The following is a 115,343-nucleotide window of genomic DNA, read 5'->3' on the forward strand; positions in this document are numbered from 1 at the left end:
ACCCGGCGGCTTGTTTGCCGTTGTTCCGTCTCAGTGGGGCCGCATTATAGGGAGTTAATTCAGGCTGACAAGAGGAAAAATGCATTTTTCTTTCAACAGCTCACCTTTTCGCCTTTCTGCCGCTTATTTCTGCTTTTTGATAGCAGCAGGCAGGTCAGCAAGGCTATTAATCACCCAATCCGCGGCTTTTTCCGCTTCTTCGGTGACAGGTTTCCCCGTACGCACCAGCACTTTAGTGCCCACGTTCGCCGCAGTAGCTGCCTGCATGTCTTCTACTTTGTCACCGACCATATAAGAAGAAGCCATATCAATGTGCAGAAACTCCTGCGCGGATTTAAACATCCCTGGATGCGGTTTACGGCAATCACACACCTGGCGGTACTCTTCTACTGTTCCCTGCGGGTGGTGTGGGCAATAGTAGATACCATCCAGATCGACACCACGGTCTGCCAGAGACCAGTCCATCCATTCCGTCAGCGTTTCGAACTGCGCTTCGGTAAACTTCCCGCGAGCGATACCGGACTGGTTAGTGACCAGCACCAGCGCATAGCCCATCTCTTTTAATTCGCGCATGGCGTCGATAACGCCATCAATAAACTCAAATTCATCGATTTCATGAACGTAGCCATGATCGACATTAATCGTGCCGTCACGATCGAGAAAAATAGCGGGTACAGACTTTGCCACCGTGTTGCTCCTGAATAAGGCATGTATTCTTAGTATCGCATGTTTCGACAGGCAAGAAAGCGTCGATCGCATAAATCAGATTGATTTAGCCGTCTAGATGCCTTAACATCCGTTTTGTTGACGGTCATCGCCCGTCTCTGGCAGAAGAAAATGCCACGGATAACTCCTAACCGATAATAAATAATCTAATGATTAAACTTTCGAATATCACCAAGGTGTTCCAGCAGGGCCACCGCACCATTCAGGCGCTGAACAACGTTAGCCTGCACGTGCCTGCGGGACAAATTTATGGCGTCATTGGCGCATCCGGTGCAGGTAAAAGTACGCTGATTCGCTGCGTTAACCTGCTTGAACGCCCGACAGAAGGCAGCGTTCAGGTTGGCGGCCAGGAACTTACCGCACTGTCCGAAGCGGCGCTGACCAAAGCGCGTCGCCAGATTGGCATGATCTTCCAGCACTTTAACCTGCTCTCTTCACGCACGGTATTCGGCAACGTTGCGCTGCCGCTGGAACTCGATAACACGCCTAAAGATGAAGTAAAGCGTCGCGTCACTGAGCTGCTGGACCTCGTCGGTCTGGGCGACAAGCATGATAGCTACCCGGCGAACCTGTCCGGTGGGCAAAAACAGCGCGTGGCGATTGCCCGTGCGCTGGCCAGCAACCCGAAGGTTCTGCTGTGTGATGAAGCCACCAGCGCACTGGATCCGGCAACCACACGCTCCATCCTCGAGCTGCTGAAAGACATTAACCGTCGCCTGGGCCTGACGATTCTGCTCATCACCCACGAAATGGATGTGGTAAAGCGCATCTGCGACTGTGTAGCGGTTATCAGCAACGGCGAGCTTATCGAGCAGGATACGGTGAGCGAAGTCTTCTCTCATCCGAAAACACCGCTGGCACAGCAGTTTATTCAGTCCACGCTGCATCTGGATATTCCAGAAGATTACCAGGCGCGTCTGAAAGAAGCACAGACTGCCGATAGCGTACCGATGCTGCGCATGGAGTTTACCGGCCATTCGGTTGATGCTCCGCTGCTGTCGGAAACCGCACGTCGCTTTAACGTGAACAACAACATTATTAGCGCGCAGATGGATTACGCGGGCGGCGTGAAGTTCGGCATTATGCTGACGGAAATGCACGGCACGCCTGAAGATACGCAAGCAGCCATTGCCTGGCTGCAGCAACACCATGTAAAAGTAGAGGTACTGGGTTATGTCTGAGGCCATGATGTGGTTACTGGCGCGCGGCGTCTGGGAAACGCTGGCGATGACATTCGTGTCGGGCTTTTTCGGCTTCGTGATTGGTCTGCCGGTCGGCGTGCTTTTATATACCACGCGTCCGGGGCAAATCATTGAGAACGGCAAACTCTACCGTATTCTCTCTGCGCTGGTGAATATCTTCCGCTCCATCCCGTTCATTATCCTGCTGGTCTGGATGATTCCATTTACCCGCATTATTGTCGGTACCTCTATCGGCCTGCAGGCGGCAATCGTTCCGCTGACGGTGGGTGCAGCACCGTTTATTGCACGTATGGTGGAAAACGCCCTGCTGGAAATCCCTACCGGGCTGATTGAAGCTTCCCGCGCAATGGGTGCCACACCGATGCAGATCGTGAGGAAAGTCCTGCTGCCAGAAGCGCTACCAGGTCTGGTCAACGCGGCAACCATCACGCTGATTACGCTGGTTGGCTACTCCGCCATGGGCGGTGCCGTCGGTGCCGGTGGTCTGGGGCAGATTGGCTATCAGTATGGCTACATTGGATATAATGCAGTCGTGATGAATACAGTGCTGGTATTGCTGGTCGTTCTGGTTTATTTAATTCAAGTATCTGGCGATCGTATCGTTCGGGCAGTCACTCATAAATAGCGTTACACACAACACAACTCAAAAGTTTAAGGATAATAAGCATGGCGTTCAATTTTAAAACCTTTGCGGCAGTTGGGGCCCTGATTGGTTCTCTGGCTCTTGTTGGTTGCGGCCAGGACGAGAAAGATCCAAACCACATTAAAGTCGGCGTGATCGTCGGTGCAGAACAGCAGGTTGCTGAAGTTGCCCAGAAAGTCGCGAAAGAAAAATACGGCCTGGACGTTGAACTGGTTACCTTCAACGATTACGTTCTGCCAAACGAAGCGCTGAGCAAAGGCGACATCGACGCCAACGCCTTCCAGCACAAACCATACCTGGATCAGCAGATCAAAGACCGCGGCTACAAACTGGTTTCCGTCGGTAGCACCTTCGTTTATCCAATCGCAGGCTACTCCAAGAAAATCAAATCTCTGGACGAACTGCAGCCGGGCTCTCAGATTGCGGTTCCAAACGACCCGACTAACCTTGGCCGTTCCCTGCTGCTGCTGCAGCAAGTGGGCCTGATCAAACTGAAAGATGGCGTGGGTCTGCTGCCAACCGCACTGGACATCACCGAAAACCCAAAAAACCTGAAGATTGTTGAGCTGGAAGCACCGCAGCTGCCACGTTCCCTGGACGATGCGCAGATTGCTCTGGCCGTTATCAACACCACTTACGCCAGCCAGATCAACCTGACCCCGGCGAAAGACGGTATCTTCGTTGAAGGTAAAGACTCTCCGTACGTGAACCTGATCGTGACCCGCGAAGATAACAAAGACGCTGAAAACGTGAAGAAATTCGTCCAGGCTTACCAGTCTGACGAAGTGTACGAAGCAGCGAACAAAATCTTTAACGGCGGCGCTGTTAAAGGCTGGTAATCGCATTACCGCTAAGCAGTATCTTTCAAGACGGGCGCATGCCCGTCTTGTCATTTATGCAAGCACCTGATTCAATAGCCCCTCTGGTCTACCCTTTATAGAGGAATTACTATGCGTGCTTTACCGGTCTGTTTATTAGCGCTCCTGTTAGGTGGCTGTTCCATGCTAAACAGATCTCCTGTTGAACCTATTCAAAGCACTGCGACCCCCGCGAAAACGGAGACCGCGAAACCTAAAGCGCCACGCGCTACGCCGGTGAGAATTATCACCAACGCCGAAGATCTGGTCGGTAAACCGTTCCGCGATCTGGGCGAAGTCTCCGGTGATTCATGTCAGGCCACTAATCAGGATTCACCACCCAATATTCCAACTGCACGCAAACGCATGCAGATTAACGCCTCTAAAATGAAAGCCAATGCGGTGCTGTTGCACAGCTGCGAAGTCACCAGCGGTGCGCCTGGCTGCTACCGTCAGGCGGTCTGCGTCGGTTCAGCCCTTAACGTCAGCGCGCAATGAGCCCATTCGTTTTTGAACAAATAGGCGTTATCCGTTCTCCTTATAAAGAGAAGTTTGCCGTACCTCGCCAGCCGGGGCTGGTCAAAAGCTGCAGCGGTGAGCTGCACCTGCTGCCCCCCTACAACCAGGCCGATGCCGTACGCGGCCTGGAAGCGTTCAGCCATCTGTGGGTACTGTTCGTTTTCCATCAAACGATGGAAGGCGGCTGGCGTCCCACGGTGCGACCACCCCGTCTCGGCGGAAATGCACGGATGGGCGTATTCGCCACCCGTTCCACCTTCCGTCCGAACCCTATCGGGATGTCGCTGGTTGAGCTGCGCGGCGTCCGCTGCCAGAAAGAACACGTCATTCTGGAACTCGGCGGGCTTGATTTAGTGGACGGTACGCCGGTCGTCGATATTAAGCCCTACCTGCCGTTCGCCGAATCGCTTCCTGACGCTCGTGCCAGCTACGCTCAGGATGCGCCGCAGGCCGATGTTGAGGTCACCTTCAGCGATGAGATTGCCCAGCAGCTTATTGGTCTGGAAAAACGCTACCCGCATTTACGTCGTTTTATTGCCGAAGTGCTGGCCCAGGACCCGCGTCCGGCCTATCGTAAGAATGAGGAAGAGGGGAAAACCTACGCCGTCTGGCTGCTGGACTTTAACGTCCGCTGGCGCGTAACACCGTCAGGATTTGAGGTCTTTGCCCTGGAAGCCCGGTAATTTCGCCGCGCTCTCTTTTGACATCCCTTTCTCGCTGGTAAACTAAATCACTTTTGTTTTTGTGCCAGGCTCGACTTGAGCCTGTTCGATCGTTCAACTGGAACCGTAACAACATGCGTACTAGCCAATACCTGCTCTCCACTCTAAAGGAGACACCTGCCGACGCCGAGGTTATCAGCCACCAGCTGATGCTGCGCGCCGGGATGATCCGCAAGCTGGCCTCCGGGTTATACACCTGGCTGCCGACCGGCGTGCGCGTCCTGAAAAAAGTCGAAAACATCGTGCGTGAAGAGATGAACAACGCCGGTGCGATCGAGGTGTTAATGCCGGTAGTTCAGCCTTCTGAACTGTGGGAAGAGAGCGGCCGCTGGGAACAGTACGGCCCGGAACTTCTGCGTATTGCAGACCGTGGCGATCGTCCATTCGTACTGGGTCCAACCCACGAAGAAGTCATCACCGACCTGATTCGTAACGAGCTGAGCTCTTACAAACAACTGCCGCTGAACTTCTATCAGATCCAGACCAAATTCCGTGACGAAGTGCGTCCACGTTTCGGCGTGATGCGTTCCCGCGAGTTCCTGATGAAAGATGCCTACTCTTTCCATACTTCTCAGGAATCTCTGCAGGAAACCTACGACGCGATGTACGCGGCCTACAGCAAAATCTTTAGCCGTATGGGTCTGGATTTCCGTGCAGTACAGGCTGATACCGGTTCTATCGGCGGCAGCGCTTCTCACGAATTCCAGGTGCTGGCGCAGAGCGGCGAAGACGATGTGATCTTCTCTGACTCTTCCGACTTCGCGGCAAACATCGAGTTCGCTGAAGCCGTGGCACCGAAAGAGCCTCGCGCAGCAGCTACCCAGGAAATGACCCTGGTTGATACGCCAAACGCGAAAACCATCGCCGAGCTGGTTGAGCAGTTCAATCTGCCAATCGAGAAGACCGTGAAAACCCTGCTGGTGAAAGCGGTTGAAGGCAGCAAGTCTCCGCTGGTTGCCCTGCTGGTTCGCGGCGATCACGAACTGAACGAAGTGAAAGCGGAAAAACTGCCACAGGTAGCCAGCCCGCTGACCTTCGCCACGGAAGAAGAGATTCGTGCACTGGTGAAAGCCGGTCCAGGCTCTCTCGGCCCAATCAACATGCCGATTCCGGTCATTATCGACCGTACTGTTGCCGTGATGAGCGATTTCGCGGCTGGCGCTAACATCGACGGTAAACACTACTTCGGCATCAACTGGGATCGCGACGTGGCGACGCCAGAAGTGGCTGACATTCGTAACGTTGTCGCTGGCGACCCAAGCCCAGATGGTAAAGGTACGCTGCTGATTAAACGCGGGATCGAAGTGGGCCACATCTTCCAACTGGGTACCAAGTACTCCGAAGCGATGAAAGCGTCCGTACAGGGCGAAGACGGTCGTAACCAGACCCTGACGATGGGCTGCTACGGTATCGGTGTGACTCGCGTGGTTGCTGCTGCCATTGAGCAGAACTTTGACGACCGCGGCATCGTATGGCCAGACGCCATTGCGCCGTTCCAGGTTGCCATTCTGCCAATGAACATGCACAAGTCCTACCGCGTTCAGGAGCTGGCTGAGAAGCTGTACGCTGAGCTGCGCGCACAGGGTATCGAAGTGCTGATGGATGATCGTAAAGAGCGTCCAGGCGTGATGTTCGCGGATATGGAGCTTATCGGTATTCCTCACACCATCGTGCTGGGCGACCGTAACCTCGATAACGACGATATCGAATACAAATACCGTCGTAACGGCGAGAAGCAGCTGATTAAAACCGGCGATATCGTGGATTACCTGGTGAAAGCCATTAAAGGCTGATCCGCTCGGAGCCTTCCCGGAGTCGGCGTTACCGCCTCGTCCGGGCGACAAAAAAGCCTCGCATTTGCGAGGCTTTTTATTTGTGTTTATCCCGGTCTATAAATACCGTTACTTCGCGCTGGTACAGTCTTTACCCGGGGCAAACGTCCCGGCTTTATCGGTCGCTAACGTTTTCACCATCGCACCGGTATCCGGATTCGGTTCCACGGTAAAGTGCCCTTCGACCACCAGCAGAATCGGCTTGCTGTCGCTGCCCTGTGCGGCGGCGTAATCACGTTCCAGTTGCGCGTTATTGGCTACCGCCACACGCTGACCGGTCGCACAATCGGTGAAGGTGGCCGCATCGGCCATATAGAAGTACATTCCGCGCATCGCCATCGGCGTGGTTGGTAGGCTCGCTTTCACCGGTTCCAGCGTGTAGTTAAGCTTTGACTCGATCGGATTACCTTCGCGGTCAAGCATCTCCAGCTTTTCGCCCTTCGCGCGATAGTAAGACTTCTCGCCTTCGCTGTCGGTCAGCACCAGCTTATCGGCGGTGCGCGCCCAGGTACCGTAGGAACCAAACGACGACGGGTCGCGGCTCACACCCTGATAGCGTTCGTTCATCACCCAGGTACCATCCTTCTCAAGGAACAGCGAGGTTTCAATACCTTCGCAGTCGGCGCAAGGGATAACGCCACGCCAGCTTTGCTGCATCGGCGTTAATTCAGCCGCTTGAGTCGGTTTTAGCGTATTCACTTCCGAATGGTTGCATCCGAAAAGCCCAAACAGCATCCCCGTGGCCGCAATGGCCAATATCGCTTTTTTCACCCTCAATTCCTTATTCTTATTACATCCACGTCCGGCTTAATAGCGAACTTTACCGCGCATGTTCTTCACAGAAGACTTTTGCGCTTTCGACGTCAGCCGCCGCTCCTTCGATGCCCGGGTTGGGCGCGTCGGTCGTCGGCTTTTTTGTTCTGCGGTCAGCGTCTGGATAACCGAAACCAGGCGAGCTATCGCCGCTTCACGGTTCATTTCCTGACTGCGGTACTCCTGCGCCTTAATAATAATCACACCATCGGCAGAAATTAAGTGGTGGCTAGCTTCGAGCAGGCGCTCTTTATAATACTCTGGCAGGCTGGAGGCCCGGATGTCAAAACGCAGGTGAATTGCCGTTGAGGTCTTATTCACGTGCTGACCGCCCGCCCCCTGTGCCCGGATGGCGGTAATCGTCAGCTCCGTGTCCGGGATGCTCACCTGCCGGGAGATGACAATCATGCCGGCAGTTGCCACGGCGTCAGATGAATTTCCAGATTATTCTGAGCGCCAGAAAGCCAGATCGCGCCTTCCTGAATCGTCGCCTGTAGCGTCATAGTACGCTCGGCAAAGGCGCTCAGCTTCGCTAGCTGTTCATCGTCAAGGTACCAGACCGTCAGGTTTTTAAAGCCCGCCATCTTGTTCTGGTTCTGCTGCCACCAGATTTCCGCAGCACGACTATTGTAGGTGAACAACGCCACCTCCTGAGACAAACTGCAGGCTTTTTTAATTCGACGGTCGTCCGGCAGACCCAGTTCAATCCACAGATCGATGCCCAGGTGATCGTTACGTAGCCACACTTCCGGCTCGTCTTCAGAAGAGAGCCCGCGGGTAAACTGCAGACGTTCATTCGCGTACTTAATCCACGCCAGCAGGCGTAGCATCATGCGCTCCTGGGTTTCGGAAGGATGGCGAGCCAGCGTTAACGACGCGTCCAGAAACTGGTTGCGGTCGAGATCCGCGACATTCACCACCGCTTTATAAATTGTTGCTTTCAGCGCCATGACTTCACTCCTGCGAAAAATGGGGCTCATTGTAGCGAAATCAGGGCCAAAAGGCTGTCCTGAATTGCATCCGCCGTCACTCATCCCGCTGATAATGCTTAAATGAGTATGATATAGTCACCTTGCTAAACAGAGATTATCTTCATAGGCTTATTGAAGCGCAGACAGGAGGGCACGTGGGCAACTATTGTGAGTTGATTCGTCAACGCTACGCAGAGATTGCGAGCGGTGATTTGGGGTATATCCCGGATGCGCTAGGTTGTGTACTGAAAGTGTTGAACGATGTTGCGGCGGATAATGCCATTTCCGAATCAATCAGGGAAAAAGCCGCGTATGCGGCGGCAAACTTACTGGTGAGCGATTATGTCGATGAATGATACTTATCAACCCATCAATTGTGATGACTATGACAATCTTGAGCTCGCCTGCCAGCACCACCTCGTCCTGTCACTGGAGCTGAAAGACGGCGAAGTGCTGCAAGCAAAGGCTCATGATCTGTTATCGCGTAAGAACGTGGAATATCTGGTCGTCGATAGCGCGGGTGAACTGCGCGAACTGCGCCTCGACCGTATTACCAGCTTCAGCCACCCCGAAATCGGGACCGTGGTCGTTAGCGAATCATGATTCAATCACGGGCGGCGTCGCTGCCCGTTTTATCCCACCTCAGCGCAATGCCCTCACCTGCTTCACACGCCCCATCGACCGTAACAAAGACACCGGCAGCCGCAATAAGCGTTTCACCATAAAACAGCAGCGGCGTGGTATCGCGCAGCCAGGGCGGCACCCCCAGTTCCTGCCAGATTTTCTTTAGCTTACGGCCACCATGGCGCCCGACAATATGCAGCATCCCAGGCGCTTTAAACCGCACGGAAACCGGTTCATCTGCCTGCGGTGAGCGAATGTTGCCTCCGGCGATGCAGTGCAGCTCACCAAGGTCCCCCGGCAGCACCAGCGGCATCGTGCGGTCAGCCCATTCCAGCACCGATTCCGTTTGCCCCTCCTGCGCCTTCACCCACCACAGCTGCTGCTGATAGCGGCGAACCTCGAAGTTGCCCAAACGCAGGCAAGGCGTCGCGTCTTCCCGCGCCAGCGCCACCTCCTGCCATACCCGCGCGAGCATCTCACGCGAAGGCATCGGCGCATCGTGCCACGCCAGCCAGCGGCGCAAAATCGCCGCCCGTTTTGGCGCACTCATTGCCATCATTGGTTCAATGGTCAACGTCCCGGCATCCGTACGCAGCCGTGCAAGCTCATCCGCCAGTAGTTCATCCAGCAGCTGTTCCTGTTCACCGCAGAGCGCCGCGCTTCTGGCCGCCGCTTCGGCAAAGTGGGGCCAGCGGGCATTGAGTAACGGCAGGACGCGCAAACGCAGGAAATTGCGGTCGTAGGCGTCGTCCTGATTGCTCTCATCCTCAATCCACGTCAGCGCATGCGTCTGTGCCCACTGCAGCAACGCCGCTCGGGTTTCTTGTAGCAACGGGCGAATGAGCTGTGTGTCACCAAACGCCGCATGCGTTGGCATTGCCGAAAGCCCGGCCGGTCCGCTGCCGCGTTTAAGCGCTAACAATAGGGTTTCACTTTGGTCGTCCAGATGCTGTGCGGTGACCAGCACTTCACCGGGCATAAGCACCTCGCGAAACGCCTGATAGCGCGCGGTTCTGGCTTCAGCCTCCAGACCAATGCCACTCTGCGCCAGTGTCACCCGCTCCACCACCAGCGGCACCTGCCATTGCGTGCAGACCTGCTGGCAGTGTTCTACCCAGCTATCGGCGTTCAGGCTAATACCATGGTGAATATGGATTGCACGCAGCGATACCGTTGGCTCCTGCTGTCGCCAGCAGACCAATTGATGCAACAGCACCGTTGAATCGAGGCCACCGCTGAACGCCACCAGAAACTGGCGGTGCGGTGAGAGTCGTTGCGCGATCGAAGATGATGTCATGGCGGTGTCGTAATGGGAGATATAGCCCGGCACGTTACCGGGCCGGGCGCTCAGTGGCAAGCCTTACTGCTGGTATAGCTCCAGCGGCAGACCGTCTGGATCGTTGAAAAAGGTAAAACGTTTATCGGTAAACGGGTCGATACGGATCTCTTCACAAGCGACACCATGCGCCTCAAGGTGCACCACCGCTGCATCAATGTCATCCACGCTGAACGCCAGATGACGCAGGCCGCAGGCTTCCGGGCGGCTTGGACGCGCTGGCGGGAACGGGAAGGAGAACAGCTCAATCACATACTGCCCGTTTAGCGCCAGGTCGCCTTTCCATGAATCACGCGCTTCCCGATACGCTTCGCTTTGCAGCGTAAAGCCAAGAATGTCGCAGTAGAAGGACTTACTCTTAGCGTAATCGGCCGCAATAATGGCAATGTGATGAATCTGTTTTAGTCCCAACATCGTTTGTCTCCGTTAACCGTTTATCAGCACGTTACTCGTGCAGGCCGTTATCACGCAACCCCTCAATGGTTTTTTAGGACTCTCACACGATAGACGCCATTTTCATCGCGTTTTGCACCGTGAATATCGGTTTCAAAGCCCGGATAATGTCGCCCAACGGAGCAGAGCATCAGCAGGAAGTCGAGCACCGAACGGCTCTCTTCGGTGATCATCTCACCCGGCATCAGCAGCGGAACTCCCGGCGGATACGGCAGGATCATATTGGCCGAAACGCGCCCGACCAGATCTTCCAGCGCGACCGTTTCCACCTCGCCTTTGATCTGTTTCTGCCACGCCCGATGCGGCGTGAGCTTCATCTCCGGCAGCACATCGAACGCACGCAGCATTAAGCGCGGGAGATCGTGCTGGCGAATCAAGCGATGGATCCCCTGCGCCAGATCCTGAATACGCATATTGCGATAGAAGTCCGGATCTTCGGCGTAGAGATCCGGCAGCATGTTTTTGACCCGCAGGTTAAGATCGTAGGCGCGCTTAAACTCAGTGAGCCCACGCAGCAGCCCCATCGCACGGGTCTTATCGATCCCGATACTGAACAGGAACAGCAGATTGTACGGCCCGGTTTTTTCCACCACCACGCCGTGCTCATCAAGGTATTTCGCCACCAGCGCCGCCGGAATACCGTCATCGCTCATGTTGCCTTGTTCATCCATTCCCGGCGTCAGGATCGTCACTTTCACCGGGTCGAGGAACATATGATCGGCGTCGGCATCGCTAAACCCGTGCCACGTCTCACCCGGTGACACCGGCCAGCACTCCGCTTCATCAATCGCTTCCGGCTGCCAGATATCAAAGAACCAGCTGTCCGACTCTTCGCGCAGGCGTTGAACCTCTTTACGGAAATGCAGCGCGCGTTCCACCGAGCGATTGATCAGCCTTTTTCCGGGGTTACCGCGCAGCATGGCCGCCGCTGTCTCTATCGAGGCAACGATCGGGTAGCTCGGCGAGGTGGAGGTGTGCATCATGAAGGCTTCATTGAAGGTGTCTTCGTCGTAGTCGCCCTTAATGTGGATGAGTGAGGCCTGCGACAGCGCCGCCAGCATCTTGTGGGTGGATTGAGTTTCGAAGAAAACCTTGCCCGGCACCCGATCGCCGCTCATGCCGCTTTTGCCCTGATAGATCGGGTGGAAATGGGTATAAGGCACCCAGGCCGAGTCGAAGTGAATCGACGGCACGTCCAGCGTCTGTTTAATCCAGTTGGTGTTATACAGCAGGCCGTCGTAGGTGGAGTTGGTGATCACCGCGTGCACCGGCCACTCAGCGCCATCGGTGCTGTTCACCTTCTGCTGCAGGCTATCGCGGGTAAACTCGCGCTTCGGAATGCCGCCAAGAATCCCCAGCGCGTTGCGCGTCGGCTTCAGCCATAGCGGCACAACGTCGTTCATCATCAGCAGGTGCGCCAGCGACTTGTGGCAGTTACGGTCAATCAGCAGCGTACTGCCGCTCGGCGCGGCATACATGCCAACGATTTTGTTCGAGGTTGAGGTACCGTTGGTCACCATATAGCTCTGCTCGGCGCCAAAGGTGCGGGCGATATACTCTTCGGCTTCAAGATGCGGACCGGTGTGATCCAGCAGCGAACCCAGTTCGGTGACGGAAATCGACACGTCAGCCTTCAGGGTATTCGCACCGAAGAAATCATAGAACAGGCAGCCCACCGGGCTTTTCTGATAGGCCGTCCCGCCCATATGCCCCGGCGTACAGAAGGTGTACTTACCTTCCGTGACATAGGTAAACAGGGCTTTAGTGAACGGCGGCGTGATGTTATCGAGATACTCATCGGTGTACTGGCGGATGCGCGTGGCGATATCGTCGGCCTGGCCCAGCGCATATTCAAAGAACCACAGCGCCATGCGCATGTCGTGTGCGCTAACATCCATCGTCGAGTGATTATTGATAAAAGCGTAGAGCGGCAGATATTCATTAAGCTGATTGATCTCACCGCAGAGATCGACGCTGTATTCGTCCCAGTCAAAAATCACCCCGCAGATACGCGGGTTGTGTTCGATAAACTTCAGCAGGTCGGCACTGTTCTGTGGCCAGATAATTTTGAAGCCTTGCGCCAGCAGTGCGCCTTCCAGCTCCTTAATCGGTTCGTCTTTGTAGTAGACGCCGTGCGGGCCCATAATGGCGATAATATTCATGCGTTCCTCCTGGAAATCCTTTACCTATCATAGCGCAGGTAGAACGCAGACAATAAAAAAGGGCCACAAACTGTGGCCCTTTTCAGCAAGGTCTTAACGAAATCGTTAGGCGTAGCCGTAGCTCATCAGGCGCTGATAGCGACGGTTCAGCAGATCTTCTTTGCTCAGTACGTCGAGATCCGCAAGGTCAGCCAGCAGCTGTGCCTTTAGGGATGCCGCCATGACTTCTGGGTTACGGTGTGCGCCGCCCAGCGGTTCTGGAACGATAGAGTCGATAAGCTTCAGCTCTTTCAGACGCGGTGCAACAATACCCATAGCTTCTGCTGCCAGTGGTGCTTTGTCGGCGCTCTTCCACAGAATGGACGCACAGCCTTCCGGAGAGATAACGGAATAGGTGCTGTACTGCAGCATATTCACTTTATCGCCCACACCGATAGCCAGCGCGCCGCCGGAGCCGCCTTCACCAATAACGGTACAGATAACCGGTACGCTCAGACGAGACATCTCACGCAGGTTGCGTGCGATAGCTTCGGACTGACCGCGTTCTTCCGCGCCCACGCCAGGGTAAGCACCCGGGGTGTCGATGAAGGTGATGATAGGCATGTTGAAGCGCTCTGCCATCTCCATCAGACGCAGGGCTTTGCGGTAGCCTTCCGGCGCCGGCATGCCGAAGTTACGGCGAATCTTCTCTTTGGTTTCGCGACCTTTCTGATGACCAATGATCATCACCGGACGACCGTCCAGACGTGCGATACCGCCAACGATAGCTTTATCGTCAGCATAGGCGCGATCGCCCGCCAGTTCGTCAAATTCATCAAACGCCAGGCGGACATAATCCAGGGTGTACGGGCGCTGCGGATGGCGCGCCAGTTGGGCTACCTGCCATGCGCCGAGATCGGCAAAGATTTTGCGCGTCAGCTCTACGCTTTTTTCACGCAGACGATGCACTTCTTCGTCGATATTAATATCCAGTTTCTCATCCTGACGGCTAACCGCAGTCAGAGAATCGATTTTCGCTTCCAGCTCTGCAATCGGCTGTTCAAAATCAAGGAAATTCAGACTCATAGTATTCCTGTATTAGTCAAACTCCAGTTCCACCTGCTCCGAACCGATGAGGCCACGCAGATCGTTGAGTAAACGATCGCTCGGAGAGACACGCCAGGTTGCACCGAAACGCAACCGCGCACGTGCATCCGCCCTCTGATAGTAGAGATGTACTGGAATGGTTCCCGAACGATGGGGTTCCAGAGACTGACGGAGTCGGTTTAAAAGCTGGTCATCAATTTGCCTGTCCGTCAGCGAGATAGCAAGCCCGCGAGCGTATTTTTCCCGGGCTTCGTCAATGTCCATCACTTCGCGGGCCATCATTTTAAGGCCGCCGCTGAAGTCATCAAAGCTGACCTGTCCGCTGACGATAAGTATGCGGTCGTTTTCCAGCAGATGCTGGTATTTTTCCAGGGCTTCGGTGAATAACATCACCTCTAACCGTCCGGATCGGTCATCCAGGGTACAGATACCGATACGATTACCTCTCTTGGTGACCATAACCCTTGAGGCAATCACGAGCCCCGCAGCCGTAGTCACTTTACCACGTTCTGTCGGATGCATGTCTTTCAGGCGATAGCCGCCGACATAGCGCTCAATTTCTTTGAGATACTGGTTAATCGGGTGACCCGTCAAGTATAAGCCTAACGTTTCCCGCTCACCTTCCAGTACCGTGTGTTCAGGCCAGGGCTGGCAGTTCGCATAGGACTGCTCGATCTGCTCTGGCTCTTCGGCCAACACGCCGAACATATCCGCCTGACCAATGGCTTCCGCTTTCGCGTGCTGGTCAGCCGCTTTTAACGCATCGCCCAACGAATTCATCAACGCGGCGCGGTGTGGGCCAAGGCGGTCGAACGCCCCGGACATGATCAATTTTTCTAGCACCCGGCGGTTGAGCTTTTTGGTATCGGTGCGCGCGCAAAGGTCAAACAGCTCGCGGAAGTAGCCGCCGTTGTTACGCGCTTCGATGATCGCTTCAATGGGGCCTTCACCCACGCCCTTAATCGCGCCGATACCATACACGATTTCCCCGTCATGATTAACGTGGAAATGATATAAACCGGAATTGATATCCGGCGGCAGGATTTTTAGCCCCATTCGCCAGCATTCATCCACCAGGCCAACCACCTTCTCGGTGTTATCCATATCGGCGGTCATTACCGCTGCCATAAACTCGGCCGGATAGTGCGCCTTCAGCCACAGCGTCTGATAGGAGACTAAAGCATAAGCAGCGGAGTGCGATTTGTTAAACCCGTAACCGGCGAATTTCTCTACCAGGTCAAAAATTTTCATCGCCAGTTCGCCATCAACACCGCGACTTTTCGCCCCTTCTTCAAAGGTGCCGCGCTGCTTGGCCATCTCTTCCGGCTTTTTCTTACCCATTGCACGACGCAGCATATCCGCGCCGCCGAGAGTGTAGCCGGAAAGCTCCTGGGCAATCTGCATCACCTGTTCCTGGTACAGGATGATGCCATACGTTGGCTCCAGTACCGGCTTCAGACATTCATGCTGCCACTGCACGTCCGGGTAAGAGATCTCTTCACGCCCGTGTTTACGGTCGATAAAGTTGTCTACCATCCCTGACTGCAGCGGGCCCGGACGGAACAGGGCCACCAGTGCGATCATATCTTCGAAGCAGTCAGGCTGCAGACGTTTAATCAGGTCTTTCATGCCGCGGGATTCAAGCTGGAAGACCGCGGTGGTCTCCGAGCGCTGCAGCATATCAAAGCTTTTCTTATCGTCGAGCGGAATGGCCGCGATATCCAGCGGCGGCTCGCCGTTACGCTCACGCCGGGCGTTGATCATCTCCAGCGCCCAGTTGATGATGGTGAGCGTACGCAGGCCGAGGAAGTCGAACTTCACCAGCCCGGCGTATTCGACGTCGTTCTTATCAAACTGGGTAACCGGGTGTAGACCCTGCTCATCGCAGTACAGCGGCGCAAAGTCGGTAATTTTGGTCGGTGCGATAACCACGCCACCGGCGTGTTTACCGGCGTTTCGGGTGACACCTTCCAGCTTACGCGCCATATCAATCAGCGCGCGAACCTCTTCATCCGCCTCGTAAATTTCCGGCAGCTGCGGTTCAGCTTCAAAAGCTTTCGCCAGCGTCATTCCCGGATCGGGCGGCACCAGCTTCGAGATACGGTCAACGAAGCCGTACGGGTGGCCCAGAACGCGGCCTACGTCGCGGATAACCGCTTTCGCCGCCATAGTACCGAAGGTGATGATCTGCGATACCGCATCACGGCCGTACATCTCCGCCACGTGCTCGATAACCTGGTCACGTTTCTCCATGCAGAAGTCGACGTCGAAGTCGGGCATTGAGACACGTTCCGGGTTAAGGAAGCGTTCGAACAGCAGGTCAAACTCCAGCGGATCGAGGTCGGTAATTTTCAGCGCATAGGCCACTAAAGAACCCGCGCCGGAACCACGGCCCGGCCCAACCGGCACGCCGTTATCTTTCGACCACTGGATAAATTCCATCACGATCAGGAAGTAGCCGGGGAAGCCCATCTGGTTGATAACTTTAAGTTCTATCTCCAGACGTTCATCGTACGGCGGGCGCTTCTCTTCGCGCACTTTCGGATCGGGGAACAGAAATGCCAGACGTTCTTCCAGACCTTCCCGTGATTTGACGACGAGGAAGTCCTCGGTGGTCATATCGCCGGTCGGGAACTGCGGCAGGAAGTACTCGCCCAGACGCACCGTGACGTTACAGCGCTTGGCTATCTCAACGCTGTTTTCCAGCGCTTCTGGGATGTCTGAGAACAGCTCGCACATCTCGTCTTCGCTGCGCATGTATTGCTGCGCGGAGTAGTTACGCGGACGTTTCGGGTCGTCGAGAGTGAAACCATCGTGAATGGCGACGCGGATTTCGTGCGCATCGAAGTCGCCCGGCTCAAGGAAGCGCACATCGTTAGTCGCCACTACCGGCAGACCGCGCGTTTCCGCCAGCTCAACCGCCGCATGCAGGTAAGATTCTTCATCCTGACGACCAGTACGAATCAGCTCGAGGAAATAGCAGTTAGGAAAATGTTCTTCATAAAAATCAACGCACTGATCCACTAGCGCCATATTACCGCGCAGCAGGCCGCGTCCGACGTCGCCCATACGGCCGCCGGAGAGCAAAATCAGCCCCTCTTTCAACTCAACCAGCCAGTCACGATCGATGATCGGACCCGCCGCACCGTAGCCGCGCTGGTAGGCTTTGGAGATCAGCAGCGTCAGGTTCTGGTAGCCAGTATTATTGGCCGCCAGCACCGTTAAATGGGTAAGTTCGTCGCCAAACAGTTCGCTCTGAACGTTAAAATCCGCGCCGACGATCGGCTTGATCCCGGCACCGTGGCCCGCTCCGTAGAACTTCACCAGGCCGCACAGGTTAGTAAAATCGGTGATCGCCAGCGCAGGCATGCCAAGCGCGGCCGCCTTTTTCACCAGCGGTCCGGTTTTTGCCAGCCCATCGATCATGGAGTAGTCGCTATGCACCCGCAGGTGCACGAAACGTGGTTCAGCCATCTTTAGATTCCGGTTTACTTATTCACGACACACGAATCAGGACGCAAGTCCCAGTGCACGTTTGACGGGAGCGAAGCTGCGTCGATGATGCTCGGTAGCGCCATATTGCGCCAGCGCTTCCAGATGGAAGGCGGTTGGATAGCCCTTATGCTGGGCAAAACCGTACTGCGGGAACACTTTATCCAGCTCGGTCATTTCGGCGTCTCGCGTCACTTTAGCGAGAATAGACGCGGCGCTGATTTCCGCCACTCGGCTATCGCCTTTCACGACCGCCATCGACGGCATTGGCAGCGCCGGGCAGCGGTTGCCGTCGATCAGCACATATTCCGGCGGGATAGCGAGCCCGGCAACGGCGCGCTGCATCGCCAGCATGGTGGCATGCAGGATATTCAGTTCGTCGATTTCATGCGGCTCTGCGCGACCAAGGCTCCAGCATAGCGCTTTTTCTTTGATTTCATCAAACAGCGCCAGGCGGCGTTTTTCGCTCAGCTTTTTGGAGTCGTTCAGGCCAACTATCGGACGCGCAGGGTCGAGGATGACCGCTGCAGTCACCACCGCGCCGATCAGCGGGCCGCGACCCACTTCATCCACACCCGCGACTAAATGGGTATGGGGATATTCAAATTCAATCATTGTGCAAGCTCCAGCACCGCATCTGCCGCCTGTTCATCCGCATTGCAGCGAATTTGCAGGTGCAGGTCGCGGAACGTATCGTGCATCGCGTGGCTGGTCTTACCGTTTGCCAGCAGCGGCTGCAGCGCGTCGGCTAACGCCTGCGGCTGGCATTCGTCCTGCAACAACTCCTTCACCAGCTCACGGCCGGCGAGCAAGTTTGGCAGAGAGACGTAGTCGGTTTTCACCAGACGCTGCGCCAGCCAGAAGGTGAACGGCTTCATGCGATAGCCCACCACCATCGGGCATTTCGCCAGCATACACTCCAGCGCCGCCGTCCCGGAGGCCAGCAGCGCGGCATCGCTGGCGATCATCGCTTCACGCGCCATGCCGTCCAGCATATGAATGGAGAGATCCGGTGCCACTTCGGCCTTGATACGTTCAAACTGTTCGCGACGCTTCGCATTCACCAGCGGCACCACAACCTCAAGGTCAGGATACTGCTGACGCAAAAGCTGCGCGGTTTTCAAAAAGTCAGCGCTGAGCATTTCCACTTCAGCACCGCGGCTGCCGGGTAACAGCGCCAGGCAGTGTACGTCGTGGGCAATGCCCAGCGTATCCCGCGCGGCATTTTTATCCGGATCGAGCGGCATGGCATCCGCCATGGTATGACCGATAAAGCGGCACGGGACGTTAAATTTGTCATAAAACGCTTTTTCAAAAGGCAGAAATGCGAGCACCAGGTCGGTGGCTCTGCCAATTTTGAAGACGCGTTTCTGTCGCCAGGCCCAGACAGACGGGCTGACGTAGTGAATGGTTTTGATCCCCTGCTTCTTAAGGTTGCCCTCAAGGGTGATATTGAAATCGGGGGCATCAATGCCGACAAAGACGTCGGGCTTGAGATCGGTAAAGCGTTTGGTCAGATCGGCGCGGATGTGCAGCAGACGACGCAGTCGCCCCAGCACTTCAACGATGCCCATCACCGCCAGCTCTTCCATTTCGTACCAGGCTTCGCAACCTTCAGCCTGCATACGTGGGCCCGCAACGCCGACAAAGCGGGCGTTGGGAACTCGCGCCTTGAGGGCGCGAATCAGACCTGCACCAAGAATATCGCCGGAGGTTTCTCCGGCGACCAGGGCAATCGTGAGCGGACGCTGCTCAGTCATTAACGAATCAGGCCACGCGTAGAGCGGGCGAAGAAATCGCTAAATGGCTGAACTTCCGGATACTGCTTCGCCAGTTCGGCGATTTCCGGTTTCACTTCGTCCAACGTTTTGCCACTGCGGTACAACGCTTTATAGGCGTTGCGGATCGCGGTGATCGCTTCACGGCTAAAGCCGCGGCGCTTCAGGCCTTCGATGTTGACGCCAAACGGCGTCGCGTGGTTGCCCTGAGCAATAACGTACGGTGGAACGTCCTGAGCAACGCCAGAACAGCCGCCGACCATCACGTGCGCACCGATAATGCAGAACTGGTGCACGGCGGTCATGCCGCCGATGATAACGAAATCATCAAGCGAGACGTGGCCCGCGAGGGTCGCGTTATTGGCCAGGATGCAGCGGTTACCTACGGTGCAATCGTGCGCCACGTGGGCGTTGATCATCAGCAGGTTATCGCTGCCCACCTTCGTCAATCCACCGCCCTGTACCGTGCCACGGTGAATGGTGACGCTTTCGCGAATGCGGTTGCGATCGCCAATTTCCACGCGAGTTGGTTCACCAGCATATTTCAGATCCTGGTTAACTTCCCCGATAGAGGCGAACTGATAGATCTCGTTATCACGTCCAATAGTGGTATGGCCGTTAACAACAACGTGAGACTTCAGTACGGTGCCTTCGCCGATAACGACGTTTGGCCCCACAATACAAAACGGACCAATGTGGGCGTTAGCGCCGATAACGGCACCCTCTTCCACAATGGCGGTAGGATGGATAAAGGCGGTTTTATCAATCACGGATCAGGCCTCCCGGCTACGCGCACACATCATCGTCGCTTCGCAAACCACTTTACCGTCGACCAGCGCAACGCCTTTAAAGCGAGTCAGGCCACGGCGAGTTTTCTCGAAGGTGACTTCCATAATCATCTGATCGCCAGGCACAACAGGACGCTTGAAGCGCGCTTCGTCGATGCCAGCAAAGTAGTACAGCTCGCCCGGCTCCAGTTTACCAACGCTTTTAAACGCCAGAATACCTGTTGCCTGCGCCATTGCTTCCAGAATCAGCACGCCCGGTAAAATCGGTTTGCCAGGGAAGTGGCCCTGGAAAAACGGCTCATTTACGGAAACATTTTTCACTGCGCGCAGAAAACGACCTTCTTCAAAATCCAGCACGCGGTCTACCAGTAAGAACGGGTAGCGGTGCGGCAGAAGTTCTAAAATCTCTTCAATGTGCAGAGTATGAGTGTCAGTTGTCAAAATACTCTTCCTGTCAAAATATACTAAGGGGCAATAATAACACGGCCTGCCGGATTACAAGAATGCCGACAGGCCGGAAAGTATCATGCGATACAGATGAAAATTAGTCTTGATTATCAAGCTTGCGTTCAACAGCTTTGAGACGCTTGCTCATTTCATCAATATTCATCACCAATGCGGCAGTTTTGCGCCATGCCTTGTTAGGCTGGAGCGGGATACCTGACGAGTAAACGCCGGGTTCGGTAATAGGACGCATGACCATGCCCATACCGGTTACTGTCACTTTGTCGCAAATTTCCATATGGCCGTTGATGACGCTGGCACCGCCAATCATGCAATAACGACCAATTTTCAGGCTGCCGGCCATGATAACACCGCCTGCAACCGCGGTATTGTCGCCAATCACCACGTTGTGCGCAATCTGGCACTGGTTATCAATGATAACGCCGTTGCCGATCTGCGTGTCATCAAGCGCACCGCGGTCGATCGTCGTACAGGCGCCGATCTCTACACGATCGCCAATAATGACGCGACCAAGCTGAGGGATCTTCACCCAGTTACCGCGATCGTTGGCATAACCGAAACCATCCGCGCCGATCACGGTGCTGGATTGGATCAGGCAATTCTCACCGATCTCGACTTCGTGGTAAATAGTGACGTTAGCCCACAGACGTGAACCTGCGCCAATTTTCGTTTTTTTACCAACGAAACACCCCGCCCCAATCACAACGTTATCGCCCAGCACAACGTCAGACTCAATCACCGCATTCGCACCGATGGAGACGTTGTTGCCGAGTACTGCCGACGGACTAATGACCGCACTCGGAGCGATATCCTGCGCCGGCTGTGGCGTGGTATCTAAAATTTGAGCCATACGTGCGTAAGTCAGGTAGGGATTCTTCACTACCAGCGCAGCGCCTTTGGCAAAAGGCAGTAATTCTTGCGTCAGGACAATCGCCGACGCTTCGCACGCAGACAGGTGATCACGGTACTTGGGGTTAACCAGGAACGTGATTTGACCCGCTTTAGCGGATTGCATGGACGCGACAGCGGTGATGACGATATCGCCATCACCGTGTAATTCCGCATCCAACTGCTGAGCTAAGTCAGCCAGTCGAATTGAAGGCATTACTTATTTAACCTGTTTCAGTACATCAGCGGTGATGTCTTTTACATCGCTGCTGTTGAATGCAACGGCGTTAGCATCAACAACCAGATCAATGCTCTGGCTGGCAGCAACGGATTTCACAGCAGTCTGGATACGAGTAACCAGTTTGCCACGTTCTTCGTTGGTACGACGCTGACGGTCCTGTTCAAAGGACTGCGCTTTCTGGGAGAAAGTCTGACGCTGGGAAGCGATGTCTTTTTCCAGCTTGGTGCGATCGGCACCAGCTTTCATAGACTGCAGACGCTGCATTTTAGACTGCAGGTCACCTTCCATGCGCTGAAGTTCGCCAGCACGGCCTTTGAATTCGTTTTCCAGGGTGCTGGAAACGCCCGTTTTCTGTGCAACTTGCTGGAACAGGCTACCCATATTAACAATTGCAATTTTGTCTGCTGCTTGAGCAGATGCAGCCATTGCTAAACCCAGACCTGCAGCGACTAACCACTTTTTCACAATAATACTCCTTACCATCCCATATGTACCCGAGGGTACTGTTCTTTTGGTGGCCGAAGCCACCTTGACGCTATCGCCTAATGCCAGCAAAACTACACTGAACTTGCATTCCTTTGCAAAGAGCAATTACCAGGTTTTACCAATGTTAAACTGGAACTGCTCGGATTTGTCTCCCTCGTATTTCTTATACGGCTGGGCGTAGGAGAAGACCAACGGCCCTAATGGGGACATCCATTGTAATGCGATACCCGCGGACATACGGATATTGCTCGGATCGCTGTAGTCTGGGATGTTGCTCGGAAGCCCTGAAGGGTTCCAATTGGTATCCCAAACGGTACCCGCATCCCAGAAGAACGAAGTACGCACCGAGTTTGCGTATTTATCGCTGATAAACGGCGTTGGGACGATCAGCTCAAGGCTGGCCACACCCATGGCGTTGCCGCCGACAGCATCATCAGATTTACAATAACTATCTGGACCACTCTTCTGATCACAGTTATCCAATCCAGGGGCACCATAATAGACCGCTTTCGGGCCGATGGTGTTGGACTGGAAGCCACGCACAGTGCTAGAACCACCGGCATAGAAGTTCTCATAGAACGGCAGTTCTTTGCCGCCCAGACCGTCGCCGTAACCCCACTTGGTACGACCCAGAATTACCCACTTGTGATCGTCATCCAGCGGGAAGTAGGAAGCCGTATCCAGCGTGACTTTATAGAACTCGTTATCAGAGCCTGGAATCGTCACTTTACCGTTCAGGTTGACACGCGAACCGTCCGTCGGGAAGTAACCGCGGTCAAGTTTGTTATATGTCCAACCGTAGTTAAAGGTGAAGTCATTGGCGCTGAAGCCATTATCATCGCTGGTTTTACCCGCCGTCTGGCCGATAGAATCCAGATAACGCCACATCGCTACCTGCGGTTCCATATTGGACAGGTCGTTGTGGACATAGCCCAGACCCGCACGCAGTGAGTTGTATTCGTTAATCGGGAAGCCCAGCGTACCGTCTACACCATAACTTTTATTGGTATAAGACGACAGGTCAGCATCATCCGCTTTAAAGTCATTGTAGAAGACGCGACCACCAAGGCTAACACCATCCACCGTAAAGTACGGGTTGGTCACAGAAAGCTCGGTATAGGTCTGGTAGTCGTTCTTGGTACCGTTAATACCGACAGAGTAACCGGTACCTAACCAGTTATCCTGCTGAACGCCTGCCTGGAAGCTCACGCCGCTTTCTGTACCGTAGCCCACACCGAAGTTGAAGCTACCGGTGTTACGCTCTTTCACCTTGTAAACCACATCCACCTGATCCGGGCTGCCCGGCACGCGTTGGGTTTCGGTGTCGACGGTTTCGAAGTAGCCCAGACGGTTCAGACGATCTTTACCCTGGTCTACTAAATCACCGCCCAGCCACGCCCCTTCCATCTGGCGCATTTCGCGACGCAGAACGGAATCTTTCGAGGTGTCGTTGCCTTCAAAGCGAATGTTACGCACGTAGAAACGGTTACCCGCATCAACGTTGATATGCAGCTTAACGGTTTTATCCGTGTCGTTGATTTCTGGCTGAGACTGTACGCGCGGATAGGCGTAGCCATAGCGACCAAGAAGTTTCTTAATGTTATCTTCCATTTTGGTCACTTTCGCGCCGTTATAGAGCTCGCCAGGCTGGATTTTCGTCAGACCTTCAATTTCAGCCGAATGTCCTGCCAGGTTACCCGTCACCTGCACGCCAGAGAGTTTGTACTGGTCGCCTTCAGTGATGTTAACGGTGATGTAGATGCCTTTTTTGTCCGGCGTCAGGCTCACCTGCGTGGAATCGATGTTGAAACGGGCGTAACCGCGATCCAGATAGTAGCTGCGCAGGGTTTCAAGGTCACCCGCCAGCTTCTGTTTCTGGTATTTACGATCGCCGACCACGTTCCACCACGGCACTTCGTCACGCAGTTGGAAGGTTGAGATCAGATCTTCGGTACTGAACGCATGGTTACCGACGATGTTGATCTGTTGAATCTGGGCAGAAACCCCTTCCTGGAAGACCAGCTTCAGGTCGACACGGTTACGCGGCAGTGGCGTAACAACCGCCTTCACGCTCGCGCTGTACTTACCGACGCTGTAGTAGAAATCTTCCAGTCCTTTTTCGATATCGGACAGGGTTGTACGGTCGAGAGATTCACCAACACGGACACCTGAAGCCTCAAGGTTCTGCTTCAACATGTCATCTTTCACCGACTTGTTGCCGGAGAAGGTGATGCTGGCGATCGTTGGGCGTTCTTTGACCTGCACCAATAACACATCGCCGTCTCTCAGAACGCGAACGTCCTCAAAGTTGCCCGTGGCAAACAGGGCGCGAATGGTGTTACTGATATCATCATCAGAGACGGTATCGCCAGGACGTACTGGCATACTGAGAAGGGCCGCACCAACAGCGACACGCTGCAAGCCTTCGAAATGAATGTCCTTCACTACGAACCCGTCAGCACCGTATACGGTTGCGCTGCTAAACAGCAGCGACGCTATAAGCAACTTTTTCATCGCCATCGTTATTATGCGTTCTTCCTAACTAACTCTCTTACAACCGAGAGAAATCATTGAAAAGTGCAAGCCCCATTAACATCATCAGCAGGATCGAGCCGATGCGATAACTAAAGTCTTGAACTCGCTCGGATACCGGGCCGCCTTTCAGCTTCTCAATCGCTAAAAACAGCAAGTGTCCCCCATCTAATACAGGGAGCGGGAACAGGTTGATTATGCCTAGATTCACGCTGATGAGTGCAAGAAACATCAGGTAGTAAATCAACCCATACTCCGCAGACATCCCAGCCCCCTGGGCGATCGAAATCGGCCCACTGAGGTTGTTCAGTTTGACGTCACCGGTGATCAATTTTCCCAGCATACTGACGGTCAGCTTCATCAACTGCCCGGTTTTTTCCGTGGCTTCGACGATAGCGCTGAACGGCCCATACTGGCGCACTGTTTTATATTCCTCAGGCAGCGGGATAACCTTTGGTACTACCCCTGCAAACCCTTCTGTTTTTCCGCTACCGTGTTTTGTATCCGGTATCAGAGTTAAAGACAAGAGACTCCCCTGCCTTTCGATCTCTAGCGGTAATGCCTTGCCTGGATTGTCGCGCACCAGAGCGACAAAGGTCATCCACTGCGTCAGCGGTTGACCGTTGACTGTAACGATCCGATCCCCTGCTTGTAAACCGGCTTTACGCGCCGCAGAGTCAGATTGCACTTCCGCCAGCACCGGCTCAATTTGCGCACCACGAGGATGAATACCGAGCGTCGTGACCGGGTCTTGCTTATCCGGCTCGAACGCCCAATGACGCAGATTAAGGATTTTATCCTGCCGCTGGTCGCTGCCGAAAGGGGCAACGGTGAGGGTGGTACTGTCATCACCAATTTTCGCCACTAACGCCATGCGTACAGCATCCCAGTCAGGCGTTTCGATACCGTCGACGGCTTTTAGTTCCGTGCCTGGTGCAATTTGTGCTTCTGCGGCGATGGAATTGGCGGTTATTTCACCAACGACAGGGCGAACAGCCGGAACGCCGATGATAAACACCAGCCAATAGGCGAAGATAGCAAAGAGGAAGTTGGCGATAGGCCCTGCGGCAATCACGGCGGCGCGCTGGCCAACCGTTTTGTGATTAAACGCCATATGGCGCATCTCAGGCGCCACTGCGTCAACGCGCTCATCGAGCATTTTGACGTAGCCACCCAGCGGGATAAGGGCGATAACAAATTCGGTGCCGCGTTTATCCACACGGCGCCAGAGCGCTTTACCAAAACCAATGGAAAAGCGCTCTACACGGATACCGCAGCGCCGAGCAACCCAGAAATGACCAAATTCATGTACGGTGATCAAAATCCCTAGCGCGATAATAAATGCGGCCAGGTTCCAGAGAATGCTCAGCATAAGTCCATCCGTTAAATCGTCCTGAAAACCAGCAGCAGCAAGCAGGCGAAGACTGGAACCGCCGCCGTCAGGCTGTCAATGCGATCAAGGATCCCACCATGACCGGGGATCAGGTGACCACTATCTTTGATACCGGCTTCGCGTTTGAACATGCTCTCAGTGAGATCGCCCAAAACGGAGGCCAGCGCTGCCACGATGGAACAGGTTAACAGTGTGGATGGGGCAACGTCCAGATTTGCCCACTGGCCATAGGCCCAGGAAATGATTGCCGCCGTCACCAGACCGCCGAAGAATCCTTGCCAGGTTTTCCCCGGAGAGACTTTTGGTGCCAGCTTATGTTTGCCAAACAGTTTGCCAAACATATAGGCGCCGGAGTCCGCTCCCCAGACCAGAATCATCACGTAGAGCAGCCACAGCGCGCCGCTGTAGTGGTTTTCATCATAATGCCAGGAACGCAGTGCCAGCATGCCCCAGAAGAAAGGAACAATTGTGGCGATACCGAAAATCAGGCGCAGCACCTTCGATTGACGCCAGATGGTTGCGGAACCAGGATAGGAAAGCACCAGCAGCAAGGCGACAACCCACCAAATCAGGGAGGCCCACAGCGATGTCTCAACCACCGGCTGGTGAATGTTATGATGATATTCCGGAATCAGGAAGAGCATTATCGCTAGCAACAGGCCACAGAGCACCGCCAGCCACACGCGTTGTGTCCGTGAGGTAAAACCGCAGAATTGCCCCCATTCCCATGCCGCCAGCATACAGACCACCAGCGTGACAATCGCGAAGCCGCCGGGCGGCAGCAAAAATAGGGCTGCAATAACAACCGGTATTAAGATTAATGCAGAAATCAGGCGATACTTCAGCAAAAGCTACCCCCATCAGGCCTTGTCGCCACCAGGCTCAGTGCCACCGAAACGTCGCTCTCGATTAGCGAAAGCATACAGCGCACCTTCAAAGTCTTGTTCATCGAAATCGGGCCAAAGAACATCAGTAAAGTAAAGTTCAGCATAGGCAATTTGCCAGATAAGAAAATTACTGATTCGATGCTCTCCCCCGGTCCTAATCACTAAATCAACGGGAGCCAGTTCATGCATGCAGATCTGCTGTGACAGCAGTTCTTCACTAATTTGATCGGGGCGGAGCTCCCCTTCCTGAACCTGTTCGGCTAAGCGCTGAACTCCCTGAACAATATCCCATCGACCGCCATAGTTGGCCGCGATGTTCAATGTTAACCCCGTATTATTTTCCGTCAGCGCTTCGGCTTTGCGGATCCGCTCCTGCAGGCGCGAATTAAACCGACGGATATCGCCAATGATCCGCAACCGAACGTTATGGCGGTGCAGACTTTTCACTTCGCTGTCCAGCGCCCAGACGAACAGCTCCATCAACGCACTTACCTCTTGCTCAGGGCGATTCCAGTTTTCACTGCTGAATGCGTATAGCGTTAATGCTTCAATACCGTTACTTGCCGCATAGGAGACGGCGCGGCGCACGGATTTCGCCCCGGCTTTATGCCCGAAGGCGCGAATCTTACCTTGCTTTTTCGCCCAGCGACCATTGCCATCCATAATGATCGCCACATGACGGCAACCGTGCGATGGTTGATTCTCACTGGTTGGTTGATTAGCAGACAACATAACGCGTTTTTAATCCATGAAAAGGGATGAGTGGTACCCCGGAATACAGCTATACACTCCATCCACCAGGCAAGCCCGAATGATTTTACGTATCTTTGTCTCGCAAAAAAGCCGTGCTAAATCACGGCTCTCCCAACCACTCAGCAAAAATGCACTGCGATCGGGTGGCGCAGACTATATCACTGAAGCCAGACGCTAACAAATACCGCGACGGTTGTATGCTGATTCGGTTCTCATTACCTGACGAAATGTTTCGTCTGTATTGCCGCCTCTTCACGCGCCCTGGCATCAATCATCAGCACCTCATCCACGTTCTGTGGTTCACGGTGGTTAAGATGATTAAGCACCGCCAGATTGACGCTAGCAATATCTGTAAAGCGGATTTGGCCATCAAGGAACGCTGCCACGGAAACTTCGTTCGCCGCGTTCAGCGCCGTTGTTGCCGCCTGCCCCTGCTCGAAGGCTTCCATTGCCAGTTTCAGGCAAGGGTAGCGAGCATAATCTGGTTCTGAGAAGCTTAATGCGCCCATCTTGCAGAAATCTAACGGCTTCGCGCCAGAAACAACGCGATGAGGCCACGCCATGGTATTGGCGATTGGCGTCCGCATATCAGGCTCACCCAACTGCGCCAGTACGCTGCCGTCCTGGTACCGCACCATTGAGTGAATCACCGACTGAGGATGAATCAGTACTTCCATCTGCTTAGCTGAAGCATTGAACAGCCAGCGGGCTTCGATGTATTCCAGACCTTTATTCATCATAGTGGCCGAGTCGACGGAGATTTTACGCCCCATCGACCAGTTTGGATGACGGCAAGCCTGATCCGGCGTCATTGCGCCGAGCTCACTGATTGGCGTCTCACGGAACGGACCACCTGACCCGGTAAGCAGAATGGATGACACCCCATGCTGCTCAAGGTCAGCGTACCCTAAGTCGGACTGAAAGCTTTGCGGTAAACTCTGAAAGATGGCGTTATGCTCACTATCAACCGGCAGAAGCTGCGCGCGATGCGCTTTGACCGCCTCCAGGAACAGGCGTCCGCAGGTCACCAGCGACTCTTTGTTCGCCAGCAGGATGGTTTTACCTGCACGAATAGCCGAGAGCGTCGGCAGCAGTCCCGCAGCACCAACGATGGCCGCCATCACCTGATCGACCTCATCCAGCGCTGCGACATCACACGCCGCCTGCTGCCCACAAAGCACTTCCGTACGGCTGCCATGTTCACGCAGCGCCAGCTTCACCGCATCAGCGCTCTTCGCATCATCCATTACCGCATAGCGAGGGACAAACTCCAGGCACTGTTCAACCATCCGCTCGACGTTTTTACCTGCCACCAGCGCCGTTACCGCAAAACGTTCACGGTTGTGACGCACCACGTCCAGCGTGTTGCAACCAATAGAGCCCGTAGAGCCCAGGACAGTTAATTGCTTCATGAGATATTCCGGATAGATAGATTTACTCTATGGATTTCAAGCAGCAGGAAGGCGGCAAGTGGTTCGGGTGAATGAGCGCAGCCAACGCACCAGCGGCTTGAAAGACGACGAGTAAAAGCAAAACGCCGCCAGCAAAGCAATAATGCTTCCTGTACGGCGTTCATCGCGCAACTTACACAGCTTAGAACTGCATCAGTTCCGCTTCTTTCTCAGCCAGCGCCGCTTCAATTTTCTTGATAGCAACGTCAGTCAGTTTCTGTACGTCTTCCTGAGAACGGCGATCGTCATCTTCGCTGATCTCTTTGTCTTTCAGCAGCGCCTTCACTTTATCGTTCGCATCACGACGAACGTTACGCACGGAAACGCGCGCCTGTTCAGCTTCGCCACGGACGATTTTAGTCAGGTCTTTACGACGTTCTTCGGTCAGCGGAGGCAGCGGAACGCGAATGTCGGTACCGGCGGAGCTTGGGTTCAAGCCGAGGTCAGACGCCATAATCGCTTTCTCAACGGCCGGGCCCATAGAACGGTCGAATACGTTGATTTTCAGGGTACGGGTATCTTCAACGGTTACGCTTGCCAGCTGACGCAGCGGCGTAGCGGTGCCGTAATACTCAACGACAATGCCGTCCAGCAGGCTAGGAGAAGCACGACCCGTGCGAATTTTGCTGATTTGGTTTTTGAATGCTTCTACGCATTTGTCCATGCGTACTTCAGCATCTTTTCTGATATCGCTAATCACGTTACGAATCCTTGAAAACTAGTCTCAGTCGACCAGACAATGACACATTGCTATGAATGCGCTAAGTATAGTCTCGTTTAAATCATGCCACAGAATATCTCAATTCTGCCGGATAAACGCGAATCTTACCCGGAAATGGCCTCAACGGAAATTATTCCGTAATTAAAGTGCCTTCTTTTTCGCCCATCACCACGCGACGCAATGCGCCTGGTTTATTCATGTTGAATACGCGAATTGGCAATTTGTGGTCACGAGCCAGCGTAAAGGCCGCTAGATCCATGACTTTCAGTTCTTTATCCAGCACTTCGGTGTAGGTCAGCTGCTCATACATGGTGGCAGACGGATCTTTTGCTGGGTCAGCGGTGAACACGCCGTCAACTTTGGTTGCTTTCAGTACCACGTCGGCTTCAATTTCGATGCCGCGCAGGCAGGCTGCAGAGTCAGTGGTAAAGAACGGGTTGCCAGTACCGGCGGACAGAATCACGACGCGGTTATTACGCAGCAGGCTGATGGCCTCTGCCCAGCTATAGTTGTCGCAAACGCCGTTCAGTGGAATCGCTGACATCAGGCGAGCGTTCACATAGGCGCGATGCAGTGCGTCACGCATTGCCAGGCCATTCATTACCGTTGCCAGCATGCCCATGTGGTCGCCCACAACGCGGTTCATACCTGCTTTCGCCAGACCCGCACCGCGGAACAGGTTGCCACCACCAATGACGACACCCACCTGGATGCCCAGCTCAACAAGTTCTTTAATCTCTTGCGCCATGCGGTCAAGAATACTTGCGTCAATACCGAAGCCTTCAGTCCCCTGCAATGCTTCACCGCTAAGCTTGAGCAGAATACGTTTGTAGACAGGTTTTGCGTTGGTAGCCATTTTCTTTCCTGGAGTGTCACGATTGGGATGGTAAAAATTCTGGTGACATCATGCGTTCCTTGCCAGAGCGTCCCTATAGGAGCTGGCTGATTCTCACATGACGATTTTGTGCGTTAACCTTTAGCGCACAAAAGAGAGCCGCCCTCAGGCGGCTCCTTTACAGCAATTAAGACTGCTTGGACATTGCAGCAACTTCTGCTGCGAAGTCAGTCTCAACTTTCTCGATGCCTTCGCCCACTTCGAAGCGGATGAAGCCAGTTACGTCAGCGTTGTGCTCTTTCAGCAGCTGACCAACAGACTTGCTTGGATCCATAACGAATGGCTGGCCAGTCAGAGAAACTTCGCCGGTGAATTTCTTCATGCGGCCTTCAACCATTTTCTCTGCGATTTCTTTTGGCTTACCAGACTGCATCGCGATGTCCAGCTGTACCTGGTATTCTTTCTCTACCACTTCAGCGGATACGTCTTCTGGTTTAACGAATTCTGGCTTGCTTGCAGCAACGTGCATTGCCAGCTGTTTAACCAGCTCTTCGTCAGCGCCTTTAGCAGCAACCAGAACACCGATCCGTGCGCCGTGCTGGTAGTTACCCAGAACTTCGCCTTCCAGGGAAGCCACGCGACGGATGTTGATGTTCTCACCGATTTTAGCAACCAGCGCAACGCGTTCTTCTTCGAACTGTGCTTTCAGAACGTCAACGTCGGTGATGTTACCAGCAACAGCTGCGTCCAGAACTTTGTCAGCAAATGCCTGGAAACCGGTGTCTTTAGCAACGAAGTCAGTCTGGCAGTTAACTTCCAGAATGAAGGCGATGTTGCCATTGATTTTGGTTTTGATCACGCCGTCAGCAGCAACGTTGCCTGCTTTTTTCGCTGCTTTGATAGCACCGGATTTACGCATGTTTTCGATTGCCAGCTCGATGTCGCCATTAGCTTCAGTCAGGGCTTTTTTGCAATCCATCATGCCTGCGCCAGTACGCTCACGCAGCTCTTTTACCAGGGAAGCGGTAATTTCAGCCATTCTAAAATCCTCGGAAGATTTGATCTGCCCGGCGTCAAACCGCACAGATTTAAAAGTGAAAAAGGGGGCCATAAACAGGCCCCCTAACCAAACGTGTTACTACCTGGTTTATAAGGGCTCTTTCGAGCGTGCCTTATTACTCAGCTTCTACGAAGCTTTCTTCCGCCTGGGAAGCCAGATCAGAAGAACGGCCTTCACGAACGGTAGCAGCAACTGCGCTCAGGTACAGGGTCACAGCACGGATTGCATCGTCGTTACCAGGGATAACGAAATCAACGCCATCTGGATCAGAGTTGGTATCAACGATAGAGAATACTGGAATACCCAGGTTGTTCGCTTCTTTGATAGCAATGTGTTCATGGTCAGCATCGATAACGAACAGTGCGTCCGGCAGGCCGCCCATGTCTTTGATACCGCCCAGGCTGTTTTCCAGTTTCGCCAGCTCACGAGTACGCATCAGCGCTTCTTTCTTGGTCAGCTTGTCGAAAGTACCGTCCTGAGACTGAGTTTCCAGATCTTTCAGACGTTTGATGGACTGACGAACGGTTTTCCAGTTAGTCAGCATACCGCCCAGCCAGCGATGGTTCACGAAGAACTGGTCGCAGCTGTTAGCAGCTTCTTTCACAGCTTCGCTTGCAGCGCGCTTAGTACCAACGAAAAGGATTTTACCTTTACGAGCGGAGATCTTGTTCAGTTCAGCCAGAGCTTCGTTGAACATTGGTACAGTTTTCTCAAGGTTGATGATGTGAACTTTGTTACGAGCGCCGAAGATGAAAGGCTTCATTTTCGGGTTCCAGTAACGGGTCTGGTGACCGAAGTGAACACCAGCCTTGAGCATGTCGCGCATGGAAACAGTTGCCATGGTTAAAACCTCTATAGATTAAGTTGGGGTTATGCCTCCACGTATCCCATATTACCGACCCCGAAGGGCACCCCGGAATATGTGCCGATACGTGTGTGTTATTTACACAAAGTGAGATTTGTCGCTTCCGGACAAAACAATGAACGGAAGTTCGGCGCGCTTTATACCATAAAATCGATGCCGACACCAACAGTTGTTATCATTACGCAGGGCACGAAAGGCGAAGTTCAGAATGATTCTCAATTTGGCACAGGACGCTTCTGGCTGTTAACATTGACATCACTAATACTCAATTATTGTCGAAAAAATCGACACTGATGGACATATTCCATGGCGATTTCTATTAAGACCCCTGAAGATATTGAAAAAATGCGCGTTGCCGGCCGTCTGGCCGCTGAAGTGCTGGAAATGATCGAACCGTACGTGAAGCCTGGCGTGACTACTGGCGAACTGGACCGCATCTGCAATGACTATATCGTCAACGAGCAGAAAGCCATCTCCGCCTGTTTGAACTACCACGGTTTCCCAAAATCCGTCTGCATCTCCATTAATGAAGTGGTATGCCACGGTATTCCGGATGACGAAAAACACCTGAAAGACGGCGACATCGTCAACATCGACGTCACGGTCATCAAAGACGAGTTCCACGGTGACACCTCCAAAATGTTTATCGTCGGTAAACCAACCATTCTGGGCGAGCGTCTGTGCCGTGTGACTCAGGAAAGCCTCTACGTCGCGCTGAAAATGGTGAAACCGGGCGTGAACCTGCGCGAAATCGGCGCCGCTATCCAGAAGTTTGTGGAAGCGGAAGGCTTCTCCGTCGTGCGCGAATACTGCGGTCACGGCATTGGCCGCGGCTTCCATGAAGAGCCGCAGGTATTGCACTATGACTCTCGTGAAACCGACGTGGTCCTAAAACAGGGCATGACCTTCACTATCGAACCGATGGTGAACGCGGGTAAGAAAGAGATCCGCACCATGAAAGACGGCTGGACGGTAAAAACCAAAGACCGAAGCTTGTCTGCGCAGTACGAGCATACTATTGTGGTGACAGACAACGGCTGCGAAATACTGACGTTACGCAAGGATGACACCATCCCGGCGATAATCTCGCACAACGAATAACGAAAAGCCGGCGAATGCCGGCTTTTTTTATGGGTGATAGTTTTTTCTTATGGGCGGCGCGCGATGAGTAATTCCATACCTGAACTGGCTTGTACCATTCTCCCTGCCCTGCCCGGTCAGCCGGAGAATCCGGTCGACTGGCCCGAAGCCAGTTTGAACTGCACCGATATCAAAAACCGGCTCGATGAGTTTCAGCGCTGGCTGGGCGTTGCCTTTGACGAAGGCATCTCTGCCGAGCAATTGATTGAAGCGCGCACCGAGTTTATCGACCAACTGCTGCAACGCCTGTGGCTGCTGTACGGTTTTGGTCCCGTGGAAGATACGGCGCTGGTTGCCGTCGGCGGCTACGGTCGCGGCGAACTGCACCCCCTTTCCGATGTTGACCTACTGATTTTAAGCCGTAAAAAGCTGCCCGATGAGCAGGCGCAAAAAATTGGTGAACTGCTGACGCTGCTCTGGGACATTAAGCTGGAAGTGGGCCACAGCGTGCGAACACTGGAAGAGTGTCTGCTGGAAGGGCTATCGGACCTCACCGTCGCCACCAACCTGATTGAGTCACGCCTGCTGATTGGCGACGTTGCGCTGTTCCTTGAGCTGCAGAAACATATCTTCAGCGAGGGCTTCTGGCCGTCGGCAAACTTCTTCCCGGCCAAAGTCGCCGAGCAGGAAGCGCGCCACCAGCGCTATCATGGCACTAGTTACAACCTCGAACCGGACATTAAAAGCAGCCCCGGCGGCTTGCGCGATATCCACACCATTCAGTGGGTCGCCCGCCGCCACTTCGGCGCGACATCACTCGATGAAATGGTGAGCTTCGGCTTCCTGACTGAAGCGGAGCGTAACGAGCTGAACGAGTGCCTGCACCTACTATGGCGTATCCGTTTTGCCCTGCACCTTGAACTCAATCGCTATGACAACCGCCTGCTGTTCGACCGCCAGTTTAGCGTAGCCCGCCGCCTGAAGTACGAAGGCGAAGGCAACCAGCCGATCGAACACATGATGAAGGATTTCTATCGCGTCACCCGCCGCGTCGGCGAGCTGAATCACATGCTGCTGCAGCTTTTCGATGAGGCGATCCTCGCGCTCACCGAAGACGAAAAGCCGCGGGCGATTGACGATGACTTCCAGCTGCGCGGCACGCTTATCGATCTACGCGACGACACCCTGTTCGTCCGTGAGCCGCAGGCCATTCTGCGCATGTTCCACATCATGGTGCGTAACAGCAGCATTACCGGTATTTACTCGACCACGCTGCGCCATCTACGTCATGCGCGTCGCCACCTTAGCCAGCCATTGTGCTACATCCCGGAAGCACGTGAGCTGTTCCTGAGCATGCTTCGTCACCAGGGCGCCGTCAGTCGTGGCTTGCTGCCGATGCACCGTCACAGCGTGCTGTGGGCCTATATGCCACAGTGGTCCTATATCGTCGGTCAGATGCAGTTTGACCTGTTCCACGCCTACACCGTGGATGAACACACGATTCGCGTGATGCTCAAGCTTGAGAGCTTTGCCCACGAAGAGACACGCCCGCGCCATCCGTTGTGCGTCGATCTCTGGCCACGGCTGAATCATCCAGAGCTTATTTTAATTGCCGCCCTGTTTCATGATATCGCTAAAGGGCGCGGCGGTGACCACTCCATTCTCGGCGCGCAGGATGTCCTGAAGTTCGCCGAGCTGCACGGTCTTAACTCGCGAGAAACCCAACTGGTCGCCTGGCTGGTACGTCAGCATCTGCTGATGTCGGTCACTGCCCAGCGTCGCGATATTCAGGATCCAGAAGTGATTAAACAGTTTGCCGAAGAGGTGCAGACCGAGCATCGCCTGCGCTTCCTGGTATGCCTGACGGTTGCCGATATCTGCGCCACCAACGAAACCTTGTGGAATAGCTGGAAGCAGAGCCTGCTGCGCGAGCTTTACTTCGCCACCGAGAAACAGCTACGTCGTGGGATGCAGAACACGCCGGATATGCGCGAACGCGTTCGTCATCATCAAATGCAGGCGCTGGCGTTGCTGCGTATGGACAACATCAACGAAGAAGCGCTGCACCAAATCTGGAATCGCTGTCGCGCCAACTACTTTGTGCGCCATACGCCGAACCAGCTTGCGTGGCATGCCCGCCATCTGCTGAAGCACGATCTGACGCAGCCGATGATCCTACTCAGTCCACAGGCCACCCGAGGCGGTACGGAGATCTTTATCTGGAGCCCGGACCGCCCCTATCTGTTTGCCGCCGTGTGCGCCGAGCTTGACCGCCGCAACCTTAGCGTCCATGACGCGCAGATTTTCACCACCCGCGACGGTATGGCGATGGACTCCTTTATCGTCCTTGAGCCAGACGGCAGCCCGCTCTCCGGCGACCGTCACGAAGCCATCCGCTTTGGGCTGGAACAGGCGATTACCCAACGCAGCTGGCAGCCACCGCAGCCCCGTCGTCAGGCAGCAAAACTGCGCCACTTCTCGGTCGATACCGAGGTCAATTTCCTGCCGACCCACACCGACCGAAAATCATTCCTCGAGCTTATCGCGCTCGACCAACCCGGCCTGCTCGCTCGCGTCGGCCAGGTGTTTGCCGACCTCGGGATCTCGCTCCACGGGGCGAGAATTACGACAATTGGTGAACGAGTAGAAGATTTATTTATAATCGCCACCGCCGACCGGCGTGCGCTTAATAATGTGCTCCAGCAAGAAGTGCAACAACGGTTGACAGCAGCCCTCAATCCAAACGATAAAGGGTGACGTATTTTTTTAAGTAAATGGAAAGAGTAAACAATGCAGCAATTACAGAACGTTATTGAGTCCGCTTTTGAGCGTCGCGCCGACATCACGCCGGCAAATGTGGATACCGTAACCCGCGAAGCGGTTAACCAGGTGATTTCCCTGCTGGATTCCGGCGCGCTGCGTGTCGCTGAAAAGATTGACGGTCAGTGGGTGACTCACCAATGGCTGAAGAAAGCGGTTCTGCTCTCTTTCCGTATTAACGATAACCAGGTTATCGACGGTGCGGAAAGCCGCTACTTCGATAAAGTACCAATGAAATTCGCTGACTACGACGAAGCGCGTTTCCAGAAAGAAGGTTTCCGCGTGGTACCACCGGCAGCCGTTCGTCAGGGCGCATTCATCGCTCGCAACACCGTGCTGATGCCATCCTACGTGAACATCGGTGCTTACGTTGACGAAGGTTCCATGGTGGATACCTGGGCGACCGTAGGTTCTTGCGCGCAGATCGGCAAAAACGTTCACCTGTCCGGCGGCGTCGGCATCGGTGGCGTACTGGAGCCACTGCAGGCGAACCCAACCATCATCGAAGACAACTGCTTCATCGGCGCACGCTCCGAAGTCGTTGAAGGCGTTATCGTGGAAGAAGGCTCTGTTATCTCCATGGGCGTGTACCTGGGTCAGAGTACCAAAATCTACGATCGCGAAACCGGCGAAGTATTCTACGGCCGCGTACCGGCGGGCTCCGTTGTCGTTTCCGGCAACCTGCCATCCAAAGACGGCAAGTACAGCCTGTACTGCGCGGTGATTGTGAAAAAAGTAGACGCCAAAACCCGCGGTAAAGTGGGCATCAACGAGCTACTGCGTACTATCGATTAATAAGATGCGAAAAAGCGGGGGCAACCCCGCTTTTTTTTATTCTTAAGCTGGCGGAAATAGATTTTTTCGTTAATTATTCAATAGTTAATTTAGATCAGGGGTACCGCTATGTACGATAATTTAAAAAGCCTGGGGATCACCAATCCCGATGAAATCGATCGTTACAGCCTCCGGCAGGAAGCCAACAACGATATCCTGAAAATCTATTTCCAGAAGGATAAGGGTGAGTTTTTCGCCAAGAGCGTGAAGTTCAAATACCCACGCCAGCGTAAAACCATCGCCGGCGATGGTCAGGGCTTCAAAGAAGTGCAGGAGATCAGTCCGAACCTGCGCTACGTGATTGATGAGCTGGACCAGATTTGTCAGCGCGATCGCACCGAAGTCGATCTTAAGCGTAAGATCCTTGACGATCTGCGCCATCTTGAAAGCGTGGTGACCAACAAGATCAGCGAGATTGAAGCCGATCTGGAGAAGTTAACCCGCAATAAGTAAATTTTGTACGGTTTGTCTTCCCGGGGTCGCTTGCGCTCGCCCGGGCTACAAGCCAAATGTAGCCCGGCCAAGCGCAGCGCCGCCGGGTTCTATTACCGTTGTTCATCCAACTGCAACGCAATATACAGCAGTAAACGATCGTCAAAATTCCCCAAATCCAGCCCGGTCAGCTCCGAAATTCGGTTCAGCCGATACTCCAGCGTATTGCGGTGAATAAACAGCGCCTTTGAGGTTGCCAGCGGCTGCACGTTATGGCGAAACCACGCCGCCAACGTACGACGCAGCAGGCCGTTGTTATCCATCGCCTTCAAACGCATCAACGGGCGCGACAGCTCATTGGCCTGCCAACCACCGCGCAGACTGTCGAGCAGCACCGGCAGCATCAAATCCTGGTAAAAATAACTGCGGCTCTCCGGCATACGCTGTTTACCCACCATCATGGTGGTGCGCGCCGTACGGTAGGAACGGGCAATGCTGCCCGGCCCGGTAAAATAGTTGCCGAGCGCCACGCGAAAACGCAGATGCCCGTTCTCTTTCATGCGGGAGATCAGCTGTTCCACGCGCTTCTGGTGGTCTTCCGCGTCCCAGCGGCCAAACTGGTTAAGCGCCGGTTTCAGCACCACCATCTCGGTCAGTGAGACTATCGCAATCAGGTTATTACGCTCCGGCGTCGTCAGCGCATTTTGCAGCTGCTGAAGCTCCGCCATCGCGCTATCCACGCCCAACTGCCCGCTGTCGACTTCCACGACTGCCGCGACGCGCGGCTGATTAAGGTCAATGCCCAGCCTCTGAGCCCATTCGGTCAACGCCGGCGTGTTCTCTTCGGCCTGAATCAGGTTCATTACCAACTCTTCACGCAGACGGCTATCCTGCGCCAGCAGATGCATCAAGCGCGATTGCTCGAGCATCATCTCTGCGGTCATGCACACCAGTTCACCGTATTTGCGCAGCGTTTCCGGTTCACCGGTCAAGCCGATAACGCCGACAATCTCGCCTTCCAGGCGCAGCGGCAGGTTGATCCCCTGACGCACCCCGTGCAGATGACGGGCTACGGCATCGTCGATGTCCACCACGCGCCCCTGAGAGAGCACCAACAGTGCACCTTCGTGCAATTCCCCAATACGTTCACGATCGCCGCTGCCGATAATGCGCCCGCGGGCATCCATTACGTTGATATTGGTATCGATAATGCGCATCGTGCGCGCCACGATATCCTGCGCCATTTTAGTATCAAGATGCCAGCTAGCCATGAACCCCTCCTGTGAGCAGGTTACATGATAGGAAAGATGCAAAAGCGCTGCACTGTGCAAATGCACAAAGCACGGTTGAGATCTATGGAGTTGTGGGGTGCTTCACATTACGAAGGGAAAAACCCTTTCCCCGGGCGGGGAAAGGGTTGAGGTCGCGATTACTGCATCAGCAGGTAGATGGAGCTATCGCCACGCTGGATATTCAGCGCCAGTACGGAAGGTTTGCTATCGAGGATTTTACGCAGCTCAGCGATGTTTTTCACCGCCTGCTGGTTGGCTCCGACGATAATGTCCCCTTTCTTCAGGCCAATCTGCGCCGCCTGAGAACCCGCTTTCACGGTATTCACCACTACGCCTTTGTCCTGACCTTTGTTGCTCATTTCAGCCCCTTCGATGCCGCTGAAGATTGAGCTGGAGTCAACCTGAGTCTGGCTGCTCTGCTGCAGTTCCAGATCCACCGTTACCGGCTTACCGTCACGCAGCAGGCCAAGGCTGATTTTGCTGCCTACCGGCATAGTGCCAACCTGCGCACGCAGCGCGGCGAAGCTGCTAATTGCCTTGCCGTTCAGTGAGGTGATCACGTCACCGGCTTTAATCCCGGCTTTCGCCGCCGAAGAGTTCGGCATCACCTGGCTCACGAAAGCACCGCGCTGGGCATCGACTTTCATCGCTTTTGCCAGTTCGGAGTTCAGTTCGGTCCCCATGATACCCAGCTCGCCGCGTTTCACCTGGCCGAATTTCACCATCTGGTCAGTCAGGTTTTTCACCATGTTGCTCGGGATGGCGAAGCCGATACCGATGTTACCGCCGTCCGGTGCGAGGATAGCGGTGTTAATACCGATAAGCTCGCCGTTCAGGTTCACCAGCGCGCCGCCGGAGTTACCGCGGTTAATTGCCGCATCGGTCTGGATAAAGTTTTCGTAGTTTTCAACGTTCAGGCCGCTACGACCCAGCGCGGAGACGATACCGGAGGTCACGGTTTCCCCCAGGCCGAACGGGTTACCGATAGCCACGGTGTAGTCGCCGACGCGCAGAGCGTCAGAATCCGCCAGCTTAATCGCCGTCAGGTTTTTCGGATCCTGAATCTGAATCAGCGCGATGTCAGAACGCGGGTCTTTACCAACCACTTTCGCGTCAAACTTACGGCCATCGCTCAGTTGAACCTTAATGGTATTGGCGTTATCCACGACGTGGTTGTTAGTCACGACGTAACCTTTCGCCGCGTCAATCACCACCCCAGAGCCGAGGGCCATAAATTTCTGTTGCTGCTGTGGCTGATTGCCGCCGTTACCACCATCCGGGCCTGCACCGCCCTGACAGAACGGAGAGCTCTGGAACGGAGAACCATCCTGGCAGAACGGCGAGTTGTCGCCGAAGAACTGCTGGAAGTTACGTCCCATACGTGGTGTGTTTACCGTTGTGCTGCCCTCAACATTAATGCTGACGACAGACGGCATAACCTTTTCCAGCATCGGAGCCAGACTTGGCATTGGCTGTGCGGCGGATGCGGAAGAAGATGCCGTCTCTGCCGCGCTAGCGGACAACGGAGACAGAGCCAGACTTAAACTAAGAGCCAGTGCACTCATTGCTAACGTGGTTTTTTTCATGTGTTTCAATCTCAATATCAGATTACGCAAAATTGCTGTGTTCGTGACTATCAGATTCACTTTATGGCACTAAGTTCCGTACAACTGCATCTGCTAAAAGTAAAAATTTATTGAGCGTCTTTACAAAACTTCGGATTATTCTACCGCCATCAACCGCCGATATTCATCCCATGCGTAGAGGTCGGTCATTCCGCTGATATAATCCTGCAGCAGGCGGCAACGATAATAATATTCCATCACTGGGAACTCAACGGAATCACGGGAAAGTTTATTCACCGCCTCAACGTAAGCTAAACGATGACGCGTTGAGAGTTTACAAAATAACCGTGATTCGATAGGTAAATGGCGCACGCGTTCTTGCTCAACTAACTCGCTAAATTCGCTTAATGATAATTTAAGCAAAGGTGCGTAAATATCTAATAATCCGCCAATCACCCGGTAGCCCTGCAATTCTAACTGCTCGACTTCAGGATGGCTAAAGACATGTTTTCTAGCCACATTTTTGTATAGCTTCAGCAACTGGCTATAGCTACTGTCATCTTCCAGCAGTGCATGATTAAAATCCCCCTGGTAGATCTGCGGCAGATTTTCAATAAAGCGCTGCGCCGCGTAGGGCACTAGCTTATTTAATGTATTCACTCGCAAATACATAAAGAACTGATCTTCCGTACTGCGGCTTAATGAATTCGCCCGAGATTTATCCCAGGCGTTTTCCACCACCTGAGCGAACAGCGAACCCTTTGTATGTTCAGGCCAGGCGTCGTACAAATGCTGGTACAACTGCTCAACGCTGAAGATCCGTTTTTCTACTGCATCCTCGAGGTCAGCCACACAATAAGAAATATCATCAGCAGCTTCCATAATCCACGTTAATGGGAATCGATTGTAAGGCGCTAAATCCAGTTCTTTACGTAAGCGTTCAATATAGTGCTCTTCCGCCAGGTAGTAGCCCGGTTTTTTCATTAGATAGCTGTGCGTCGCCGGGGGCTCCGTCGACCACCAGGCCGGGCGCGTGTATTTTAAAATACAGCCAACCTGTGCCCAGGTCAGGTTCATACGCATCAGGGTATGCACCAGACGGATCCCCTGCGCATTGCCCTCAAAATGACAGAGATCCTGACGCACTTTGCTGCGCAGCGTATTGAGCGCGTCTTCGCCTTCACGGAGTTGAAGGTCGATAACCTCGCAGCGATCGTGGCTCAGCGGCTGGCGCAGTGCGTCTTTTGGCGCCAGGCGCTGACTGAACCAATCGTTGATTGCCGCTTCGCCAAAGTGACCAAACGGCGGGTTGCCGATATCGTGCATCAAGCAGGCCATCTCAACGATGCTTTCAAACGGCCCGGTCAGTTCGTCCAGGCCGTAGGCCGCCAACAGTTTCTTTTCCTTTAAGCGGCTCAGCACCTCTTTGGCGATATAGCGCCCCACCTGCTGCACTTCCATCGAGTGCGTCAGGCGGGTTCGCACCGCGGCGTTGCGCTCCAGCGGGAATACCTGCGTTTTTTGCTGCAGGCGGCGGATGGCCGGCGAGTTGATAATGCGCCCGCGATCGCTTTCAAAAATACGCAGAATCTCATGCTCGGAGCTGACACCCTGCGGCGAGCGATAACGCCGACGCCAGTTAATTTTATTGCGAAAATCAATCTTAGCCATAGCCTCTCCGTCGCGAGCTTCCTATTACAAGAAATGCGCTTCCCCTGAACCACATGATAAACTATGCCTTTAAACATGGCACATCGCGAGTAAATCTATGAAAATCGGCATTATTGGCGCAATGGAAGAAGAAGTTACGCTGCTGCGTGACAAAATCGAAAATCGTCAGACTATCACCATCGGCGGTAGCGAAATCTACACCGGCCAGCTGAACGGCGTGGATGTGGCGTTACTGAAATCCGGGATTGGCAAAGTGGCCGCCGCAATGGGCGCAACGCTGCTGCTGGAGCGCTGCCAGCCGGATGTGATTATCAACACCGGTTCCGCGGGTGGCCTGGCGCCAACGCTGAAAGTGGGTGATATCGTGGTTTCTGACGAAGCGCGCTACCACGATGCCGATGTCACCGCCTTTGGCTATGAAATTGGCCAGATGGCAGGTTGCCCGGCGGCGTTCAAAGCCGACGACAAACTGATTGCTGCCGCCGAAGCGTGCATCAAATCCCTCGATCTGAACGCCGTGCGTGGCCTGATTGTCAGCGGCGATGCCTTTATTAACGGTTCCGAAGCGCTGGCAAAAATCCGCACCAACTTCCCGCAGGCAATTGCGGTAGAGATGGAAGCGACGGCGATTGCCCACGTTTGCCACAGCTTTGCCGTGCCGTTCGTGGTAGTCCGCGCGATTTCCGACGTGGCCGACCAGCAGTCTCACCTGAGCTTCGAAGAGTTCCTGGCGGTTGCCGCGAAGCAGTCGACCCTGATGGTCGAAACGCTGGTGCAGAAACTGGCACGTGGCTAAGCGATTCCTGATAGGGCTGCTAGCCCTGCTGTTTAGCGCCCCGGCGTGGCTTGTCGCCGCGCCGCGGGTCATTACCCTCTCCCCCGCCAATACCGAACTGGCCTTTGCCGCCGGGATTACCCCCGTTGGCGTCAGCGCCTGGTCTGATTACCCCGCAGCGGCAAAAGAGATCGAACAGGTTGCCTCCTGGCAAGGCATTAACCTTGAGCGCATTGTCGCGCTGCACCCAGATGTCGTGCTGGCGTGGAAAGAAGGCAACGCCGAGCGTCAGGTGAACCAACTGCGTTCGTTGGGCATTACCGTGCTGTGGGTCGATTCGCACAGCATTGAAGAGATCGCCGCAACGCTGCGACAATTGGCGAAATGGAGCCCGCAGCCTGAAAAAGCCGAACAGGCCGCCGCCACGCTGTTGCATGACTATGCGCAGCTAAAGGCGCAGTATGCAAAATCGCCGAAAAAACGGGTGTTTATGCAGTTCGGCTTTAACCCCATTTTCACCAGCAACAAAAGCGCCATCCAGAACCAGATTCTGGAAGTGTGCGGTGGTCAAAATATCTTTGCCGACAGCCGCGTGGCCTGGCCTCAGGTCAGCCGTGAACAGGTGCTGATGCGCCAGCCGCAGGTGATTGTCGCCGCAGGTGATGCGGGTCAGATTCCGAAAATTCAGCACTACTGGGCTAGTCAGCTCACAATCCCTATCATTCCACTCAATAGTGACTGGTTTGAACGTGCAAGCCCACGTATTATCCTCGCCGCAAAACAACTCTGTACTGCACTATCGCAGGTTAATTAATCAGGTAATAGGTCATGCTTGTCTACTGGCTGGATATTGTTGGCACCATCGTCTTCGCTGTCTCCGGCGTCTTGCTGGCGGGGAAACTGCGTATGGACCCCTTTGGCGTTCTGGTATTGGGCGTGGTGACCGCCGTGGGCGGCGGGACCATTCGTGATATGGCGCTCGCCAACGGCCCGGTATTCTGGGTGAAAGACCCCACTGACCTGGTCGTGGCAATGGTCACCTCAATGCTAACTATCGTGCTGGTTCGTCAACCGCGACGCTTGCCAAAATGGGTGCTACCGGTGCTGGATGCCGTGGGGCTGGCAGTGTTCGTGGGGATTGGCGTGAACAAGGCATTTATCGCCCATTCCGGGCCGCTGGTTGCCGTCTGTATGGGCGTTGTCACCGGCGTCGGCGGCGGGATAATTCGCGACGTACTGGCGCGCGAAGTGCCGATGATCCTGCGAACAGAAATCTATGCCACGGCCTGTATTATCGGCGGGATTGTGCACGCCACGGCCTATTACACTTTCCAGATACCGCTGGAGAACGCCAGTATGATGGGGATGGTGGTGACGCTGGCCATTCGCCTGGCAGCGATTCGCTGGCACCTGAAGCTGCCGACCTTTGCGCTGGATGATAACGGGCGTTAAACCTGTGTAGCCCGGCCAAGCGCAGCGCCGCCGGGGATGCCCCGGAGTCGGCGCTAACGCACCTCGTCCGGGCTACAAAAGATGAAAATAAAAAGCCCACCAAAAAGGTGGGCGTTTTATTTATCTGCTCAGCAAGCTTAGATGCTGAAGGAAGAACCGCAGCCGCAGGTGCTGGTTGCATTCGGGTTGGTGACGATAAAGCGTGAACCTTCCAGACCTTCGGTATAGTCCACCGAACCACCGACCAGATACTGCAGGCTCATCGGGTCAACCACCAGGCCTACGCCCTGTTTTTCGATGGTCATGTCACCTTCGTTGATCTGGTCATCAAAGGTAAAGCCATACTGGAAGCCGCTGCAGCCGCCGCCGGTGATATACACGCGCAGCTTCAGGTTTGGATTCTCTTCATCCGCAATCAGGACTTTTACTTTTTTGGCTGCGGCGTCGGTAAACTCCAGCGGCAGCACTACGTCATCACTCATTTTTTGCTCCCATTAATACAGCGGGTCTGGGCAAATAATAACCCGACTCTTTTGGTCATTATCTAATACCCTGGTAAATCGTTCAAGTATTCTCCGGGGCCGACTGCCTGGCCTTAGCCTCTTGCTCGGCCTCCTGCTTCGCCAGGGTTCGCGCCAGAATCGTGGCGTAGAGCGGCTGTCCGCCGAGGAACTGCGCCAATAGCGTGGCACCGAGACCGGTAATAATCATTGGCAAAATGAGCTGATAATTGTCGGTCATCTCCAGCACCAGCACAATTCCGGTGAGCGGTGCGCGAACGGAAGCCGCTAGCAGCGCGCCCATTCCGGCAATCGCAAAGGTCCCCGCCTCCAGATTGTAGGCCGGGAACAGATGCATCGCCGCCATACCGAAGGCCGTACCCAGCAGCGTACCCAGCGCCAGCATTGGCGCAAAAATCCCGCCCGGCGCGCCGGAAGAGAAGCACAGCAGCGTGGTGATAACGCGGGCAACAAACAGGAACAGCAGCGAACCAACGGTAAAGTTCCCCGCCGCCGCAATCGGGATCAGGTTAAACCCGCCGCCCGCTGCTGCCGATTGGAACAGCCCCAGCACGCCGCAGCCGCCGCCAATCAGTCCGCCAATCAGCACCCATTTTGTCGTGTTACCGCCGTGGATACGGAAAAACATATCCTGGGTTTTCAGCACCAGGGTATTAAACAGCGGACCAACACAGCCGAAAATCACGCCCAGCACCAGATACAGCCACAGCGTGTTAACCGGCGCGTTGGTCAGTTTGCCCACTTCAATCACCGGCGTTTCACCATTGAAGATGCGGAACATGATGCTCGACATGATAACGCCGGTGAATACCGCTTTAATCGAGATCAGGCTGTAGCGGAACTGCGGGCGCATCTCTTCGATGATAAACAGAATGCCCGCCAGCGGCGCATTGAACGCTGCCGACAGACCCGCTGCCGCGCCGGTTGCCAGCAGCGTGTGGCGCGACTCTTCGTCACGCTGACGGAAAATATCGCCGACCATACGGCCGATATTGCCGCCGATTTGCACCGTCGGCCCTTCACGCCCAAGCACCATGCCCGAACCCAGCGTGCCCATCCCACCGAAGAATTTCACCGGCAGCACGCGCCACCAGCGTACCGGGCGCAGGTCTTCCAGCGCACCTTCAATCTCCGGGATCCCCGAACCGCCCGCTTCCGGCGCAAAGCGACGCATCAGCCAGTAGCCAAACATCGCCAGCAGCGCCGACAGCACAAACGCCAGCGGCCAGACCAGATACCAGCGGTCGGCAACCTGCGCCAGCGTGCTAATACGCAGGTTCAGCACCCAGTTCACCGCATGCTCAAACGCCACGCCGACCAACCCCACGAGCGAGCCAACGATGGCGGACATCAGCAGCACCATCAACGGGGTTTTATCACGGTTCAATAATTTACGCACTACGTCGCGGCGGCGTAAACGCACCATCCGCTGTGCCTCTAAAGGGGGTATTTCTGCTCTCATACCGTCATCACTAATTGGTAATACAAATACGAAGGGAAGGCATTTTACCCAGTCATGTGCGCGACGTCGCGAAAAAATTACACGCCGAATGCGTTGTTGCTACAGGGTAAAAACCAGGTTTATCACAGGTTAGTAGGAATGGAGAGAAAGTGGCGCAGAAGATCGTTTGAACGGACCTGACCGGTTGACGTCCCTGGTGTTGGAATCTCTGCGCCTGATAAGAAAGGGCTATCGTCAACATGCCTCCAGGCAGAGGCATGTTTTTAGGTTGTGTAATACCTTACTCTTCTACTGGCTCAGGCTTCTTTTTCGCCAGCACGTTGTAAACCACCAGCAGAGCGAAAATACCGGTAATCGTCATGGTGATGGTGCCTGGCGTCATAAAGCGCGCCATGTTGCCAAGAATAATCCCCACCACGCCGAAGTCGGTATCGGAGAAGGTGGTGTTGGTTAAGCCCAGCGCACCCAGTACCGGAATCAGCGCCACCGGTAAGAAGGTAATCAGAATACCGTGAGCGAAGGCACCGAGAATCGCGCCGCGTTTACCGCCAGTCGCATTACCGAATACCCCTGCCGTTGCCCCACAGAAGAAGTGAGGTACGACGCCCGGCAGAATCAGTACCCACTTGAGCTGCCCAAGGATGAACAGCCCCACCAGACCACCGACAAAGCTTGAGATAAAGCCGACTAACACCGCGTTTGGCGCATACGGGAAGACGATTGGGCAGTCCAGCGCCGGACGTGCGTTAGGCACCAGACGCTCGGAGAAACCGGTAAATGCCGGAACAATCTCCGCCAGAATTAAACGCACACCCTGCAGGATAATAAATACCCCAGCCGCAAAGGTGATGGCCTGGATAAAGGAGTAGACCAGGTAGTTCTGACCGTGGCTAAAGTTGCTCTCGACGTACTCTTTACCTGCGGAAATCGACAGGACCAGATAAATGATCATCATCGTCAGAGAGATAGAGATCGTGCTATCGCGCAGGAAGCTCAGGTTCTTAGGCATGTTCATCTCTTCGGTAGATTTAGAACCTTTACCGACGACAGAACCGATCCACCCAGAAAGTACGTAGCCAACCGTACCGGTATGCGCCAGTGCTACCTGGTCATTACCGATAATTTTACGCATATAAGGTTGTGCAATGGCCGGGAAGAAGCCCATTAACATGCCGAGCGCCAGTGAGCCGGTATAAATAAGCTGAACGCCTTCGAAGCCGGCTACCGACAGAATAATCGCCACCATACAGGCCATGTAGAAGGTCACATGCCCGGACAGGTAGATATATTTTAAACGGGTGAATCTCGCCACCACAATATTCGCCACCATACCGAACGCCATGATAAGCGTGGTTGGTGCGCCATATTTTTCCAGCGCAATAGAGACCATCGCCTCATTGTTCGGAATAATACCCTGCACATCGAAGGCCTGCTTGAAGATATCACCTAACGGCGATAGCGAGCCGACCAGAACCAAAGCCCCGCCGGATAATACCAGGAAGCCCAGTATCGTTTTAACGGTCCCTTTAATGACATCAGGGAAGGATTTTTTTTGTGCCACCAGGCCGAACAGCGCCACCAGCCCGACAAGGATTGATGGCACCTTCAGGATATCAACAATAAGCTGTAAAACGTTTTGAACAAACATATTAACCTCTGTCGCAGGGTATTTTTCTTGCCCGACTTAATTATTGCTGGTCAAAGTAGTCTTTTATTTTTTGTTCAACTTCGTTCAGGTCGATAATGTTATTAATGACAATAACTTTATCTGCCGGTAAGTTAGCGCTGAAGGCGATATCTTTCGCCATCACGAAAACATCGGCCACGTCGGGCGTGACGGAACCCAAATCAGAGTGCTCAACGTCCGCGGTGATATTAATTTTTTTGAGCACCTTTTTGATGTTCATTTCCATCATAAAGCTGCTACCCAGACCTGAACCACATACCGCCATAATTTTCATAGTAGACCTCATATTTCTACGATTGGGGTGTCATTAACAAGACGCCGACGTTTCACCGAGCAAAATCGCCTGCAATTCTTCAGTACTTTGCGTATCAAAAATCTGCTGCATCACCTCATCATCTGACAGCACTTCGGCGAGCTGCGAAATCATTTCAATGTGACTATTGCTGTCCGGGGCGGAGAACATGAAAATCGCGTCCACCGGATCGTTCTCTTCTGAATTGAACTCAACCGCCTGCCCCAGTTTGACGATGGAGAGCCCCAGCGCCATTGCGCCCTGCTCGGGCCGGGTATGTGGCATCGCGATGCGCGGAGCAATCACGAAATAGGGGCCGATCTCTTCTTTCTGTTTGATAATCGAATCGATATAGGCCGGTGAAATCGCCCCTTCATCCAGCAGTGGGCGGCCAGCAATCTGAATCGCCTCTTTCCAGTCACTTACTGATGGAACATACTGAACTTTGTTTTTATTCAGCCAGTTGGATAATGTTGGCATGGAGATTACCTATCGTTCTTAATGATAAAAATGGGTGACTACAGCATGCGACGGGCCGTTTCCGTCACATTCTCTTTCGTAAAGCCAAAGTATTTAAACAGGACGCTCGCTGGCGCAGATTCCCCAAAGGAGTCCATGCCAATAACCTTCCCATCCAGCCCGGTATAGCGCTGCCAGAACCCTTCAATACTGGCTTCTATCGCCAGACGGTTACGCACGCGCTTCGGCAACACGGACTCTTTGTAGGCTTCATCCTGCTTATCAAAGCGCTCGGTGCACGGCATCGAAACCACGCGAATCTGGTGGCCTTCCTGCTGTAGCGTACGGGCAGCGGCAACCGCCAACGCCACCTCTGAGCCTGCGGATATCAGGATCAGCTCAGGTTCACCGTCGCAGTCGACCAGCACATAGCCGCCACGCGCAATATTGTTAAGCTGTTCCGCACTGCGAACCTGCTGTTCAAGCGGCTGGCGGGTCAGCACTAAGGCCGAAGGCCCGTCCTGACGTTCAATTGCCTGCTGCCAGGAGACCGCCACTTCCACCTGATCGCATCCGCGCCAGGTTTCCATATTCGGTGTCAGGCGCAGCGAGGCCAGTTGCTCAACCGGCTGGTGCGTCGGGCCATCTTCGCCCAGACCAATGGTGTCGTGGGTATAGACAAAGATGGAGCGAATTTTCATCAGCGCCGCCATGCGCAGCGCATTACGGGCATATTCCATAAACATCAGGAAGGTGCCGCCGTAAGGGATAAACCCGCCGTGCAGCGCCAGGCCATTCATGATGGCGGACATGCCAAATTCACGAACGCCATAAGAAAGGTAGTTCCCCGCCCCATGCTCGGCGGTAAAATCGACGGACTTCTGATGCCTGGTCAGGTTAGACGGCGAAAGATCCGCAGACCCGCCCATCAACTCAGGCATCATATCGGCGAAAAAATTTAAGCAGTTCTGGCTCACCTGGCGCGTGGCCAGCGATGCCGGATTGGCCTGCAAATCGTCGATATAGTGCTGGATATTTCCCGCCCACTGCGCAGGCAGTTCGCCTTTCATACGACGCACAAACTCGGCAGCCAGCTCTGGCCATTGCAGTGCATAGTCGGCAAACAGCGCGTCCCATGCCTGCTCGTCCTGCGCCCCTTTTTCGGTCGCATCCCAGGCGGCATAGATATCGGCAGGAATTTCAAACGGCGGATACGGCCACTCAAGGCGTTCACGCACCAGGGCGACTTCATCGGCCCCCAGCGCGGAGCCGTGACACTCATGGCTGTCCGCTTTATTCGGCGAGCCGAAACCGATAATGGTTTTACAACACAGCAGGCTTGGTTTATCGCTGACCTGTTTAGCTTCGCGAACGGCAGCGTCAATCGCCTGCGGGTCGTGACCATCAATACCTTCAATCACGTGCCAGCCATAGGCACGGAAGCGGGCGGCGGTATCTTCAGCGAACCAACCTTCAACGTGCCCGTCGATAGAGATGCCATTATCGTCCCAGACGGCAATCAGATTCCCCAACCCTAAGGTTCCGGCCAGGCTGCATGCTTCATGGGAGATACCTTCCATCAGGCAGCCATCGCCCAGGAATAGCCAGGTGTGGTGATCGACGATATCAAACCCAGGCTTATTGAATTCAGCGGCCAGCGCTTTCTCGGCAATGGCCATGCCGACGGCGTTCGCCACCCCTTGCCCCAGCGGGCCGGTGGTGGTTTCAACGCCGGGCGTATAGCCATACTCTGGGTGGCCAGGTGTACGCGAGTGAAGCTGACGGAATTCACGGATGTCATTCATGCTCAGGTCATAACCCGTGAGGTGCAACAGAGAATAAAGCAGCATCGAGCCATGACCATTCGACTGCACATAGCGATCGCGGTTAAACCACTGCGGATTTTTTGGGTTATGGCGAAGGTGATGGCGCCAGACAACCTCGGCAATATCAGCCATACCCATCGGTGCGCCCGGATGGCCAGAGTTGGCTTTCTGAATCGCATCGACGCTCAGAATTCGAATGGCATTCGCTAATTTTCTGTTGCTCATACGTCTCTCTTTTTACCTGGATTTTACGTTCAACAATAACGTTTGCGGGGTTTTCCCCACGCCAGCATGAATAGACATGTCGAAAGAAACCTTAGTTTTTATCGTTGTATCACTCCGCCATACGGTTCAACGCGGCTTGAATTCTCTTTCGGCAACCAGCAATAAAATAAACATTAAAATACAATGAATTACTTTATATTCTCGCGCTATTACTGCATCCTTATGCCTTTCAATATACGTCTATACATGTTTCACTTGTCTAGTCATCTTGATGATGCACATAGACGTGTCCAGATACAATATGCAAAAATGCATTTTATCGCGATGCGGCGTTTGTTCACTCAAATTCGTTAACTTGCTCACAATATGACGTTAACGGTCTGGTCGACAGAAAACAAAGTCAGGCATACATGTAAACAGGATCCAGCGGCGTTATCGCCCATATTGGTTAGGAAGAAAGTCGATGGTTGATGGCATTACAGAGAAGCAAAAAGAGGTGGTCGATTACATTCTCAGGAAGATAAAGACCGATGGTCTTTTGCCAGGGGATAAACTGGACACAGAGATTGCTATTGCCAAAAATATCGGCATCACGCGGGCCACGGTGCGCGAGGCCACGCGCCTGTTGATCGAGCAGCAGCGAATTTATCGCGTGAAAGGCTCGGGTTTGTTCGTTGGCGCCATCGGTAAAAGCAACCATTCCGGCAGATTCCACGCCCTGTCACCTTTTGATTTCCAGGCACAGAAGAGTGGCCATAAAGGTGTCAGAAAAGTCATTAAATTCAGTATCATGAAAGTGCCATCGCCAGAAATCGCACAGTCGTTGCGGATAAAAAATAGCGATCAGATCTATAAAATTTTACGTCTGATGTGTTTTGACGATATTCCCGTCGCCCTTGAGCATATCCATCTGCCGGTCAATATGTTTACCAGCATGGAATTAAGCCAGCTCGAAATATCAAAATATAGCTATATCGAAAGCATCACCGGTAAAAAGGTCCAGCGCCGCGATCAGAATTTAACCGCGATCAACCTGGTTGACGAAGATATCCTTAATCTATTGAATCTCAAAGAGAACGACTCTGTTCTGGAACTTGATGAAACCGTTTATCTCGATGACGGCACGCCCTGCGAAGTCAATATTGCCATCATTAACACGCGTATTTTCCCCCTGAGACAAAACTCAACCCGCTCATAAGGCGGGCTATTTTCAGACCGACCTCGCCGCTGCTGATAACAAGGCTGCCACTATCATTTCTGTTGCCCAACATTCACGCCACAATGGTCAAAAATTTCATAACCTCTATGGAATAATTTAGAATAGCGGGCAAAACATTTTCCACGAACCAGGAACCTGCCAATGAGCAAATCTGAAAACCTGTATAGCGCTGCGCGTGAACTTATCCCAGGCGGGGTGAACTCGCCGGTACGTGCCTTCACCGGCGTGGGCGGTACGCCGCTGTTTATCGAGCGTGCGGACGGCGCGTATCTGTACGACGTGGATGGCAAAGCCTATATCGACTATGTCGGTTCCTGGGGGCCGATGGTGCTGGGCCATAACCACCCGGCCATCCGCAATGCGGTGATTGAAGCGGCCGAGCGTGGCCTGAGCTTCGGTGCGCCGACCGAGATGGAAGTCACTATGGCGAAGCTGGTTACCGAACTGGTACCAACAATGGACATGGTGCGCATGGTGAACTCCGGTACCGAAGCGACCATGAGCGCCATTCGCCTGGCGCGCGGTTTTACCGGCCGTGACAAAATCATCAAATTCGAAGGTTGCTATCACGGCCACGCCGACTGCCTGCTGGTTAAAGCAGGCTCCGGCGCGCTGACCCTCGGTCAGCCAAACTCACCGGGCGTACCGGCAGATTTCGCCAAGCACACCCTCACCTGCACCTATAACGATCTCGCGTCCGTACGCGCGGCGTTCGAGCAGTTCCCACAGGATATTGCCTGCATCATCGTTGAACCGGTTGCCGGCAACATGAACTGCATCCCACCGCAGGCTGATTTCCTGCCGGGCCTGCGCGCGCTGTGCGACGAGTTCGGCGCACTGCTGATTATCGATGAAGTGATGACCGGCTTCCGCGTGGCGCTGGCTGGCGCGCAGTCCTACTACGACGTGGTGCCGGATCTGACCTGCCTTGGTAAAATCATTGGCGGCGGTATGCCGGTAGGCGCCTTCGGCGGTCGTCGCGACGTGATGGACGCGCTGGCGCCCACCGGTCCGGTTTATCAGGCGGGTACCCTTTCCGGTAACCCAATTGCCATGGCGGCGGGATTCGCCTGTCTGACCGAAGTGGCGCAGCCAGGCGTTCACGAAACCCTGACCGACCTGACCAACCAACTGGCGCAGGGTCTGCTGGATGCTGCGCAGGAAACCGGTATTCCATTGGTGGTGAACAACGTGGGCGGCATGTTCGGGATCTTCTTCACCGATGCCAAAGAAGTGACCTGCTATCAAGACGTTCTGAAGTGCGACGTTGAACGCTTTAAGCGCTTCTTCCATCTGATGCTGGATGAAGGCGTGTACCTGGCACCGTCGGCGTTTGAGGCGGGCTTTATGTCTATCGCCCATAGCGAAGACGATATCAACAACACCGTTGATGCGGCGCGTCGGGTGTTTGCGAAGCTGTAAGTCTGGCGTATCCCCGGCGGCGCTGCGCTTGGCCGGGCTACATACCGCGAGCAATAAAAAATGGCCATGCAAATCGGCATGGCCATTTTTGTAGCCCGGTCGAGCGCAGCGACGCCGGGAAACCTACCGGCTCTGCTTTCTCAGCAAATAGATAAAATACGGCGCACCGATAAAGGTCGACAGCAGCCCTGCTGGCACCTGATACGGGAACATCAGCATACGCCCACACCAGTCAGCAAACACCAGTATCAGCCCACCAATCAGCGCCGACATCACGATATGCGGCATCGTCCGGCGGAAGCCCATCATGCGCGCAATATGCGGTGCCATCAGCCCAACAAAGCTTAACGGCCCGATGGTCAGCGTGGCCGCCGCCGTCAGGCACGCTGCCAGCAACAGCAGGCTGATACGCGCCGGCGACAGCGCCATACCGATAGAGCGCGCCGTTTCACCGCCCAGCGGCAGAATGGTTAACCAGCGGCGGCAAAGCGGCACCAGCAGCAGGAAAATCACCATGGCAGTAGCCGACTGCGCCACCAGCTTACCGGTCGCGTTATAGGTTGAACCGGCAATCCACGTCAGGATCTGCGCCATACGCGGGTCACCACTCGCCTGCAGCATCATCAGCAGCATGGTGAACGCGGTGCTCAGCGCCATCCCCGCCAACAGCATTCGATGCGGTGAAAATCCGCCGCGCCCGGCGGCAATCAGGATAACCAGCAGCGTGACCGCCGCTCCCAGACTGCCCGCCGGCAGCAGCCAGACAAACGCGTTGCCCGGCACCACAAACAGCATCAGCACCACGCCAAACGCTGCGCCGGAGCTGATCCCCAGCACTTCCGGGCTCGCCATCGGGTTGCCGGTTAAGCGCTGAATAATACAGCCCGCCACCGCCAGCATCACCCCGGCAATCAGCGCCGAGGCGATACGCGGCCAGCGCCACTGAATCAGTTCGTCGAGCAGGGTACCGCTCGCCCAGTGCCAGCTGTGCGCATCGCGGCCCAGCGACAGCGCAGCAAACATTGCCGCTAACAGAATAACCAGTCCGCCTAGCGCAAACCACTGCACGTGCTGACGTTCATTCGCCACGCTGTCGTTAGCGTTCATCGACGGTGCGCTCATGCTGCGCAGGCGCGGCAGCAGCCAAAGCAGCAGCGGCGCACCAATCAGTGCGGTCACGGAGCCGGTGGAGACTTCCATCCACACCCGGGTAAGCCAGAGGATTATCTGATCGGAGAGCCACAGAATCAGCGCGCCAATCAGCGGTGCCAGCATCAGGCGGGAGAGCAAGCGTCGTGCGCCCAGCATCTTCGCCAGCAGCGGAGCAAACAGGCCGATAAAGCCAATAATCCCTACCGCGTTGACGAGGAAGGCGCTGATAACGATCGCCAGCGTTAGCGCGCCCAGACGCGCCAGCGATAGCGCCAGCCCCAGGTTGCGGGCCACGCCGTCATCCAGCCCCATCAGCGTTAACGGGCGCAGCAGCAGCAGCGTGAGCATCACGCCACCCAGCAGCTGCGGCCAGAGACGTTGCACGATGCTCCAGTCGGTCTGGGTCAGCGTCCCGGTGCTCCACAGGAACATACTTTGCAGTTGGTCGTGATGGAAAATCACCATCAGCTGGTTTATCGCGCCGCAGTACAGGCTCACCACCAGCCCGGCCAGAATCAGCGTCACCGGCGAGAGGCGTTTGCCCCACGCCACGCCGAAGACCAGCGCACCGACGATGCAGGCCCCCGCCAGCGCAGCAAACTGCGAGGCCAGCACGCCAGGAATGGCCCACAGCGCGGTAATGGTCATCCCCAACTGCGCGCCGGTCGCCACGCCAAGCGTGGTTGGCTCAGCCAATGGGTTACGCAGCACCTGCTGGAACAGCACGCCCACCAGCCCCAGTCCGGCGCCGACCAGCAGTGAGATAGTCAGGCGAGGCAGCAGGCTGTAGTGGAACAGCATCTGATCGATGGCGTTAATATCCGGCTGGCGTATTGCCTGGAACCAGAGCGTGTGAGGCAGCGCAATGTTGAAGTTAAACCAGGTCAGCGCCAGCCCGACAATAAACAGCACCAGCAGTAACAGCGTGGCAAAAGGAGAGCGGGTCGTTTTCACGCTTTGCCTCCCAGTGCGTTATCAAGAATGCGAGCGAAGTTCATCGCCGACAGCGTCGCGCCGTAGAACCAGACCGCCGGAACGTTCTGCACCCGGTTCGCGCGGACAAACGGCATCGCCTGCCATAACGGTGTGGCAGCCAGCTGGCGCATATCAGCGGCATTACCGTGGTCAAAGCAGAGCACATCGACGTCTTTGTAGGCCGCCAGGCGGTCGATACCGACCACCGTGCTGCCCCAGAAGTTCGTCTCCCCCTGCCAGGCGTTCTTCACGCCCAGACGATCGAGGATCTCCTGGAAGAGGCAGTTCGGGCCAAACACCAGCATATGACGCGGATCGAGCAGCGACATGATCAGCACGGGGCGTTCGCCACGCGAGGCAAAGCGCGGCTTGAGGCTGTCGATGTAGGCATCAAACTCCGCCAGATGGCGATGAGCGACGTCCTGCTTATTGAGCAGTTCCGCCATCTCCAGCAGCGATCGCCGCGCCTGCTCCAGCGGCTGTTTGCCGTCGCTGAAGGCAAAGCTGCGCCCCGGCGCGATGCGGGCGAGGATCTTCGGTGAGGGGCCATAGCCCGCGGACCAGACCAGCATCGAGGGCTTCATCTGGGTCAGCAGTTCAAGATTGGGTTCGGTGCGCAGCCCCACGTCAATCACCGAGTCCGGCAGCACCGGTTCGTTGACCCACATGCGATAGTTGGGGATGTCCGCCACGCCGTAAGGGGTGACGCCTAGCGCCAGCATTAGCTCGACCGGCAGCCACTCCAGCGCCACGATACGTTCAGCGTTCACCGGCGCGGCCTGGGCTTTTTGCATCTGCCAGAGCAGCGGCGAGAGCGCCATCGCCGCCAGAAAACGGCGGCGGTTTATCAAATTCGAATCAGTCATCAATAGACAAAACTTACCGGTGCGGCACCGGCTGGATGCGGAAGAATACCCATTGGGATGCCGTAAATCTGCTCCAGCGTGTCGCTGCGCATCAGTTCGTCCGGCGAGCCCTGAGCAATCATTTCACCGCCGCGAAGCGCCACCAGATAGTCACAGTAGCGCGCCGCCATGTTGATATCGTGCAGAACGGCAACCACCGTCAGGCCACGCTGCTGGCTTAAGCGGTGCACCAGCGCCAGCACGTCAACCTGATGGGCTATATCGAGCGCCGAGGTTGGCTCGTCGAGCAGCAGGCAGCGGCTATCCTGCGCCACCAGCATGGCAATCCACGCGCGCTGACGTTCGCCGCCGGAGAGGCTATCGACCAGGCGATGTGCTAACGGCTTCAGCCCTACGAGGGAGATGGCTTCCTCGACCTTTTCACGATCGGCAACGCCGAAACGGCCCAGCGCACCGTGCCACGGGTAGCGACCAATGGCGACGAGTTCACGCACGGTCATCCCTTCTGCAGGCGGCAGCTGCTGCGGCAGATAGGCAACCTTACGGGCAAAAGCTTTGCTGTTCCAGCTCGCCAGCGGCTGGCCGTCCAGTAGGATCTCGCCTTCCGACGGAGCCTGATGGCGGCCAAGCATTTTCAGCAGCGTAGACTTGCCCGAGCCGTTATGACCGATAAGGCCGGTCACTTTGCCTGCGGGAAACGTTAAGGAGAGAGGATGAAGAAGCGTACGGCCTGGAACGCGAAAAACGACCTGTTCCAGAGAAAAGGTCGTATCAGAATGAGTTGTCTTGTCCTGCATAACCGTCAACATGTTAAAGAGCGCGGAAAATCCGCGCTCTGGAGGTGGTTAGAAACGGAACGTTGCGGTAGCAACAACCTGGCGCTCAGCGCCCCAGTAGCACGCGTATTCGCTGTAGCAGCTGGAGACGTATTCACGGTTGAACAGGTTATTGACGTTAACGGCAATGGATGAACCCGGCAGGCCTACGCGCGCCAGATCGTATTTAACCATCGCATCGGCAACGGTATAGCCGCCTACGCTAAACTGCTCGTTTTTCTTGCCAGTCGTGGTATCGCTTTTGTAGTAGCTGACGGTAGAGCCCGTATAACGAACGCCAGCACCAAAGGTCAGGCCACTCAGAGCGGTATCGTAGAAGGTATAATCCGTCCACAGAGAAGCCTGATTACGCGGTACTTCCGCCGGGCGTTGACCATTGAAGGTTGTGTCATTCGTGTATTCAGCATCGGTATAACTGTACGCAGCCGTCACGTTGACGTTTTCATTCACCGCCGCTTTGGCTTCGAGTTCAAAACCGCGAGAACGAATTTCACCTGTCTGAATGCTGAACCCTGCGTTATTCGGATCCGCCGTCAGGTTTTTATTTTTGGTCAACTGATAAACCGCACCCGTAATGACGACCGGCATGTCTTTCGGTACATACTTCACGCCCGTTTCATATTGCTTGCCACGAGACGGATCGAAAGGCTGCCCAGCTTTGGTTGAACCGGATGTTGGTTCAAAGGATTCGCTGTAGCTAAAGTATGGTGAAACTCCATTATCAAACAGGTAGTTAATACCACCTCGCCAGGTAAATTGCTGGTCGTGATTCATCGCTTCAGAACCAGTAGTACGAGTCAAGGTCGACGTTTTCGCGTAGTCATAACGACCACCTAACGTCAGCACCCATTTGTCCCATTCCATCTGATCTTGAGCGTACAGGCCCGTCTGCTCCATGCGGTTCAGTACCTGATACTTCGCATAAGGACCGCTCACATTGATATTCGGGTTGCCGTACTGCGGGTTCTGCATATCGATTGGATCGGCAGAACCGTAAAGTGCGTCAACGTCATTACGCATGCGTGAGTAGTCCACGCCCGTCAGCAGCGTATGGTCAACATCACCAGTAGCAAAGTTCGACTGCAACTGAGTATCGACGGAGAAGGCGTTCATATCTTCATCAGAACGAACGTACTGACGGTTAATTTTACCCGCACCATCGTAGCCATAACCATAGACTGAGCGATACAGGGTTTTCACCTGATCGTAGCGCAGGTTCTGGCGTACGGTGAAGGTGTCGTTAAATTCGTGAGAGAAGCTGTAGCCCACCATCTGCTGGCGGCGCTGCATTTTGTTATCTCTCTCGCCTTCGTTGAAGTCGGTCGGCAGCTTGTGAGAATTGCCGTTCGCATCAACATAAGGAACCACCGTACCTTCACGCGGCAGCCAGCCGTAGTAACCCTCATCCGGATCGCTCTGGAAGTTGCTCAGGAAGGTGAAGTCAGTTTTATCATCCGGTCGCCAGCTAAAGGACGGTGCAACGGCATAACGGCTCGACTTCGCCATATCCTGTTGCGCATCCTGGCTACGGCCTAAACCGGTCAGGCGGTAAGACCACACGCCTGCATCATCAATCGCATCACTAAAGTCAAAACCGGTCTGCCAGAGGTTATCTGTGCCCATTTTGAATTGAATTTCACGCAGCGGTTCAGTGGTCGGGCGCTTGCTGACCATGCTGACAATACCGCCAGGGTTGCTGTTGCCGTACAGCACGGAGGTTGGTCCGCGCATCACTTCTACGCGTTCAAGGAAATACGGATCTACTGAGACTTCGGAGTAGTTGTTGCCCTGCAACTTCATGCCATCCAGGTACTGGTTCGTGTTCACGGTACTGGAGGTGGTGAAGCCACGGATAGTCACAACGTCATAGGTTGTTGAACTACCGCGAGTCGCAAATACGCTAGGCGTGTACGCCATCGCTTCTTTAACGGTCGTCGGCTGATGGATATCCATCTCCTGACGGGTAATCACCGAAACAGACTGAGGAGTCTTCTCAATCGGGGTATCGGTCTTAGTTGCCGTTGCTGAACGCTTCGCCGCAATCGTAGGAGCCGGGCCCCAGGCACTTTCCTGAGCCGCCGGAGCTGCGGTAACGGTGATGGTTTCTTCTTTAGGTTGTTCTGCTGCCTGTGCATATACAGACATGCCGCTAACCGCCGTGGCTACTACAACTGCGAGTTTACGCAGTGAGTGGGTTGGCTGAGCAGTTTTTAGACGCGCCATTGGTATATCTCTGATGAAGTGAATGATAACGTAAACGAGAATTATTATTATAACGATGGGAATAATAGGTCATGCATTGGACGCATAGCAAGCGATATAAGTCCCTACCAGAATTAAGGGGTTAAGAATTAAACAGATGAAAAAGCGACGTTAAGGAAAAGAAAAAACTTAGGGATAAAAAAAGCCTCTGCGCAACGCAGAGGCTTAGTGCTAATACGGTACGGGGTGGGGGGTACCGAGCCATCCCGGAGTCGACGTAAACGCCTCGTCCGGGCTACAACATCGGCTGTAGTCCAGACGAACGAAGTGACGCCGGGGTTGGCACCGATCCCATCAGGGCGGTATTAATTCCCGCCGAACATATCCTTAATCCAGCCTGCTACGCCATCGCTGTCTTTCTTCTCCTGTGCCGGCGGCTGCTGTTGCTGCTGCTGAGGCTGTGAAGAGGAAGAGTCAAACGGGTTCGCTGACTGCTGCTGCTCGATAGCCTGCTGGCTCTGCTGGCAGAGTGAATCCGGGTCGGTAGTCCAGACCGGCAGCATACGGGTGCCACCGCCGCCGCAGACGAAGTTACCGCCGTCGTCGACACCCATGTTCACCACATCTTCCGGCGGCGTCAGATCCAGCGCGATAGGCGACTGGGTCTCCAGATAACGCTGGTAGATAGACATCGCACCGCTGGCGCCGTAGAGCTTGGTCGGCTGGTTATTATCGCGACCTACCCAGGTGATCACCACTTCACGGCCGTCAATCCCGGCAAACCAGGTATCGACGTTGTTGTTGGTGGTCCCGGTTTTCCCTGCCAGATGCAGGTTCGGGTATTTCGCGCCCAGCTGACGGCCAGTACCACGCTGCACAACCTGCTGCATGGTCCACAACGTCAGATAAGCCGCCTGCGCCGGAACGGCACGTTCCGCCTGCGGATAGCTCTGGTACAGCACGGTACCGTCTTCCGCAATCACCGAACGCAGCGCCGACAATGGCGCGCGGTTACCGCCGCTGGCGATGGTCTGGAACGCCTGCGCCACTTCAATCGGCGTCAGGTTCAGCGCCCCCAGCAGCATCGCTGGCACGGCGTTGAGCTGATCTTTCGGCGCACCCAGCTTCAGCCAGGTGTCGGTGACCGCTGGCAGGCCCAGCGCCATACCGAGGTTAACGGTCGGCACGTTCATGGAACGCGTCAGCGCATCCACCAGCATCACCTGACCGCTGTAGCGACGATCATCGTTCTGCGGTGACCACACCTGACCATTCGGCTGACGCAGCGCAATTGGCGCATCGGCAATCCAGGTATTCAGGCGGTACTGGTTCGGCTGGCTTAAGGCCGTCAGATAGGTCGCCGGTTTTGCCAGAGAACCAATCGAACGACGTGCCTGCATGGCACGGTTGTAGCCCGCAAACTGCGGTTCAGCGCCGCCAACCATCGCGCGCACTTCGCCGCTGAAGCGGTCAACCACCACCATCGCGGTTTCAAGGTCGCTCAGCTTACGCTGTTTCTTCAGTACCGGAATGCCGTCGGTCGCCGCTTTTTCTGCGGCATCCTGCGCCACCGAGTCGAAGGTGGTAAAGATCTTCACGCCGGAGAGATCTTTCACCTTATCGCCCAGCTTCGCCTGCAGCTCCTGACGCACCATCTGCATAAATGCAGGCTGCGGTGAAATCACCCCACCGCGCGGCTGCACGCCCAACGGACGCGCGCTCAGCATGTCGTACAGTTCCTGATCGATAACCTTCTGCTGTTGCAGCAGGCGCAGAACCAGATTACGACGCTCCAGCGCCAGTTTCGGGTTACGCCACGGGTTGTAGACCGAGGCCCCTTTCACCATGCCCACCAGCAGTGCCTGTTGGTCAAGGCTCAGCTCTTCTACCGGACGACCGAAGTAGTAGAGGCTCGCCAGCGGGAAGCCGCGGATTTCATTGTCGCCGCTCTGACCGAGGTAGACCTCGTTCATATACAGCTCAAGAATGCGGTCTTTGCTGTAGCGGGCGTCCATGATCAGCGCCATGTAGGCTTCGTTCGCCTTACGCCAGTAAGAACGTTCGCTGGAAAGGAACAGGTTCTTCACCAGCTGCTGGGTCAGCGTACTCGCCCCCTGCACCGTTCTTCCGGCTGTCAGGTTCGCCAGCACCGCACGGCCCATCGAGTAGAAGCTGATACCATCATGCTCGTAGAAGTGACGGTCTTCGGTGGCGATCAGCGTATCGATCAGCAGATCCGGGAAACCACTGCGCGGCACAAACAGACGCTGCTCGCCGTTTGGCGAGGACATCATGGTGATAAGGCGCGGGTCGAGACGGAAGAAGCCGAACTGGCGGTTGCTGTCCAGGTTCTCGATAGTTTCCAGGTGATCGCCATCAAAGGTCAGACGCGCGCGCACCTGCCCTTCTTTACTGTCCGGGAAATCGAACGGGCGACGGATCATCTCAATGCTGTTGGCCTGCACGGTAAATTCACCAGGCCGCGTCATCGCCGTCACCTGGCGATACTGGGTCGCCGTCAGCAGCTGCACCATCTCTTTTTTGCTAATCGGCATATCCGGCTCAAGGCTCACCATGCGGCCATAGACTGCCGCTGGCAGCTGCCAGACTTTACCGTCGATGCGGCTACGGATTTTTTGGTCCAGGTACACGCCGTAAATGGCCATCAGCACGGCAAAAACGATGCCGAGTTTTACCAGGAACCAGAACCAGCGGTGTTTGCCGCGCGGTTTTTTCCCTTTTCCGCCGCCTTTACGCGAGCGCGGTTTTTCATCATCGTAGCCATCATCATCATAATCGTCGTCATACTCATCGTCTCTGAGCTGTCGACGGCTTACCTTTTGCTTTGCCGGACGTGCAGGCTTGCCTTTACGTCCAATCGGCTCGCGGTCATTCCCCGCCATGCTTTCTCTCCGCAACATTCAGGCATAAAGGCCTGATTCTCAATTCTTCTGCCACGGGACAGAAGAAGATATCTCTCAATTTTACGCAGTTTTTCCCCGGCGTCGCATTCGCTCGGCCGGGCTACGTTTTGATGTAGCCCGGCCGAGCGTAGCGACGCCGGGAACTGCGCCATCACGAATACTTTTTCGTCCGCCGCGTCGGCGCGGTGTTTGCCGGATCGTCCGGCCAGACGTGCTTCGGATAACGCCCTTTCATCTCTTTTTGCACTTCCCGATACGCCCCTTGCCAGAACGCGCTTAAATCACGCGTGATCTGCAACGGACGCTGCGCCGGTGAGAGCAGTTCCAACACCAGCGCAACTCGCCCTTCAGCGATAGTCGGCGTGCTGGCCTCACCAAACATCTCCTGCATACGCACCGCCAAAGCCGGAGGGTTTTCATCATCATAACGGATGGCGATTCGACTTCCAGTGGGCACAGTGTAATGAGTTGGCAGCAAACTCACCAGACGTTGTCGTAATGACCAGGGCAACCATTCCAGCAGCGCCTGATGAACATCCAGCGATTTCAATCCGCGCAACGAGTGAACGCCACTCATGTGCGGTAGCAACCAGCTCTCCAGGGCCGCCAGCAGCGAGGCGTCATCCACCGCAGGCCACGCATCTTCCGGCAGCCAGCGCGCAGCGCACTGTAGACGCAAGCGTAGCTGTTCCGCTTCGTTCGTCCAGTTGAGTACGCTTAACCCTTTCTCGCGAATGCCGGTGAGCATCGCCCGGTGCAGCTCCTCTTCCGACGGTTTCGCCAGCGGGCGCACGCTCAGCGTTAACTGCCCAATCTGGCTACGACGCAACGCTTTCAGCGTGCCCTGAGTATCATCCCACTCGATAGTGTCAGATTGTTGAATCAGCTGCGGACAGCGCGCCACCAGCGCATCAATATCCAGCGCACAGGCCTGCAAGATTCGCGCATCCGGCGAGGCATTGCCCTGTAGCAGCAGCGGCGCAATCAGCCATTCGTGGCGATTCAGCGCATCGTCGGCGTCTAGCATCGCCCCCATGCCGTTGGCGAGCTGATAGCGTCCTTCCTGTCCGCGTCGGCGTGCGATGCGGTCGGGGAAGCCCTGCGCCAACAGCGCGGGAATCGCGTCGCTGTCAGGCTGCCCTGCACGGCGATTAAGCCGCTTACAAAGCTGTTGGCTTCGCTGCTGCCACTGCCCCTGCGAACGGGTAAAGGCTTGCATCAAATCGCCGCTGCCGCCGCGCGGAGGCTCTTCCAGAATGGCTGCCAGCCGCGCCGCCGTAGCCACGTCATCGTCGCTATCCGCCGCCACCAGCATCGCGGCAAGACGCGGGTCGTTCCCCAGCGCAGCCATTTTCTGCCCTTTCGCCGTTAAGCGCTCATCGGCCAACGCGCCAAGCTGCGTCAGCAGGCGACGCGCCGCCGCCAGGTTCACCGCGGGAGGCGTATCCAGCCAGCAGAGCTGCGATGGGTCGTTACAGCCCCACTGCAAGAGTTCGAGCAGCAGCGACGAGAGATCGCTTTGCAATATTTCCGCTTCACTCTGCGCCGCTGCACGCTCGGCCTGATCTTTTGCCAGCAGGTGCACACACACGCCGGGCTCCAGACGCCCTGCACGCCCGGCTCGTTGGGTCATCGAGGCCTGGCTTATGCGCTGAGTTATCAGCCGTGTCAGCCCGCTACGTACGTCAAAACGCGCCACGCGTTCCTGCGCGCTGTCAACCACCAGGCGAATACCTTCGATGGTCAGACTGGTTTCGGCAATATTGGTTGCCAGCACGACCTTCCGCTTGCCTGATGGGGCGGGAAGAATGGCCTGACGCTGTTCGCTGAGCGGCAGCGCGCCATATAAAGGGCAGAGCAGGACGTCGTCGGCTACACGCTCCGCCAGATGATTCTGCACCCGCTGAATTTCGCCAACCCCCGGTAAAAACAGCAGCAGCGAGCCGCTTTCATGACGCAACAACTCCGCTGTCGCCATAGCCACCGCCTCATCAAAACGCTGGTGCGCAGGCAGCGACTGATAGCGACGATCCACCGGAAACGCGCGACCTTCGGAGATAACCACCGGTGCATCCGGGAGCAGATGCTGCAGCTTGTCATTATCAAGGGTGGCCGACATGATCAGCAGCTTGAGGTCATCACGAAGCCCCTGCTGAACGTCCAGCAGCAGCGCCAGCGCGAGGTCGGCCTGTAGGCTACGTTCGTGAAATTCATCAAGGATCACCAGCCCCACGCCCGACAGTTCGGGATCGTGCTGGATCATACGCGTCAGGATCCCTTCGGTCACGACCTCTAACTGGGTAGTCGGCCCCACGCAGGTTTCCGCACGCATACGGTAGCCGACCGTTTCTCCCGGCTTCTCACCCAGCAGTTCCGCCAGGCGCTGTGCTACATTGCGGGCCGCCAGACGGCGTGGCTCCAGCAGTAAAATGCGCCCATTGATGCCGCCGTCGCGTAAAATTTGCAGCGGCAGCCAGGTGGATTTACCCGCACCCGTTGGCGCGTTCAGCAGCACCTGCGGCGATTGCTGTAAGGCATGAAGGAGTTCAGGAAGGATGCTTGCGACCGGCAACAGGGACACGAATGGCTCCAGAGGGTTAACATTAAACGGCGGACATTGTAGCATCGCCTCAATTCATAACCGAGTCCCCACCATGTCAGAGTCAAAAAGGCTGTTTTTCGCCGTTGAGATCCCAAAGCCCATCCAAAAGCAGCTGGTGCAGTGGCGCGCCGATAATTTTGCCGACGACGCTGGTGTCCCCGTGGTTGCCGCCAATCTGCATGTCACACTGGCGTTTCTGGGCGAGGTAAGCGAGGAGAAACAGCGGGCGCTAGCCGCCATGGCCGGGCGTATTCGCCAGCCCGGTTTTACGCTGAATCTGGATGATGCCGGGCAGTGGCTGCGCTCGCGCGTGGTGTGGCTCGGCACGCGCCAACCGCCACGCGGGCTGCTGCAGCTCGCCAATATGCTTCGCGCTCAGGCCGCCCGCAGCGGCTGTTACCAAAGCCCGCAGCCGTTTCACCCGCACCTGACGCTGCTGCGCAACGCCGCGCAGGCAGTCCCCATTCCCGCCCCTGGTTTTCTCTGGACGTTTCCAGTGACCGAATTTGTGCTGTATGAATCACGCTTTGTCCGGGGACGCACAAAATACACGCCATTACAGCGCTGGACGCTCAGCGAATCATAATAAGGAAAACGTATGAAGTTTACGCCGCCGCTCAAGCACGCCACGCTGATTCAACGCTACAAACGCTTTCTCGCCGATGTCGTCACCCCCGAAGGTGAAACCTTCACGCTGCACTGTCCCAATACCGGTGCAATGACCGGTTGCGCGACGCCAGGTGACACCGTCTGGTATTCCACTTCAGAAAATACTAAACGAAAATATTCACATACGTGGGAATTAACGCAAACCCAGCAAGGGGCATTTATCTGCGTCAACACGCTGCGAGCAAACACCCTGGCAAAAGAGGCGATTCTGGCGCAACGTCTTCCCGAACTCACCGGCTACAACACCCTGAAAACCGAAGTGAAATACGGTGAAGAAAACAGCAGAATTGACATCATGTTACAGGCAGATGATCGTCCCAACTGCTATATTGAAGTGAAGTCAGTCACACTTGCGGAAAATGAATTTGGTTACTTTCCGGATGCGGTGACCGTGCGCGGACAGAAGCATTTACGCGAGCTGATGGGCGTTGTCGCCAGGGGCGAACGCGCTGTTTTACTGTTTACTATCTTGCACTCAGCCATTGAATATTTCTCTCCTGCACACCATATTGATGCTAAATACGCAGAGTTACTCATTGAAGCAAAGAGAAAGGGGGTAGAGATTTTGGCTTATAAAGCGGAACTTTCTGCCGATAATATGACTCTGATATCGCCGTTACCCATTGCGTTATCACCGGGGGTATCTGCATAGAAAGTGTTCGGGCTGCGGCGCAAATACGCTTTTCTTCACAGCATTGTCAAGTGTTACGTTTAGATAATTGCCATGTGGAAAAGCATCTGTTATTTATAGCGGCCTGATTTTTCCCCCGAACACGGGGATCGATAGTGCGTGTTAAGGAGAAGCAACATGCAAGAAGGGCAAAACCGTAAAACATCGTCCCTGAGTATTCTGTCCATCGCAGGGGTGGAGCCGTACCAGGTGAAACCGGGCGAAGAGTATATGAACGAAGCCCAGCTGGCGCACTTCCGACGTATTCTTGAAGCATGGCGTAATCAACTTAGGGATGAAGTCGATCGCACCGTTACTCACATGCAGGACGAAGCAGCAAACTTCCCTGACCCGGTAGACCGTGCCGCGCAGGAAGAAGAGTTCAGCCTCGAACTGCGTAACCGCGATCGTGAACGTAAACTGATCAAAAAGATCGAGAAGACGTTGAAAAAAGTCGAAGATGAAGATTTCGGCTATTGCGAATCCTGCGGCGTAGAAATTGGTATCCGTCGTCTGGAAGCGCGCCCAACGGCCGACCTGTGCATTGACTGCAAAACGCTGGCAGAAATCCGCGAAAAGCAGATGGCAGGTTGATAGAACGCTAACGCTCTCACTTCAAGGCGGGAATCTCTCCCGCCTTGTTGTTTTTTTATTGCTATAAACATGTCAACACAACCCTATATTGGGCGCTTTGCCCCTTCCCCTTCCGGTGAACTGCATTTTGGTTCGCTGATTGCCGCACTGGGAAGCTATCTACAAGCTCGTGCTCAGCAGGGTATCTGGCGAGTTCGCATCGAAGATATCGATCCACCTCGTGAAGTTCCCGGTGCTGCAGCCACTATTTTGCATCAGCTGGAACATTACGGCCTGCATTGGGACGGCGACGTTCTCTGGCAGTCGCAGCGGCATGATGCCTATCGTGAAGCCCTCGCGTGGCTGAAAAGCCAGAACCTGTGCTACTACTGCACCTGCACTCGCGCGCGCATCCAGAGCATTGGTGGCACTTACGATGGCCACTGCCGTGACCTCAACCACGGCCCTGAGAACGCAGCCCTTCGCCTACGCCAGACGCATCCGGTGACCGAATTCACCGACCTGTTGCGCGGCACGATCAAGGCCGACGAACATCTTGCCCGTGAAGATTTCATTATTCATCGTCGTGATGGTTTGTTTGCCTATAATCTCGCGGTGGTGGTCGATGATCAGTTTCAGGGGGTCACCGAAATCGTTCGCGGCGCGGATTTGATTGAACCCACCGTGCGACAGATTTCGCTCTACCAGCAGTTTGGCTGGCAGGCGCCGGACTATATTCATCTGCCGCTGGCATTGAATGAAGAAGGTGCTAAACTTTCGAAGCAAAATCATGCACCTGCCCTACCAACCGGCGATCCTCGTCCCGTCCTTATCGAGGCGCTACGCTTTCTAGGCCAGGATATTCCGGCGCAATGGCAGGATTTCAACACGGCAGAATTACTGCGTAATGCCGTCACAAAATGGTCTCTGACCAAAGTGCCTGAAATGGTGAAGATCAATCCGCCATTCTCAAATGCGTTATGCTGAGCTATGATTAGTCGCTATTTTTTTGTCCCAAAGTCAGATATTACCGAGGTGCACCATTTTTACCCGAGTCGCTAATTTTTGCCGCAAGGTGCTGAGCCGTGAGGAGAGCGAGGCTGAAAACGCCGTCGCTAAACCTGCTATGACTGTTATTCCGCGCGAGCAGCACGCTATTTCACGCAAAGATATCAGCGAGAACGCCCTCAAGGTTCTTTATCGTCTGAACAAAGCAGGCTACGAGTCTTACCTCGTTGGCGGCGGCGTTCGTGACCTGCTGCTAGGCAAAAAACCCAAAGATTTCGACGTGACCACCAGCGCCACGCCTGACCAGGTTCGCAAGTTGTTCCGCAACTGCCGCCTGGTCGGTCGCCGCTTCCGTCTGGCACACGTCATGTTCGGCCCTGAAATTATCGAAGTCGCCACCTTCCGTGGTCACCACGAAGACGGCCAGTCCGACCGTGCCACCTCACAGCGTGGACAAAACGGCATGCTGCTGCGTGATAACATTTTCGGTTCCATCGAAGAAGATGCCCAGCGCCGCGACTTCACCATTAACAGCCTGTACTACAGCGTGGCGGACTTCACCGTTCGTGACTACGTTGGCGGTATGCAGGATCTGATTGACGGCGTGATCCGCCTGATTGGAGACCCGGAAACCCGCTACCGCGAAGACCCGGTGCGTATGCTGCGCGCCGTGCGTTTTGCCGCGAAGCTGGATATGCGCATCAGCCCGGAAACCGCTGAACCTATTCCACGTCTAGCAACCTTGATGAACGACGTGCCGCCGGCGCGCCTGTTCGAAGAAGCGCTTAAACTGCTGCAGGCAGGCTACGGCTTCGAAACCTATAAGCTGCTGCGCGAATACAATCTGTTCCAGCCGCTGTTCCCGACCATCACCCGCTACTTCACTGAAGACGGCGATAGCCCGATGGAACGCATCATCTCCCAGGTGCTGAAGAACACCGATACCCGCATTCATAACGATATGCGCGTTAACCCGGCGTTCCTGTTCGCCGCGATGTTCTGGTATCCGCTGCTGGAGATGGCGCAGAAAATCGCTCAGGAGAGCGGGCTGGCCTATTACGATGCCTTCGCGCTGGCCATGAACGAGGTGCTGGATGAAGCCTGCCGTTCGCTGGCGATTCCAAAACGTATTACCACGCTGGTGCGTGATATCTGGCAGCTGCAGCTGCGGATGTCCCGTCGTCAGGGTAAACGCGCCTGGAAGCTGATGGAGCATCCAAAATTCCGTGCTGCCTACGATCTCCTTGCCCTGCGTGCCGAAGCCGAGCACAACGGCGAGCTGCAGCGTCTGACCCAATGGTGGGGCAAGTTCCAGGTGGTTGCACCACCGGCACAAAAAGATATGCTCAATGAACTGGGCGATGAACCCGATACCCGCCGTCGTCACCGCCGTCCGCGCAAACGCGCACCGCGCCGTGAGGGCAGTGCGTGACCGTCGCTTATATCGCCATCGGCAGCAACCTCGCCTCTCCGCTGGAGCAGGTGAACGCTGCCGTTGAGGCACTCGGTGCGATCCCGGAAAGCCGGGTCGTTGCCGTCTCCGCGTTCTACCGTACGCCACCGCTCGGCCCTCAGGATCAGCCTGATTACCTGAACGCCGCCGTGGCGCTGGAAACCACGCTCGCCGCCGATGTGCTGCTCAGCCATACCCAGCGTATCGAGCTGCAGCAGGGGCGTCAGCGCAAAGCCGAACGCTGGGGGCCGCGGACCCTCGATTTAGACATCATGCTGTTTGGTCAGGATATTATTCATACCGATAATCTGACCGTCCCACACTATGACATGTACAACCGCGGCTTTATGCTGTGGCCGCTGTTCGAAATTGCCCCAACGCTTATCTTCCCGGATGGTGTCAGCCTGCGTCAGCGCCTTGATGTACTGGCGGAAAACTGCCCAGCGCGCTGGTAGCGCGCCCTCCTTTTTTAGCGATCCCTGCGCTACCTGGTATCGTTTGCCTAAAGTCATTGCCCCCCCGATTTCGGCTGTTAGAATGCCGGGTAATACGATCTTACCATCAGGGATTATTATGAAACCGACCACCATCGCTTTATTGCAGAAATGCAAACAAGAGAAAAAACGCTTCGCGACCATCACGGCATACGACTACAGCTTTGCCAAACTGTTCGCAGATGAAGGTATCAACGTGATGCTGGTTGGCGACTCTCTTGGCATGACCGTGCAGGGCCACGATTCCACGCTGCCGGTGACCGTTGAAGACATCGCCTACCACACCCGCGCCGTTCGTCGCGGCGCGCCACACTGCCTGCTGCTGTCCGATCTGCCGTTTATGGCCTACGCCACGCCGGAACAGGCGTTTGAAAACGCCGCAGCGGTCATGCGTGCTGGCGCCAATATGGTCAAGATTGAAGGCGGCGCCTGGCTGGTTGATACCGTGAAAATGCTGACCGACCGCGCCGTACCGGTATGCGGTCACCTGGGGCTGACGCCACAGTCGGTCAACATCTTCGGTGGCTATAAGGTACAGGGGCGCGGTGACGCGGGTCAGGTTCTGCTCGACGATGCGCTGGCGCTGGAAGCCGCAGGCGCGCAGCTGCTGGTGCTGGAGTGCGTACCGGTTGAGCTGGCAAAACGCATCACCGAAGCGCTGGCGATTCCGGTTATCGGCATCGGTGCTGGCAACGTCACCGACGGGCAGATCCTCGTGATGCACGATGCGTTCGGCATCACCGGCGGCCATATTCCTAAATTTGCCAAAAACTTCCTCGCCGAAGCGGGCGACATGCGCGCCGCGGTACGGCAGTATATGGCGGAAGTCGAGTCCGGGGCGTATCCGGGCGAAGAACATAGTTTCCATTAAGGAGTCATGTTGTGCTGATTATTGAAACCCTGCCGCTGCTGCGCCAGCATATCCGTCGTCTGCGTCAGGAAGGTAAGCGCGTTGCGCTGGTTCCCACCATGGGTAACCTGCACGACGGCCATATGACGCTGGTTGAAGAAGCCAAAACCCGTGCGGACGTAGTGGTAGTCAGCATCTTCGTTAACCCGATGCAGTTCGACCGTGTCGAGGACCTGGCGCGCTACCCGCGTACGCTGCAGGAAGACTGCGAGAAGCTGAACAAACGTAAAGTCGATTTCGTTTTTGCGCCGTCGGAAGCGGAAATCTATCCGCAGGGTACCGAAAGCCAGACCTTCGTCGACGTACCGGGCCTCTCAACCATGCTGGAAGGCGCAAGCCGTCCGGGACACTTCCGCGGCGTCTCGACCATCGTCAGCAAGCTGCTCAACCTGATCCAGCCGGATATCGCCTGTTTCGGTGAGAAAGACTTCCAGCAGCTAGCGTTGATCCGCAAGATGGTGGCCGACCTTGGCTACGACATTGAGATCGTCGGCGTGCCGATTATCCGCGCCAAAGACGGTCTGGCACTCAGTTCCCGCAACGGTTACCTCACCGCCGAGCAGCGTAAAATCGCGCCGGGCCTGTACAAGGTGATGAGCCGCGTGGCGGAAAAACTGAAGGCCGGTGAGCGTGACCAGGGAGAGATGATTGCTATCGCCGAGCAGGAGCTGAACGAGAAAGGCTTCCGCGCCGATGATATCCAGATTCGCGACGCGGATACCCTGCTCGACCTGACCGACAGCAGCAAACGCGCGGTGATCCTGATGGCGGCATGGCTGGGCCAAGCGCGTCTGATTGATAACCAGAGCGTGGATCTGTAGTTTTCGTGCCTTTCCCGGCGGCGCTTCGCTTGGCCGGGCTACCAGATTGTAGCCCGGCCAAGCGAAGCGCCGCCGGGGGACATTCTGCAAGACAATACCGTTTGCAGCAGGTTATGCGTGACGATGCGCAATTAATCGTAAGCAAGGTTAATCGCATATGGACACCTGGTATAAATCGGGCAATACTGCCTGCGAAATTTCTCAAAGCAGTCGCGAACTGCTTTGTTTCCGTTAAGAATTAAAGGTAGACGCTATGATTCGCACAATGCTGCAGGGCAAACTCCACCGCGTGAAAGTGACGCATGCTGACCTGCACTATGAAGGCTCCTGCGCGATTGACCAGGACTTCCTCGACGCCGCCGGTATTCTGGAAAACGAAGCCATTGATATCTGGAACGTGAACAACGGCAAGCGTTTCTCCACCTACGCCATCGCGGCTGAACGCGGTTCTAAAATCATCTCCGTCAACGGCGCTGCGGCGCACAACGCTGACGTAGGCGACATCGTCATCATCGCGAGCTTCGTGACCATGAGTGATGAAGAAGCCCGTACCTGGCGCCCGAACGTAGCTTACTTCGAAGGCGACAACGAGATGAAACGCACCGCGAAAGCCATCCCGGTTCAGGTTGCGTAATACCGAGCGCTCCGTCACGGCGGAGCGCTTGTTTATCCCTGCGGTTGGTTGCTGATTAACCGCGACATCGTTTCCAGCGAATCCGTCCGCAGAATATACAGACGCTTCAACAGCATCGGATTATCCCCCGGCTTCACCTTCCCTTTCACCGTCGTCACTGCCAGATGAAAACCGGCATCGCCCGCCGCCTGTATCGCCGTCGCGTTATAGCCGCCAAACGGGTATGACAGGTACAGCACGTGCGGATTGAACTGCGACAATGCCCGTCGCGAGTGCGCAAAATCAAACAGGATATTGTGATAGCTACGGCTCAGCAGAATTGGCCGACGCAGCGCATCCACCCGGTGCAGGAAATGGGTGTGTGACTGGAAATCAAAGACGTCTTTAATCTCCTCCAGTTCGGAAACGCTCATAAATTGCAGCGACTTCGGCGCCCACTTCTGCGGGTGACGCTTAATACGCGAGGTGATAATAAACGCCGTGGCTTTAAAACCGTACTGCTTGAGTATCGGGTAGGCGTAGCGACTAACCGACTTCAGCCCATCATCGAAGGTAATCACCACCGCACGAGCAGGTAAATTGGTACGGTTATGGACGTAATCCTCAAGCTGATACATGGTCAGCGTGGTATAGCCCATATCGCGCAGCCAGGTCATCTGGTTGCTAAAGGCGCGTACCGAAGTCGTGGTAGAGGTATGACGAAAACGGGTGTTCTCTTCATCGCGCAGAATATGGTGATAGGTGATGACCGGAATGCCGTTATCCACCTGAGCGTCCAGCGCGCTGATATAGGCCAGACGTTCACCAATGCGAATCTGATACCAGGTCTGATTGAGGCGGTCTTTCAGCTTGTTGATAACCGGATAGCGCAAGTTCTCCGCCAGCGTACCAAACGGCGCGCTGCCAATATCCGGGGCGTTGTAGACAGGCGTATCTTTCCAGGTGACCAGGTTCTGATTGCTCAGCGGCTTGTTTAAATCGCCCAGCCCATCTTCAACGCGCTGCTTCCCCTGTACCGGCTCAAGGTGCCCCTTATCGATAAAGCCTTTACCGAAGCCGAAGCTAAAGGTGTAGTAATCTTCCACGTCCGGCTCAATGGCGATGATTTGCCCGGCACGCAGGTTGCCGACGGTCATGGTTTTATTGCCGATACGTGCCCAGATAGCGGCGTCTTCCGTCGTCTGCATATAACGCGTTGGCAGCGCGGCAGCGACGCTACCGGCGAGGAAAAACAGCAGGAAAACAACCGAACGTATAGCCATGAGCAGTAACCGAAGCGGGAAACGACTCTACTATTGTAACAAAAGCTACATCAATACCAATGTTTAAGACTCATACAGATCATGTAGTAGAACAAACGGCGGATTTTTCTGCTGCTGATGCCACAGGCTGGTTACTCCGGGCGAACCCAGCGCCACAATGCGCTCACAAAAGTCACTGCTGCTGAGGGAATCCCGCAGAGGAATCATTTGCTCGATTAATGAATAATGGATGCCCGCGATCACTTCGCAACCGCTGTGCTTATGGCTCATCAGCGCCGCCACGCGATAGGGAGCGGCGCCCGCGCTATCGGTGAGAAAGATAACCCCGTCGCCGGAATCGGTCTGATGCAGCGCGTCGCACATCATGCGGCTGAGCATATTTGAGCTCTGGCCTCGCCAGTAATTGACTGCCCGGCACTGTGGCAGCGGTCCATATTTTTTTTCCAGACGATCAAGCAATTCCTGTGCTTTGTCGTCATGGCAGGAAATGACCCAACCTAACATCGCTTACCTCCTTAGCAGGCAAGCAGTTTAGCCGAGCAATCAATAAATAGGGGTGATGACTGTCAAAGAACGGTTCCCGGCAGGTTTACCTGCCGGGAAATGCAGCACGATTAGCTGCGCAGGCCGCGGCCGCGCTGGATGAGATACCAGCACAGCAGGTAAAACGCCGCGATGAACACCACCAGCACGCCAAACGTGGTGACCAGCGGGACATCGTTAATGCCGAGGAAGCCGTAGCGGAAGCCGCTAATCATGTAGACGATCGGGTTCAGGTGCGACAGCCCCTGCCAGAACGGCGGCAGCAGCGTCAGCGAATAGAACACCCCGCCGAGGTAGGTCAGCGGCGTCAGCACGAAGGTAGGGATCAGGCTGATGTCATCGAAGGTCTTGGCGAAAACCGCGTTAAGCAGGCCGGCAAGCGAGAACAGCACCGCGGTCAGTATCAGCGTCAGCGCCACGAACACCCACGAGTGAACCTGGAACGGCACGAAGAACAGCGAAATCGCCGTCACCAGAATCCCCACGCACAGGCCGCGCGCCACGCCGCCGCCGACAAACCCAGCGATGATGACGTGCGTTGGCACTGGTGCCACCAGCAGCTCTTCAATATTGCGCTGGAACTTGGCGCTAAAGAACGACGAGGCCACGTTGGCATAAGCGTTGGTGATCACCGCCATCATGATCAGGCCCGGCACGATAAACTGCATGTAGGTAAAGCCGTGCATTTCACCAATACGGGAGCCGATCAGGTTGCCGAAGATAATAAAGTACAGCGTCATGGTGATGACAGGCGGCACCAGCGTCTGGATCCAGATACGCATAAAGCGGTGGATCTCTTTTGCCCAGATGCTTTTCAGCGCAACCCAGTAAAGCTGCATCATGCGCGATCTCCTTGTTTTTCATGAACCAGCGACACAAACAGCTCTTCAAGGCGGTTCGCTTTGTTACGCATACTCAGTACCTGGATGCCCTGCGCACTCAACTGCGCAAAGACGCTGTTAATCCCCTGCTCGCGCAGCACTTCGACTTCCAGCGTCGAGGTATCCACCAGCGTGTGCTTGTAACCTTCGAGCTTCGGCAGCGGGCTTTTCGGCGCCAGGTCGAGAATAAAGGTTTCTGACTTCAGCTTAGAGAGCAACGCTTTCATCGAGGTGTTCTCTACCAGTTCACCGCGCTGGATGATGCCGATATTACGGCACAGCATTTCTGCCTCTTCCAGATAGTGAGTGGTCAGAATGATGGTGGTGCCTTTATCGTTAAGATCTTTGAGGAAGCCCCACATGGAACGGCGCAGCTCAATGTCTACGCCGGCGGTCGGTTCGTCGAGGATCAGCAGCTTCGGCTCGTGCATCAGCGCACGGGCAATCATCAGGCGACGTTTCATCCCACCGGAGAGCATCCGCGCGCGTTCGTTGCGTTTTTCCCACAAATCGAGCTGCTTCAGGTATTTTTCGCTGCGGATGACCGCTTCTTTATGCTCAACGCCGTAGTAGCCCGCCTGGTTCACGACGATTTGCTGCACGGTTTCAAACGGGTTGAAGTTGAACTCCTGCGGCACCAGCCCGAGCTGGCGTTTGGCGTTGACCACATCTTTTTGCAGGTCATAACCAAATACGCTCACGCGCCCGGAGGTTTTATTCACCAGCGAACTGATAATCCCGATGGTCGTCGATTTACCCGCCCCGTTCGGCCCCAGAAGCGCGTAGAAATCACCGGCTTCGACTTGCAGATCGATCCCACGCAGCGCCTGTACGCCGCCAGGATAAGTCTTTGTCAGTTGCTCTAATTCCAGTGCAATGGTCATAGATTTTCGCTTACCTTACATTCTGATACTTGATATTTAGTTTTAATAAATCAGGAGTTGCCCTATATTAACCCAACGAAAATTACTGGGTTACCGCTTCCATGAACGACATAGATACACTCATCAGCAACAATGCACTATGGTCAAAGATGCTGATAGAAGAGGATCCCGGTTTTTTTGAAAAACTGTCCCAAGCACAAAAACCCCGTTTTTTATGGATTGGCTGTTCTGACAGCCGCGTCCCCGCCGAACGTCTGACCGGGCTTGAGCCTGGCGAACTGTTCGTTCACCGTAACGTCGCAAACCTGGTTATCCACACCGATCTCAACTGCCTTTCCGTGGTGCAGTATGCCGTTGATGTGCTGGAAGTTGAACACATTATTATCTGCGGACACTATGGCTGTGGTGGCGTACAGGCGGCGGTTGAAAACCCGGAACTGGGGTTAATCGACAACTGGCTGCTACACATTCGCGATATCTGGTTCAAACATAGTTCATTGCTGGGCGAGATGCCGCCGGAACGCCGTATGGATACGCTATGCGAGCTGAACGTGATGGAGCAGGTCTACAACCTGGGCCACTCGACGATTATGCAATCGGCATGGAAACGTGGGCAAAAGGTGATGATTCACGGTTGGGCATACGGTATTCACGACGGCCTACTGCGCGATCTCGATGTAACCGCTGTCAGCCGCGAAACCCTCGAGCAGCGTTACCGCCACGGGATTTCCAACCTCAAGTTAAAGCATATCAATCATAAGTAAGGGAAATCATCCCTTGTCGCCCGGCCGAACGCAGTGACGTCGGGCGTGTCCCGGAGTCGGCGTTCCGCCTCGTCCGGGCTACCTGCAAACTTACTCGTCTAACAGCACCACTTTGCCAACATATGGCAGATGGCGATAGCGCTGAGCATAGTCAATACCGTAACCCACCACGAATTCGTCCGGGATGGAGAAGCCGACAAACTCAACCGGCACTTCAACTTCGCGACGGGTTGGTTTATCCAGCAGCGTACAAATTGCCAGCGACTTCGGCTCACGCAGGCTCAGAATCTCACGCACTTTCGACAGCGTATTGCCGGAGTCGATGATGTCTTCAACGATCAGCACATCTTTACCGCGGATATCTTCATCGAGATCTTTGAGGATTTTCACGTCGCGGGTGGTGGACATACCGCTGCCATAGCTGGATGCCGTCATAAAATCGACTTCGTGCGGAACCTGTACTTCACGGCACAGGTCAGCCATGAACATGAACGAGCCGCGCAGCAGACCGACTAACACCATTTCGCTACCGCTGTCTTTATAACGCTCGTTAATCAGACGACCCAGTTCAGCGATACGCGCCTTGATCTCCGCTTCCGGGATCATCACTTCAACAGTATGTTTCATTTAACTAACCACATGATTTTAAATGTAAATCACTCAACCCGTTAACCCAGAGCCGCGAGGTTGATCAGCAAGCGTGAAAGTATACCAGCAAAACGATTGACGCGGCTAATTCGATAATAAAGCTCAATTTGTGATTTCGATCACACTTGTTAAATCCTATAATGAAATGAAAGCAATAATTAACAAACAAACGGACACTTTTCTATGGCTGAAACAAATCATCAACGTCCAGGACTGCTCGGGAGGCTAACCGCCCTCTTTGCGGCGTTCTGCGGCTTGTATCTACTGATTGGCGGCGTATGGCTGGTCGCGATTGGGGGTTCCTGGTACTACCCTATCGCTGGCCTGGTGATGCTGGGCATTACGGCACAGCTCTGGCGCGCTAAGCGTTCAGCACTGTGGCTTTACGCCGTACTGCTGCTGGCAACCATGGTATGGGGCGTGTGGGAAGTCGGCTTCGACTTCTGGGCACTCACACCGCGCAGCGACGTGCTGGTTATCTTCGGCGTCTGGCTGATTTTGCCGTTTGTCTGGCGCCGTCTGGTGGTGCCGTCAAGCGGAGCCGTCGCGGCGCTGCTCGTCGCGCTGATTATCAGCGCCGGTATCCTCACCTGGGCCGGTTTCCACGACCCGCAGGAGGTGAACGGGACGCTGAGCGCAGACGCCACACCGGCCGAGCCAATCTCTCAGGTCGCAGACCAGGACTGGCCAGCCTATGGGCGTAACCAGGAAGGCCAGCGCTTCTCGCCGTTGAAGCAGATTAATGCCGACAACGTACATAACCTGAAGGAAGCCTGGGTATTCCGCACCGGCGACCTGAAGCAGCCAAACGATCCGGGTGAAATCACTAACGAAGTCACCCCGATCAAGATTGGTAATATGCTCTACCTCTGTACCGCTCACCAGCGCGTGTTTGCCCTGGATGCAGCGACCGGTAAAGAGAAATGGCACTTTGACCCGCAACTCGGCACTGACCCTAGCTTCCAGCACGTGACCTGCCGTGGCGTCTCTTACCATGAAGCGACCGCCGCAAACGCGTCACCTGACGTGGTTGCCGACTGTCCTCGCCGCATTATCCTGCCGGTAAACGATGGCCGTATCTTCGCCCTCAACGCCGACACCGGTAAGCTATGCGAGAGCTTTGCTAACAAAGGCATTCTCAATCTGCAAACCGACATGCCGGTCACCACGCCGGGTATGTACGAACCGACTTCACCGCCGATTATCACCGATAAAGTCATCGTAATTGCCGGTGCAGTCACCGATAACTTCTCGACCCGTGAGCCATCTGGCGTTATTCGCGGCTTTGACGTTAACAGCGGTAAGCTGCTGTGGGCGTTTGACCCGGGTGCAAAAGATCCAAACGCTATCCCGCCAGCGGGTTCGCATTATACCTTCAACTCGCCGAACTCCTGGGCGCCAGCGGCCTATGATGCGAAGCTGGATCTGGTCTATCTGCCGATGGGCGTGACCACACCGGATATCTGGGGTGGCAACCGTACGCCAGAGCAGGAACGCTACGCGAGCTCAATTGTGGCGCTGAATGCCACCACCGGTAAGCTTGCCTGGAGCTACCAGACCGTTCACCACGACCTGTGGGATATGGACATGCCGTCCCAGCCAACGCTGGCAGATATCAGCGTTGACGGTAAGACAGTACCGGTAATCTACGCCCCGGCGAAAACCGGTAATATCTTCGTGCTCGACCGCCGTAACGGCGAACTGGTTGTGCCGGCACCGGAAAAACCGGTTCCTCAGGGTGCAGCCAAAGGCGACTACGTCACCAAAACCCAGCCGTTCTCCGATCTGAGCTTCCGTCCGAAGAAAGATCTGACCGGTGCGGACATGTGGGGCGCCACCATGTTCGACCAACTGGTGTGCCGCGTAATGTTCCATCAGTTGCGCTATGAAGGCATCTTCACCCCGCCGTCTGAGCAGGGCACACTGGTGTTCCCAGGTAACCTGGGGATGTTCGAATGGGGCGGCATCTCCGTTGACCCTAACCGCCAGGTGGCGATTGCTAACCCGATGGCGCTGCCGTTCGTGTCGAAGCTGATCCCACGCGGTCCTGGCAACCCGATGGAACCACCAAAGGATGCGAAGTCGAGCGGTACCGAGTCTGGTATTCAGCCGCAGTACGGCGTGCCGTTTGGCGTGACGCTGAACGCGTTCCTGTCACCGTTTGGCCTGCCGTGCAAACAGCCAGCCTGGGGTTATATCTCAGCGCTGGATCTGAAAACTAACGAAGTGGTGTGGAAAAAACGTCTGGGTACACCGCAGGATAGCCTGCCGTTCCCACTGCCGGTTCCGCTGCCGTTCAATATGGGTATGCCAATGCTGGGTGGCCCAATCTCCACGGCCGGTAACGTGCTGTTTATCGCCGCCACCGCCGATAACTACCTGCGTGCTTACAACATGAGCAACGGTGAGAAACTGTGGCAGGGTCGTCTGCCAGCAGGCGGTCAGGCGACGCCGATGACCTATGAGGTGAATGGCAAGCAGTACGTGGTCATTTCCGCAGGCGGTCACGGATCGTTTGGTACGAAGATGGGTGATTACATCGTTGCCTATGCGTTACCTGACGACGTGAAGTAAGCGTTAGCGCCGACCCCGGGGTCGGCGTAAACGCCTCGCCCGGGCTACGAATGTTGTGGCCCGGCCGATTTACTTATCAAACTTAATCGACAGCAGCGAAGCCCTGGCCACATCCTTATACTGCCCTTCCAAATCTTTTGTCATGTTAAACGCGGCCTGCACGGCCTTATCGTTTTCTGACGTCACCAGCAGCATATTCAAAATGTCAGTATCCGGTGCCTGAGAGCGGAAGGTAATCAACCACGCCTTATGCCCATCCACCGTGACCGCTTCCGCCTTCGGTTTAAAATTATTCAGCATTTTCAGCGTCGCATCCTTTGCCACGTCGAGCTTATCTGCGGGCAACGCATGACGGCCGTTGCTGAGGCCTAAAGATGCTTTACCGCGTTCATCGCCATAGATCACCTGCGGGCGGTTTTCAGAAGGGTATTTAATTTTCGCCATGTCGTCTGACATCGGCGTAAGCGTCTGCGGGATGTCGATGCTCAGCTTTAATTCAGGAATATCTTTCCGTTCCATCTTCATGTCAGCGTGCGCCGACACCGCCACCAGCATGACAAAAGAGGCTGCCAGAGCCTTACCAAAGATAGCCATTCTTACCTCGTGATTAATGTTTAACCACTGGAGTATAGCGAGAACGTTCACTGAATGTTATGGCAAAAATCTGTTTCTACCCCAGAGGGTTACCGGATAGCGGGGCCGCTATCCGGTGGATATTTAAACGGTAAAGCCGAGCATCATGCCGGTATCTTCATGCTCCAGCAGGTGGCAGTGCGCCATATAGGCCTGCTCTTTCGGGGCACTATGGTCAAATTTCACCAGCACCTCGCTGACGCCGCCTTCAACGCGAACCGTATCCTTCCAGCCTGCACGGTGCGCCGCCGGTGGCTGACCGTTCTCACGCAGTATGCGGAACTGAGTGCCGTGAATGTGGAACGGGTGCAGCATCATGTCGCCCTCGCCGGAAATGATCCAGCGCTCATACTGCCCTTTGGCCGCAGCAAACATCGGCACGTTCATATCGAACGCTTTACCGTTGATACGGTTAGCGTTGTGGAAATCAAACCCGCCGTCGCCGTGGTGCATATTGCCCATTCCGCCGTGATCCATTTTCATGCCACCGTGGTCCATTTTCATCCCGCCGTGGCCCATCATGCTGCCGTGATCCATGCCGCCCATCGCCTGATTACCATACTTCTTCATCAACGCCTGCATGCCCATCATATCGAGCATTGGGTCCATCGACAGCTGGAGCTTACGTTCAGTTAGCCCGTCGAGCGACGGCAGCGCAGGCATTGATACGAGAGTGTCCGGCAGCGTTGCCGACCCAGGAATACCGATAGGCTGAACGTGCAGCACCGGCACCGCCTTATCGAACGGTGCGACGGCCATGCCCATCTGCGTCACCGGGAGAGTCAGGAGATCGAACGGTTTGTCATCACGCGCATCCACCAGCACTTCAAAGCGTTCGCCCATCAGCATCGGCAGTTCACTCACTTTCACCGGCTCGGCCAACAGCCCGCCGTCGCTGGCGACGACATACATCGGGCGCTTATCGCTGGTCGCGATGGTCAGCGAACGTGCGTTACAGCCGTTCAACAGACGCAGGCGCAGCCAGCCTCTTGGCGGCGTATGCTGCGGATAAGTTACGCCGTTGGTCAGCAGCGTATCGCCAAACCAGCCCACCGCGGCGCTCATCACATCCAGCTGATAGTCAATCTCACCGGCGGCGGTAAATCTTTTGTCCTGCATAATCACCGGCACATCATCGATGCCCCACTGCTTCGGTAACATCAGCTTCTGGCTATCTTCATCTTCGATGAGCACGAGGCCTGCCAGCCCCATCGCTACCTGTCGGCCAGTTTGACCGTGCTGATGTGGGTGGAACCAGCAGGTTGCCGCGCGCTGAGTTGGCGTAAACGTGACGGTTCGGCTGCCGCCCGGTTGGATAACCCCCTGGGGGCCACCGTCAACGTCACCCGGCACTTCCAGACCGTGCCAGTGCACGGTGGTCGCTTCCGGCAGGGTGTTGTTAATTTTCACCGTAATAGGTTTACCCTGCTGTAGCTGAATAGCGGGTCCTAACAGGCTGCCGTTGTAGCCCCAGGTTGTCGCCGTTTTTCCAGCAAACGACGTCTTTCCGGCCTGAACGGTCAGCAAGATCTGATTATTCGCGTCGGCGGCAAGTAAGGGAGGAATGGGAAGCATGGTGCGCTCGGCGGCGAATACCGCACGGCTCCACAGAGGCAAGGCGCTGGCAACGCCGATAGCGGCGCTGAGTTTGATAAAATCACGACGATGCATCGTTACATCCTTTTCGGCTTCTGGTGATTAATTGAGCTTAAACCCTACCCCTGCGGGAAGGTCAAGCAGAAAGCTTTAAGAAAGCCTCCCGCCGCTTCTGGAAGTATGTTAACGTTGAATATCGACGATGTAAGGTAGAAGAAATGAAGACGTTTTTCCGAACGGTACTGCTTGGATCGCTGCTGGCGATGTCCAGTTCCAGTTATGCTTTAAGCGAGTCTGAAGCAGAAGATATGGCCGATCTCACGGCGGTATTTGTCTTCCTGAAAAACGACTGTGGTTACCAGAATCTACCGAACACGCAAATTCGTCGCGCATTGGTCTTTTTTGCTCAGCAAAATCAGTGGGATCTCAGCAATTACGACACCTTTAACATGAAGGCGTTGGGTGAAGACAGCTACCGCGATCTCAGCGGCATCGGCATTCCTACCTCGAAGAAGTGCAAAGCGCTGGCTCGCGACTCGTTGAGCCTGCTGGCCTACGTGAAATAATGCGCGTCGCGGAGCCCTCAGGCTCCGCATCCGTTAGCGCTGCTGCATAAACTCACGGTAAGCGGCAACGACCTGCAAAAAGTCCTCAACGCCGCACAGTGACAAGCTCTCTTCATCGTAGTAGCTCATCCCCTCTTCCATCTCATCGCCGGAAATCTCCAGCTGATTGGCGCGAACCATCACTTCTTCGCCGTCCAGCCACAGGGTGTATTCATGCCCCGCGCGCTGCCATGAGCGTTCGCTGCCTTTGACGGTACGTGCAGCCTGTTCGACTTCGTCCAGTAGCGAGAGGTTGTCTTTGACCTCTTCATTAAACCAGTGACCGACCACTTCGTGGCCCATCGACATACGTACTTTTACCCCTCCGGTAACGTCACGCAGAAATTCATAATCCATAATCTGTTCCTCTACAAAGGCAATGCGTCACCGCTGCATTGTACCTATAGGTAATTATCGCAGTCCCAAGGAATAAAAAAAGCGTAGCGGCGGGAGGAATGGAAAATAAAAAAGGCGAGAGTTCAAACTCTCGCCTTTTTTCGTAGCCCGGCCAAGCGTAGCGCCGCCGGGAGAGCTCCCGGAGTCGGCGCTTACGCGCCTCGTCCGGGCTACAATGTTATACTGCGGTCTGGAAGATCACGCCGTCCGCTTTCTCGGTGTACTGAGAGAGCTGGTCGAAGTTCAGGTAACGGTAGGTATCCACCGCCGTCTTATCAACCTGAGCCACGAAGGTCTGGTACTCTTCCGGAGTTGGCAGCTTACCGATAAGCGCCGAAACTGCTGCCAGCTCTGCGGACGCCAGGAAGACGTTCGCACCGGTACCTAAACGGTTCGGGAAGTTACGGGTTGAGGTCGAAACGACCGTCGCACCGTCAGCCACGCGCGCCTGGTTACCCATACACAGGGAGCAGCCAGGGATCTCAATACGCGCACCGCTCTTACCGAACACGCTGTAGTAACCTTCTTCGGTCAGCTGAGCCGCATCCATACGAGTTGGCGGAGCCACCCACAGGCGGGTCGGCAGCTGGCCTTTATGGTTATCCAGCAGCTTACCGGCAGCACGGAAGTGGCCGATGTTGGTCATGCAGGAACCGATGAACACTTCGTCGATCTTCTCGCCCTGCACGTCAGACAGCAGACGCGCGTCGTCCGGATCGTTTGGTGCACACAGAATTGGCTCTTTAATGTCAGCCAGATCGATGTCGATCACCGCCGCGTATTCTGCGTCAGCATCAGCTTCCAGCAGTTGCGGATCCGCCAGCCATTTTTCCATGCCCTGTACACGACGTTCCAGCGTACGACGGTCGCCGTAGCCTTCCGCGATCATCCACTTCAGCAGAACGATGTTGGAGGTCAGGTACTCAACGATTGGCTCTTTGTTCAGCTTGATGGTACAGCCCGCAGCGGAACGCTCTGCAGAGGCATCGGTCAGCTCGAACGCCTGCTCAACTTTCAGATCCGGCAGACCTTCGATTTCCAGGATGCGGCCAGAGAAGATGTTTTTCTTACCTTTCTTCTCAACGGTCAGCAGGCCCTGACGAATCGCATACAGCGGAATCGCATGAACCAGGTCACGCAGGGTGATACCCGGCTGCATTTTACCTTTGAAGCGAACCAGTACAGATTCAGGCATATCCAGCGGCATGACGCCGGTCGCTGCGGCAAACGCCACCAGACCAGAGCCCGCCGGGAAAGAGATACCGATTGGGAAACGGGTATGAGAATCACCGCCGGTACCCACGGTATCTGGCAGCAACATACGGTTCAGCCAGGAGTGGATAACGCCGTCGCCCGGACGCAGGGAGACACCGCCACGGTTCATGATGAAGTCTGGCAGCGTGTGGTGCGTGGTCACGTCTACCGGCTTAGGATACGCGGCAGTGTGACAGAAGGACTGCATTACCAGGTCAGAAGAGAAGCCCAGGCACGCCAGGTCTTTCAGTTCATCACGGGTCATCGGGCCGGTAGTATCCTGAGAACCTACGGAGGTCATCTTCGGTTCGCAGTATGCGCCCGGACGAATACCTTTCACGCCACAGGCGCGGCCGACCATTTTCTGGGCCAGAGAGAAGCCGCGGCTGCTTTCCGCCACGTCTTTTGCCTGACGGAATACGTCGCTGTGCGGCAGACCCAGCGCTTCACGCGCTTTGGTAGTCAGGCCACGACCGATAATCAGCGGGATACGGCCACCGGCGCGTACTTCGTCGATCAGTACGTCGGTTTTCAGTTCGAAGGTTGCCAGCAGCTCGTCGGTTTCGTGGTTACGCACTTCGCCTTTGAACGGGTACACGTCAATCACGTCGCCCATGTTCAGGTTGGAAACGTCCACTTCAATTGGCAGCGCGCCCGCATCTTCCATGGTGTTGAAGAAGATAGGTGCAATTTTGCCGCCGAGGCACAGGCCGCCGCCGCGTTTGTTCGGCACATGAGGGATATCGTCACCCATGAACCACAGTACGGAGTTAGTCGCCGATTTACGGGAAGAACCGGTACCCACAACGTCGCCCACGTAGGCGAGAGGGAAACCTTTCTGCTGCAGCGCTTCGATCTGCTTGATCGGGCCAACGGCACCCGGCTGATCCGGGTCAATGCCTTCACGGGCGTTTTTCAGCATCGCCAGGGCGTGCAGAGGGATATCCGGGCGAGACCAGGCATCCGGCGCCGGAGACAGGTCATCGGTGTTGGTTTCACCGGTGACTTTGAAGACGGTAACGGTGATTTTGTCTGCCAGCGCAGGACGATTCAGGAACCATTCGGCATCAGCCCAGGACTGAACAACCTGTTTAGCGTAGGCGTTGCCCGCTTTGGCTTTCTCTTCTACGTCGTAGAAGTTATCGAACATCAGCAGGGTATGGGACAGCGCTTTGGCAGCAATCGGGGCCAGTTTCGCATCGTCCAGGGCATCAATCAGCGGATGGATGTTGTAACCACCCTGCATGGTGCCTAACAGTTCGATGGCTTTTTCTGGGGTAACCAGTGGGGAGGTGGCTTCGCCTTTTGCGACGGCAGCGAGGAAACCCGCTTTAACGTAGGCGGCTTCATCAACGCCCGGCGGCACACGGTTGGTTAACAGGTCTAACAGGAATTCTTCTTCGCCAGCAGGCGGGTTCTTCAGCAGCTCAACCAGCGCGGCCATTTGGGTAGCATCTAAGGGTTTGGCAACAATCCCTTCGGCGGCACGCTCAGCTACGTGCTCACGGTATTCTTTTAGCACGACGGTATCTCCTCGCTCTCATTGTCATATGCGGTCGGCGATCTCTTCACGCTCCTGTGAGACAGCAGTTTGTAGGGTAAAAGCCCGGTACCGCGAGGCCAGCATAGCAGGATTTCTGGAGGGTGTTAATCTGTTTACAAAAAAGCAACATTAAATATTTGCTGAATCGTTAATGTTGATATAACAGATTAAAAAAAGCCTTTTTACGATGAAAAAAAACCATCGAATGGCCAGGGTATTAAACATTTTGTTATGAAAGTATGACATCTAAGAGGACGATAAGCGGGCAATAATCACGCCGTAAACAGACCGTTTTCCCCTCTCTTCGGCTGTGTAAACTCTTGTCAGAATTCTCCGACAACCGCAAAAATCCCTGCTTTAATCAAAAAACAAACAATAGTCTCTTTATACTCGCGGCATATCCGACTCCTCTGTTACGGACTGTGTAGTTCCCTGGAGAACCACCATGACTTTGCCCTTTAAGCCTCACTATATTGCGCTTATCTGCAGCGCCGGGCTGCTCGCAGCGGCCGGCACGCTGTACGTCAAAAGCCGGGAGCCCGTCCCCCCTGACGCGCCGCCTGCCGTCACGGCGGCGGTACCTGAAGCTGCCCCAGCCCCGGTCACCTACACCACCGCGCAAATCACGCAGTGGGTAGCGCCTATCGCACTCTACCCAGACCCGCTGCTGTCGCAGGTGCTGATGGCCTCAACCTATCCGGATAACGTGACGCAGGCGGTGCAGTGGTCGAAAGATCACCCCGGTCAGCAGGGGGATGCGGCGGTGAAAGCCGTGGCGAATCAGCCGTGGGACGCCAGCGTAAAATCGCTGGTCGCTTTCCCGCAGTTGACGGGCATGATGGGGGAAGATCCGCAGTGGGTAACTAACCTCGGCAACGCGTTTCTGGCGCAGCCGCAGGATGTCATGGATGCGGTGCAGAAACTGCGCCAGCTCGCTCAGCAGACCGGTTCGCTGAAGTCGACGCCGCAGCAGACGGTCACCACCACCAAACGCGTGGCCTCATCTACCTCGACGCATGCCGTCAGCAGCACGCCAACGGTTATCAAGATTGAGCCGAGCAATCCGCAGGTGGTGTACGTACCGAACTACAATCCGACGGTGGTTTACGGCAGCAGCTGGCCTTATACCTCCGCGCCGCCGGTCTATCTGCCGCCCCCTCCGGGGGAACAGTTTGCCGACAGCTTTGTGCGAGGTTTCGGCTACAGCCTTGGGGTTGCCACTACTTACGCTATTTTCAGTAATATCGATTGGGATGATGACGACCATCATCATCACGACGATGACCATCATGACGATCACCATGACGATCATTATGATCACGGCGGCTATCAGCATAATGGCGATAACATCAATATTAATGTTAATAACTTCAACAAGATAAGCGGGCAGAATATCAGCGGCCAGACGATGGGCTGGCAGCATAACCCGGCGTATCGCGGCAACACGCCGTACCCGAACAACAGCGTGGCCCAGCAGTTCCACCCAACCAACGTCGCCGGGGGCCTGAGCGCCACGCATCAGACGCCGGGCGTCGTTACTCCGCATCAAACCGAAGCGGTTGGCGGGTTGAGCGCCACCCAACATGTGCAGCCTAACCGCGACAGCCAGCGTCAGGCGGCGATGTCGCAGCTGCAGCAGCGTACGCATACGGGTAGCGGCAACGCCAGCCCAGCTGCACTGAGTTCGCGTGACGCCCAGCGTAATGCGGCAACGCAGAAGTGGAATCAGGCGGCGCAGCGCAATAACTTCCGCGGCTACGACGCACCGACAAACCGTACGCAGACGCACCCGGTACAGCAGCACGCGGCGGCGACTCAGCATACCCAGCAGCGTCCGCAGCTCAACGCGACTCAGCGTCAAAATCTGCAAACGCACGAGCGTTTGAACGGCCAGACGCCGCATCTGAACGCCGGAATGATGGGCCAGAACAGCGCGCTGCGCGCCAACGGCGGCGGTCTGCATAACACGGCGCTCAGCGGCAACGAAAGCCGCGCACCGTCATGGCAAGCGCAGCAGTCTCGTGGGCTACAGAGCCGCCATGCCTCCGGGCTCGGCGGCGAGCAGCACATTGGTAGCCCTGCCGGGCACCATGAGTTCCGTCGACGCTAAAGGATAACGTGATGAAAAAGCAGATACAGATAGCCCTGCTGGCGCTGGCGATGTCCCCGCTGATGGCGCTGGCGCAGCAAACCTTCTCCACCCCAGACCAGGCCGCTAGCGCGCTGGTCAATGCGGTAACTCAAAAAGATGATACCGAGCTGGATAAGCTGCTGGGCGATAACTGGCAGCAGTTCCTGCCGCCGGACGGCGTCGACCAGGATGCCGTTGACCGCTTCCTGCGCGACTGGCAGGTCAGTCACCGCATTGTCACTCAGGCCAACACCGCCTGGTTGGACGTTGGCAACGACGGCTGGCGACTGCCGATTCCGATGGAGAAGAGCGCCAAAGGCTGGGAATTTAACATGGCTGCCGGGAAGGATGAGATTCTGACCCGTGCGATTGGGCGTAATGAACTGTCGGCCATTCAGGCGATGCATGCTTACGTCGATGCTCAGCAGGATTACTACCAGTTGAACCACGCCTGGGCGCAGAAAATCATCAGCAGCGACGGGAGAAAAGACGGCCTCTACTGGCCAGCGGCCCCAGGCGAAGCGCCAAGCCCATTAGGGCCAAACTTCAGCCCGAATGTGCCAGGGGAAGGCTATCACGGCTACCGCTTCCGCATTCTGCCGGAAGGCGATAAAGGGGACGTTGCCCTGCTGGCCTGGCCGGTTGAGTGGGGACAGACCGGCGTGATGAGCTTTATGATCGACCAGGACGATCGCGTCTATGAAGCCAATCTGGGTGCCGAGTCTGAACAAAAAGCGCAGGCGATTGCCCGCTTTGATCCCGATGCCAGCGCAGGCTGGCAGGCGGTCGCAGAGTAAAAAAATGCCCGGTGGCGTTTGCGCGCTACCGGGCACTCTTCAAAGCAATATACCGTTAACTTAACCCTGATGCGGCATCAGCTCCGGATGGCCCTGCACCAGCGGCTTGCTGCTGGTCAACGCGGCTTCATCAGCGCTGATGCTACCAGAGTTATCGGCCCACACCCCTTCCTGCGTCTTTGTGACCTGTTGATGTTGCGCATTCAGATCCTGACCCATCGCGGCAATGTGCGTGCTTTCCGTACCGCCGCTGTTATCCGCCCACGGGATTGTCGCGTCACTCGCCATCGCCATACCGGAAACCAGCGTAGCTGCCAGGGCCGCCGTCGTCAGAAACGTTTTCATTTTTTGCACTCCAATTTGTTAGCCTGCTATCAGTTTAATCCGTGATTATTATTCAAAGTGCAGCAAGCTATAACAGAACGTTTCACGTCTGAGGGAGGAAAAACGGAGGAAAGCGCCGAAAACGCGGCAATGGTGCTGGAAAACTGTAACCCGCTTCGCAATCTTTGCTACGGTTTGACATAAGTCGTTGACAGAAAGCATAAAAAAAGCGGCCGTTAAGCCGCTTATTCTATGGTAGCCCGGACGAGGCGTTAGCCGACGCCGGGAGAACCGTGCGTTCCCCGGCGTCGCTATGCTCGGCCGGGCTACGGTCAGAAGATTACTTCTTCTTCGCTTTCGCGTTCGGCAGGTCGGTAATGCTACCTTCAAAGATTTCTGCCGCCAGGCCCACGGACTCATGCAGAGTCGGGTGTGCGTGGATGGTCAGCGCGATATCTTCAGCGTCACAGCCCATTTCGATAGCCAGACCGATTTCACCCAGCAGCTCGCCGCCGTTGGTGCCGACAATCGCACCACCGATAACACGGTGAGATTCTTTGTCGAAGATCAGTTTGGTCATACCGTCTGCGCAGTCGGAAGCGATAGCACGGCCAGAAGCAGCCCACGGGAAGGTGGCGGTTTCATAGCTGATGCCTTTCTCTTTCGCTTCTTTCTCGGTCAGACCAACCCAGGCAACTTCCGGATCGGTATACGCGATGGATGGAATCACTTTCGGATCGAAGTAGTGTTTCTGGCCTGCGATAACTTCAGCAGCAACGTGACCTTCGTGAACACCTTTGTGTGCCAGCATTGGCTGACCGACGATATCGCCGATAGCAAAGATGTGCGGCACGTTGGTGCGCAGCTGTTTGTCGACGTGGATGAAGCCACGCTCGTCAACTTCTACGCCAGCTTTGCCCGCGTCGAGGTTTTTACCGTTCGGTACGCGACCGATAGCCACCAGCACGGCGTCATAACGCTGTGCTTCTGCAGGGGCTTTTTTGCCTTCCATGGAAACGTAGATACCGTCTTCTTTTGCTTCAACGGCGGTCACTTTGGTTTCCAGCATCAGGTTGAATTTCTTGCTGATACGTTTGGTGAAGACTTTAACGATGTCTTTGTCTGCAGCCGGGATAACCTGGTCGAACATTTCAACCACGTCAATCTCTGAACCCAGCGCATGGTACACGGTACCCATTTCCAGACCGATGATACCACCGCCCATAACCAGCAGGCGTTTTGGCACTTCTTTCAGTTCCAGTGCGTCTGTGGAGTCCCAAACGCGTGGATCTTCATGTGGAATGAATGGCAGTTCGATCGGACGGGAACCCGCCGCGATGATAGCGTTGTCGAAGTTGATCACGGTTTTGCCGTTCTCGCCTTCCACTTCCAGGGTGTTTGCCCCGGTGAATTTACCCAGACCGTTTACCACTTTAACTTTACGGCCTTTGGCCATACCAGCCAGACCACCGGTCAGTTGAGTGATAACTTTCTCTTTCCAGGTACGAATTTTGTCGATATCGGTTTTCGGCTCGCCGAAGACGATACCGTGTTCAGCCAGCGATTTGGCCTCTTCGATAACTTTTGCAACGTGCAGCAGTGCTTTAGAAGGGATACAGCCAACGTTCAGACAAACACCACCGAGGGTGCTGTAACGTTCTACGATTACGGTTTCCAGACCTAAATCAGCGCAACGGAATGCAGCAGAGTAGCCCGCAGGACCCGCCCCAAGTACCACAACCTGAGTTTTAATTTCAGTACTCATCATGACCTCTATCATTTGTATCCGGCGGTCTGACGTTATAGTTATTACGCCCATCATCCACCGGGACGTTCTATCCGCGTGTATTTTACAAAATTGTTAACAATTTTTAAACAACAAACGGCAAACGATTTTGTCCTTTGTTGCTGATAACCCCAAATCGCCCTGAGGTTATCAGAAAAAAGCCGGCCGTCAGGCCGGCTTTTTTATTACATCACCAGACGGCGAATGTCGGACAGCATATTGTTAATGATGGTGATAAAGCGCGCACCATCCGCACCGTCGATCACACGGTGGTCAAAGGAAAGAGAAATTGGCATCATCAGACGCGGCATAAACTCTTTACCGTTCCACACTGGCTCCATAGAGGACTTGGAGACACCGAGGATCGCCACTTCCGGCGCGTTAACAATCGGCGCGAAGTGGGTCGTACCCAGGCCGCCGATGCTGGAGATGGTGAAGCAACCGCCCTGCATTTCGCCAGCAGTCAGCTTACCGTCACGTGCTTTCTTAGAGATCACTGTCAGTTCACGGGACAGCTCGGTAATGCTCTTCTTGTTCACGTCTTTGAAGACTGGAACAACCAGACCATTTGGCGTATCAACCGCAACACCGATGTTGATGTATTTCTTCAGGGTCAGGCGCTGACCATCTTCAGACAGAGAGCTGTTGAAGCGCGGCATCTGTTCCAGAGCGGCAGCAACGGCTTTCATGATGAAGACCACTGGGGTGAATTTCACGTCCAGTTTACGTTTTTCAGCTTCGGCGTTCTGCTGTTTACGGAACGCTTCCAGATCGGTGATATCGGTCTTATCGAAGTGAGTAACGTGCGGGATCATCACCCAGTTACGGCTCAGGTTAGCACCAGAGATTTTCTGGATACGACCCAGTTCTACTTCTTCGATTTCACCAAACTTGCTGAAGTCGACTTTCGGCCAAGGCAGCATGCCCGGGATACCGCCGCCAGTCGCTGCTGCAGCCGGAGCCGCTTCAGCGCGTTTAACGGCATCTTTCACGTAAGCCTGAACGTCTTCGCGCAGGATACGGCCCTTACGACCCGTACCTTTCACTTTCGCCAGGTTAACACCGAATTCGCGCGCCAGGCGACGAATCAGCGGCGTTGCGTGAACGTAAGCGTCGTTCTCAGCGAACTCGGTTTTACCTTCAGCCTTCGCAGCCGGTGCGGCAGCTGGTTTAGCAGCCTGAGCCGGTGCTGCTGCAGGGGCTGGAGCCGCCGCGGCAGCTGGAGCAGCGGCAGGTGCTGCGCCTTCCACTTCGAAGACCATAATCAGGGAGCCGGTAGACACTTTGTCGCCGGTGCTGATTTTGATTTCTTTCACGGTACCCGCGAACGGAGCCGGAACTTCCATAGAGGCTTTGTCGCCTTCTACGGTGATCAGTGACTGCTCAGCGGCAACTTTGTCGCCCACTTTCACCATCACTTCGGTCACTTCAACTTCGTCACCGCCGATATCCGGAACGTGAACATCTTTCGCGCCCGCTGCTGCTGCCGGAGCCGCCGCTGCTGGAGCTGCTGCCTGCGCCGGAGCGGCTGCTGGAGCTGCGCCCGCCACTTCGAAGACCATGATCAGGGAGCCGGTAGACACTTTGTCGCCGGTGTTCACTTTGATCTCTTTCACGGTGCCCGCGAACGGTGCCGGAACTTCCATAGAGGCTTTGTCGCCTTCTACGGTGATCAGTGACTGCTCAGCGGTTACGGTGTCGCCCACTTTGACCAGAATCTCAGTGACTTCAACTTCGTCACCGCCGATATCTGGAACGTGTACGTCTTTTGCCGCTGCAGCAGCAGGTGCTGCCGCTGGCGCTGCTTCTTTCTTCTCTTCTGCCTTAGCAGGTGCAGCAGCTGCTGCACCGTCGGCGGAATCGAAAATCATGATCAGTTTGCCAGTCTCAGTTTTATCGCCAACAGAGACTTTAATCTCTTTAACGATACCAGCCTGAGGAGACGGAACTTCCATAGAGGCTTTGTCGCCTTCTACGGTGATCAGCGACTGTTCAACTTCAACTTTGTCGCCTACTTTGACCAGGATCTCGGTGATTTCAACTTCATCAGCCCCGATGTCCGGTACATTGATTTCGATAGCCATTGTTCTTTTACCTCTTACGCCAGACGCGGGTTAACTTTTTCTGCATCGATGTTGAATTTGGTAATTGCTTCCGCAACCACTTTCTTATCGATTTCGCCACGTTTAGCCAGTTCGCCCAGTGCCGCTACTACCACGTAGGAAGCATCAACTTCGAAGTGGTGACGCAGGTTTTCACGGCTGTCAGAGCGGCCAAAGCCGTCGGTACCCAGTACACGGTAATCATCAGCCGGTACATAAGTACGAACCTGCTCAGCAAACAGTTTCATATAGTCGGTGGAGGCTACCGCTGGCGCGTCGTTCATCACCTGAGCGATGTAAGGCACGCGTGGGGTTTCCATTGGGTGCAGCATGTTCCAACGCTCACAATCCTGGCCATCACGTGCCAGTTCAGTGAAGGAAGTTACGCTGTACACATCGGAGCCAACGCCGTAGTCGTTCGCCAGGATCTGTGCTGCTTCACGTACGTGACGCAGGATAGAACCGGAGCCCAGCAGCTGAACTTTACCTTTGCTACCTTCGATGGTTTCGAGTTTGTAGATACCTTTACGGATACCTTCCTCGGCACCTGCTGGCATTGCCGGCATGTGGTAGTTTTCGTTCAGCGTGGTGATGTAGTAGTAAACGTTCTCTTGTTTCTCACCGTACATGCGCTCCAGACCATCGTGCATGATGACCGCAACTTCGTACGCGTAAGATGGATCGTAAGAGATACAGTTCGGGATAGTCAGAGACTGAATATGGCTGTGACCATCTTCGTGCTGCAGACCTTCGCCGTTCAGCGTCGTACGACCGGAAGTACCCCCTACCAGGAAGCCGCGAGCCTGTTGGTCGCCTGCCTGCCAGCACAGGTCACCGATACGCTGGAAACCGAACATGGAGTAGTAGATGTAGAACGGAATCATCGGCAGGTTGTTGGTGCTGTAAGAGGTCGCAGCAGCCAGCCAGGATGCGCCAGCACCCAGTTCGTTGATACCTTCCTGCAGAATCTGGCCTTTCTCGTCTTCTTTGTAGTAAGCAACCTGCTCGCGGTCCTGCGGGGTGTACTGCTGACCGTTCGGGCTGTAGATACCAATCTGACGGAACAGACCTTCCATACCAAAGGTACGCGCTTCATCGGCGATGATCGGCACGAGGCGGTCTTTGATGGATTTGTTCTTCAGCATCACGTTCAGGGCACGTACGAACGCGATAGTGGTAGAGATCTCTTTGTTCTGCTCTTCCAGCAGCGGGCCGAAATCTTCCAGGGTCGGCAGCTCCAGCTTCTCATCGAAGTTAGGCTGACGGCTTGGCAGGTAGCCGTGCAGTTTTTCACGCTGGGCGTGCAGATAGGTATGCTCTTCAGAACCTTCCGGGAAGGTAATGTAAGACAGTTTTTCAACCTGCTCGTCGGTGACAGGAACGTTGAAACGGTCGCGGATATAGCGCACGCCGTCCATGTTCATTTTCTTAACCTGGTGAGCGATGTTTTTACCTTCAGCGGTGTCACCCATACCGTAACCTTTAATGGTATGGGCGAGGATTACGGTTGCTTTACCTTTGGTTTCCTGCGCTTTTTTCAGTGCAGCGAAGACTTTCTTCGGATCGTGACCACCACGGTTCAGGGCCCAGATCTGCTCGTCAGTCCAGTCGGCAACCAGCGCTGCGGTTTCTGGATATTTACCGAAGAAGTGCTCACGTACGTAAGCGCCGTCTTTGGATTTGAAGGTCTGGTAGTCGCCGTCAACGGTTTCGTTCATCAGTTGGATCAGTTTACCGCTGGTGTCTTTACGCAGCAGCTCATCCCAACGACCGCCCCAGATAACCTTGATAACGTTCCAGCCAGCACCCGCGAAGATACCTTCCAGTTCGTTAATGATTTTGCCATTACCGGTAACCGGGCCATCAAGACGCTGCAGGTTACAGTTGATAACAAAGACCAGGTTGTCCAGTTTTTCACGGGTCGCGATGGTGATCGCACCTTTAGATTCTGGCTCATCCATCTCGCCGTCGCCCAGGAAGGCATAAACGGTTTGTTTGGAGGTGTCTTTCAGACCACGGTGTTCCAGGTATTTCAGGAATTTAGCCTGATAGATAGCACCGATTGGACCCAGACCCATAGAGACGGTCGGGAACTGCCAGAAGGTTGGCATCAGTTTCGGGTGCGGGTAAGAAGAGAGACCTTTACCGTGAACTTCCTGACGGAAGTTGTTCATCTGCTCTTCGGTCAGACGACCTTCCAGGAACGCACGTGCGTATACGCCCGGAGAGATGTGACCCTGGAAGTAAACCAGGTCGCCGCCATCCTGCTCGTTGCGCGCACGGAAGAAGTGGTTGAAGCACACTTCGTAGAAGGTCGCAGAAGACTGGAAGGAAGCCATGTGGCCGCCCAGCTCGAGGTCTTTTTTAGACGCACGCAGCACGGTCATGATGGCGTTCCAGCGGATAGCAGAACGAATACGACGCTCCAGCTCCAGATTACCCGGGTATTCCGGTTCATCTTCAACGGCAATAGTGTTGACGTAACCGCTAGCACCTGCACCCGCAGCTACCTGAACGCCGCCTTTGCGGGCTTCAGAAAGCAGTTGGTCGATAAGATACTGAGCGCGCTCAACACCTTCTTCACGGATGACCGATTCGATCGCCTGTTGCCAGTCGCGAGTTTCGATCGGATCCACGTCATTGAGTAAACGTTCTGACATGGGTTATTCCTTATCTATCTAGTACGTTGATTTGTCTGGAACCTGTCCCATTGTGTTTTCGTGGGAAAGCACAATAAGACAGGTTCTGCGTTTAGTTGCCGCGCGCTAATGGCGCATTTTTTACATTTCCCGGTCAAACGACTGCCGGAAAAAATATTAATCCTTTCGCTGCTGGAGACGGCGTAACGAGCGCTCACGGCGGCTCTGTTCACGGCTTCTATCCAGCAAAATCTCTTCGATGAAGGCCAGGTGGCGGTGTGACGCTTCGCGCGCCTGCTCGGGTTCGCCGGCCATAATCGCTTCAAAGATGCTTGTACGGTGATCGCTAACCTGTGGGAGCATCTCCCGACGCGCATACAGCAACTCAAAGTTTTGGCGAACGTTTTGCGCCAGCATGGGCTCCATACACCGTAGCAAATGAAGCAACACTACGTTGTGGGCGGCTTCGGTGACCGCAATTTGATATTGGACGACGGCGTCAGATTCTGCGTCGAGATCGCCCGACTGCTGAGCCCGTTCGATGGCCTGATGCAGCTCGCGAATGCGTACGCGATCTTCATCAGTGCTGCGCAGTGCCGCGTAATAAGCCGCGATACCTTCAAGCGCGTGACGGGTCTCTAGCAGATCAAACTGGGATTCAGGGTGGTCGGACAGAAGCTCAACCAGCGGATCGCTGAAGCTCTGCCATAGGCTGCTTTGAACAAAAGTCCCGCCGCCCTGGCGACGAAGCAGGAGCCCTTTGGCTTCGAGGCGCTGGATAGCCTCACGTAGCGAAGGGCGAGAAACGTCGAACTGTTTTGCCAGTTCGCGTTCAGGTGGAAGTTTTTCGCCGGGGCGTAACGTCCCCTCAAGAATCAAAAACTCCAACTGCTGCTCAATCACATCGGATAATTTTGGTTGGCGGATTTTGCTGTAGGCCATTGTTCCCTGTCTCTGCCATTAGCCCGGAGTCAATTGGTCTTACCAATTTCAAGTTCGTAGCGCTAAAGTAACAAAGTATTCACCTTATGTCCATACAGGTTTTGATTGAAATCAGTAAACCCGGCACTTTTTAACAACATTACAGAAATGATGTTTCAGAAATGTAACTTTGCACAAAAAACAGCTTTACCTATAAAGAAGTACAATTAACTAAATAAAAACAATATTACGCAAACTGAACCGTTTCAATTACCAATAAAATGAATATAAATTCACTTCAATAAGATAAATACCCATATAGTGGTCAATGTAATATTTGCACGCTCTCGTGACAGCTGTCGGCTTTTTACCCAGGTCGTCATCATCCCTTCATAAAGCAGGTGCATTCCGGCGCACTTACCACTATTCTGCAGATGACGAAAGAGCCTTACCTCTATTTAAGAAAAGCGATTCGTAAACATAACAATACAGAAAACGGAATTTTCTAAGTACATACGCAGACAGCGTGACAATAATAACCACACACGAGGTTTCACAATGGAAGGTCAACAACAAGGCGCACAGCTTAAGCGCGGCCTTAAGAACCGCCATATACAGCTGATCGCTCTGGGCGGCGCTATCGGCACAGGCCTGTTTCTCGGCAGCGCCTCCGTTATCCAGTCTGCCGGTCCGGGTATCATTCTGGGTTACGCTATCGCGGGCTTTATTGCCTTTATGATCATGCGCCAGCTCGGCGAAATGGTGGTTGAAGAGCCGGTTGCAGGCTCCTTTAGCCACTTTGCCTATAAATACTGGGGCAACTTCGCAGGCTTCGCATCGGGCTGGAACTACTGGGTACTGTACGTACTGGTTGCCATGGCGGAACTGACCGCTGTCGGTAAATACATCCAGTTCTGGTGGCCTGAGATCCCTACCTGGGTCTCGGCGGCCGTCTTCTTTATCGCCATTAACGCCATCAACTTGACCAACGTAAAAGTGTTCGGTGAGATGGAGTTCTGGTTTGCGATCATTAAAGTCGTTGCCGTTATCGCCATGATCCTGTTCGGCGCGTGGCTGCTGTTTAGCGGTACCGCTGGCCCGCAGGCTACCGTACGCAACCTGTGGGAACAGGGCGGCTTCCTGCCTCACGGCTGGATGGGGCTGGTGATGATGATGGCGATTATCATGTTCTCCTTCGGCGGCCTTGAGCTGGTAGGTATCACCGCAGCAGAAGCGGATAACCCAGAGCAGAGCATTCCAAAAGCCACCAACCAGGTTATCTACCGTATCCTGATTTTCTATGTGGGCTCGCTGGCGGTACTGCTCTCTCTGATGCCGTGGACCCGCGTCACCGCAGACGTCAGTCCGTTCGTGCTCATCTTCCATGAACTGGGCGACTCGTTCGTGGCGAATGCCCTGAACATCGTGGTGCTGACCGCTGCGCTCTCCGTGTACAACAGCTGCGTCTACTGCAACAGCCGCATGCTCTTCGGCCTGGCGCAGCAGGGCAACGCCCCGAAAGCGCTGCTGAGCGTTGATAAACGCGGCGTGCCGGTGAACACCATTCTGGTTTCCGCCGTGGTTACCGCACTGTGCGTGTTGATCAACTACCTGGCACCAGAATCCGCGTTCGGCCTGCTGATGGCCCTGGTGGTCTCCGCGCTGGTGATTAACTGGGCGATGATTAGCCTGGCACACATGAAGTTCCGTAAAGCCAAACAGCAGCAGGGCGTTACCACTCGCTTTCCGGCGCTGTTCTACCCGTTAGGGAACTGGATTTGCCTGATCTTCATGGCGGCCGTTCTGGTCATCATGGTGATGACGCCGGGCATGGCTATCTCGGTATGGCTGATTCCGGTGTGGATCGTCATTCTGGGCATCGGTTTTATGTTTAAACAGAAAAGCGCCAAAACCGCGAAAGCCTGATAACGAGCGGTAGCCCGGCTTCACTGCGTGACGCCGGGAACTCACCGGAGTCGGCGTGATAGGATTTGCACTGGTCTCTCCATGTGGAGAGACCTTCCTGCCTGATGTTACCTGCTTCACACTTTCCCCTCACCAGCACAATTATCCATATCAACAACGTTATCCTGCTAAGCGTTTACCCATTCTGCGGCCAATAATCGTCTCTATACTCCCCATGAGAGACCTGGCGATGAACACAAGTAAACTGTCAGTAAAAGAGAAAATTGGCTATGGTATGGGCGACGCGGGATGCAACATCATCTTCGGCGCCATCATGTTGTTCGTTAACTACTTTTACACCGATATTTTTGGTTTAGCCCCGGCGCTAGTGGGCGTGTTGCTGCTGTCCATTCGCGTGATTGACGCGGTCACCGACCCCATCATGGGTGCCATGGCCGACCGCACTCGCAGTAAATATGGCCGCTTTCGTCCCTGGCTGCTGTGGATAGCCTTCCCCTACGCCCTGTTCAGCGTGCTGATGTTCACCACGCCGGAATGGAGCTATAGCAGCAAAGTTATCTATGCTTTTGTTACCTACTTCCTGCTCTCCATCACCTACACCGCGATCAACATTCCTTACTGCTCGCTGGGAAGCGTTATCACCAACGATCCGAAAGAGCGCGTAGCCTGTCAGTCCTATCGCTTCGTTCTGGTCGGTATTGCCACGCTGCTGCTGTCGCTGACCCTGTTGCCGATGGCTGATTGGTTCGGCGGCGCGGATAAAGCCAAAGGCTACCAGATGGCAATGACCGTACTGGCGTTTATCGGTATGTGCATGTTCCTGTTCTGCTTTGCCACCGTACGCGAACGCGTACGTCCTGCGGTGCAAACCAACGATGAACTGAAGCAGGATTTAAAAGACGTCTGGAAAAACGACCAGTGGGTACGCATTCTGCTGCTGACGCTGTGTAACGTCTGCCCCGGCTTTATCCGCATGGCGGCGACCATGTATTACGTCACCTGGGTTATGGGGGAAAGCACCCACTTCGCGACTCTATTCATCAGCCTCGGCGTGGTCGGTATGATGATCGGCAGTATGCTGGCAAAAGTGTTGACCGACCGCTGGTGCAAACTGCAGGTCTTCTTCTGGACTAACATTGCGCTGGCGATTTTCTCCGTGGCGTTCTACTTCTTCGACCCACATGCCACCACGCTGATTGTGGTGCTCTACTTCCTGCTGAACGTGCTGCACCAGATCCCTTCCCCGCTGCACTGGTCGCTGATGGCTGACGTGGACGACTACGGCGAATGGAAAACCGGTAAACGCATTACCGGCATCAGCTTCTCCGGCAACCTGTTCTTCCTGAAGGTTGGCCTGGCGGTAGCGGGGGCGATGGTGGGCTTCCTGCTCTCCTGGTACGGCTACGACGCGGGTGCCAAAGTGCAAAGCGATACCACTATCAACGGGATTATGCTGCTGTTCACCGTCATCCCGGGTGTAGGCTATCTGATTACCGCGGGCGTCGTCCGCCTGCTGAAAGTAGACCGCAGCCTGATGAAACAGATTCAGGAAGATCTGGAAAAACGCCGCACCAACTACCGTGAGCTGAATGAATACCAGCAAGAGTTGCAATCCACTGAACACGCAAGGAAAGCCTGATGAAGAACTGGCCGAACCCCTTTATTGAACAACGCGCCGACCCGTTTATTCTGCATCACCAGGGGGCGTACTACTTTATCGCCTCGGTGCCGGAGTATGACCGGCTGGAGATCCGTCGCGCCAATAGCCTGGACGGCCTGAGAACCGCAGCGCCAGTTGTGGTCTGGCGTAAACCGGAAAGCGGCCCGATGAGCAACCTCATCTGGGCCCCCGAGCTGCACGCTATTGACGGTAAATGGTACATCTACTTTGCGGCGGCCCACACGCAGGCGTTGGATGCGCTGGGGATGTTCCAGCATCGCATGTTTGCACTGGAATGCAGCGATGCCGACCCGTTAACCGGCACGTGGGTAGAGAAAGGCCAGGTCAAAACGCCGTTCGATACCTTCTGTCTGGACGCCACCACCTTCCATCATCAAGGTAAACAGTGGTATCTCTGGGCGCAGAAATCGCCGGATATTGCCGGTAATTCCAACCTCTATCTGGCCGAGCTGGAAAACCCGTGGACGATTAAAGGCGCGCCGGTGTTACTCAGCAAACCGGAGTTCGACTGGGAGTGCCGAGGTTTTCTGGTCAATGAAGGGCCCGCCGTGGTGACGCACGGTAACCGCCTGTTTATCAGCTACTCCGCCAGCGCCACCGATGAAAACTACTGCATGGGGCTGCTGTGGATTGATAAAGACGCCGATATCACACAGCCCGCCAACTGGCACAAATCACCGCAGCCGGTGTTCACCACCAGCGATGAGAATCGTCAGTATGGGCCGGGGCATAACAGCTTTACGCAGACCCCTGAGGGCGAAGATGTGCTGGTCTATCACGCGAGGAACTACACGGAAATTGAAGGCGATCCGCTGTATGACCCGAATCGCCATACGCGCCTGAAAACGGTGCGCTGGAGAGAGGATGGCATGCCTGACTTCGGTATTCCACCGGCAGATACGTTGTAAACCTATCCCGCCCGCAGTGACCTGCGGGCGTTTGTTTGTCGCCCAGACGAGACGTTCACGTCGACTCCGGGGAGGCACTCAACTACACCAACGTCCCGTAAATCGTCAGCAGCGCCATCACCACCACCACCGCGTATGAGGTCTTCTTCGCCATCGACACCGCGGCTTTTGGCGTCGCTACCTTATCCACGTGCGGCTCACGAGCGAGCGAATACTGCGCCAGATGGGTCAGTACCTGATACTGCGAAGAGTGACGGTCTCCCAGTGACGCAAACCACGCCGGAAGCGCCCTCTCACCGTGACCAACCAACGCGTACACCACGCCGACCAGGCGGACCGGAATCCAATCTACGACGTGTAAAATCGCATCAATGCCCGACTGCAAACGATGATGTGGTGTCTGGTAGCGCGCCAGCCAGGACTGCCAGGCACGTAAAAACGCATACCCCATCAGCGCCACTGGCCCCCAGGAACCGCCTACAACGAACCAGAAAAGCGGCGCCAGATAGAATCGGTAGTTAATCCACAGCAGCGCGTTTTGCAGCTCCCGCAGGAATTCACGCTCATCGCAGCCCGCCGGTACGCCGTGGATCATCGTCAGTTCGCTGGCCATCGCCTCACGTGCATGGGCATCATCGCGGGAAGCCGCTTTAAGATATGCATGGTAGTGCATACGCACGCGGCCCGCGCCGATACACAGCAGGCCTAGTAGGATCCAGAACAGCAGTTCCGGAACGTTAAACAGCAGCCCGTCCAGCGCACGCTGGATAATACCCACAATGACCATCGCCACGATGGTCATCACCAGCGTTGCCGCCATAGAATAGTGCTTCACTCGCCGGAACAGCGTTTCGAGGCGGTGATCGAGCTGCCAGTGCTCGCCAAGCTTAAATAGCCGCTCCGCAAACAGAACCAGAAGCGTAGTAAACAGCGTCATGTCATCTCCTTATTCGACGGGGGTGACCAGTGCACGAAAACGAGCCCAGTCAAACGCTGGACCGGGGTCAGTTTTACGCACGGGCGCAATATCACAGTGGCCGGTCATATTGTCGGCAATCGCGGGGTACTCACGAATAAGCAGCTGGGTTAACGCCGCCAGCTGCTGGTACTGTTCATCGGTATAGGCCAGCGTATCGGTACCTTCAAGTTCAATACCGATAGAAAAATCATTGCAGCGCTCACGGCCATGATAGGAGGAGATTCCGGCATGCCAGGCGCGTTTATCAAAAGGAACGTACTGCACAATTTCACCATCCCGGCGAATCAGGCAGTGAGCAGAAACACGCAAATGGGCGATTTCCGCAAAGAACGGATCGGCATCGGGGTCGATTGTGCCGGTAAACAGCGCATCTATCCACGGACCGCCAAACTGGCCTGGCGGCAGACTAATATTATGCACAACCAACAGTGAAGGCGCTTCATCCTCCGGGCGACCATCTTGGTGCGGAGACGGCACGTGCCGCACGCCCACCAGCCAGCCCTTATCTAACTGCATTCAGGATCTCCTTATATACGGCTTAAATATGGTTATGCTAGACGGTTCAGAGTAGCATGTTTCAAACTTTCGCATCGTTACCAATTTGGAGCTTTATTATGCCGCCTCGCCGTTATAACTCAGACCATCGACGTGACGCGCTACTTGAACGTATCAACCTCGATATCCCTAACGCGGTTGCCCAAGCGCTGCGTGAAGATCTGGGAGGAGAAGTTGATGCCCATAATGATATTACCGCACAACTGCTGCCGGAAAACAGCCATTCACATGCCGTCGTCATCACCCGTGAAGACGGCGTATTTTGCGGCAAACGCTGGGTTGAAGAGGTCTTCATTCAGCTCGCTGGCGATGACGTCACGCTCACCTGGCACGTGGCGGACGGCGACACGGTGAAAGCCGACCAACCGCTTTTTGAAATCGATGGCCCTTCCCGCGTCCTGCTGACCGGTGAACGCACCGCACTAAACTTCGTGCAGACACTTTCCGGCGTAGCCAGCGAAGTCCGCAAGTATGTCGAACGGCTGGAAGGCACCCACACCCAACTGCTTGATACCCGCAAAACGCTGCCTGGCCTGCGCACCGCGCTGAAATATGCCGTACTGTGCGGCGGCGGTGCGAACCATCGACTGGGGCTTTCCGACGCGTTTCTGATTAAAGAAAACCACATCATTGCCTCCGGCTCCGTGCGTCAGGCGGTGGAAAAAGCCTTCTGGCTGCACCCGGACGTTCCGGTGGAAGTCGAAGTGGAAAGCCTGCAAGAGCTGACCGAAGCGCTGAAGGCCGGGGCCGATATCATCATGCTCGATAACTTCGATACCGAGCAGATGCGTGAGGCGGTGAACATCACCCAAGGCCAGGCGCAGCTCGAAGTCTCCGGCAACGTCACCTTCGACACCATCCGCGAATTTGCCGAAACCGGCGTGGACTACATCTCCGTCGGCGCGTTAACCAAACACGTCCGCGCCCTCGACCTCTCCATGCGTTTCCGCTAAATCGTCACCCAATGCCCTCCTCCGCGAGGGCATTTTATCGAGCCTGATTCCCATCTTCCCTGCAACACTGCAACTGCTGCAAAAAGTCTGGAAGGACGTTTCCTGTCTGCGTTTTTGTCCCTCGCGATGCCGGTACCGCTCTGACACAGTGGCTCCAGATTCAGCAAGGAGCAGATCATGGATAAACAAAAGGGCTTCACTCTTATCGAACTGATGGTGGTTATCGGCATTATCGCCATTCTCAGCGCCATCGGCATACCCGCCTATCAGAACTACCTGCGCAAAGCCGCACTCACCGACATGCTACAAACCTTCGTCCCCTATCGCACGGCGATTGAACTCTGCGCGCTCGATCGCGGCGGCATAGATAACTGTGATGCAGGCAGCAACGGTATTCCTTCACCGACGACCACGCGCTACGTCTCAGGCATGAGCATTACCAAAGGCACGGTCACGCTCACCGGACAGGAGAGCCTAAACGGCTTAAGCGTTTCGCTAGTCCCTGGTTGGGATAACGCCAATGGTATTACTGGCTGGCAGCGTACCTGCGCTATCCAGAGCGACAGCGCCTTGCAGCAAGCCTGTGAGGATGTCTTCCGCTTTGACGCACAATAACCAGGACTCTCACCATGAAACACGAACAGCTGTTAACGCTGTGCCAGCGCCATCACGCGGTGCTGCTGAATAACGACGAAGGGGAGCTGTATATTGCCGTCGTTGGCGCGCCGCCAGGGGAGTTACTGGAGGCGCTGCGCTTCGCAACCCAAAAGCGGGTCGATATTGAGTGCTGGGAGCAGGAGCGAATGGACAAATACCTGGAGCAAAATGCCCAGAAGACGTCGTTAACCGCTCCCGAAGAGAGTGATAACGCGGTAGCCAGGCTCGATCGGCTCCTCAAGCAGGCCCTATCGCAACGGGCATCCGACATCCACTTTGAACCGTCGGAACACTATTTACGTATCCGTTTCCGTGTAGACGGTGTGCTGCATGCGCTCCCCACGGTCCCCCTACCGCTGATGACACCGCTGATTGCCCGCCTTAAGGTGCTCGGCAACCTGGATATTGCTGAACGTCGATTGCCTCAGGATGGTCAATTTACGCTGGATATCGCCGGAAAGCCCCTCTCCTTTCGCATTTCGACGCTGCCCTGCCGCTACGGCGAAAAAGTGGTGCTGCGTCTACTGCATAAGGTTGAACAGGCGTTGGATCTACAGCGCCTCGGCATGTCATCTGCAGCCTTAGCACTATTTCAGGCTTCGCTGAGCCAGCCGCAGGGACTTATCCTGGTGACCGGCCCTACCGGCAGCGGGAAAACCGTCACGCTCTATAGCGCACTGCAAAGCCGTAACCATACCGAAGTGAATATCTGCAGCGTGGAAGACCCGATCGAAATTCCACTGGATGGCCTTAACCAGACTCAAGTGAGCGTGAAAAGCGGGCTGACCTTTCAAGGCGTCCTGCGATCCCTGCTACGCCAGGACCCGGATATTGTGATGGTCGGCGAAATCCGCGACGGAGAAACGGCAGAAATAGCCATCAAAGCGGCGCAAACCGGGCATCTGGTGCTCTCAACGCTGCATACCAACTCGACGGTCGAAACCTTAATCCGTTTAGAGCAAATGGGGGTGGCGCGCTGGATGGTGTCGTCGGCGCTGGTGATGGTTGTTGCACAACGACTGGTACGCAAGCTATGTCCCCACTGCCGCCAGAAAACCAGCAACGAACACACGTTCCCGCACGCCCTATGGCCGCGACCGCTACCTCGCTGGGAGACTCCCGGTTGCCGGGATTGCTACGGCGGCTATCAGGGGCGTCTTGCGCTGTTTGAAGTTCTCCCCGTCACCGCCCCCATACGCCAGGCCATTGCCAATGGCGCAACGCCTGCTGAACTCATGCGCCACGCCCGGCTGGCGGGAATGAGCACGCTATTTGAAAGCGGCTGTCTGGCCGTCGAACAAGGACTGACGACGCAAGAAGAGTTGTTCCGCGTCCTTGGGATGCCGAAAGATGAGTGAACAGCTATGGTACTGGCAGGGGTTAACGGTCAGCGGAGACACACAAAGTGGCACCCTATGGGCCGCCCACCGTCCGGCGGTATTGTTAACCTTACAGCATCAGCACATTACCGTAACGGCACTGAAGCGCCGGGCGGTCAACCGCGCGTTATGGCGAGCGCAGCATAGCAGCGCGGTTATCAGCCAGCTTGCTACACTGCTACAGGCCGGACTGACGCTCTCCGATGGGCTAACGCTTCTCGCCGAACAGCATCCCGCACCGCAATGGCGGGCGCTGCTCAGTACGCTTGCTGAACGGCTGGCACAGGGCGTCTCGCTCTCCGAGGGCCTTCAGCAGTGGCCGCAGGCATTCCCTCCACTTTACCTATCGATGATTCGCACCGGCGAAATCACCGGTAAATTAGAGCACTGCTGTCTGGCGCTCGCCCATCAGCAGAAGGCCGAACTACTGTTAAGAGCCAAAGTAAAAAAAGCCCTACGCTACCCGCTCATTATTCTGTCGCTCGCCGTGCTGGTAGTCATGGCAATGGTCGGGTTTGTGCTGCCGGAATTCACGGCAATTTACCGCACCTTTAATACGCCGCTTCCCGCGCTGACGCTCGCGGTGATGGCAACGGCGGCATTCATTGAGCGGTGGTTTGCGTTAATCATTGGAATACTGCTTTTACCGCCAGCAGCCAACGCAGCGCTACGCAGCCATCCACCCTGGCTGCGCCTCCGCCAGCGGGTGCTTTTGTCGCTACCGGTAATGGGAACGCTTATCCATCGCCAGAGGCTTAGCCAGATTTTTACCGTGTTGGCGCTTACTCAGCGCGCAGGGATCGCATTTTTACAGGGGCTGGAAACCGTTGAAGAGACGCTGAACTGCCCGTGGTGGCACGATGTCGTGACAAGGCTACATCAGGAGATCGCGCAGGGCAGCGCCATCTGGCAGGCGATGGAAAACAGCCGCGCCTTTACGCCCTTATGCTTACAGTTGGTGAGAACCGGCGAGGCGTCCGGTGCGCTGGATGACATGCTGGAGAACCTTGCTCGCCATCATCATGAACACACGCAAAATTTAGCCGAGAATTTAACCGCGCTGCTAGAGCCTGCACTGCTGATTGTGACCGGGGTGATTATCGGGACGCTGGTGGTGGCGATGTATCTGCCCATTTTTCATCTGGGCGATGCCATCAGTGGCGGAATGGGATAACGCTGGCGCAGGGTGCGCCAGCGTGAGCGAATTACAGGCTGTTGAACACGCGGTTCTCTTGTTCCTGTACGCGGATAAAGGTAGTGCGTTTGGTCAGCTCTTTTAAGCGCGATGCCCCAACGTAGGTGCAGGCTGAACGCAGGCCGCCCAGGATGTCGCGTGCGGTGTAATCAACCGGGCCACGCAGCGGCAGCTTAACGGTTTTGCCTTCGGCCGCGCGGTACTGCGCCACGCCACCAACGTGACGTTTCATCGCTGACTCAGAGCTCATGCCGTAGAAAAGCATGAATTTTTCGCCGTTTTCTTCCACTACGGTACCGCCGCTCTCATCGTGACCAGCCAGCATACCGCCAAGCATCACGAAGTCTGCACCGCCGCCGAATGCTTTCGCTACGTCGCCCGGCATGGTGCAACCGCCATCGCTAACGATTTGGCCGCCGAGGCCGTGCGCCGCATCGGCACATTCGATAACTGCAGACAGCTGCGGATAGCCCACGCCAGTTTTCACGCGGGTGGTGCACACGGAACCTGGGCCAATACCCACTTTAACGATATCAGCGCCGGACAGAATCAGCTCTTCACACATTTCACCCGTCACCACGTTGCCTGCGCAGATGGTTTTGGTCGGCCAGGCCGCACGTGCTTTTGCCACAAACTGAACGAAGTGTTCGGAGTAACCATTCGCCACATCAATGCAGACGAAATTCAGCGACGGGTGGAGTTTCAGGATCTGCTGCGTTTTTTCGAAATCAGTATCGGAGGTACCGGTCGATACCATCACGTGACGCAGGACGTCTTCAGACTCGGCCTGAACAAACGCGCTCCACTGTTCAACGGTGTAGTGCTTGTGTACGGCGGTGAGGATATCGAAAGAGGCCAGTGCTTTTGCCATCCCGAAGGTGCCCACGGAGTCCATATTCGCAGCAATGATCGGCACGCCAGACCAGCGTTGTCCTGAATGTTTAAAGGTGAATTCGCGTTCCAGTTCAACATCGGAACGGCTTTTAAGAGTAGAGCGTTTAGGGCGGATAAGAACGTCTTTGAAACCTAACTTCAGATCTTCTTCGATACGCATGTGCGAATTCCTGGGGTTAATGGCAATTAAATTGAGAGCACAACTCCAGTAATGCAATCATACGCACTAATCAGGGCTTCGCAAGACTGCGAATTTCAGTTTTTTTACGCTACAATCCTATAAATTTACCTGGCGAATAGTACCGTGCAACATTGATTCACGAGTACCGGCCTGATAGTTTTTTAACCAAATGATTTTTATACTAAAAATTCAGGGCTAAGCGGTATGACTTACACAGTAGCGTTAACGGGCGGCATCGGTAGCGGCAAAAGTACGGTCGCAGATGCGTTTTTTCGCCTGGGTATTTACGTTATTGATGCCGATATTATTGCCCGTCAGGTGGTCGAAACAGGTACACCGGCGCTAGCGGCTATTGCCGAACATTTCGGCGCATCGATTCTGACCGAGGAAGGCGCGCTAAACCGTCGCGTGCTGCGCGAACATATTTTCGCCCATCCTGATGAAAAAGCCTGGCTAAACGCCCTATTACATCCCCTCATCCAGCAGGAAACGCAGCGCCAGCTACAGCAGGCTACCTCGCCTTATGTGCTCTGGGTTGTTCCTTTGCTGGTGGAAAATAAACTCTACGAGCGGGCCGATCGCGTACTGGTCGTCGATGTATCACGCGAAACCCAGATTCTGAGAACCATGCAGCGTGACCAGGTGTCACGAGCGCATGCGGAAAATATCCTTGCTGCCCAGGCCACTCGCGAAGCGCGTCTGGCGGTAGCTGATGACGTCATTAATAACAACGGCGCACCAGATGCGATTGCATCGGATGTCGCTCGCCTTCACGCGCTCTATCTTGAGCTCGCGGCACAGGCTGTATCACAGGAAAAATCGTAATGCACACCCACATCCTTTTTGAGCATCCCCTGAACGAAAAAATGCGTACCTGGCTGCGTATTGAATTTCTGACGGAACAATTGAACGCCAATTTACCCATCAGGGATCACGCCAGCGCGCTGCACTTTTTTCGCAATGTAGGGGATTTACTGGATGTGTTCGAGCGCGGGGATATCCGCACCGAACTGCTCAAAGAGCTGGAGCGCCAGCAGCGCAAACTGAACGCCTGGAGCGAAGTTGAGGGCGTGGACTTAACCCGTATTGATGCTCTGCGTCAGCAGTTGAAGCACAGCAGCAGCATCCTGATGGCCGCGCCGCGCGTAGGGCAATTCCTGCGAGAAGACCGGCTGATTGCGCTGGTCCGCCAGCGTCTGAGCATTCCTGGCGGCTGCTGCAGCTTTGATTTGCCTACGCTGCATATCTGGCTGCACTCAAAGCAGCATCAGCGTGATGCGCAGGTTGATACCTGGCTGGAGAGCCTGGCGCCGCTGAATCAGGCACTGTCGCTGATTCTCGATCTGGTGCGCAACTCCGCCCAGTTCCGTAAACAGACGAGCCTTAACGGTTTCTACCAGGACAACGGCGAAGATGCCGACCTGCTGCGCCTGAAGCTGGAAATGACCTCGCAGCTCTATCCGCAGATCTCCGGGCACAAGAGCCGCTTTGCTATCCGCTTTATGCCGCTGGATAGCGAGCATGGCCTCGTGCCAGAGCGCCTGGATTTTGAATTGGCCTGCTGCTAAGGAGAGACCATGTCTGACGTCACCAAGGTAAACTGCCCAACCTGCAACAAACCGGTTATCTGGAGCGAACAGAGCCCCTATCGCCCGTTTTGTTCCAAACGCTGCCAGCTGATCGATCTCGGCGAATGGGCGGCTGAAGAGAAGCGTATTCCCAGCAGCGGCGATCTCTCAGAGAGCGACGACTGGAGCGAAGACCAGCAGTAAACCAAAGGTAGCCCGACCGAGCGTAGCGACGCCGGGGACTTCCCGGAGTCGGCGCTAACGCACCTCCCCCGGGCTACAAATCTTACTCTGCAATCAGCTTTTCAATCACCGGTGCGTTCGCTGGCGGAAACTCCTCTGCGACCAGTTCCTGCTGCACCACCCAGCGCCCCGGCTGCCCTTCTTTCCCCCACGGCTCGCCTTCCCAGCCATCAACCAGCCAGAACCACAGCGTGATATGACGGTCAGGGAACTGATATTCCAGCTTATCAAACTGCTGCAGCGACGTAGCGGTAATGCCCACCTCCTCCTGCAGTTCACGGATAACCGCATCCTGAGGCGTTTCGCCAGCTTCAATTTTCCCGCCGGGAAATTCCCATTTATGAGCCATATGTGCGTCGGCAGCGCGCTGGGTAATGTAGATCTCACCGGCGGCATTGCGAATAATGCCAACGGATATTTGCAGTATTTTCATTTTGTCTTATCCATAAAAAAGGCGCAGTAATCTGCGCCTTTTGCCTTCTTATCGTGACCTTAGCTCAGACGGCCGTGGCACTGTTTGAATTTTTTGCCGGAACCGCAAGGGCATGGATCGTTACGACCCACTTTACGATCGCCGGTTTGTGCTGCTAAATCTTCTGCAACGGCTTCGTCATCGCTCTTATGGCTCAGCTGCTGCATCTGCGCCAGACGCTCAGCTTCCAGACGGCGCTGCTGCTCCATCTCTTCCACTTCTTCTGGCATGCGCACCTGAACCTTGCTCAGGGTGCTGATCACGTCATACTTCAGTGACTCCAGCATCGCAGCGAACATGGCGAAGGATTCACGCTTGTATTCCTGCTTTGGATCTTTCTGCGCATAGCCACGCAGGTGGATACCCTGACGCAGGTAATCCATCGCCGCCAGGTGCTCTTTCCACAGGGAATCAAGCGTCTGCAGCATTACACCTTTCTCAAAGTGACGCATCATTTCGGTGCCAACCACTTCTTCTTTACGCTGGTAGACTTCAACCGCGCTGGTCAGAATACGTTCACGCAGCGTCTCTTCGTGCAGCTCAGGCTCTTTGTCCAGCCACTCGGAAATTGGCAGTTCGAGGTCGAAGTCGTTTTTCAGACGTTCCTGCAGACCTGGGATATCCCACATTTCTTCCAGAGACTGCGGCGGAATGTGCGCATCGATGGTCGCTTTGAAGACATCTTCACGAATGCTGTTGATGGTTTCGCTCACGTCAGACACGTCCAGCAGTTCGTTACGCTGGGTGTAGATAGCGCGACGCTGGTCGTTGGCAACGTCATCATATTCCAGCAGTTGCTTACGAATATCAAAGTTGCGGCTTTCTACTTTACGCTGTGCGTTGGCAATCGCTTTAGTCACCCATGGGTGCTCAATGGCTTCGCCCGGCTTCATCCCCAGCTTACGCATCATGCCGGACACGCGGTCAGAAGCGAAGATACGCATCAGGGCATCTTCCATGGACAGGTAGAAACGGGAAGAACCCGCATCCCCCTGACGACCGGAACGACCGCGCAGCTGGTTATCGATACGACGAGATTCGTGACGTTCAGTACCAATGATGTGCAGACCGCCAGCCGCCAGAACGGCGTCGTGACGAACCTGCCAATCAGCTTTGATCTGGGCAATCTGTTCTGGGGTTGGATCTTCCAGCTGTGCAACTTCTGCCTGCCAGCTACCGCCCAGCATAATATCGGTACCACGACCCGCCATGTTGGTAGCGATGGTCACGGCACCTGGGTAACCCGCCTGAGCAACGATATCCGCTTCGCTGGCGTGGAACTTGGCGTTCAGCACGTTGTGCTTAATACCCGCTTTGGTCAGCTCATGAGAAACCACTTCGGATTTTTCGATAGAGATAGTACCGACCAGCACCGGTTGGCCTGCGGCAGTACGCTCTTTAATATCTTCGATAATCGCCTGAATTTTTTCCGCTTCGGTCATGTAAACCAGATCCGGCATATCTTTACGGATCATTGGGCGGTTCGTTGGTACCACCACGGTATCCAGCTTGTAGATGGAGCTGAATTCGAAGGCTTCAGTGTCCGCAGTACCGGTCATACCGGCCAGTTTTTCGTACAGACGGAAGTAGTTCTGGAAAGTGATAGATGCCAGGGTCTGGTTTTCGTTCTGGATCTCAACGCCTTCTTTCGCTTCTACGGCCTGGTGCAGACCATCGGACCAGCGACGACCCTGCATGGTACGACCGGTGTGTTCATCGACGATGATAACTTCACCATCTTTGACGATGTAGTCGACGTCGCGGGTGAACAGAACGTGAGCGCGCAGCGCAGCGGTAACGTGGTGCATCAGCATGATGTTAGCCGGGGAGTACAGGGACTCGCCTTCTTCCATAATACCTTCGTTCACCAGCAGCTCTTCAATCAGCACCAGACCGCGTTCGGTCAGGTTTACCTGGCGAGATTTTTCGTCAACGGAGAAGTGACCTTCACCCTGGAAGGTGTCGGAATCTTCCTTCTCCTGGCGCACCAGGTGAGGGATGATTTTGTTCACTTTCTTGTACATTTCGGAGCTGTCTTCCGCCGGACCGGAGATAATAAGCGGCGTACGCGCTTCATCGATCAGGATGGAGTCAACTTCATCGACCAGCGCGTAGTGCAGTTTACGCTGTACACGCTCTTCCGGGCTGAATGCCATGTTGTCGCGCAGGTAGTCAAAGCCGTATTCGTTGTTGGTACCGTAGGTGATGTCCGCATTGTAGGCTTCGCGCTTAGCAGGAGCTGGCAGGCCGGACATGTTGATACCGACGGTCATGCCGAGGAATTCGAACAGTGGACGGTTGTTTTCGGCGTCACGCTGCGCCAGATAGTCGTTGACGGTAACCACGTGCACGCCCTTACCGGACAGTGCGTTCAGGTAAGCCGGCAGCGTTGCGGTCAGGGTTTTACCTTCACCAGTACGCATTTCCGCGATGCAGCGGTCATTCAGAACCATACCGCCGAGCAGCTGCACGTCAAAGTGACGCATGCCGAATACGCGCTTACTTGCTTCACGAACCACCGCAAACGCTTCTGGGATCAGGCTCTCAACGGATTCGCCTTTCTCAATGCGAGCGCGGAATTCGTTGGTTTTCGCTTTCAACTCGTCGTCGGAGAGTTTTTCCATCTCCGGTTCCATCGCATTGATGATACCTACAGCTTTACGCATGCGGCGCAGAGTACGGTCGTTACGACTACCAAAAACTTTGGTCAATAATTTGATTAACATAATAAAATCTCAAACGCCCCGACATTTCGGAGTCAGAAAAATAAAGGATATAGAGCAGTTATTTTCAGACGAGGCGCTGCGGCCCGGCGCGGATGCCCTGCACCTGGCTTATCCAGGCCGGGATGCTAAAAGCGTGAGGGGGTAAGGCTGGTAAAATGACGGCCTGGGCGATCACCGCCGGAGGCTGGCTTTCAACGTTGAGTAACGCGTTTAGCGTATCGAGCAGAGCCAGATGCTGTGCAGCCTGAAGCGGCGACGCGGGCTCGGCAACCGGTGACGCGGTAGGCGCCATGGCAAAAGAGAGGTGGCGAATAACCGTGCGAATGGCATGCTGATGCCAGTAGTCCACGCTAAAGGATGGGCGGCGATTGTTCTCAAGGCGCGCCAGCTGCGTGAAATCGATTTTCTGCGACGGATGATGGTTACTGGTGGTCTCACGGGCAGGCGATGCTGGTTCGGTATTACTCGCAAGCGCAGGCAAGCCAAAGCTGGCAGCAACCATCCCCAACAGGAGATGCGGCCAGAAGTAGCGTCTGCCAAACTGTCGCCAACGCGTCAGCATTCCACTCACGTAATGTTCCACCTTCGGTTTAAGTACCGTTATTCTATTTTCGCGCCCAGATATTATCATTAATGCAGCGCTGCGGCAGCAGGAATGACGAAATCATCACCGAAAAACGGGTTAAGAAAGCAGCGGTTGCACAAGAGTGTGATCTTTACAAAGACACTGACGGCGGGGAAAGGGAATTTCGGGTGCTAAAAAGAAAAAACGACTGGTTCCCTGACCGGAGAGAGTGCCAGGTTGCCAGTCGAATTTACGCGATGGTCAGGCTTACGCCAGAACCATTGATGGTGCTTTGAACGCCAACGGCAGTTCTGCGTCGTCCTGGAAGGTCACGAATTCCCAAGCTTCCTGTTTTGCCAGGACCGCTTGCAGAAGTTTGTTATTGAGCGCATGACCGGATTTGTACGCGGTAAATGCACCAATAATGTTGTGACCACACATGAACAAGTCACCGATAGCATCCAGCATTTTGTGACGAACGAATTCATCTTCAAAACGCAGGCCGTCTTCGTTCAGTACGCGATAATCGTCAACAACGATGGCACAATCGAAGCTGCCGCCCAGGCACAGGCCACGGGACTGCAGATATTCGATATCACGCATGAAACCGAAAGTACGGGCACGGCTGATCTGGCGCATGAACGCATCTGCGGAGAAGTTCATCGCATAACGCTGCGTGCTGGAATCAATCGCCGGGTGGTTAAAGTCGATGGTAAAGTCCAACGAGAAACCATTGTACGGTTTGAATTCAGCCCACTTATCGCCATCTTCAACGCGAACGGTGTCTTTAATACGGACGAATTTCTTCGCGCAGTTCAGTTCATCGATGCCGGCATCCAGCAACAGATAAACGAATGGCGCAGCACTACCGTCCATAATCGGGATTTCTGGTGCATCGACTTCAACAACAATGTTGTCGATACCCAGGCCCGCCAGCGCGGCGTTGAGGTGCTCTACGGTAGAAATCCGCACGTCATGCTCGTTGACCAGGCAAGTACAGAGCATAGTATCACGCACAGATTTGGCATCGGCCGGGAAATCTACCGGAGGATTCAAGTCGGTGCGACGATAGATGACCCCGGTATTTGCCGGCGCAGGGCGTAACGTCAGTGTGACCTTTTTGCCGGTATGTAAACCGACGCCAGTCGCCTGAACGATACGTTTAAGAGTCCTTTGTTTGATCATCGTATAATCTCGCCAAATTAACTATCCAACCGAAGTGTATAACACATTCGGTGGGCCAGTTTAGCACAAAGAGCGCAGATTCCCAACTTCCAGCTAATTCTTAATCAGCTTGCTTGCGCAGGAATGCAGGGATATCCAGGTAATCCGGTTCTTTGGTGGTCTGCGGCGTATTGTCGTTAACCACTTTAGCTGCCGGTTTCTGTTCTTGCGTCAGCGGCGCCATACCGTGCTGCTGATAGCGATCCAGTGCAGGCTGCTGCGTCTGCTTGTTGGTCACCAGGGTGATCTCTGGACGCTTATCCATGCCGATACCGGTCGCAACGACGGTAACACGCAGTTCGTCGTTCATATCCGGGTCAAGGGACGTACCGATAACCACGGTTGCATTGTCCGACGCAAACGCACGGATGGTGTTACCTACGGTTTCGAATTCATCCAGACGCAGGTCGAAGCCCGCGGTGATGTTGACCAGAACGCCACGTGCGCCGGACAGGTCGATGTCTTCCAGCAGCGGAGAAGAGATAGCCATTTCAGCCGCTTCTTCCGCACGGTCTTCACCGCTTGCTACACCGGAGCCCATCATCGCATA

At 55.1% G+C, this 115,343-nt stretch carries 101 protein-coding genes and 1 pseudogene (1 of these 102 running past the window's edge); 41 read left to right on the forward strand and 61 right to left on the reverse strand.

Annotated elements, in window-relative coordinates; all coding sequences use genetic code 11:
- Positions 1-123: 123 nt before the first annotated feature.
- Positions 124-687 carry a D-glycero-beta-D-manno-heptose 1,7-bisphosphate 7-phosphatase gene (gene gmhB, locus V6944_RS11595; RefSeq protein WP_333499059.1) on the reverse strand — a complete coding sequence of 188 codons (564 nt, stop codon included), beginning with the start codon at positions 685-687 and terminating at the stop codon, positions 124-126.
- Between the two features lie 188 nt (positions 688-875).
- Here gmhB and metN point away from each other — a divergent pair, with 188 nt between their 5' ends.
- The 6 genes from metN to proS all read left to right on the forward strand — a co-directional run bounded on the left by metN (position 876) and on the right by proS (position 6,462).
- Positions 876-1,907, forward strand: coding sequence for a methionine ABC transporter ATP-binding protein MetN (gene metN, locus V6944_RS11600; protein WP_220440821.1), 1,032 nt, complete (start codon positions 876-878; stop codon positions 1,905-1,907).
- The gene (locus V6944_RS11605; RefSeq protein ID WP_185669202.1) at positions 1,900-2,553 is read left to right on the forward strand and encodes a methionine ABC transporter permease MetI; all 654 of its coding nucleotides are present in this window, start codon (positions 1,900-1,902) and stop codon (positions 2,551-2,553) included. Before metN ends, V6944_RS11605 begins: the two co-directional genes overlap by 8 nt.
- Positions 2,554-2,594: 41 nt before the next feature.
- Positions 2,595-3,410 carry a methionine ABC transporter substrate-binding lipoprotein MetQ gene (gene metQ / locus V6944_RS11610; protein WP_333499060.1) on the forward strand — a complete coding sequence of 272 codons (816 nt, stop codon included), beginning with the start codon at positions 2,595-2,597 and terminating at the stop codon, positions 3,408-3,410.
- Between the two features lie 111 nt (positions 3,411-3,521).
- A complete protein-coding gene (rcsF, locus tag V6944_RS11615; protein ID WP_185669203.1) occupies positions 3,522-3,926 on the forward strand; it encodes an Rcs stress response system protein RcsF in 405 nt (134 codons plus the stop codon).
- On the forward strand, positions 3,923-4,630 hold the full coding sequence (tsaA, locus tag V6944_RS11620) for a tRNA (N6-threonylcarbamoyladenosine(37)-N6)-methyltransferase TrmO (protein WP_185669204.1): 708 nt from the start codon (positions 3,923-3,925) through the stop codon (positions 4,628-4,630). The genes rcsF and tsaA overlap by 4 nt, the downstream gene beginning before the upstream one ends.
- Positions 4,631-4,743: 113 nt before the next feature.
- Positions 4,744-6,462 (forward strand): proline--tRNA ligase, encoded by a 1,719-nt coding sequence (gene proS, locus V6944_RS11625; protein WP_333499061.1) that lies wholly within the window; start codon positions 4,744-4,746, stop codon positions 6,460-6,462.
- A gap of 108 nt (positions 6,463-6,570) precedes the next feature.
- Here proS and nlpE read toward each other — a convergent pair whose 3' ends face one another.
- Genes nlpE through V6944_RS11640 form a run of 3 tightly spaced genes read right to left on the reverse strand, consistent with a single transcriptional unit; the run spans position 6,571 to position 8,264 of the window.
- Positions 6,571-7,272, reverse strand: coding sequence for an envelope stress response activation lipoprotein NlpE (nlpE, locus tag V6944_RS11630; RefSeq protein WP_333499062.1), 702 nt, complete (start codon positions 7,270-7,272; stop codon positions 6,571-6,573).
- A gap of 36 nt (positions 7,273-7,308) precedes the next feature.
- Positions 7,309-7,722, reverse strand: a complete 414-nt coding sequence (gene arfB / locus V6944_RS11635; RefSeq protein WP_333499063.1) for an alternative ribosome rescue aminoacyl-tRNA hydrolase ArfB — start codon at positions 7,720-7,722, stop codon at positions 7,309-7,311.
- Entirely contained in the window at positions 7,719-8,264 is a 546-nt protein-coding gene (locus V6944_RS11640) for a YaeQ family protein (protein WP_333499064.1), read from the reverse strand. Before V6944_RS11640 ends, arfB begins: the two co-directional genes overlap by 4 nt.
- A gap of 176 nt (positions 8,265-8,440) precedes the next feature.
- Between V6944_RS11640 and V6944_RS11645 the strand changes: the two genes are divergently transcribed.
- Both V6944_RS11645 and rof read left to right on the forward strand, forming a co-directional pair.
- Positions 8,441-8,641: a YaeP family protein gene (locus V6944_RS11645; protein WP_035891979.1), complete on the forward strand. Its 201-nt coding sequence runs from the start codon at positions 8,441-8,443 to the stop codon at positions 8,639-8,641.
- Positions 8,628-8,888 carry a Rho-binding antiterminator gene (gene rof, locus V6944_RS11650; RefSeq protein WP_035891978.1) on the forward strand — a complete coding sequence of 87 codons (261 nt, stop codon included), beginning with the start codon at positions 8,628-8,630 and terminating at the stop codon, positions 8,886-8,888. The genes V6944_RS11645 and rof overlap by 14 nt, the downstream gene beginning before the upstream one ends.
- 1 nt (position 8,889) lies before the next feature.
- Here rof and tilS read toward each other — a convergent pair whose 3' ends face one another.
- The 20 genes from tilS to rpsB form a co-directional block, all read right to left on the reverse strand.
- On the reverse strand, positions 8,890-10,206 hold the full coding sequence (gene tilS / locus V6944_RS11655; protein WP_333499233.1) for a tRNA lysidine(34) synthetase TilS: 1,317 nt from the start codon (positions 10,204-10,206) through the stop codon (positions 8,890-8,892).
- A 63-nt stretch (positions 10,207-10,269) separates the two neighbouring features.
- Complete coding sequence (locus V6944_RS11660) at positions 10,270-10,659, reverse strand: VOC family protein (RefSeq protein ID WP_333499065.1); 390 nt, start codon at positions 10,657-10,659, stop codon at positions 10,270-10,272.
- A 62-nt stretch (positions 10,660-10,721) separates the two neighbouring features.
- Complete coding sequence (ldcC, locus tag V6944_RS11665; protein ID WP_333499066.1) at positions 10,722-12,860, reverse strand: lysine decarboxylase LdcC; 2,139 nt, start codon at positions 12,858-12,860, stop codon at positions 10,722-10,724.
- A gap of 105 nt (positions 12,861-12,965) precedes the next feature.
- Positions 12,966-13,925 (reverse strand): acetyl-CoA carboxylase carboxyl transferase subunit alpha, encoded by a 960-nt coding sequence (gene accA, locus V6944_RS11670; protein ID WP_220440826.1) that lies wholly within the window; start codon positions 13,923-13,925, stop codon positions 12,966-12,968.
- 12 nt (positions 13,926-13,937) lie between these two features.
- On the reverse strand, positions 13,938-17,420 hold the full coding sequence (gene dnaE, locus V6944_RS11675; RefSeq protein WP_333499067.1) for a DNA polymerase III subunit alpha: 3,483 nt from the start codon (positions 17,418-17,420) through the stop codon (positions 13,938-13,940).
- Positions 17,421-17,456: 36 nt separating this feature from the next.
- Positions 17,457-18,053, reverse strand: a complete 597-nt coding sequence (gene rnhB / locus V6944_RS11680) for a ribonuclease HII (RefSeq protein ID WP_220440828.1) — start codon at positions 18,051-18,053, stop codon at positions 17,457-17,459.
- Complete coding sequence (gene lpxB, locus V6944_RS11685) at positions 18,050-19,198, reverse strand: lipid-A-disaccharide synthase (RefSeq protein WP_333499068.1); 1,149 nt, start codon at positions 19,196-19,198, stop codon at positions 18,050-18,052. Before lpxB ends, rnhB begins: the two co-directional genes overlap by 4 nt.
- The gene (gene lpxA, locus V6944_RS11690; protein WP_333499069.1) at positions 19,198-19,986 is read right to left on the reverse strand and encodes an acyl-ACP--UDP-N-acetylglucosamine O-acyltransferase; all 789 of its coding nucleotides are present in this window, start codon (positions 19,984-19,986) and stop codon (positions 19,198-19,200) included. Before lpxA ends, lpxB begins: the two co-directional genes overlap by 1 nt.
- A 3-nt stretch (positions 19,987-19,989) precedes the next feature.
- Positions 19,990-20,445, reverse strand: a complete 456-nt coding sequence (fabZ, locus tag V6944_RS11695; RefSeq protein ID WP_004145858.1) for a 3-hydroxyacyl-ACP dehydratase FabZ — start codon at positions 20,443-20,445, stop codon at positions 19,990-19,992.
- A 103-nt stretch (positions 20,446-20,548) separates the two neighbouring features.
- Positions 20,549-21,574, reverse strand: coding sequence for a UDP-3-O-(3-hydroxymyristoyl)glucosamine N-acyltransferase (lpxD, locus tag V6944_RS11700; RefSeq protein WP_333499070.1), 1,026 nt, complete (start codon positions 21,572-21,574; stop codon positions 20,549-20,551).
- 3 nt (positions 21,575-21,577) lie between these two features.
- Positions 21,578-22,063, reverse strand: a complete 486-nt coding sequence (gene skp, locus V6944_RS11705) for a molecular chaperone Skp (RefSeq protein ID WP_333499071.1) — start codon at positions 22,061-22,063, stop codon at positions 21,578-21,580.
- 126 nt (positions 22,064-22,189) lie between these two features.
- On the reverse strand, positions 22,190-24,604 hold the full coding sequence (bamA, locus tag V6944_RS11710; RefSeq protein ID WP_333499072.1) for an outer membrane protein assembly factor BamA: 2,415 nt from the start codon (positions 24,602-24,604) through the stop codon (positions 22,190-22,192).
- A gap of 31 nt (positions 24,605-24,635) precedes the next feature.
- Complete coding sequence (rseP, locus tag V6944_RS11715) at positions 24,636-25,988, reverse strand: sigma E protease regulator RseP (protein ID WP_333499073.1); 1,353 nt, start codon at positions 25,986-25,988, stop codon at positions 24,636-24,638.
- Positions 25,989-25,999: 11 nt separating this feature from the next.
- Positions 26,000-26,857, reverse strand: a complete 858-nt coding sequence (cdsA, locus tag V6944_RS11720; RefSeq protein WP_333499074.1) for a phosphatidate cytidylyltransferase — start codon at positions 26,855-26,857, stop codon at positions 26,000-26,002.
- Positions 26,858-26,869: 12 nt separating this feature from the next.
- A complete protein-coding gene (gene ispU / locus V6944_RS11725) occupies positions 26,870-27,628 on the reverse strand; it encodes a (2E,6E)-farnesyl-diphosphate-specific ditrans,polycis-undecaprenyl-diphosphate synthase (RefSeq protein WP_333499075.1) in 759 nt (252 codons plus the stop codon).
- Positions 27,629-27,864: 236 nt separating this feature from the next.
- Positions 27,865-29,061, reverse strand: coding sequence for a 1-deoxy-D-xylulose-5-phosphate reductoisomerase (gene ispC, locus V6944_RS11730; RefSeq protein WP_333499076.1), 1,197 nt, complete (start codon positions 29,059-29,061; stop codon positions 27,865-27,867).
- A gap of 181 nt (positions 29,062-29,242) precedes the next feature.
- Positions 29,243-29,800, reverse strand: coding sequence for a ribosome recycling factor (gene frr, locus V6944_RS11735; protein WP_035891962.1), 558 nt, complete (start codon positions 29,798-29,800; stop codon positions 29,243-29,245).
- 151 nt (positions 29,801-29,951) lie between these two features.
- On the reverse strand, positions 29,952-30,677 hold the full coding sequence (gene pyrH, locus V6944_RS11740; protein ID WP_185669221.1) for a UMP kinase: 726 nt from the start codon (positions 30,675-30,677) through the stop codon (positions 29,952-29,954).
- 166 nt (positions 30,678-30,843) lie between these two features.
- Complete coding sequence (gene tsf, locus V6944_RS11745) at positions 30,844-31,695, reverse strand: translation elongation factor Ts (protein ID WP_333499077.1); 852 nt, start codon at positions 31,693-31,695, stop codon at positions 30,844-30,846.
- Between the two features lie 136 nt (positions 31,696-31,831).
- Positions 31,832-32,557, reverse strand: coding sequence for a 30S ribosomal protein S2 (gene rpsB / locus V6944_RS11750; RefSeq protein ID WP_185669223.1), 726 nt, complete (start codon positions 32,555-32,557; stop codon positions 31,832-31,834).
- A 330-nt stretch (positions 32,558-32,887) separates the two neighbouring features.
- Here rpsB and map point away from each other — a divergent pair, with 330 nt between their 5' ends.
- From map to V6944_RS11770, 4 genes are all read left to right on the forward strand, one after another.
- Positions 32,888-33,682, forward strand: coding sequence for a type I methionyl aminopeptidase (gene map / locus V6944_RS11755; protein WP_333495932.1), 795 nt, complete (start codon positions 32,888-32,890; stop codon positions 33,680-33,682).
- A gap of 63 nt (positions 33,683-33,745) precedes the next feature.
- Complete coding sequence (gene glnD / locus V6944_RS11760) at positions 33,746-36,418, forward strand: bifunctional uridylyltransferase/uridylyl-removing protein GlnD (RefSeq protein ID WP_333499078.1); 2,673 nt, start codon at positions 33,746-33,748, stop codon at positions 36,416-36,418.
- Between the two features lie 33 nt (positions 36,419-36,451).
- Positions 36,452-37,276 (forward strand): 2,3,4,5-tetrahydropyridine-2,6-dicarboxylate N-succinyltransferase, encoded by an 825-nt coding sequence (gene dapD / locus V6944_RS11765; protein WP_004872026.1) that lies wholly within the window; start codon positions 36,452-36,454, stop codon positions 37,274-37,276.
- A gap of 108 nt (positions 37,277-37,384) precedes the next feature.
- Positions 37,385-37,768 carry a DUF3461 family protein gene (locus tag V6944_RS11770; protein WP_035891957.1) on the forward strand — a complete coding sequence of 128 codons (384 nt, stop codon included), beginning with the start codon at positions 37,385-37,387 and terminating at the stop codon, positions 37,766-37,768.
- 92 nt (positions 37,769-37,860) lie between these two features.
- Here the strand turns inward: V6944_RS11770 and cdaR are convergent, their stop codons facing one another.
- The 3 genes from cdaR to dgt form a co-directional block, all read right to left on the reverse strand.
- Positions 37,861-39,018, reverse strand: coding sequence for a DNA-binding transcriptional regulator CdaR (gene cdaR / locus V6944_RS11775; protein WP_333499079.1), 1,158 nt, complete (start codon positions 39,016-39,018; stop codon positions 37,861-37,863).
- A gap of 158 nt (positions 39,019-39,176) precedes the next feature.
- The gene (degP, locus tag V6944_RS11780; RefSeq protein WP_333499080.1) at positions 39,177-40,625 is read right to left on the reverse strand and encodes a serine endoprotease DegP; all 1,449 of its coding nucleotides are present in this window, start codon (positions 40,623-40,625) and stop codon (positions 39,177-39,179) included.
- A 135-nt stretch (positions 40,626-40,760) separates the two neighbouring features.
- On the reverse strand, positions 40,761-42,275 hold the full coding sequence (dgt, locus tag V6944_RS11785) for a dGTPase (RefSeq protein ID WP_333499081.1): 1,515 nt from the start codon (positions 42,273-42,275) through the stop codon (positions 40,761-40,763).
- Positions 42,276-42,372: 97 nt separating this feature from the next.
- Between dgt and mtnN the strand changes: the two genes are divergently transcribed.
- The 3 genes from mtnN to V6944_RS11800 are packed head-to-tail and all read left to right on the forward strand — an operon-like array spanning position 42,373 to position 44,502.
- Positions 42,373-43,071: a 5'-methylthioadenosine/S-adenosylhomocysteine nucleosidase gene (mtnN, locus tag V6944_RS11790; protein WP_333499082.1), complete on the forward strand. Its 699-nt coding sequence runs from the start codon at positions 42,373-42,375 to the stop codon at positions 43,069-43,071.
- Positions 43,064-43,864 carry a vitamin B12 ABC transporter substrate-binding protein BtuF gene (btuF, locus tag V6944_RS11795; RefSeq protein WP_333499083.1) on the forward strand — a complete coding sequence of 267 codons (801 nt, stop codon included), beginning with the start codon at positions 43,064-43,066 and terminating at the stop codon, positions 43,862-43,864. Before mtnN ends, btuF begins: the two co-directional genes overlap by 8 nt.
- A gap of 14 nt (positions 43,865-43,878) precedes the next feature.
- Positions 43,879-44,502: a TRIC cation channel family protein gene (locus V6944_RS11800; RefSeq protein WP_185669229.1), complete on the forward strand. Its 624-nt coding sequence runs from the start codon at positions 43,879-43,881 to the stop codon at positions 44,500-44,502.
- Between the two features lie 137 nt (positions 44,503-44,639).
- On the opposite strand, the gene erpA is transcribed toward V6944_RS11800, so the two are convergent.
- The 6 genes from erpA to tkt form a co-directional block, all read right to left on the reverse strand.
- Positions 44,640-44,984: an iron-sulfur cluster insertion protein ErpA gene (erpA, locus tag V6944_RS11805; protein WP_035891950.1), complete on the reverse strand. Its 345-nt coding sequence runs from the start codon at positions 44,982-44,984 to the stop codon at positions 44,640-44,642.
- A gap of 82 nt (positions 44,985-45,066) precedes the next feature.
- Positions 45,067-46,485: a H(+)/Cl(-) exchange transporter ClcA gene (gene clcA / locus V6944_RS11810; protein ID WP_333499084.1), complete on the reverse strand. Its 1,419-nt coding sequence runs from the start codon at positions 46,483-46,485 to the stop codon at positions 45,067-45,069.
- Between the two features lie 280 nt (positions 46,486-46,765).
- Positions 46,766-48,133 (reverse strand): PTS ascorbate transporter subunit IIC, encoded by a 1,368-nt coding sequence (locus tag V6944_RS11815; protein WP_333499085.1) that lies wholly within the window; start codon positions 48,131-48,133, stop codon positions 46,766-46,768.
- A 40-nt stretch (positions 48,134-48,173) separates the two neighbouring features.
- Positions 48,174-48,446: a PTS sugar transporter subunit IIB gene (locus tag V6944_RS11820; protein ID WP_185669232.1), complete on the reverse strand. Its 273-nt coding sequence runs from the start codon at positions 48,444-48,446 to the stop codon at positions 48,174-48,176.
- A gap of 33 nt (positions 48,447-48,479) precedes the next feature.
- Positions 48,480-48,944, reverse strand: a complete 465-nt coding sequence (locus V6944_RS11825) for a PTS sugar transporter subunit IIA (protein ID WP_333499086.1) — start codon at positions 48,942-48,944, stop codon at positions 48,480-48,482.
- A 38-nt stretch (positions 48,945-48,982) separates the two neighbouring features.
- On the reverse strand, positions 48,983-50,974 hold the full coding sequence (tkt, locus tag V6944_RS11830) for a transketolase (protein WP_333499087.1): 1,992 nt from the start codon (positions 50,972-50,974) through the stop codon (positions 48,983-48,985).
- Positions 50,975-51,437: 463 nt separating this feature from the next.
- Here tkt and V6944_RS11835 point away from each other — a divergent pair, with 463 nt between their 5' ends.
- Together V6944_RS11835 and hemL are read left to right on the forward strand one after the other, a co-directional pair.
- Positions 51,438-52,172: a GntR family transcriptional regulator gene (locus V6944_RS11835; protein ID WP_106925532.1), complete on the forward strand. Its 735-nt coding sequence runs from the start codon at positions 51,438-51,440 to the stop codon at positions 52,170-52,172.
- Positions 52,173-52,334: 162 nt separating this feature from the next.
- Entirely contained in the window at positions 52,335-53,615 is a 1,281-nt protein-coding gene (gene hemL, locus V6944_RS11840; RefSeq protein WP_333499088.1) for a glutamate-1-semialdehyde 2,1-aminomutase, read from the forward strand.
- Positions 53,616-53,738: 123 nt separating this feature from the next.
- Here the strand turns inward: hemL and fhuB are convergent, their stop codons facing one another.
- From fhuB to hrpB, 6 genes are all read right to left on the reverse strand, one after another.
- Positions 53,739-55,721 (reverse strand): Fe(3+)-hydroxamate ABC transporter permease FhuB, encoded by a 1,983-nt coding sequence (fhuB, locus tag V6944_RS11845; RefSeq protein WP_333499089.1) that lies wholly within the window; start codon positions 55,719-55,721, stop codon positions 53,739-53,741.
- On the reverse strand, positions 55,718-56,608 hold the full coding sequence (gene fhuD, locus V6944_RS11850) for a Fe(3+)-hydroxamate ABC transporter substrate-binding protein FhuD (RefSeq protein ID WP_333499090.1): 891 nt from the start codon (positions 56,606-56,608) through the stop codon (positions 55,718-55,720). The genes fhuB and fhuD overlap by 4 nt, the downstream gene beginning before the upstream one ends.
- Positions 56,608-57,405 (reverse strand): Fe3+-hydroxamate ABC transporter ATP-binding protein FhuC, encoded by a 798-nt coding sequence (gene fhuC, locus V6944_RS11855; RefSeq protein ID WP_185669238.1) that lies wholly within the window; start codon positions 57,403-57,405, stop codon positions 56,608-56,610. Before fhuC ends, fhuD begins: the two co-directional genes overlap by 1 nt.
- Positions 57,406-57,453: 48 nt before the next feature.
- Positions 57,454-59,667, reverse strand: a complete 2,214-nt coding sequence (fhuA, locus tag V6944_RS11860; protein WP_333499091.1) for a ferrichrome porin FhuA — start codon at positions 59,665-59,667, stop codon at positions 57,454-57,456.
- Positions 59,668-60,011: 344 nt separating this feature from the next.
- Positions 60,012-62,549, reverse strand: a complete 2,538-nt coding sequence (gene mrcB, locus V6944_RS11865) for a bifunctional glycosyl transferase/transpeptidase (RefSeq protein WP_333499092.1) — start codon at positions 62,547-62,549, stop codon at positions 60,012-60,014.
- A gap of 172 nt (positions 62,550-62,721) precedes the next feature.
- Positions 62,722-65,151 carry an ATP-dependent helicase HrpB gene (gene hrpB / locus V6944_RS11870; RefSeq protein ID WP_333499093.1) on the reverse strand — a complete coding sequence of 810 codons (2,430 nt, stop codon included), beginning with the start codon at positions 65,149-65,151 and terminating at the stop codon, positions 62,722-62,724.
- A gap of 73 nt (positions 65,152-65,224) precedes the next feature.
- Here hrpB and thpR point away from each other — a divergent pair, with 73 nt between their 5' ends.
- The 9 genes from thpR (at position 65,225) to panD (ending at position 72,404) form a co-directional block, all read left to right on the forward strand.
- On the forward strand, positions 65,225-65,758 hold the full coding sequence (gene thpR, locus V6944_RS11875; RefSeq protein WP_333499094.1) for an RNA 2',3'-cyclic phosphodiesterase: 534 nt from the start codon (positions 65,225-65,227) through the stop codon (positions 65,756-65,758).
- Positions 65,759-65,770: 12 nt separating this feature from the next.
- Positions 65,771-66,493: a DNA/RNA nuclease SfsA gene (sfsA, locus tag V6944_RS11880; RefSeq protein WP_333499095.1), complete on the forward strand. Its 723-nt coding sequence runs from the start codon at positions 65,771-65,773 to the stop codon at positions 66,491-66,493.
- A gap of 156 nt (positions 66,494-66,649) precedes the next feature.
- Complete coding sequence (dksA, locus tag V6944_RS11885; RefSeq protein ID WP_035891939.1) at positions 66,650-67,105, forward strand: RNA polymerase-binding protein DksA; 456 nt, start codon at positions 66,650-66,652, stop codon at positions 67,103-67,105.
- A gap of 69 nt (positions 67,106-67,174) precedes the next feature.
- Positions 67,175-68,071 carry a tRNA glutamyl-Q(34) synthetase GluQRS gene (gene gluQRS, locus V6944_RS11890; RefSeq protein WP_333499096.1) on the forward strand — a complete coding sequence of 299 codons (897 nt, stop codon included), beginning with the start codon at positions 67,175-67,177 and terminating at the stop codon, positions 68,069-68,071.
- Between the two features lie 55 nt (positions 68,072-68,126).
- Complete coding sequence (pcnB, locus tag V6944_RS11895; RefSeq protein ID WP_333499234.1) at positions 68,127-69,524, forward strand: polynucleotide adenylyltransferase PcnB; 1,398 nt, start codon at positions 68,127-68,129, stop codon at positions 69,522-69,524.
- Positions 69,521-70,000 carry a 2-amino-4-hydroxy-6-hydroxymethyldihydropteridine diphosphokinase gene (folK, locus tag V6944_RS11900; protein WP_333499097.1) on the forward strand — a complete coding sequence of 160 codons (480 nt, stop codon included), beginning with the start codon at positions 69,521-69,523 and terminating at the stop codon, positions 69,998-70,000. The genes pcnB and folK overlap by 4 nt, the downstream gene beginning before the upstream one ends.
- Before the next feature lie 118 nt (positions 70,001-70,118).
- Entirely contained in the window at positions 70,119-70,910 is a 792-nt protein-coding gene (gene panB, locus V6944_RS11905; protein ID WP_333499098.1) for a 3-methyl-2-oxobutanoate hydroxymethyltransferase, read from the forward strand.
- Between the two features lie 11 nt (positions 70,911-70,921).
- Positions 70,922-71,770, forward strand: a complete 849-nt coding sequence (gene panC, locus V6944_RS11910) for a pantoate--beta-alanine ligase (RefSeq protein ID WP_333499099.1) — start codon at positions 70,922-70,924, stop codon at positions 71,768-71,770.
- A 253-nt stretch (positions 71,771-72,023) separates the two neighbouring features.
- Positions 72,024-72,404, forward strand: a complete 381-nt coding sequence (gene panD, locus V6944_RS11915; RefSeq protein ID WP_035891933.1) for an aspartate 1-decarboxylase — start codon at positions 72,024-72,026, stop codon at positions 72,402-72,404.
- A gap of 32 nt (positions 72,405-72,436) precedes the next feature.
- On the opposite strand, the gene V6944_RS11920 is transcribed toward panD, so the two are convergent.
- The 4 genes from V6944_RS11920 to V6944_RS11935 all read right to left on the reverse strand — a co-directional run bounded on the left by V6944_RS11920 (position 72,437) and on the right by V6944_RS11935 (position 75,974).
- Positions 72,437-73,666 (reverse strand): polysaccharide deacetylase family protein, encoded by a 1,230-nt coding sequence (locus V6944_RS11920; protein WP_333499100.1) that lies wholly within the window; start codon positions 73,664-73,666, stop codon positions 72,437-72,439.
- A gap of 63 nt (positions 73,667-73,729) precedes the next feature.
- Positions 73,730-74,170 carry a PTS sugar transporter subunit IIA gene (locus tag V6944_RS11925; RefSeq protein ID WP_333499101.1) on the reverse strand — a complete coding sequence of 147 codons (441 nt, stop codon included), beginning with the start codon at positions 74,168-74,170 and terminating at the stop codon, positions 73,730-73,732.
- Between the two features lie 110 nt (positions 74,171-74,280).
- Complete coding sequence (locus V6944_RS11930) at positions 74,281-75,051, reverse strand: ABC transporter permease (protein ID WP_035891927.1); 771 nt, start codon at positions 75,049-75,051, stop codon at positions 74,281-74,283.
- Positions 75,048-75,974 carry an ABC transporter ATP-binding protein gene (locus V6944_RS11935; RefSeq protein WP_185669250.1) on the reverse strand — a complete coding sequence of 309 codons (927 nt, stop codon included), beginning with the start codon at positions 75,972-75,974 and terminating at the stop codon, positions 75,048-75,050. The genes V6944_RS11930 and V6944_RS11935 overlap by 4 nt, the downstream gene beginning before the upstream one ends.
- A gap of 101 nt (positions 75,975-76,075) precedes the next feature.
- Between V6944_RS11935 and can the strand changes: the two genes are divergently transcribed.
- Positions 76,076-76,738 (forward strand): carbonate dehydratase, encoded by a 663-nt coding sequence (gene can, locus V6944_RS11940; RefSeq protein ID WP_333499102.1) that lies wholly within the window; start codon positions 76,076-76,078, stop codon positions 76,736-76,738.
- A gap of 90 nt (positions 76,739-76,828) precedes the next feature.
- On the opposite strand, the gene hpt is transcribed toward can, so the two are convergent.
- Positions 76,829-77,365 carry a hypoxanthine phosphoribosyltransferase gene (gene hpt, locus V6944_RS11945; RefSeq protein WP_035891924.1) on the reverse strand — a complete coding sequence of 179 codons (537 nt, stop codon included), beginning with the start codon at positions 77,363-77,365 and terminating at the stop codon, positions 76,829-76,831.
- Positions 77,366-77,569: 204 nt separating this feature from the next.
- Between hpt and V6944_RS11950 the strand changes: the two genes are divergently transcribed.
- Positions 77,570-79,960: a glucose/quinate/shikimate family membrane-bound PQQ-dependent dehydrogenase gene (locus V6944_RS11950; protein WP_333499103.1), complete on the forward strand. Its 2,391-nt coding sequence runs from the start codon at positions 77,570-77,572 to the stop codon at positions 79,958-79,960.
- Between the two features lie 69 nt (positions 79,961-80,029).
- Here the strand turns inward: V6944_RS11950 and V6944_RS11955 are convergent, their stop codons facing one another.
- Both V6944_RS11955 and cueO read right to left on the reverse strand, forming a co-directional pair.
- Positions 80,030-80,554 (reverse strand): hypothetical protein, encoded by a 525-nt coding sequence (locus V6944_RS11955; RefSeq protein WP_333499104.1) that lies wholly within the window; start codon positions 80,552-80,554, stop codon positions 80,030-80,032.
- 123 nt (positions 80,555-80,677) lie between these two features.
- Positions 80,678-82,264 (reverse strand): multicopper oxidase CueO, encoded by a 1,587-nt coding sequence (gene cueO, locus V6944_RS11960; RefSeq protein ID WP_333499105.1) that lies wholly within the window; start codon positions 82,262-82,264, stop codon positions 80,678-80,680.
- 143 nt (positions 82,265-82,407) lie between these two features.
- Here cueO and V6944_RS11965 point away from each other — a divergent pair, with 143 nt between their 5' ends.
- Positions 82,408-82,755 (forward strand): YacC family pilotin-like protein, encoded by a 348-nt coding sequence (locus V6944_RS11965; protein WP_035891920.1) that lies wholly within the window; start codon positions 82,408-82,410, stop codon positions 82,753-82,755.
- Positions 82,756-82,788: 33 nt separating this feature from the next.
- Here V6944_RS11965 and yacL read toward each other — a convergent pair whose 3' ends face one another.
- Positions 82,789-83,151 (reverse strand): protein YacL, encoded by a 363-nt coding sequence (gene yacL / locus V6944_RS11970; RefSeq protein WP_333499106.1) that lies wholly within the window; start codon positions 83,149-83,151, stop codon positions 82,789-82,791.
- Positions 83,152-83,368: 217 nt separating this feature from the next.
- The gene (gene acnB / locus V6944_RS11975; protein WP_185669255.1) at positions 83,369-85,966 is read right to left on the reverse strand and encodes a bifunctional aconitate hydratase 2/2-methylisocitrate dehydratase; all 2,598 of its coding nucleotides are present in this window, start codon (positions 85,964-85,966) and stop codon (positions 83,369-83,371) included.
- Between the two features lie 466 nt (positions 85,967-86,432).
- Between acnB and V6944_RS11980 the strand changes: the two genes are divergently transcribed.
- Complete coding sequence (locus V6944_RS11980) at positions 86,433-88,097, forward strand: DUF3300 domain-containing protein (RefSeq protein WP_333499107.1); 1,665 nt, start codon at positions 86,433-86,435, stop codon at positions 88,095-88,097.
- A gap of 11 nt (positions 88,098-88,108) precedes the next feature.
- The gene (locus tag V6944_RS11985; RefSeq protein WP_333499108.1) at positions 88,109-88,915 is read left to right on the forward strand and encodes a DUF2950 family protein; all 807 of its coding nucleotides are present in this window, start codon (positions 88,109-88,111) and stop codon (positions 88,913-88,915) included.
- Positions 88,916-88,975: 60 nt separating this feature from the next.
- On the opposite strand, the gene V6944_RS11990 is transcribed toward V6944_RS11985, so the two are convergent.
- The 5 genes from V6944_RS11990 to pdhR form a co-directional block, all read right to left on the reverse strand.
- On the reverse strand, positions 88,976-89,260 hold the full coding sequence (locus V6944_RS11990; RefSeq protein WP_333499109.1) for a hypothetical protein: 285 nt from the start codon (positions 89,258-89,260) through the stop codon (positions 88,976-88,978).
- A 319-nt stretch (positions 89,261-89,579) separates the two neighbouring features.
- On the reverse strand, positions 89,580-91,004 hold the full coding sequence (lpdA, locus tag V6944_RS11995; protein WP_185668615.1) for a dihydrolipoyl dehydrogenase: 1,425 nt from the start codon (positions 91,002-91,004) through the stop codon (positions 89,580-89,582).
- Positions 91,005-91,210: 206 nt separating this feature from the next.
- Positions 91,211-93,109, reverse strand: a complete 1,899-nt coding sequence (gene aceF / locus V6944_RS12000; protein WP_333499110.1) for a pyruvate dehydrogenase complex dihydrolipoyllysine-residue acetyltransferase — start codon at positions 93,107-93,109, stop codon at positions 91,211-91,213.
- Between the two features lie 14 nt (positions 93,110-93,123).
- Positions 93,124-95,787 (reverse strand): pyruvate dehydrogenase (acetyl-transferring), homodimeric type, encoded by a 2,664-nt coding sequence (gene aceE / locus V6944_RS12005; RefSeq protein ID WP_185668513.1) that lies wholly within the window; start codon positions 95,785-95,787, stop codon positions 93,124-93,126.
- Positions 95,788-95,943: 156 nt separating this feature from the next.
- A complete protein-coding gene (gene pdhR / locus V6944_RS12010; RefSeq protein ID WP_333499111.1) occupies positions 95,944-96,708 on the reverse strand; it encodes a pyruvate dehydrogenase complex transcriptional repressor PdhR in 765 nt (254 codons plus the stop codon).
- 537 nt (positions 96,709-97,245) lie between these two features.
- Between pdhR and aroP the strand changes: the two genes are divergently transcribed.
- The 3 genes from aroP to V6944_RS12025 all read left to right on the forward strand — a co-directional run bounded on the left by aroP (position 97,246) and on the right by V6944_RS12025 (position 101,202).
- Positions 97,246-98,613 carry an aromatic amino acid transporter AroP gene (gene aroP, locus V6944_RS12015; protein WP_333499112.1) on the forward strand — a complete coding sequence of 456 codons (1,368 nt, stop codon included), beginning with the start codon at positions 97,246-97,248 and terminating at the stop codon, positions 98,611-98,613.
- Positions 98,614-98,842: 229 nt separating this feature from the next.
- Positions 98,843-100,252 (forward strand): glycoside-pentoside-hexuronide (GPH):cation symporter, encoded by a 1,410-nt coding sequence (locus tag V6944_RS12020; RefSeq protein ID WP_442910738.1) that lies wholly within the window; start codon positions 98,843-98,845, stop codon positions 100,250-100,252.
- Positions 100,252-101,202: a glycoside hydrolase family 43 protein gene (locus V6944_RS12025; protein WP_333499113.1), complete on the forward strand. Its 951-nt coding sequence runs from the start codon at positions 100,252-100,254 to the stop codon at positions 101,200-101,202. The genes V6944_RS12020 and V6944_RS12025 overlap by 1 nt, the downstream gene beginning before the upstream one ends.
- A gap of 82 nt (positions 101,203-101,284) precedes the next feature.
- Here V6944_RS12025 and ampE read toward each other — a convergent pair whose 3' ends face one another.
- Both ampE and ampD read right to left on the reverse strand, forming a co-directional pair.
- Positions 101,285-102,139, reverse strand: a complete 855-nt coding sequence (gene ampE / locus V6944_RS12030) for a beta-lactamase regulator AmpE (RefSeq protein ID WP_333499114.1) — start codon at positions 102,137-102,139, stop codon at positions 101,285-101,287.
- Positions 102,136-102,697, reverse strand: a pseudogene (ampD, locus tag V6944_RS12035) (1,6-anhydro-N-acetylmuramyl-L-alanine amidase AmpD). The gene ampE and the pseudogene ampD overlap by 4 nt, the downstream one beginning before the upstream one ends.
- A 98-nt stretch (positions 102,698-102,795) precedes the next feature.
- Between ampD and nadC the strand changes: the two are divergent.
- From nadC to hofC, 4 genes are all read left to right on the forward strand, one after another.
- Positions 102,796-103,689 carry a carboxylating nicotinate-nucleotide diphosphorylase gene (gene nadC / locus V6944_RS12040; protein WP_333499116.1) on the forward strand — a complete coding sequence of 298 codons (894 nt, stop codon included), beginning with the start codon at positions 102,796-102,798 and terminating at the stop codon, positions 103,687-103,689.
- Between the two features lie 177 nt (positions 103,690-103,866).
- Complete coding sequence (gene ppdD / locus V6944_RS12045) at positions 103,867-104,304, forward strand: prepilin peptidase-dependent pilin (RefSeq protein ID WP_333499117.1); 438 nt, start codon at positions 103,867-103,869, stop codon at positions 104,302-104,304.
- Positions 104,305-104,318: 14 nt separating this feature from the next.
- On the forward strand, positions 104,319-105,704 hold the full coding sequence (gene gspE / locus V6944_RS12050; protein WP_333499118.1) for a type II secretion system protein GspE: 1,386 nt from the start codon (positions 104,319-104,321) through the stop codon (positions 105,702-105,704).
- Complete coding sequence (hofC, locus tag V6944_RS12055; RefSeq protein ID WP_333499119.1) at positions 105,697-106,899, forward strand: protein transport protein HofC; 1,203 nt, start codon at positions 105,697-105,699, stop codon at positions 106,897-106,899. The genes gspE and hofC overlap by 8 nt, the downstream gene beginning before the upstream one ends.
- 31 nt (positions 106,900-106,930) lie before the next feature.
- Here the strand turns inward: hofC and V6944_RS12060 are convergent, their stop codons facing one another.
- Positions 106,931-107,974, reverse strand: coding sequence for a GMP reductase (locus V6944_RS12060; protein WP_333499120.1), 1,044 nt, complete (start codon positions 107,972-107,974; stop codon positions 106,931-106,933).
- Positions 107,975-108,199: 225 nt separating this feature from the next.
- On the opposite strand from V6944_RS12060, the gene coaE reads away from it, so the two are divergent.
- From coaE to yacG, 3 genes are read left to right on the forward strand one after another with little or no spacing between them, the layout of a single operon-like run.
- The gene (gene coaE, locus V6944_RS12065; protein ID WP_333499121.1) at positions 108,200-108,820 is read left to right on the forward strand and encodes a dephospho-CoA kinase; all 621 of its coding nucleotides are present in this window, start codon (positions 108,200-108,202) and stop codon (positions 108,818-108,820) included.
- Complete coding sequence (gene zapD, locus V6944_RS12070; RefSeq protein ID WP_333499122.1) at positions 108,820-109,563, forward strand: cell division protein ZapD; 744 nt, start codon at positions 108,820-108,822, stop codon at positions 109,561-109,563. Before coaE ends, zapD begins: the two co-directional genes overlap by 1 nt.
- A 9-nt stretch (positions 109,564-109,572) precedes the next feature.
- Positions 109,573-109,767 carry a DNA gyrase inhibitor YacG gene (yacG, locus tag V6944_RS12075; protein WP_333499123.1) on the forward strand — a complete coding sequence of 65 codons (195 nt, stop codon included), beginning with the start codon at positions 109,573-109,575 and terminating at the stop codon, positions 109,765-109,767.
- A gap of 82 nt (positions 109,768-109,849) precedes the next feature.
- Here the strand turns inward: yacG and mutT are convergent, their stop codons facing one another.
- The 5 genes from mutT to ftsZ form a co-directional block, all read right to left on the reverse strand.
- On the reverse strand, positions 109,850-110,239 hold the full coding sequence (gene mutT, locus V6944_RS12080) for an 8-oxo-dGTP diphosphatase MutT (protein WP_333499124.1): 390 nt from the start codon (positions 110,237-110,239) through the stop codon (positions 109,850-109,852).
- 59 nt (positions 110,240-110,298) lie between these two features.
- Positions 110,299-113,004 carry a preprotein translocase subunit SecA gene (gene secA, locus V6944_RS12085; RefSeq protein ID WP_333499125.1) on the reverse strand — a complete coding sequence of 902 codons (2,706 nt, stop codon included), beginning with the start codon at positions 113,002-113,004 and terminating at the stop codon, positions 110,299-110,301.
- A 64-nt stretch (positions 113,005-113,068) separates the two neighbouring features.
- Positions 113,069-113,575, reverse strand: coding sequence for a secA translation cis-regulator SecM (gene secM / locus V6944_RS12090; protein ID WP_333499126.1), 507 nt, complete (start codon positions 113,573-113,575; stop codon positions 113,069-113,071).
- Between the two features lie 261 nt (positions 113,576-113,836).
- Positions 113,837-114,754, reverse strand: a complete 918-nt coding sequence (gene lpxC, locus V6944_RS12095) for a UDP-3-O-acyl-N-acetylglucosamine deacetylase (RefSeq protein ID WP_185668542.1) — start codon at positions 114,752-114,754, stop codon at positions 113,837-113,839.
- Positions 114,755-114,854: 100 nt separating this feature from the next.
- Positions 114,855-115,343, reverse strand: the final stretch of a protein-coding gene (ftsZ, locus tag V6944_RS12100) for a cell division protein FtsZ (protein ID WP_035893043.1). It continues 663 nt past the right edge of the window; only the last 489 of its 1,152 coding nucleotides appear in the window; its start codon lies beyond the right edge, outside the window; it ends in the stop codon at positions 114,855-114,857.

It is taken from the genome of Kluyvera sp. CHPC 1.2972, assembly GCF_036759925.1.
Taxonomy (GTDB): Bacteria; Pseudomonadota; Gammaproteobacteria; order Enterobacterales; family Enterobacteriaceae; genus Kluyvera.

Excerpts from the sequence above, each read along its gene's own strand:
- metN (WP_220440821.1), top strand. The coding sequence starts at position 876 with ATGATTAAACTTTCGAATATCACCAAGGTGTTCCAGCAGGGCCACCGC.
- V6944_RS11605 (WP_185669202.1), top strand. The coding sequence starts at position 1,900 with ATGTCTGAGGCCATGATGTGGTTACTGGCGCGCGGCGTCTGGGAAACG.
- metQ (WP_333499060.1), top strand. The coding sequence starts at position 2,595 with ATGGCGTTCAATTTTAAAACCTTTGCGGCAGTTGGGGCCCTGATTGGT.
- rcsF (WP_185669203.1), top strand. The coding sequence starts at position 3,522 with ATGCGTGCTTTACCGGTCTGTTTATTAGCGCTCCTGTTAGGTGGCTGT.
- tsaA (WP_185669204.1), top strand. The coding sequence starts at position 3,923 with ATGAGCCCATTCGTTTTTGAACAAATAGGCGTTATCCGTTCTCCTTAT.
- proS (WP_333499061.1), top strand. The coding sequence starts at position 4,744 with ATGCGTACTAGCCAATACCTGCTCTCCACTCTAAAGGAGACACCTGCC.
- arfB (WP_333499063.1), bottom strand. The coding sequence starts at position 7,722 with ATGATTGTCATCTCCCGGCAGGTGAGCATCCCGGACACGGAGCTGACG.
- V6944_RS11640 (WP_333499064.1), bottom strand. The coding sequence starts at position 8,264 with ATGGCGCTGAAAGCAACAATTTATAAAGCGGTGGTGAATGTCGCGGAT.
- rof (WP_035891978.1), top strand. The coding sequence starts at position 8,628 with ATGTCGATGAATGATACTTATCAACCCATCAATTGTGATGACTATGAC.
- tilS (WP_333499233.1), bottom strand. The coding sequence starts at position 10,206 with ATGACATCATCTTCGATCGCGCAACGACTCTCACCGCACCGCCAGTTT.
- V6944_RS11660 (WP_333499065.1), bottom strand. The coding sequence starts at position 10,659 with ATGTTGGGACTAAAACAGATTCATCACATTGCCATTATTGCGGCCGAT.
- ldcC (WP_333499066.1), bottom strand. The coding sequence starts at position 12,860 with ATGAATATTATCGCCATTATGGGCCCGCACGGCGTCTACTACAAAGAC.
- accA (WP_220440826.1), bottom strand. The coding sequence starts at position 13,925 with ATGAGTCTGAATTTCCTTGATTTTGAACAGCCGATTGCAGAGCTGGAA.
- dnaE (WP_333499067.1), bottom strand. The coding sequence starts at position 17,420 with ATGGCTGAACCACGTTTCGTGCACCTGCGGGTGCATAGCGACTACTCC.
- rnhB (WP_220440828.1), bottom strand. The coding sequence starts at position 18,053 with ATGATTGAATTTGAATATCCCCATACCCATTTAGTCGCGGGTGTGGAT.
- lpxB (WP_333499068.1), bottom strand. The coding sequence starts at position 19,198 with ATGACTGAGCAGCGTCCGCTCACGATTGCCCTGGTCGCCGGAGAAACC.
- lpxD (WP_333499070.1), bottom strand. The coding sequence starts at position 21,574 with ATGCCTTCAATTCGACTGGCTGACTTAGCTCAGCAGTTGGATGCGGAA.
- bamA (WP_333499072.1), bottom strand. The coding sequence starts at position 24,604 with ATGGCGATGAAAAAGTTGCTTATAGCGTCGCTGCTGTTTAGCAGCGCA.
- rseP (WP_333499073.1), bottom strand. The coding sequence starts at position 25,988 with ATGCTGAGCATTCTCTGGAACCTGGCCGCATTTATTATCGCGCTAGGG.
- ispU (WP_333499075.1), bottom strand. The coding sequence starts at position 27,628 with ATGTTGTCTGCTAATCAACCAACCAGTGAGAATCAACCATCGCACGGT.
- ispC (WP_333499076.1), bottom strand. The coding sequence starts at position 29,061 with ATGAAGCAATTAACTGTCCTGGGCTCTACGGGCTCTATTGGTTGCAAC.
- pyrH (WP_185669221.1), bottom strand. The coding sequence starts at position 30,677 with ATGGCTACCAACGCAAAACCTGTCTACAAACGTATTCTGCTCAAGCTT.
- tsf (WP_333499077.1), bottom strand. The coding sequence starts at position 31,695 with ATGGCTGAAATTACCGCTTCCCTGGTAAAAGAGCTGCGTGAGCGTACT.
- rpsB (WP_185669223.1), bottom strand. The coding sequence starts at position 32,557 with ATGGCAACTGTTTCCATGCGCGACATGCTCAAGGCTGGTGTTCACTTC.
- map (WP_333495932.1), top strand. The coding sequence starts at position 32,888 with ATGGCGATTTCTATTAAGACCCCTGAAGATATTGAAAAAATGCGCGTT.
- glnD (WP_333499078.1), top strand. The coding sequence starts at position 33,746 with ATGAGTAATTCCATACCTGAACTGGCTTGTACCATTCTCCCTGCCCTG.
- dapD (WP_004872026.1), top strand. The coding sequence starts at position 36,452 with ATGCAGCAATTACAGAACGTTATTGAGTCCGCTTTTGAGCGTCGCGCC.
- V6944_RS11770 (WP_035891957.1), top strand. The coding sequence starts at position 37,385 with ATGTACGATAATTTAAAAAGCCTGGGGATCACCAATCCCGATGAAATC.
- cdaR (WP_333499079.1), bottom strand. The coding sequence starts at position 39,018 with ATGGCTAGCTGGCATCTTGATACTAAAATGGCGCAGGATATCGTGGCG.
- degP (WP_333499080.1), bottom strand. The coding sequence starts at position 40,625 with ATGAAAAAAACCACGTTAGCAATGAGTGCACTGGCTCTTAGTTTAAGT.
- dgt (WP_333499081.1), bottom strand. The coding sequence starts at position 42,275 with ATGGCTAAGATTGATTTTCGCAATAAAATTAACTGGCGTCGGCGTTAT.
- mtnN (WP_333499082.1), top strand. The coding sequence starts at position 42,373 with ATGAAAATCGGCATTATTGGCGCAATGGAAGAAGAAGTTACGCTGCTG.
- V6944_RS11800 (WP_185669229.1), top strand. The coding sequence starts at position 43,879 with ATGCTTGTCTACTGGCTGGATATTGTTGGCACCATCGTCTTCGCTGTC.
- erpA (WP_035891950.1), bottom strand. The coding sequence starts at position 44,984 with ATGAGTGATGACGTAGTGCTGCCGCTGGAGTTTACCGACGCCGCAGCC.
- clcA (WP_333499084.1), bottom strand. The coding sequence starts at position 46,485 with ATGAGAGCAGAAATACCCCCTTTAGAGGCACAGCGGATGGTGCGTTTA.
- V6944_RS11815 (WP_333499085.1), bottom strand. The coding sequence starts at position 48,133 with ATGTTTGTTCAAAACGTTTTACAGCTTATTGTTGATATCCTGAAGGTG.
- V6944_RS11820 (WP_185669232.1), bottom strand. The coding sequence starts at position 48,446 with ATGAAAATTATGGCGGTATGTGGTTCAGGTCTGGGTAGCAGCTTTATG.
- V6944_RS11825 (WP_333499086.1), bottom strand. The coding sequence starts at position 48,944 with ATGCCAACATTATCCAACTGGCTGAATAAAAACAAAGTTCAGTATGTT.
- tkt (WP_333499087.1), bottom strand. The coding sequence starts at position 50,974 with ATGAGCAACAGAAAATTAGCGAATGCCATTCGAATTCTGAGCGTCGAT.
- V6944_RS11835 (WP_106925532.1), top strand. The coding sequence starts at position 51,438 with ATGGTTGATGGCATTACAGAGAAGCAAAAAGAGGTGGTCGATTACATT.
- hemL (WP_333499088.1), top strand. The coding sequence starts at position 52,335 with ATGAGCAAATCTGAAAACCTGTATAGCGCTGCGCGTGAACTTATCCCA.
- fhuD (WP_333499090.1), bottom strand. The coding sequence starts at position 56,608 with ATGACTGATTCGAATTTGATAAACCGCCGCCGTTTTCTGGCGGCGATG.
- fhuC (WP_185669238.1), bottom strand. The coding sequence starts at position 57,405 with ATGCAGGACAAGACAACTCATTCTGATACGACCTTTTCTCTGGAACAG.
- fhuA (WP_333499091.1), bottom strand. The coding sequence starts at position 59,667 with ATGGCGCGTCTAAAAACTGCTCAGCCAACCCACTCACTGCGTAAACTC.
- mrcB (WP_333499092.1), bottom strand. The coding sequence starts at position 62,549 with ATGGCGGGGAATGACCGCGAGCCGATTGGACGTAAAGGCAAGCCTGCA.
- thpR (WP_333499094.1), top strand. The coding sequence starts at position 65,225 with ATGTCAGAGTCAAAAAGGCTGTTTTTCGCCGTTGAGATCCCAAAGCCC.
- sfsA (WP_333499095.1), top strand. The coding sequence starts at position 65,771 with ATGAAGTTTACGCCGCCGCTCAAGCACGCCACGCTGATTCAACGCTAC.
- dksA (WP_035891939.1), top strand. The coding sequence starts at position 66,650 with ATGCAAGAAGGGCAAAACCGTAAAACATCGTCCCTGAGTATTCTGTCC.
- gluQRS (WP_333499096.1), top strand. The coding sequence starts at position 67,175 with ATGTCAACACAACCCTATATTGGGCGCTTTGCCCCTTCCCCTTCCGGT.
- panB (WP_333499098.1), top strand. The coding sequence starts at position 70,119 with ATGAAACCGACCACCATCGCTTTATTGCAGAAATGCAAACAAGAGAAA.
- panD (WP_035891933.1), top strand. The coding sequence starts at position 72,024 with ATGATTCGCACAATGCTGCAGGGCAAACTCCACCGCGTGAAAGTGACG.
- V6944_RS11920 (WP_333499100.1), bottom strand. The coding sequence starts at position 73,666 with ATGGCTATACGTTCGGTTGTTTTCCTGCTGTTTTTCCTCGCCGGTAGC.
- V6944_RS11925 (WP_333499101.1), bottom strand. The coding sequence starts at position 74,170 with ATGTTAGGTTGGGTCATTTCCTGCCATGACGACAAAGCACAGGAATTG.
- V6944_RS11930 (WP_035891927.1), bottom strand. The coding sequence starts at position 75,051 with ATGATGCAGCTTTACTGGGTTGCGCTGAAAAGCATCTGGGCAAAAGAG.
- V6944_RS11935 (WP_185669250.1), bottom strand. The coding sequence starts at position 75,974 with ATGACCATTGCACTGGAATTAGAGCAACTGACAAAGACTTATCCTGGC.
- can (WP_333499102.1), top strand. The coding sequence starts at position 76,076 with ATGAACGACATAGATACACTCATCAGCAACAATGCACTATGGTCAAAG.
- hpt (WP_035891924.1), bottom strand. The coding sequence starts at position 77,365 with ATGAAACATACTGTTGAAGTGATGATCCCGGAAGCGGAGATCAAGGCG.
- V6944_RS11950 (WP_333499103.1), top strand. The coding sequence starts at position 77,570 with ATGGCTGAAACAAATCATCAACGTCCAGGACTGCTCGGGAGGCTAACC.
- V6944_RS11955 (WP_333499104.1), bottom strand. The coding sequence starts at position 80,554 with ATGGCTATCTTTGGTAAGGCTCTGGCAGCCTCTTTTGTCATGCTGGTG.
- cueO (WP_333499105.1), bottom strand. The coding sequence starts at position 82,264 with ATGCATCGTCGTGATTTTATCAAACTCAGCGCCGCTATCGGCGTTGCC.
- V6944_RS11965 (WP_035891920.1), top strand. The coding sequence starts at position 82,408 with ATGAAGACGTTTTTCCGAACGGTACTGCTTGGATCGCTGCTGGCGATG.
- yacL (WP_333499106.1), bottom strand. The coding sequence starts at position 83,151 with ATGGATTATGAATTTCTGCGTGACGTTACCGGAGGGGTAAAAGTACGT.
- V6944_RS11980 (WP_333499107.1), top strand. The coding sequence starts at position 86,433 with ATGACTTTGCCCTTTAAGCCTCACTATATTGCGCTTATCTGCAGCGCC.
- V6944_RS11985 (WP_333499108.1), top strand. The coding sequence starts at position 88,109 with ATGAAAAAGCAGATACAGATAGCCCTGCTGGCGCTGGCGATGTCCCCG.
- V6944_RS11990 (WP_333499109.1), bottom strand. The coding sequence starts at position 89,260 with ATGAAAACGTTTCTGACGACGGCGGCCCTGGCAGCTACGCTGGTTTCC.
- lpdA (WP_185668615.1), bottom strand. The coding sequence starts at position 91,004 with ATGAGTACTGAAATTAAAACTCAGGTTGTGGTACTTGGGGCGGGTCCT.
- aceF (WP_333499110.1), bottom strand. The coding sequence starts at position 93,109 with ATGGCTATCGAAATCAATGTACCGGACATCGGGGCTGATGAAGTTGAA.
- aceE (WP_185668513.1), bottom strand. The coding sequence starts at position 95,787 with ATGTCAGAACGTTTACTCAATGACGTGGATCCGATCGAAACTCGCGAC.
- pdhR (WP_333499111.1), bottom strand. The coding sequence starts at position 96,708 with ATGGCCTACAGCAAAATCCGCCAACCAAAATTATCCGATGTGATTGAG.
- aroP (WP_333499112.1), top strand. The coding sequence starts at position 97,246 with ATGGAAGGTCAACAACAAGGCGCACAGCTTAAGCGCGGCCTTAAGAAC.
- V6944_RS12020 (WP_442910738.1), top strand. The coding sequence starts at position 98,843 with ATGAACACAAGTAAACTGTCAGTAAAAGAGAAAATTGGCTATGGTATG.
- V6944_RS12025 (WP_333499113.1), top strand. The coding sequence starts at position 100,252 with ATGAAGAACTGGCCGAACCCCTTTATTGAACAACGCGCCGACCCGTTT.
- ampE (WP_333499114.1), bottom strand. The coding sequence starts at position 102,139 with ATGACGCTGTTTACTACGCTTCTGGTTCTGTTTGCGGAGCGGCTATTT.
- nadC (WP_333499116.1), top strand. The coding sequence starts at position 102,796 with ATGCCGCCTCGCCGTTATAACTCAGACCATCGACGTGACGCGCTACTT.
- ppdD (WP_333499117.1), top strand. The coding sequence starts at position 103,867 with ATGGATAAACAAAAGGGCTTCACTCTTATCGAACTGATGGTGGTTATC.
- gspE (WP_333499118.1), top strand. The coding sequence starts at position 104,319 with ATGAAACACGAACAGCTGTTAACGCTGTGCCAGCGCCATCACGCGGTG.
- hofC (WP_333499119.1), top strand. The coding sequence starts at position 105,697 with ATGAGTGAACAGCTATGGTACTGGCAGGGGTTAACGGTCAGCGGAGAC.
- V6944_RS12060 (WP_333499120.1), bottom strand. The coding sequence starts at position 107,974 with ATGCGTATCGAAGAAGATCTGAAGTTAGGTTTCAAAGACGTTCTTATC.
- coaE (WP_333499121.1), top strand. The coding sequence starts at position 108,200 with ATGACTTACACAGTAGCGTTAACGGGCGGCATCGGTAGCGGCAAAAGT.
- zapD (WP_333499122.1), top strand. The coding sequence starts at position 108,820 with ATGCACACCCACATCCTTTTTGAGCATCCCCTGAACGAAAAAATGCGT.
- yacG (WP_333499123.1), top strand. The coding sequence starts at position 109,573 with ATGTCTGACGTCACCAAGGTAAACTGCCCAACCTGCAACAAACCGGTT.
- mutT (WP_333499124.1), bottom strand. The coding sequence starts at position 110,239 with ATGAAAATACTGCAAATATCCGTTGGCATTATTCGCAATGCCGCCGGT.
- secA (WP_333499125.1), bottom strand. The coding sequence starts at position 113,004 with ATGTTAATCAAATTATTGACCAAAGTTTTTGGTAGTCGTAACGACCGT.
- lpxC (WP_185668542.1), bottom strand. The coding sequence starts at position 114,754 with ATGATCAAACAAAGGACTCTTAAACGTATCGTTCAGGCGACTGGCGTC.